This window comes from Tamlana carrageenivorans (assembly GCF_002893765.1).
Lineage (GTDB): Bacteria > Bacteroidota > Bacteroidia > Flavobacteriales > Flavobacteriaceae > Pseudotamlana > Pseudotamlana carrageenivorans.
The window spans coordinates 1,211,101-1,326,443 of the sequence record NZ_CP025938.1 but is presented as its reverse complement, the minus strand read 5'-3'; the positions used below and the strand labels follow the sequence as shown (position 1 = coordinate 1,326,443).

87 protein-coding genes, 2 tRNA genes and 3 pseudogenes (2 of these 92 only partly in view) are annotated in these 115,343 nt (G+C 36.1%); 59 read left to right on the top strand and 33 right to left on the bottom strand.

Translation table 11 applies throughout. The features are described 5' to 3' along the window. From metG to C1A40_RS05920, 7 genes are all read left to right on the top strand, one after another. Positions 1 to 48, top strand: partial view of a methionine--tRNA ligase gene (gene metG, locus C1A40_RS05950; protein ID WP_102995094.1) — the 3' portion only. It extends 2,013 nt beyond the left edge of the window; the window shows 48 of its 2,061 coding nt (coding positions 2,014–2,061); its start codon lies off the left edge, out of view; its stop codon occupies positions 46 to 48. A gap of 174 nt (positions 49 to 222) precedes the next feature. After that, positions 223 to 699 (top strand): lipocalin family protein, encoded by a 477-nt coding sequence (locus tag C1A40_RS05945; RefSeq protein WP_102995093.1) that lies wholly within the window; start codon positions 223 to 225, stop codon positions 697 to 699. Between the two features lie 46 nt (positions 700 to 745). After that, positions 746 to 1,447, top strand: a complete 702-nt coding sequence (locus tag C1A40_RS05940) for a YiaD family glycine zipper/OmpA-like lipoprotein (RefSeq protein WP_102995092.1) — start codon at positions 746 to 748, stop codon at positions 1,445 to 1,447. A 213-nt stretch (positions 1,448 to 1,660) separates the two neighbouring features. Further along, complete coding sequence (locus C1A40_RS05935) at positions 1,661 to 2,179, top strand: ferritin (protein WP_102995091.1); 519 nt, start codon at positions 1,661 to 1,663, stop codon at positions 2,177 to 2,179. Between the two features lie 541 nt (positions 2,180 to 2,720). Continuing rightward, positions 2,721 to 3,914, top strand: a complete 1,194-nt coding sequence (locus C1A40_RS05930; RefSeq protein ID WP_102994202.1) for an IS256 family transposase — start codon at positions 2,721 to 2,723, stop codon at positions 3,912 to 3,914. A 269-nt stretch (positions 3,915 to 4,183) separates the two neighbouring features. Next, positions 4,184 to 4,786 carry an alpha-ketoglutarate-dependent dioxygenase AlkB family protein gene (locus C1A40_RS05925; RefSeq protein ID WP_102995090.1) on the top strand — a complete coding sequence of 201 codons (603 nt, stop codon included), beginning with the start codon at positions 4,184 to 4,186 and terminating at the stop codon, positions 4,784 to 4,786. A 258-nt stretch (positions 4,787 to 5,044) separates the two neighbouring features. Beyond that, entirely contained in the window at positions 5,045 to 7,171 is a 2,127-nt protein-coding gene (locus C1A40_RS05920; protein WP_102995089.1) for a Tex family protein, read from the top strand. Between the two features lie 182 nt (positions 7,172 to 7,353). On the opposite strand, the gene C1A40_RS05915 is transcribed toward C1A40_RS05920, so the two are convergent. The 4 genes from C1A40_RS05915 to C1A40_RS05900 all read right to left on the bottom strand — a co-directional run bounded on the left by C1A40_RS05915 (position 7,354) and on the right by C1A40_RS05900 (position 12,876). Further along, positions 7,354 to 7,785 (bottom strand): tellurite resistance TerB family protein, encoded by a 432-nt coding sequence (locus tag C1A40_RS05915; protein WP_102997153.1) that lies wholly within the window; start codon positions 7,783 to 7,785, stop codon positions 7,354 to 7,356. A gap of 91 nt (positions 7,786 to 7,876) precedes the next feature. Then, positions 7,877 to 9,676, bottom strand: a complete 1,800-nt coding sequence (locus C1A40_RS05910; RefSeq protein WP_158651297.1) for a YfiR/HmsC family protein — start codon at positions 9,674 to 9,676, stop codon at positions 7,877 to 7,879. A 4-nt stretch (positions 9,677 to 9,680) separates the two neighbouring features. Continuing rightward, a complete protein-coding gene (locus C1A40_RS05905; RefSeq protein WP_102995087.1) occupies positions 9,681 to 12,386 on the bottom strand; it encodes a TonB-dependent receptor in 2,706 nt (901 codons plus the stop codon). Positions 12,387 to 12,459: 73 nt separating this feature from the next. Continuing rightward, on the bottom strand, positions 12,460 to 12,876 hold the full coding sequence (locus tag C1A40_RS05900; protein ID WP_102995086.1) for a response regulator: 417 nt from the start codon (positions 12,874 to 12,876) through the stop codon (positions 12,460 to 12,462). A 241-nt stretch (positions 12,877 to 13,117) separates the two neighbouring features. Here C1A40_RS05900 and mfd point away from each other — a divergent pair, with 241 nt between their 5' ends. Next, positions 13,118 to 16,468, top strand: coding sequence for a transcription-repair coupling factor (gene mfd, locus C1A40_RS05895; protein WP_102995085.1), 3,351 nt, complete (start codon positions 13,118 to 13,120; stop codon positions 16,466 to 16,468). Positions 16,469 to 16,506: 38 nt separating this feature from the next. Beyond that, positions 16,507 to 17,874 (top strand): peroxiredoxin family protein, encoded by a 1,368-nt coding sequence (locus C1A40_RS05890; protein ID WP_241910498.1) that lies wholly within the window; start codon positions 16,507 to 16,509, stop codon positions 17,872 to 17,874. A gap of 6 nt (positions 17,875 to 17,880) precedes the next feature. Here C1A40_RS05890 and C1A40_RS05885 read toward each other — a convergent pair whose 3' ends face one another. Continuing rightward, positions 17,881 to 18,240, bottom strand: coding sequence for a YraN family protein (locus C1A40_RS05885; RefSeq protein WP_102995084.1), 360 nt, complete (start codon positions 18,238 to 18,240; stop codon positions 17,881 to 17,883). 289 nt (positions 18,241 to 18,529) lie between these two features. On the opposite strand from C1A40_RS05885, the gene C1A40_RS05880 reads away from it, so the two are divergent. The 3 genes and pseudogenes from C1A40_RS05880 (at position 18,530) to feoB (ending at position 22,402) form a co-directional block, all read left to right on the top strand. Beyond that, positions 18,530 to 19,189 carry a metal-dependent transcriptional regulator gene (locus tag C1A40_RS05880; RefSeq protein ID WP_102995083.1) on the top strand — a complete coding sequence of 220 codons (660 nt, stop codon included), beginning with the start codon at positions 18,530 to 18,532 and terminating at the stop codon, positions 19,187 to 19,189. After that, positions 19,186 to 20,208, top strand: a complete 1,023-nt coding sequence (locus C1A40_RS05875; protein ID WP_102995082.1) for a metal-dependent transcriptional regulator — start codon at positions 19,186 to 19,188, stop codon at positions 20,206 to 20,208. The genes C1A40_RS05880 and C1A40_RS05875 overlap by 4 nt, the downstream gene beginning before the upstream one ends. A 2-nt stretch (positions 20,209 to 20,210) precedes the next feature. Beyond that, a pseudogene (gene feoB, locus C1A40_RS05870) lies at positions 20,211 to 22,402 on the top strand (ferrous iron transport protein B). 127 nt (positions 22,403 to 22,529) lie between these two features. Here feoB and C1A40_RS05865 read toward each other — a convergent pair. Next, positions 22,530 to 23,432, bottom strand: coding sequence for an IS1595 family transposase (locus tag C1A40_RS05865; RefSeq protein ID WP_277871393.1), 903 nt, complete (start codon positions 23,430 to 23,432; stop codon positions 22,530 to 22,532). A 246-nt stretch (positions 23,433 to 23,678) separates the two neighbouring features. Next, the gene (gene dxs, locus C1A40_RS05860; RefSeq protein WP_102995080.1) at positions 23,679 to 25,433 is read right to left on the bottom strand and encodes a 1-deoxy-D-xylulose-5-phosphate synthase; all 1,755 of its coding nucleotides are present in this window, start codon (positions 25,431 to 25,433) and stop codon (positions 23,679 to 23,681) included. Positions 25,434 to 25,552: 119 nt separating this feature from the next. Between dxs and C1A40_RS05855 the strand changes: the two genes are divergently transcribed. Beyond that, a complete protein-coding gene (locus tag C1A40_RS05855; RefSeq protein ID WP_102995079.1) occupies positions 25,553 to 26,002 on the top strand; it encodes a nucleoside deaminase in 450 nt (149 codons plus the stop codon). A 380-nt stretch (positions 26,003 to 26,382) separates the two neighbouring features. Here the strand turns inward: C1A40_RS05855 and C1A40_RS05850 are convergent, their stop codons facing one another. The 7 genes from C1A40_RS05850 to C1A40_RS05820 form a co-directional block, all read right to left on the bottom strand. Then, positions 26,383 to 26,613, bottom strand: a complete 231-nt coding sequence (locus C1A40_RS05850; protein WP_102995078.1) for a hypothetical protein — start codon at positions 26,611 to 26,613, stop codon at positions 26,383 to 26,385. 17 nt (positions 26,614 to 26,630) lie between these two features. Next, complete coding sequence (locus tag C1A40_RS05845; RefSeq protein WP_102997151.1) at positions 26,631 to 28,424, bottom strand: chloride channel protein; 1,794 nt, start codon at positions 28,422 to 28,424, stop codon at positions 26,631 to 26,633. A 46-nt stretch (positions 28,425 to 28,470) separates the two neighbouring features. Then, on the bottom strand, positions 28,471 to 30,225 hold the full coding sequence (aspS, locus tag C1A40_RS05840; protein WP_102995077.1) for an aspartate--tRNA ligase: 1,755 nt from the start codon (positions 30,223 to 30,225) through the stop codon (positions 28,471 to 28,473). Positions 30,226 to 30,361: 136 nt separating this feature from the next. Further along, the gene (locus tag C1A40_RS05835; protein WP_102995076.1) at positions 30,362 to 33,862 is read right to left on the bottom strand and encodes an efflux RND transporter permease subunit; all 3,501 of its coding nucleotides are present in this window, start codon (positions 33,860 to 33,862) and stop codon (positions 30,362 to 30,364) included. A 94-nt stretch (positions 33,863 to 33,956) separates the two neighbouring features. Beyond that, positions 33,957 to 35,126: an efflux RND transporter periplasmic adaptor subunit gene (locus C1A40_RS05830; protein WP_102995075.1), complete on the bottom strand. Its 1,170-nt coding sequence runs from the start codon at positions 35,124 to 35,126 to the stop codon at positions 33,957 to 33,959. A gap of 10 nt (positions 35,127 to 35,136) precedes the next feature. Continuing rightward, on the bottom strand, positions 35,137 to 36,480 hold the full coding sequence (locus C1A40_RS05825; protein ID WP_102995074.1) for a TolC family protein: 1,344 nt from the start codon (positions 36,478 to 36,480) through the stop codon (positions 35,137 to 35,139). Positions 36,481 to 36,482: 2 nt separating this feature from the next. Then, positions 36,483 to 37,088 (bottom strand): TetR/AcrR family transcriptional regulator, encoded by a 606-nt coding sequence (locus C1A40_RS05820; protein WP_102995073.1) that lies wholly within the window; start codon positions 37,086 to 37,088, stop codon positions 36,483 to 36,485. Between the two features lie 125 nt (positions 37,089 to 37,213). On the opposite strand from C1A40_RS05820, the gene C1A40_RS05815 reads away from it, so the two are divergent. The 4 genes from C1A40_RS05815 to ric all read left to right on the top strand — a co-directional run bounded on the left by C1A40_RS05815 (position 37,214) and on the right by ric (position 39,981). Further along, a complete protein-coding gene (locus C1A40_RS05815) occupies positions 37,214 to 38,188 on the top strand; it encodes a polyprenyl synthetase family protein (RefSeq protein ID WP_102995072.1) in 975 nt (324 codons plus the stop codon). Then, positions 38,188 to 38,535 carry a hypothetical protein gene (locus C1A40_RS05810; protein WP_068603455.1) on the top strand — a complete coding sequence of 116 codons (348 nt, stop codon included), beginning with the start codon at positions 38,188 to 38,190 and terminating at the stop codon, positions 38,533 to 38,535. Before C1A40_RS05815 ends, C1A40_RS05810 begins: the two co-directional genes overlap by 1 nt. A 178-nt stretch (positions 38,536 to 38,713) precedes the next feature. Continuing rightward, positions 38,714 to 39,148 (top strand): RrF2 family transcriptional regulator, encoded by a 435-nt coding sequence (locus tag C1A40_RS05805; protein ID WP_102995071.1) that lies wholly within the window; start codon positions 38,714 to 38,716, stop codon positions 39,146 to 39,148. 101 nt (positions 39,149 to 39,249) lie between these two features. After that, positions 39,250 to 39,981 (top strand): iron-sulfur cluster repair di-iron protein, encoded by a 732-nt coding sequence (gene ric / locus C1A40_RS05800; protein ID WP_102995070.1) that lies wholly within the window; start codon positions 39,250 to 39,252, stop codon positions 39,979 to 39,981. Between the two features lie 766 nt (positions 39,982 to 40,747). Here ric and C1A40_RS05795 read toward each other — a convergent pair. Then, a complete protein-coding gene (locus C1A40_RS05795) occupies positions 40,748 to 41,881 on the bottom strand; it encodes an ATP-binding protein (protein WP_102995069.1) in 1,134 nt (377 codons plus the stop codon). 42 nt (positions 41,882 to 41,923) lie between these two features. Then, positions 41,924 to 42,676 carry an SDR family NAD(P)-dependent oxidoreductase gene (locus tag C1A40_RS05790; protein ID WP_102995068.1) on the bottom strand — a complete coding sequence of 251 codons (753 nt, stop codon included), beginning with the start codon at positions 42,674 to 42,676 and terminating at the stop codon, positions 41,924 to 41,926. A 276-nt stretch (positions 42,677 to 42,952) separates the two neighbouring features. Here C1A40_RS05790 and C1A40_RS05785 point away from each other — a divergent pair, with 276 nt between their 5' ends. From C1A40_RS05785 to C1A40_RS05730, 12 genes are all read left to right on the top strand, one after another. Beyond that, positions 42,953 to 43,957 carry an AAA family ATPase gene (locus C1A40_RS05785; RefSeq protein WP_102995067.1) on the top strand — a complete coding sequence of 335 codons (1,005 nt, stop codon included), beginning with the start codon at positions 42,953 to 42,955 and terminating at the stop codon, positions 43,955 to 43,957. A 78-nt stretch (positions 43,958 to 44,035) separates the two neighbouring features. Then, positions 44,036 to 44,902 (top strand): DUF58 domain-containing protein, encoded by an 867-nt coding sequence (locus tag C1A40_RS05780; protein WP_102995066.1) that lies wholly within the window; start codon positions 44,036 to 44,038, stop codon positions 44,900 to 44,902. An 86-nt stretch (positions 44,903 to 44,988) separates the two neighbouring features. Then, a complete protein-coding gene (locus tag C1A40_RS05775; protein ID WP_422395605.1) occupies positions 44,989 to 46,632 on the top strand; it encodes a hypothetical protein in 1,644 nt (547 codons plus the stop codon). Then, positions 46,632 to 47,636 carry a vWA domain-containing protein gene (locus C1A40_RS05770; RefSeq protein ID WP_102995064.1) on the top strand — a complete coding sequence of 335 codons (1,005 nt, stop codon included), beginning with the start codon at positions 46,632 to 46,634 and terminating at the stop codon, positions 47,634 to 47,636. Before C1A40_RS05775 ends, C1A40_RS05770 begins: the two co-directional genes overlap by 1 nt. Before the next feature lie 121 nt (positions 47,637 to 47,757). Further along, positions 47,758 to 48,795 carry a VWA domain-containing protein gene (locus C1A40_RS05765; RefSeq protein WP_102995063.1) on the top strand — a complete coding sequence of 346 codons (1,038 nt, stop codon included), beginning with the start codon at positions 47,758 to 47,760 and terminating at the stop codon, positions 48,793 to 48,795. Positions 48,796 to 48,869: 74 nt separating this feature from the next. Continuing rightward, on the top strand, positions 48,870 to 49,724 hold the full coding sequence (locus C1A40_RS05760) for a tetratricopeptide repeat protein (protein ID WP_102995062.1): 855 nt from the start codon (positions 48,870 to 48,872) through the stop codon (positions 49,722 to 49,724). Positions 49,725 to 49,848: 124 nt separating this feature from the next. Next, the gene (locus C1A40_RS05755; protein WP_102995061.1) at positions 49,849 to 51,627 is read left to right on the top strand and encodes a BatD family protein; all 1,779 of its coding nucleotides are present in this window, start codon (positions 49,849 to 49,851) and stop codon (positions 51,625 to 51,627) included. 1 nt (position 51,628) lies between these two features. Next, the gene (locus C1A40_RS05750; RefSeq protein WP_102995060.1) at positions 51,629 to 52,387 is read left to right on the top strand and encodes a tetratricopeptide repeat protein; all 759 of its coding nucleotides are present in this window, start codon (positions 51,629 to 51,631) and stop codon (positions 52,385 to 52,387) included. Between the two features lie 58 nt (positions 52,388 to 52,445). After that, positions 52,446 to 52,748: a hypothetical protein gene (locus C1A40_RS05745; RefSeq protein WP_158651296.1), complete on the top strand. Its 303-nt coding sequence runs from the start codon at positions 52,446 to 52,448 to the stop codon at positions 52,746 to 52,748. An 82-nt stretch (positions 52,749 to 52,830) separates the two neighbouring features. After that, a complete protein-coding gene (locus tag C1A40_RS05740) occupies positions 52,831 to 54,423 on the top strand; it encodes a SulP family inorganic anion transporter (RefSeq protein ID WP_102995058.1) in 1,593 nt (530 codons plus the stop codon). A gap of 38 nt (positions 54,424 to 54,461) precedes the next feature. Then, on the top strand, positions 54,462 to 55,088 hold the full coding sequence (locus C1A40_RS05735; protein ID WP_102995057.1) for a carbonic anhydrase family protein: 627 nt from the start codon (positions 54,462 to 54,464) through the stop codon (positions 55,086 to 55,088). A gap of 87 nt (positions 55,089 to 55,175) precedes the next feature. Beyond that, positions 55,176 to 56,372 (top strand): IS256 family transposase, encoded by a 1,197-nt coding sequence (locus C1A40_RS05730; protein WP_102994719.1) that lies wholly within the window; start codon positions 55,176 to 55,178, stop codon positions 56,370 to 56,372. 205 nt (positions 56,373 to 56,577) lie between these two features. Here C1A40_RS05730 and C1A40_RS05725 read toward each other — a convergent pair whose 3' ends face one another. After that, positions 56,578 to 57,456: an IS982 family transposase gene (locus C1A40_RS05725; RefSeq protein ID WP_102995056.1), complete on the bottom strand. Its 879-nt coding sequence runs from the start codon at positions 57,454 to 57,456 to the stop codon at positions 56,578 to 56,580. 162 nt (positions 57,457 to 57,618) lie between these two features. On the opposite strand from C1A40_RS05725, the gene C1A40_RS05720 reads away from it, so the two are divergent. Continuing rightward, positions 57,619 to 59,466, top strand: a complete 1,848-nt coding sequence (locus C1A40_RS05720; protein ID WP_102995055.1) for a SulP family inorganic anion transporter — start codon at positions 57,619 to 57,621, stop codon at positions 59,464 to 59,466. A 131-nt stretch (positions 59,467 to 59,597) separates the two neighbouring features. Here C1A40_RS05720 and C1A40_RS05715 read toward each other — a convergent pair whose 3' ends face one another. From C1A40_RS05715 to C1A40_RS05705, 3 genes and pseudogenes are all read right to left on the bottom strand, one after another. Continuing rightward, entirely contained in the window at positions 59,598 to 60,206 is a 609-nt protein-coding gene (locus C1A40_RS05715) for a DUF2490 domain-containing protein (RefSeq protein ID WP_158651295.1), read from the bottom strand. A gap of 170 nt (positions 60,207 to 60,376) precedes the next feature. After that, positions 60,377 to 61,546, bottom strand: a pseudogene (locus tag C1A40_RS05710) (IS4 family transposase). Positions 61,547 to 62,073: 527 nt separating this feature from the next. Continuing rightward, positions 62,074 to 62,631 (bottom strand): CvpA family protein, encoded by a 558-nt coding sequence (locus C1A40_RS05705; RefSeq protein WP_102995053.1) that lies wholly within the window; start codon positions 62,629 to 62,631, stop codon positions 62,074 to 62,076. 146 nt (positions 62,632 to 62,777) lie between these two features. On the opposite strand from C1A40_RS05705, the gene C1A40_RS05700 reads away from it, so the two are divergent. Together C1A40_RS05700 and pheS are read left to right on the top strand one after the other, a co-directional pair. Then, positions 62,778 to 63,134, top strand: a complete 357-nt coding sequence (locus tag C1A40_RS05700) for a hypothetical protein (protein ID WP_102997150.1) — start codon at positions 62,778 to 62,780, stop codon at positions 63,132 to 63,134. Between the two features lie 227 nt (positions 63,135 to 63,361). Further along, on the top strand, positions 63,362 to 64,381 hold the full coding sequence (pheS, locus tag C1A40_RS05695) for a phenylalanine--tRNA ligase subunit alpha (protein ID WP_102995052.1): 1,020 nt from the start codon (positions 63,362 to 63,364) through the stop codon (positions 64,379 to 64,381). A gap of 178 nt (positions 64,382 to 64,559) precedes the next feature. On the opposite strand, the gene C1A40_RS05690 is transcribed toward pheS, so the two are convergent. After that, the gene (locus C1A40_RS05690) at positions 64,560 to 66,134 is read right to left on the bottom strand and encodes an OmpA family protein (RefSeq protein ID WP_102995051.1); all 1,575 of its coding nucleotides are present in this window, start codon (positions 66,132 to 66,134) and stop codon (positions 64,560 to 64,562) included. 119 nt (positions 66,135 to 66,253) lie between these two features. Further along, positions 66,254 to 67,777 carry a GH3 auxin-responsive promoter family protein gene (locus tag C1A40_RS05685; protein WP_102995050.1) on the bottom strand — a complete coding sequence of 508 codons (1,524 nt, stop codon included), beginning with the start codon at positions 67,775 to 67,777 and terminating at the stop codon, positions 66,254 to 66,256. 43 nt (positions 67,778 to 67,820) lie between these two features. Here C1A40_RS05685 and C1A40_RS05680 point away from each other — a divergent pair, with 43 nt between their 5' ends. After that, a complete protein-coding gene (locus C1A40_RS05680) occupies positions 67,821 to 68,615 on the top strand; it encodes a DUF2797 domain-containing protein (RefSeq protein WP_102997149.1) in 795 nt (264 codons plus the stop codon). Positions 68,616 to 68,689: 74 nt separating this feature from the next. Here the strand turns inward: C1A40_RS05680 and rpsU are convergent, their stop codons facing one another. The 4 genes from rpsU to C1A40_RS05660 all read right to left on the bottom strand — a co-directional run bounded on the left by rpsU (position 68,690) and on the right by C1A40_RS05660 (position 73,442). Beyond that, positions 68,690 to 68,884, bottom strand: coding sequence for a 30S ribosomal protein S21 (gene rpsU, locus C1A40_RS05675; protein ID WP_067146962.1), 195 nt, complete (start codon positions 68,882 to 68,884; stop codon positions 68,690 to 68,692). Positions 68,885 to 68,923: 39 nt separating this feature from the next. Beyond that, on the bottom strand, positions 68,924 to 69,787 hold the full coding sequence (locus tag C1A40_RS05670; protein WP_102995049.1) for a sigma-70 family RNA polymerase sigma factor: 864 nt from the start codon (positions 69,785 to 69,787) through the stop codon (positions 68,924 to 68,926). Positions 69,788 to 69,941: 154 nt separating this feature from the next. Then, positions 69,942 to 72,617: an AsmA family protein gene (locus C1A40_RS05665; RefSeq protein ID WP_102995048.1), complete on the bottom strand. Its 2,676-nt coding sequence runs from the start codon at positions 72,615 to 72,617 to the stop codon at positions 69,942 to 69,944. A 120-nt stretch (positions 72,618 to 72,737) separates the two neighbouring features. Next, positions 72,738 to 73,442 (bottom strand): queuosine precursor transporter, encoded by a 705-nt coding sequence (locus tag C1A40_RS05660; protein WP_102995047.1) that lies wholly within the window; start codon positions 73,440 to 73,442, stop codon positions 72,738 to 72,740. A 72-nt stretch (positions 73,443 to 73,514) separates the two neighbouring features. Between C1A40_RS05660 and folK the strand changes: the two genes are divergently transcribed. Further along, positions 73,515 to 74,645 (top strand): 2-amino-4-hydroxy-6-hydroxymethyldihydropteridine diphosphokinase, encoded by a 1,131-nt coding sequence (folK, locus tag C1A40_RS05655; RefSeq protein WP_102995046.1) that lies wholly within the window; start codon positions 73,515 to 73,517, stop codon positions 74,643 to 74,645. Between the two features lie 107 nt (positions 74,646 to 74,752). On the opposite strand, the gene C1A40_RS05650 is transcribed toward folK, so the two are convergent. From C1A40_RS05650 to C1A40_RS05640, 3 genes are all read right to left on the bottom strand, one after another. Continuing rightward, complete coding sequence (locus C1A40_RS05650; RefSeq protein ID WP_102995045.1) at positions 74,753 to 75,568, bottom strand: DUF3800 domain-containing protein; 816 nt, start codon at positions 75,566 to 75,568, stop codon at positions 74,753 to 74,755. A gap of 131 nt (positions 75,569 to 75,699) precedes the next feature. Next, positions 75,700 to 76,317: a class I SAM-dependent methyltransferase gene (locus tag C1A40_RS05645; protein WP_199287746.1), complete on the bottom strand. Its 618-nt coding sequence runs from the start codon at positions 76,315 to 76,317 to the stop codon at positions 75,700 to 75,702. Between the two features lie 41 nt (positions 76,318 to 76,358). Further along, a complete protein-coding gene (locus tag C1A40_RS05640) occupies positions 76,359 to 76,892 on the bottom strand; it encodes an RNA methyltransferase (RefSeq protein WP_102995043.1) in 534 nt (177 codons plus the stop codon). A 253-nt stretch (positions 76,893 to 77,145) separates the two neighbouring features. Here C1A40_RS05640 and mutS point away from each other — a divergent pair, with 253 nt between their 5' ends. The 3 genes from mutS (at position 77,146) to C1A40_RS05625 (ending at position 80,196) form a co-directional block, all read left to right on the top strand. Then, a complete protein-coding gene (gene mutS / locus C1A40_RS05635) occupies positions 77,146 to 79,749 on the top strand; it encodes a DNA mismatch repair protein MutS (RefSeq protein WP_102997148.1) in 2,604 nt (867 codons plus the stop codon). Between the two features lie 264 nt (positions 79,750 to 80,013). Further along, positions 80,014 to 80,085, top strand: a tRNA-Gly gene (locus tag C1A40_RS05630). A 27-nt stretch (positions 80,086 to 80,112) separates the two neighbouring features. Continuing rightward, positions 80,113 to 80,196 (top strand) — tRNA-Leu (locus C1A40_RS05625). Positions 80,197 to 80,929: 733 nt separating this feature from the next. On the opposite strand, the pseudogene C1A40_RS18765 reads toward C1A40_RS05625, so the two are convergent. From C1A40_RS18765 to C1A40_RS05605, 4 genes and pseudogenes are all read right to left on the bottom strand, one after another. Continuing rightward, positions 80,930 to 81,766: pseudogene (locus C1A40_RS18765) on the bottom strand (recombinase family protein); the annotation flags it as partial. After that, complete coding sequence (locus tag C1A40_RS05615) at positions 81,753 to 81,959, bottom strand: hypothetical protein (protein ID WP_102995042.1); 207 nt, start codon at positions 81,957 to 81,959, stop codon at positions 81,753 to 81,755. The gene C1A40_RS05615 and the pseudogene C1A40_RS18765, both read right to left, overlap by 14 nt. 79 nt (positions 81,960 to 82,038) lie before the next feature. Beyond that, entirely contained in the window at positions 82,039 to 82,701 is a 663-nt protein-coding gene (locus C1A40_RS05610; protein WP_102995041.1) for a hypothetical protein, read from the bottom strand. Between the two features lie 4 nt (positions 82,702 to 82,705). Beyond that, positions 82,706 to 83,311, bottom strand: coding sequence for a hypothetical protein (locus C1A40_RS05605; RefSeq protein WP_102995040.1), 606 nt, complete (start codon positions 83,309 to 83,311; stop codon positions 82,706 to 82,708). Positions 83,312 to 83,426: 115 nt separating this feature from the next. On the opposite strand from C1A40_RS05605, the gene C1A40_RS05600 reads away from it, so the two are divergent. The 22 genes from C1A40_RS05600 to C1A40_RS05495 form a co-directional block, all read left to right on the top strand. Beyond that, positions 83,427 to 83,669, top strand: coding sequence for a hypothetical protein (locus C1A40_RS05600; protein WP_102995039.1), 243 nt, complete (start codon positions 83,427 to 83,429; stop codon positions 83,667 to 83,669). A 128-nt stretch (positions 83,670 to 83,797) separates the two neighbouring features. Next, entirely contained in the window at positions 83,798 to 84,094 is a 297-nt protein-coding gene (locus C1A40_RS05595; RefSeq protein WP_158651294.1) for a hypothetical protein, read from the top strand. A gap of 11 nt (positions 84,095 to 84,105) precedes the next feature. Further along, positions 84,106 to 85,374, top strand: coding sequence for an Lrp/AsnC family transcriptional regulator (locus C1A40_RS05590; protein WP_241910497.1), 1,269 nt, complete (start codon positions 84,106 to 84,108; stop codon positions 85,372 to 85,374). Positions 85,375 to 85,376: 2 nt separating this feature from the next. Then, positions 85,377 to 85,856: a hypothetical protein gene (locus C1A40_RS05585; protein ID WP_102995037.1), complete on the top strand. Its 480-nt coding sequence runs from the start codon at positions 85,377 to 85,379 to the stop codon at positions 85,854 to 85,856. Next, the gene (locus C1A40_RS05580; RefSeq protein ID WP_102995036.1) at positions 85,853 to 86,131 is read left to right on the top strand and encodes a hypothetical protein; all 279 of its coding nucleotides are present in this window, start codon (positions 85,853 to 85,855) and stop codon (positions 86,129 to 86,131) included. Before C1A40_RS05585 ends, C1A40_RS05580 begins: the two co-directional genes overlap by 4 nt. Next, entirely contained in the window at positions 86,128 to 87,288 is a 1,161-nt protein-coding gene (locus C1A40_RS05575; RefSeq protein ID WP_102995035.1) for a glycosyltransferase, read from the top strand. The genes C1A40_RS05580 and C1A40_RS05575 overlap by 4 nt, the downstream gene beginning before the upstream one ends. Before the next feature lie 278 nt (positions 87,289 to 87,566). Beyond that, entirely contained in the window at positions 87,567 to 91,670 is a 4,104-nt protein-coding gene (locus C1A40_RS05570; protein ID WP_102995034.1) for a DUF6908 domain-containing protein, read from the top strand. Positions 91,671 to 91,674: 4 nt separating this feature from the next. After that, complete coding sequence (locus C1A40_RS05565; RefSeq protein ID WP_102995033.1) at positions 91,675 to 91,896, top strand: hypothetical protein; 222 nt, start codon at positions 91,675 to 91,677, stop codon at positions 91,894 to 91,896. A gap of 3 nt (positions 91,897 to 91,899) precedes the next feature. Next, positions 91,900 to 96,165, top strand: a complete 4,266-nt coding sequence (locus C1A40_RS05560; RefSeq protein WP_102995032.1) for an SNF2-related protein — start codon at positions 91,900 to 91,902, stop codon at positions 96,163 to 96,165. 77 nt (positions 96,166 to 96,242) lie between these two features. Beyond that, positions 96,243 to 96,857 carry a hypothetical protein gene (locus C1A40_RS05555; protein WP_158651292.1) on the top strand — a complete coding sequence of 205 codons (615 nt, stop codon included), beginning with the start codon at positions 96,243 to 96,245 and terminating at the stop codon, positions 96,855 to 96,857. An 11-nt stretch (positions 96,858 to 96,868) separates the two neighbouring features. After that, on the top strand, positions 96,869 to 97,495 hold the full coding sequence (locus C1A40_RS05550; protein ID WP_102995030.1) for a hypothetical protein: 627 nt from the start codon (positions 96,869 to 96,871) through the stop codon (positions 97,493 to 97,495). A 3-nt stretch (positions 97,496 to 97,498) separates the two neighbouring features. Further along, positions 97,499 to 97,969, top strand: coding sequence for a hypothetical protein (locus C1A40_RS05545; RefSeq protein ID WP_102995029.1), 471 nt, complete (start codon positions 97,499 to 97,501; stop codon positions 97,967 to 97,969). A gap of 6 nt (positions 97,970 to 97,975) precedes the next feature. Next, positions 97,976 to 98,848 (top strand): hypothetical protein, encoded by an 873-nt coding sequence (locus tag C1A40_RS05540; RefSeq protein ID WP_102995028.1) that lies wholly within the window; start codon positions 97,976 to 97,978, stop codon positions 98,846 to 98,848. After that, the gene (locus tag C1A40_RS05535; RefSeq protein WP_102995027.1) at positions 98,829 to 99,791 is read left to right on the top strand and encodes a zonular occludens toxin domain-containing protein; all 963 of its coding nucleotides are present in this window, start codon (positions 98,829 to 98,831) and stop codon (positions 99,789 to 99,791) included. Before C1A40_RS05540 ends, C1A40_RS05535 begins: the two co-directional genes overlap by 20 nt. Positions 99,792 to 99,929: 138 nt before the next feature. Beyond that, positions 99,930 to 101,267 (top strand): DNA recombination protein RmuC, encoded by a 1,338-nt coding sequence (locus C1A40_RS05530; protein WP_102995026.1) that lies wholly within the window; start codon positions 99,930 to 99,932, stop codon positions 101,265 to 101,267. A 2-nt stretch (positions 101,268 to 101,269) separates the two neighbouring features. Further along, complete coding sequence (locus tag C1A40_RS05525; protein ID WP_102995025.1) at positions 101,270 to 103,855, top strand: type I restriction-modification system subunit M; 2,586 nt, start codon at positions 101,270 to 101,272, stop codon at positions 103,853 to 103,855. A 1-nt stretch (position 103,856) separates the two neighbouring features. Continuing rightward, entirely contained in the window at positions 103,857 to 105,032 is a 1,176-nt protein-coding gene (locus C1A40_RS05520; protein ID WP_102995024.1) for a restriction endonuclease subunit S, read from the top strand. Between the two features lie 17 nt (positions 105,033 to 105,049). Beyond that, positions 105,050 to 108,184, top strand: a complete 3,135-nt coding sequence (locus tag C1A40_RS05515) for a type I restriction endonuclease subunit R (protein WP_102995023.1) — start codon at positions 105,050 to 105,052, stop codon at positions 108,182 to 108,184. 47 nt (positions 108,185 to 108,231) lie between these two features. Beyond that, positions 108,232 to 109,686: an SIR2 family protein gene (locus tag C1A40_RS05510; protein ID WP_199287745.1), complete on the top strand. Its 1,455-nt coding sequence runs from the start codon at positions 108,232 to 108,234 to the stop codon at positions 109,684 to 109,686. After that, positions 109,683 to 111,803 (top strand): ATP-binding protein, encoded by a 2,121-nt coding sequence (locus C1A40_RS05505; RefSeq protein ID WP_102995022.1) that lies wholly within the window; start codon positions 109,683 to 109,685, stop codon positions 111,801 to 111,803. The genes C1A40_RS05510 and C1A40_RS05505 overlap by 4 nt, the downstream gene beginning before the upstream one ends. Positions 111,804 to 111,822: 19 nt before the next feature. Then, on the top strand, positions 111,823 to 114,669 hold the full coding sequence (locus C1A40_RS18275; RefSeq protein WP_199287744.1) for an McrB family protein: 2,847 nt from the start codon (positions 111,823 to 111,825) through the stop codon (positions 114,667 to 114,669). Next, positions 114,670 to 115,343, top strand: the 5' portion of a protein-coding gene (locus tag C1A40_RS05495) for an McrC family protein (protein ID WP_102995021.1). It continues 595 nt past the right edge of the window; 674 of the gene's 1,269 nt are visible here — the first part of the coding sequence; the start codon lies at positions 114,670 to 114,672; its stop codon lies beyond the right edge, outside the window.

Here is a 115,343-nt window from a genome sequence, read left to right as displayed (position 1 = left end):
GTTAATCCAGATGAGGCTAAAATTCCAAATGGATTAACCGTTAGTTAGGTACTGATTTTGAGTGGTGTTTTAAATAAGTTTACATGTAAATATAAAGCCGTTTACTAATAGCGTTAGTATTCGAATTTTTATAGTTAAACGAATTGAGAAAAACCTTCTTTATTTGTTTTATAGATTATTCGTGACTATATTTATTTGTAACTTTATAAAAAACCATAATCCATGAAAAAAATAGTATTAGTATTAATGACCTTAAGCCTTATGGCTTGCGGGTCTAGTAAAACAGCTTCGCCTGTAAAACCAAAAAAAGAAATTAAGGGCGACTGGACGCTTAGCGCTATATCGTATAGTGAAGAAGGTGAATTTAACGTGACGCTTTTGAATGAAGATAATAAGGCTTGCTTTGAAGGCAGTACTTGGAATTTCATACCTAATAACAATACAGGGAGCTATGCTATTAATGGCACCGATTGTAATACGGGTTTGAGATATTTTATTTTCACCATTCAAAAAATAGATGAGCAATCAGGACTTTATGATTTCCTATTAAAGCCAACCGATGTTAAAGGGAAGTCTATGACGAATCAAGGCTATCGTTTTAATTTAACTTCAATGTCTGAATCGTACATGACCTGGGAGCAAACCCTTACGGTCGATGATGAGCCATTTGTAATTACTTGGCAATTTAGTAAACTCTAAAATATTTAATCCCTTAAAATTAATAGTAACCGTTAAATTAAATAACATGAAAAAATATATTCAAAAAACATCAATAGTATTATTGGCAGCGATCACTTTATTTTCATTTGTGAATTGTAAGGCTGTAGATAACGCGAATAATAAACAAAAAGGTGCTGCTATTGGTGCCGTGGGTGGTGCGCTTTTAGGTGCCATTATTGGTAATAATGTTGGCCATGGAAACAGCGAATTAGGAGCTGCTATTGGAGCTGCCATTGGTGGTGGGGCTGGAGTTATCATTGGAAATAAAATGGATAAACAAGCTCAACAAATTGAACAAGAAGTTCCTGGTGCTCAAGTAGAGCGTGTCGATCAGGGTATTGTAGTAACCTTTGAAGATGGTAGCGGGGTGTATTTCGCTACGAACAAATACAATATTAATGGTGAGTCTGAAACTACATTAAATAAATTGGTTGGAATTATTCAGGACTACCCTGACACTAACTTATTGGTGGTAGGACATACCGATAGCCAAGGTGATGCTAATTACAACATGACGCTTTCAAAAAACAGAGCTAATGCTGTAACTGGTTTCTTAAAACAAAAAGGTGTTAATTCAGGAAGATTAACAACACACTGGTTTGGTGAAGAACAACCTGTTGCAGATAATGGTACTGCCGAAGGTCGTGCTCAAAACAGACGTGTTAATATCGTAATCGTGCCTAATGAAGATATGATTAACGATGCTAAACAAGAAGCTGGAAACTAACAGCCCTTAAATAATATTAAAGAGACTGTCTGAAAAGTATATTTGTTGTTATATGGAGCTTGTCGAAATATGCAAATTAAATATTGTTGACTTTTCAAACAGCCTCTTTTTTGTTTCTAGATTTATTAAGACTCATTATGTTTTATTAGATTCTAAAAACAGTGGTTAAAATAGAATATAGAAATCTGTAACTTTACGAAAAAACCAAACATTATGTTATCAAAAAAGATAGAAGAAGCGTTAAATACGCAAATAAGGATAGAAGCCGAATCTTCTCAAATATATCTAGCCATGGCTTGTTGGGCCGAAGTTAAAGGTTTGGAAGGTGTGGCAAATTTTATGTACGCACAGTCTGATGAAGAGCGTGAACACATGTTAAAACTGGTAAAGTTCGTAAACGAACGCGGCGGGCATGCTAAAATTTCGGAGCTAAAAGCACCTAATGTGACCTTTAGTTCCTTTAAAGAAATGTTTGAAAAATTATTCGATCACGAAGTATATGTATCTCAAAGTATTAATGAATTGGTGCATATTAGTCTTCAAGAAAAGGACTATGCCAGCCATAACTTTTTACAGTGGTACGTGGCCGAGCAAATAGAAGAAGAAGCCGTAGCTCGAACGATTTTGGATAAGATTAATATGATTGGCGACGATAAAGGTGGCTTGTATTTATTTGATAGAGATATAGAAAATTTAACTGTAACTACCGCAGCGACAGATGCACCACAGTAAATTTTAACATTTAATCTTATTTAGATTTAATTAAAATAATTTACATTTGCCCGCAAGTGTTAATTATAGAATCCTATTGTGGGCAAAAAAAAGCAAAAAAAGGCAGAGAAAAAATTACGTAAATTAGGAATAGAACTTCCTGAAAAAGTAAAAAGTAGCTGTTGTAAAAAGTTTAAAAAAGGAGAAAATAAGCGCTGTAAAAAATGCCCTTGTTTCGATTTAATTAAGAAAGTAGCGTAGAACTACCCTGTTTTTTAATAGTATTTAACAATATGTTATCGTTAGTTTCCATAAAATACAACCTGTTCATGTGTAACAACATGAACAGGTTTTTTTGTTTATTAAAGTTATAAAGTTATAAAGCTATAAGGTTATATAGCTATAGAGGTTTAAAGGCATTTTTTAGACCATTCGATTAGCGTATAGCTTATTGCATATAGCCTTCGTGGGACTGTAAACTATTTTGTGTTTTTGCTGTTAGTTAGTTTAAAAATGATTTTGAAATTCATAGGCAAAAAATTTACTTTTAAATTTTTATTTTATGAACTCAGACTTAGAAAAACAATTAGACGCCTTGATCGGCAAAATCAGCAACAAGGAGGACTTTGACCAGGTCAAGGAACAGTTGCTTAAACGTGGTATTGAATCACTTTTAAAAGCAGAAATGACTGCCCACTTAGGGTTTCAAAAAGGAGGTTCTGTAATTGAGAACAACCAGCGCAATGGTTTCTCAGAGAAAACTATCAAGACTCATAACGGCGAACAACGCATCAAAATCCCCAGAGATCGTCAAGCGAGCTTTGAGCCTGTTATTGTCCCCAAACATCAATCGATTAGTCAAGAATTAGAAGATTGTATTCAACTGCTTTACGCCAAAGGTATGAGCAATAGCGATATTATTGATTTTATTGAAAGTACCTATGGAGTGCAGTATTCCACATCACAGGTATCCATTATCACCAATCAATTATTGGAAGACATCAAACAATGGCAGAATAGACCTTTAGAAGACGTATATCCCATTGTCTGGATAGATGCTATTCATTATAAAATACGTCAAGAAGGCAAGGTAATATCTAAAGCCTGTATGATAGTTTTAGGGGTGAATACCGAAGGGCAACAAGATATTTTGAGCATGAGTATTGTGGAGACAGAAAAGGCAGCTGCTTGGATGTCCATTTTAGACGATCTGCGCTCTAGAGGCGTAAAAGATATCTTCTTTCTGTGTTCGGATAACCTCTCTGGATTAGATAAAGCTGTAGAAGCTATTTTTCCAGGTAGTATACGTCAAATATGTATCGTACATCAAATTAGAAACTCTTTAAAATATGTGAGCTATAAGGACCGTAAATCAATAATGGTCGATATTAAAGCTATTTATCAAGCCGATAATGAGAAATTCGCTTTAGAGGCTTTCGAAGTCTTTAAACAAAATTGGGAAGATAAATACCTCTCTGCCGTACAGTCTTGGGAAAACAATTGGGATAATTTGACCGCGTTTTTAAACTACCCAAAAGAGATTAGAAAACTTATATATACTACCAATATCATTGAGAGTTTTAATGCCAGTTTAAGAAAATATACACGCAACAAAAAAGTCTTCCCTCATGATGATGCAGCACTGAAATCCATATATTTAGCAGCTCAAAGCATCAGCAAAAAATGGAAGAAAACACGATTTAAATGGGGCCAAATTTACAATCAATTGTATATTTGTTTTCCAAACAGGTTATAATCTATATTATTTTAACCTATGAATTTTGAAATTATTTTTCAAAAACACAAAATTTTGGATAAACTCGCCTTCGTGCAAATTCATGTCTAAATTACTGTTGCACTGTTTAATCGTGTAATCGAAGCGTTCTTGAAATATTGATCCCTTTCATTTCATGTAAAGATTCCTCAGTCGTGCCTTTATTGGAATAACAAGTTTCTTTGTGAATCTCTCTGTAATAACGTTATTCGTATAATTAGTACCTATATTTACATTTATTTGTATCCTATATGGACTTGTTTAATCGTAATCCCATAACCCAAATCATACCTTTTGATGGCGACGTGCTCTATTATGGAAAAGTCCTGTCAGATAAAAAAACACTTTATTATTTCGAACGTTTGATGGAAAGCATCACTTGGGAACATGATAATGCTATCATTTTTGGGAAATTGATAGTCACTAAACGTAAAGTAGCCTGGTATGGTGACAAGCCTTTTGATTACACTTATTCTAAAACCACAAAATCAGCCTTGCCTTGGACTAAAGAGCTTCTAGAACTTAAAGCCATTGTTGAAGCGAAATCTGGAGAAACCTATAATTCCTGCTTACTTAATTTGTATCACAATGGGAGCGAAGGCATGGCTTGGCATAGCGATGCTGAAAAGGATTTGAAAAAAAATGGAGCCATTGCCTCCTTAAGTTTTGGAGCCGACCGGAAATTTTCCTTCAAACATAAAGAATCCAAACAAACCGTTTCAATATTATTAGAAAAAGGCAGTTTATTAATTATGAAAGCTGACACACAAACCCACTGGTTACACCGTTTACCGCCAACTAAAACTGTAAAAACGCCACGAATTAATCTCACTTTTAGAACCATTGTGAGTTAATATAAATTTAAAGTCATGCTCTCATCCAGAAGGAGGTACGACTGTAGGATTTTTTTAAAGTCGACTAAGTGATATCGCAGAGTTTCCGACAAGGATATAAATTATTGTAGGGAATATGCTTCACTTTATTCTGCACGACCATGCATTATCAATGGTTTTTCTCATCGTGTAAAATAGAATCTATTAAAGCTTTCGGGTTTTTCAATATTTTCAGAAGTAATTTTTTTAGTTTAGCATTTTTTTACTTCGTTAGAATTTATGATAAAATATATCGTTGAGCATACGCAACTTCAGGAAAAATCGGTTAGAAATACGGTTGAATTATTAAATGAAGATTGCACCATCCCTTTTATATCGCGTTATCGCAAGGAAGCTACAGGAAACTTAGATGAGGTTCAAATTGGTGAGATTGTTAAGTTTAAAGAACAATTTGCATCACTTGAAAAACGTAAAAACGCCATTTTAAAAGCTTTAGAAGAACAAGAGGTGCTAACAGCCGAACTTCAACAAAAAATAGCAAATTGCACCAATTTAATGGCGCTTGAAGACTTGTACTTACCGTTTAAGAAAAGCCGTAAAACCAAGGCTGAAAAAGCAAGGCAAAATGGTTTGGAGCCGTTGGCCAAGATTATCATGAGCCAGAATGCTAATGATGTTGAGTCTATTGCCTACAAATATGTAAAGGGCGATGTGGACTCTGTAGATGCTGCTTTAGAAGGTGCTAGACATATTATTGCCGAATGGGTAAACGAACGTACCGATATACGAAATCAAATTCGCTACCAATTAGAGCGTTTTGCTATGCTTTCCACGAAAGTGGTAAAAACGAAAGCCGAGGATGAGAACGCTCAAAAATTCAGAGATTATTTCGATTGGGAAGAAAATCTAAGCCGCATGCCTTCACATCGGTTTTTAGCAGTTTTAAGAGCTGAAAAAGAAGGGTTTATAAGGGTAAAAGTATTAATTGACGATACACGTGCTTTAGATAAGATTACACAGCGAATAGTGCGTTCTCAAAATGCTTGTGCCGAACAAATTGTGCTCGCTATTAACGATGCTTATAAACGTTTGCTGTTGCCGTCGTTGGTTAATGAGGCTTTGCAAATTGCAAAAGATAAGGCAGACGCATCGGCCATTAGTGTTTTTGCTAAGAATTTAAAGCAGCTTTTGCTAGGTTCGCCTTTAGGTGAAAAACGAGTTATGGGAATCGATCCTGGATTTCGTACAGGATGTAAAGTGGTGTGTTTAGATGCTCAAGGGCAGTTGAAATATAATGAAACCATATACCCACATCCTCCGAAAAATGATAGCATTGGAGCCATGAAAAAAATCAGTTCGTTGGCCGATGCTTATAAAATTGAGGCGATTGCCATAGGAAATGGTACCGCATCACGAGAAACTGAAGCCCTCATTAGAAAAGTTCATTTTAAAAATGATGTTCAAGTTTTTGTGGTAAGTGAAGCCGGAGCGAGCATTTATTCGGCTTCCAAAATAGCAAGAGAAGAGTTTCCAGATTATGATGTTACCGTTCGTGGGTCGGTATCAATTGGTCGACGATTGCAAGATCCTTTGGCCGAATTGGTTAAAATCGACGCCAAATCTATTGGGGTTGGGCAATACCAGCATGATGTCGATCAACTTAAGCTTCAAAAAGAATTGGATGTGGTAGTTGAAAACTGTGTAAATGCTGTTGGCGTAAATATCAATACGGCGAGCAAATCATTACTGAGTTATGTGTCTGGTATTGGGCCTAAATTAGCCGAAAATATTTTTAATTATAGAAATGAACATGGGGCCTTTACGTCAAGGAGTGCTATAAAAAAAGTGCCGCGTTTGGGAGACAAGGCTTTTCAGCAAGGGGCGGCATTTTTACGCATTAAAGGTGCTAAAAACCCTTTAGACGATTCTGCCGTGCATCCTGAAAGTTATGGGGTTGTGACCAAAATGGCCAAAGATTTGGGGAATTCGGTCTCTGAATTAATTGGTAATTCCGAACAGCTTAAAAAAATAGACCTAAAAAAATACTGCACCGAAACCGTAGGTTTATTAACGCTTGAAGATATTATTAAAGAACTTGAAAAACCAGGTTTAGATATTAGGGAGCAGGCTAAAGAGTTTACTTTTAATCAGAATATAAAAACTATAAACGATTTAAAAGAAGGTCAATTGCTACCTGGTATAGTAAATAATATTACCAATTTTGGGTGTTTTGTAGATGTTGGTATTAAAGAAAGTGGCCTAATTCATGTGTCTAATTTATCGGATGCTTTTGTGAAAGACGTGAATGAACATGTGAGTTTGCATCAACAAATTATCGTTAAAGTACTAGAAGTAGATATTCCGCGAAAGCGTATACAGCTGAAGCTTCATCAAAAGAAGGTGTAGTTTTTGAGTTTCTAAGTTATAGTGTTACAAAACTACAAAATTTCAAAGACCTTTCAGGTTTCAAAAACCTGAAGGGTCTCAAATCAAAAATCTTCCGTGTTTGTGACTATTTTTAAATTGGTTAATTCGATGTAAGTCATGTTTCAATGACACGATTAAACCATTAAAGAACTAACAAACCTTTATTGATTCATCGTTTTAATTTCCTCAATAAAGGTATCTAAATCTACACCGTTTTGCACAAGCGTTAAGGCTTTGTCTACAATGTATTTCACGTTAACCGCATGAAAACCTAGCCCTACACTTATTTTGTGTAAAAGACGGTGTTCGGGGTCACCTTTAATTTGGTCTACATGTACCATACGAACCAAATCGTACAAACGTTCTAAACGAAGATCGTATGAAGCTGGCGGATTAATAGGGTGTGATTTATAATCTTTTAAAATGGAAATATAAGTTTCTTCGTGTATATCAAGGTTATGAGCTAATCGGTCTAAAAAGGCTCGTTCATCAGCGGTAATAATTCCGTCATCCATGGCTACACGTACAATGGCAGCAAAATGGTTTTCATTACGTTTTTTAAAACCGTTATCAAATAGTTTGGAAATTGACATGTTTTTTTTAAGTTTAGTGTAATGACAAATATAATTAAAGTTTGGTGCTTTTTTCACTAAAGTAAAGCTAATTTACTTTTTTGAAAAGCCACTATTGTTGTGGTATTGTAAAGAAAAAAGTGGTGCCTTCGTTTAAGGTAGATTCAAACCAAATTTGGCCACCCAGGGATTCTAAAATTTTTTTACAAAAGGCTAAGCCAATTCCCGTACCTTCATAGGTTTCACGCGAGTGTAAACGTTGAAATATGGCAAAAACTTTGTCCTTATGCTGCTTCTTTATACCAATACCATTATCGGTAACTTCAAATTGCCAAAAAACCTGGGTTTGATGCTCAGGAACCGTTGTACTACACGAAATGTTTATGATGGGTGATGTATTGGGTTTCTTAAACTTTATCGCGTTGTTAATTAAATTCTGGAATAACACTCTTAATTCAATTTCACTGGCGCGTATCGTGGGTAAATCTTGATATGTAATAACAGCTTGGTTACGATGTATGGCGTTGTCTAAATCATGAATGATTTCCGAAACCAAGGTGTTGCAATTTATTTCGGTTTTTTCGTTAGCCTTGCCAAGCCTTGAGTAATTAAGTAAAGCATCAATAAGATTTCGCATGCGATAACTCGATTTACTTATAAAATTCATGCTTATTATGGCATCTTCATCCAACTTATCCTTGTAGTCGTCCTGAAGCAAATCTATAAGCCCTGAAATGGTGGTTAGGGGCTCCTTAAGGTCATGGCTGGTAATGTATGCGAATTCTTCTAGCTCTTTATTTTTAGATGCAATTTCTAAGGATTTATTAAAGATATTGTTGTTCTTTTCTTGTAAGTCTTCATTCAATAATTTAATCGATTTATAATTTCGATAAATTAAAATCACGGATATTACAATGATAATAAGAAGCGCTAGCAGAAGGTAATTCACCGTTTTCTGGGTGCTTAAACTTTTGTTTATGAGATTAATCTTCTCAAGCTTAGCTTCAATTTCTTGTTTTTGTTTCTCTAAAGTATCTTGTTGAAGGGTTATGGTAGCATTGTTAGAAGATATAAAGGCTTGTTTTTCTTTTAAATCCTCCATTTGTTCGAGGATACGTGTTTCTAACTGTTTTTCTATCTGTAGTTTTTCGGAGTATTTTTTCTTTTGAAATTCCGACAACGATATCAACTCATTAATTTCTGATTCCTGAGTTTTTAAAACATCATTTTGTTGATGAATTTGCGAGTTTATGGCATTTATGGTTTTCTTTTGCTTGGTGATATTGTCATTTTTATGTTTAATATCGCTTTTGGCAAGTTGGAGCGCTTCCTGGGTGGCTTCAAGCTGGTGTTCAGTATCTTGAAAGAATTGCTTCCATTTTTCAATTGAGGATATCGCATTTTGTTTTAAAGAGTAAGAAACCCCTAAATTGTTAGCATTTAGTAGGTCTTCATTGATTTCATACTGAAACTCCTCCCCGATGTTTACAATATTAACCATGGAACTATTAAAAGGGTAGTCTTCTGTAATTAATAAGGTGTTATTACCCGATATTTTGTTGAGTATATAATTTACGTTGAAATTTTTATTATGATTTACATAAACGACATCCACATCATAAATGTCTTTAATGGTTTTGAAATTTACAACACGAACGGGTTTGTTTTTAATTTGACGTTTTTGTGATAGCCCTCTCAAATCAATAACAGTGCGGTCTTTGCCAAGGACACCAATGGTAAAATTAGGGTTTGTGTTGTTGTCTAGAAACTGTATTTGATCGGAAAGATTAAAGATGAAAAGGGCGCGTTTTACACGTTTAATTTGCTCGTTTAAAGGTGCTTGAGCGTGTAGTATACTTTCCTGTGATAGCAAACAAAAAATTAAGATGTATAGTAGGGTTCTAGCCTTCATGGGTCTAAAGTCGTAATAATATTTTGAAAAAACAGTTTGCGCCACTTACCCCAAATTGTTGTACGCGTCGGCTATATATAAAGCTACCATTGTTTGTATTGCCGGAATGCCTGTGTTTGTCTGGATATATATTAAAAATATTATTACAGCCAGCGGTTGCCTCTAAAAAATTGACAAAGCGATAGCTTACCGCAAGGTCTGTGATGAATTTAGGTTTAAATCTTTGGTCGCGCGTTTCTACGCGTCCGTTATACTTATTAAGTTGCCAATTGTTTGGATCGCCATCGTCGGGATGGAGGTAATCTAGACTTCCGAAATAAGTACCCACTAAATTGAATTTAAAATTGTGGATTTCATATTGAAAATAGGAATTAATTTTAAAATTAGGTTGTGCCGATTCAACTCTCGAACGTTCCTCCCGATTGAAAAGGGATTCTAAATCGCCATTTTCAACACTATTTTCGTTAACATTTGTAACTTTGGTTTTGGTAAAATTTGTAGCCACTTGTCCGTTAAATAAGCCGCTTCCTAGCTTATCTTGATATATAAAAGAGGCTTCAAAACCATTGGTGTTAGAGTCTATTGCGTTAACAAAAAACTGAGCCGCTGAAACCTCGTAGGGGGCTAATTGTGCTTCGTAACCCGTGCTAAAACCACCCGATAAAATAATACGATCATTAATATTGATATTGTAATAATCGAATGCAAAGGTGTATTTGTTCTTAAATTTTGAACTCCAACCTAAACTGAAATGTTTAGATAATTCTGGCGTTAATTGGTTTACTTTAAAAACATCGGTAATTAAAGAGCTTTCGTGGTTAAAGGTTCCTACTTGGCTAATATCGCCGTCAAAATATTGTGTGCTTATTTTTTGAAAATAGACCTGGTGTAAAGAAGGCGCTCTAAAACCTGTAGAATAACTTGAACGAAACGAAATGTTTTTATTTAGCAAATAACGTCCCGAAAGTTTCCAAACCGAGTTTTCACCAAAATCGTTGTTCGATTCAAATCTATACGCAGCCTTAAATAAAAAGGGTTCTAATGGTTTTAATTCTAAATCGATATATCCTGATGCATTAGATCGTATACGTATAAGTTCATCAGAGGGTTGAATACCAGGAAATACCTGAGCCCCTATAAGTCGTGGTTGTTCTACGCCGTTTTCATCTATATAAGTTTCACCACCATTAATATACGAGTCTTCCTCGCCGCTAATTATTTCGTAACCTTCTACACGCAATTCTCCGCCAAAAGCGACACTAAGACCTTCCAAAACATCAAACTCTTTATCGAGGTCGATATTGGTAGTGTTAAGTTTGTAAAGATAACCACCAGATTTGAAGGTTTTTGGCGACCGAACACCTAATGAGGCGTTGTTGGAATTACTCACCGTAAAGTCGATATTGTTATTTTCTATAGAATGACTAAAATCTAAGTTCCAATCATTTTTTTGACCTTTAAGACCTATGGTAAGGGCATTGTCTTGTATGTTGGTAATTATTTTAGGAGAAAAGCCATTGGGGAATAATTCTTCTGTAACACGATCCTTCTCAAAAGGGAAGCGGTAAAAACCAGCAGAAGCACCTTCTCTAGAATTTCTGCCTCCAAAAAAGTAAAGGTTGGCTTTTTTAAACATTAAAAATTCACCATTAAAATAAATGGCCGAGTTACGCACGGCAGCGCTACCAATTTCCATAACTTGTTTGTCGTTATAGCCTGTTTGCGCGAAGAAATTATTTTGCTTGATAAGTGCGGCATCTTCAGTTTCGTCTTGACTATAAACAGGTCCCGTATAATGGCCTGCTCTATTGGTGGCCTTACGGTCTCTAAATTCTCCGGTAATGTTAATAAAACCAGTGTTCCCGACTTTTAATCCGAAATTAGCACTAAAATAACTGGTTACCCCATCGCCTTCAATATTGGTTTTTATTCGAGAATCTATATGGATAACATCGGTTTGGTTTTTAAGTATAATATTAATTACGCCGGCAATAGCATCAGAGCCATATTGGGGTGTGGCACCATCTCTTAAAATTTCAATATAATCGATGGATGAAACAGGAATGGCATTAAAATCGGTGCCCACACTCCCACGCCCAATAGTACCATTTACGTTTAGCATGGAACTGGTATGGCGACGCTTACCATTAATTAAAATTAATACTTGATCGGGGCCAAGGCCGCGTAAAGTAACAGGATCGATATGATCGGTACCATCAGATATGGTTTGATGAGTGGAATGGAACGACGGCGATAAATAGTGCAATATTTCACTTAATTCGAAATGGGTTGAACCACTAATCTGTTCGGGTGTAATAATTTCAATGGGTACGGTAGTTTCTAATGACGATTGTGGTTTTGAGCGCGTCCCTAATGACACAGGCTCGTCGGCCGACAAACCGGTTTCTAAAATAAAATCCTTAATTAATGCATCGCCAACCTTAATGGTAATGGAAACACTTTTGGTTTGGTACATGATGAATGATGCAGTAATAACATAGGAGCCTTCCTCTAAATTTAGGCTGTAAAATCCATCAATATTGGTTGTGGTTTGTATGTTAGTTCCTTCAACGGAAATACGTGCTCCGGGGAGTTTACCAAATTCATCAGAAACAGTTCCTGATAAGGAAGCCTTGTTTTGGGCAGTGATCGAATGCCCTAGTAGAAAACTCGTCAAGGTTAGGAGGTATAGACAAATTTTTATGCGCATGTATTAGTTCGGTTAATTTGTAGAACTTCATAAAAATCTTCAAATTTTGAGGGCTTGAAATTAAAAGAATTTTTTATGAGGTTTTAACAGGAATTAAATTATTTATTATGTCATGTAAAACGGGGAGGGAAAGTGGTTTGTTAATATAATTTGCTATTTCATTTATGGTTTGTGATCTCTCTTTATCTTTTGGATTAGAAGAAGTTGTTAGCATGATTATTTTAATATTATTCGTAAATTCTACATCTAATTTTCTATAGTTTTCAATAAATTCCCAACCATTCATGGCAGGCATATTAATGTCTAAAAAAATAACATCGGGTTTTAATGCCTCACCTTTTATAGCGTCTTCTAGATATTCTATAGCAGCTTTACCACTATTTACTGAGATGATTTCGCCAAATTGGTTATGCTTTTTTACAATTTTTTCGTTATAAAAACTAGTAAACTTATCGTCGTCTATTAGTAGAGTTGATGTTATTGATTTCATTTAGAGGGAATAATTCATACAAGGATAACACCTTTTTTTGAAAATTTTAACCTAAAGTTAAGAACTCTATGTAATTTTTTTTACTTATTAGTTGAAATGACAAAAAAAAGCTACAACCTACTATTTTTTTAATGGAACACCTAAATGTCTTCATCATAATTTATTGATATCTTAGGATTCCTAAATTTCAGAATAACAATATGCTGCTTATATTTGCTATTCAAAAATGAAAAAATTCTAAGTGAGTAAATCTACCCTCTCTGAAATTTATGCACAGGCTTTGCAAACGCAAAATCTGCAACATGCTATTGCCCAAAACGAAAGTAAAATTCATGTAAAAGGATTAGTTGGTTCTTCCTTGTCGTTCGTCATTTCCAGTGTTTTTAAAAATGCCAATAAACCTTTCCTTTTAATTTTTGACGATAAAGAAGAGGCCGCGCATTATTTAAACGATTTGGAACAACTTTGTGGTAGTAAAGATGTTTTGTTTTATCCAGGAAGTTATCGGCGACCTTATGATATTGAAGAAACCGATAATGCTAATGTCCTTTTGCGCGCTGAGGTTTTAAACCGAATCAACTCCCAAAAAAAGCCAGCCATTATTGTAACCTACCCAGACGCCCTTTTTGAGCAGGTAGTTACACGTAAGGAACTCGAGCGAAACACACTAAAAGTAGGGGTGAACGATAATTTATCTATTGATTTTGTTAACGAAGTGTTGTTTGAGTATAAGTTTAAACGGGTTGATTTTGTTACCGAACCGGGCGAGTTTTCGGTGCGTGGTGGTATTGTTGATGTTTTTTCTTTCTCGCATGACGAACCCTATCGTATTGAATTTTTTGGCGATGAGGTAGACACTATTCGTACCTTCGATGTGGAATCTCAATTATCGGTGGAGCAGATAAAAAAGATTAATATTATTCCCAATGTGGCGAATAAATTAATGCAGGAAAGCCGCCAAAGTTTCTTGAAATACATCGCTCAAAAAACCGTGATAGGGATAAAAAATGCCGATTTACTGTTTTCAAGAATTGATGATTTTTACGAAAAAGCCGAAACAGCTTTTAAAGCCCTTTCCGAAGATATAAAACACAGCAAGCCCGAGGCTTTATTCTGCGATTCAAAACTATTGAAACGTCAACTTTTAGATTTTTCAATCATGGAGTTTGGCAATTCATTTGTTATGGCCACGAATTCCAAACCCTATACTACCATAACGTTTGAAGTTTCCCCCCAACCTTCATTCAATAAGCAATTTAATTTGTTAATTGACGACCTAAACAGCAAACATAATCAGGGATATACCAATTATATTGTATGCGTTAGTGAACAGCAGGCTAGACGTTTTCATGATATTTTTGATGATGCCGAAGAAGAAGTAGCTTATAAAACTGTTGTGCTATCCTTGCATCAGGGTTTTGTAGATCATGATACGAAAACGGTATGCTACACCGATCATCAAATTTTTGAACGTTATCATAAATTTCAGCTTAAAAATGGTTACGCTAAAAAGCAGGCCATCACCTTAAAAGAACTTACAAATTTAGATATTGGCGATTATGTTACCCATATCGATCATGGTATAGGACGCTTTGGAGGGCTTCAAAAAATTGATGTAGAAGGCAAAATGCAGGAGGCTATTAAACTGGTTTATGGCGAGCGCGATGTGCTGTATTTAAGTATTCATTCCCTGCATAAAATCACCAAATTTAATGGTAAAGATGGCAAACCACCTAAAATTCACAAATTAGGTAGTACGGCCTGGAAAACTTTAAAGCAAAAAACGAAAGCGCGTGTTAAGCACGTTGCCTTCAATTTAATTAAACTCTACGCCAAACGTAAAACCGAAAAAGGTTTTCAATACCGTCCAGATAGTTCTATGCAACACGAGTTGGAGGCGTCTTTTATTTATGAAGATACCCCGGACCAAAGCACCGCTACTGCCGATATTAAATTAGATATGGAAAGCGAACGCCCTATGGATCGCTTAGTTTGTGGTGATGTAGGTTTTGGTAAAACCGAAGTAGCTATTCGTGCTGCATTTAAAGCTGTCGACAATGGTAAGCAAGTGGCCGTTTTAGTGCCTACAACCATTTTAGCCTATCAGCATTCCAGAACGTTTAAAAAGCGTTTGCGAGATTTTCCTGTTACAGTCGATTATGTGAATCGATTTAGAACCGCCAAAGAAAAACGCGAAACTCTCGAGGCTTTAGAGCAGGGTAAAGTAGATATCATTATTGGAACCCATCAACTGGTTAACAAAAATGTAAAATTTAAAGATTTAGGACTGCTCATTGTCGATGAAGAACAAAAATTTGGAGTGGCTGTCAAAGAAAAATTAAAGGCTATGAAGGATAATGTGGATGTGTTAACTCTTACCGCCACACCAATTCCTAGAACCCTTCAATTTAGTTTAATGGCGGCTAGAGATTTATCGGTGATTACCACACCTCCTCCAAACCGATACCCTATAGAAAGTCATGTGATTCGTTTTGCCGAAGAAACCATTCGAGATGCTATAAGTTACGAGATTGAGCGCGGCGGACAAGTTTTCTTCATTCATAACCGTATTGAAAATATTAAAGAAGTGGCGGGCATGCTTCAACGCTTGGTACCCGATGCTAAAATTGGCGTGGGCCACGGGCAAATGGAAGGTAAGAAGTTAGAAGAACTCATGCTGGCCTTTATGGATGGCGCTTTCGATGTGTTGGTAAGTACCACGATTATTGAAAGTGGGTTGGATGTATCTAACGCGAACACCATTTTTATTAATAATGCCAATAATTTTGGTTTAAGTGATTTGCACCAAATGCGTGGTCGTGTAGGTCGTAGCAACAAAAAAGCCTTCTGTTATTTTATAACGCCCGATTATTCGGCCATGACCGAAGATGCCAGAAAACGTATTTCGGCCCTAGAGCAGTTTACCGAATTAGGTAGTGGTTTTAATATCGCTATGAAAGATTTGGAAATTCGTGGAGCAGGCGATTTATTGGGTGGTGAACAAAGCGGATTTATTAATGATATTGGTTTTGATACCTATCAGAAAATTTTAAATGAAGCGATTGAAGAACTCAAAGAAAATGAGTTTAAAGATTTATATGATGAACCCGAAGAAGATAAAATCTACGTTAAAGAGGTAACTATCGATACCGATTTCTCGCTGCTTTTTCCCGATGATTACGTGAATAATATTGCTGAACGATTAAATTTATATACACAGCTAAATAATTTAAAATCAGAAGACGAATTGCATATCTTTGAGACACAATTAGTCGATCGTTTTGGCGAGTTACCCACTCAGGTTGTCGATTTGTTGAACAGCGTGAAAATCAAATGGCTGGCTACCAAAATTGGATTTGAAAAAATTGTGATGAAACAAGGCAAACTCATAGGGTATTTTATAAACGATCAACAAAGTAGATTCTATCAGAGTCCTGGATTTACCAAGGTTTTACAATTTGTTCAAACACATCCAGGTGTTTGTAAAATGAAAGAAAAACAAACACGTCAAGGTTTGCGTTTGTTGTTAACCTTCGATAAAATCAAAAGTGTAAAACAAGCATTAGAAGCCATCGAGCCCATTGTAAAATAATGTGTATTTTTATAAATTAATAATCCGTAACCCGCTTTATGTTAGTTAATAACAAAAAACGCCCTTTAAAACATCTTATCTGCTTCTTACTGTTTATGCCTGTGCTTATGTTTGGGCAGCATAGCATAAAAGGCACCTTTACGCCGGCTCAAGATTATAACGTTGCTTTGTTGTATAAAGTGACGCCAACCATTTCAGAATATATTACAAGTACTGAAGTGAATAGTGAAGGTAAGTTTGGTTTTCTTTTAGATTCAACAGCAACTAAAGGTGTGTATCGCGTCGTGTATGCCATTCCTCAAGAAGATTTTAATTTCGATGTTATTTACAACGGAAAAGAAGATATTGAGTTGAAGTTTAACTCCGAAACTGGGGTGAAATTCACAAAATCTGCCGAGAATAAAATGTTAACATCTTATCAGAATAGCATGTCGGCTGTAGTACATAGTATTAGTAACTATTATGCCAGTGAGAAGAAAGATACCACTGCGCTCAAAGGGATTTTTAAAGCGCAAGGGCAGGCGCAATTAAGTTATGAAAAAGCAGCTTCTGGCACTTTAGCACTTCATTTTATAAAAGCCAATAAACCTTATATTCCAACCAAAGCCTTATCAGCTCAAAATTATATCGCGAAGCTTAAAACGCATTATTTTGATTATGTTGATTTTACCAATCCCATTCTTCAAAGCTCTTCCTTTTTAGAAGAAAAAATGCTGAATTATGTTTTTGGAATGACCTCTAAAGATTTGAATGAAATCGATAATTACAAAGCTAATATTGATGTGGTTTACAAAGCCATGGCAAAAGCCCCAAATGAAGTTAAGCGTATGCTATTACTAGATTTATGGCAAGAAATGGTCGATTTAAAACAAGAAAAAACAGCTAATTATATTTCTGATAAGTATTTGCATGATATAGGGTTAGCCTTAGAAGATCGCGAACTGGTAAATGCCCTAAACGCTTATAAAAGGGTTTCTCTTGGTAATATGGCTCCCGATTTTGAGCTTTCGGTGACGGAAAACGGCAAAAAAATCAACAAAAAATTAAGTCAGTTAAACGTTGCTAAACAGTACATTTTGGTGTTTTGGAACAGCTCTTGTTCACATTGTTTAGATGAAATTCCGCAGTTAAAAACCTTTGCAAATACTTTAGAAAAGGGGGAGGTAAAGGTGGTTGCAGTTGGTTTAGAAGCCGATGAAGAAATTGAAGCTTGGAAAAAAGAAATCAAAAAATATCCTGAATTTATACATGTTCTTGGTTCAGGAAAATGGGGCAGTAAAATTGGTAAAACCTATGGTATAGTTGAAACGCCAACCTATTTCATTTTAAATGCTCAAAAAGTAATCGTTAATAAACCAGAGGATATAGACGAAGTGGTGGCGTTCTTTGAATTGGATGATGAGTAAGCGATTCTAAAAATGATAAAAAGCATCCTTTAAATGCTCAATCTGGAAGGTTTTACCCGTGATAACAAGAGCCATAATGTCAAAACGTACTTCAACATCTAAATTGTTTTTGGTGACATAATGATTAATCGCGTACACCAAGCGCTGAATTTGTTTGGGTTTTACAAAATCTTGAGGATTACCAAATGCGGTAGTCGATCGTGTTTTAACTTCAATTACAGCAAGTGTATCATTAATTTGCGCAATAAGATCTACTTCCGATTTTCCAAATCTATAATTGCGCTCTAAAATGGTATATCCTTTTTTTAGAAGATAATCCATAGCGGCCTGTTCGCCTTTTTCTCCAAGTTTGTTATGTTCTGCCATTTTATAAATGTAGGAAAAATAATCTATTTTGAAGTTTTTGAGTTCTAAAGTTTCAAAGGTATTAATAGATTCTTCAGACGTTCCTCCTTCTGAATGACAAATATCTTAAACAATTAACCTTTGTGCATCTCTGTGGGACTCTGTGAATCTCTGAGTAATAATGGTATTTGTAGCTCTATAACTCTGAGGGGTTTTTTTAAAATTTTTGCTTTAAAATCATTTTTAGTCTCATCTAAAAATATTTTTAACACATTTTAAAATTGCGTATATTTGCTTGTATTTTAATGTTATGGTGACACGATCAGAAGAAAATTATTTAAAAGCCATTTACCATTTAGGTAAGCAAGGCACAGTGGCAGTAAGTACCAATGCTATTGCTGAAAAAATTGAATCTAAAGCCTCTTCGGTTACAGATATGATTAAAAAATTAGCCGAGAAAAACTTAGCTAATTATATAAAATATCAAGGAGTAACTTTAACCGAATCCGGACGCTTAGCAGCCGCTCTGGTTATTAGAAAACATCGCTTGTGGGAAGTGTTTTTAGTAGAAAAATTAAACTTTACCTGGGATGAAGTTCATGATGTTGCCGAGCAATTAGAGCATATTAAATCGCCAAAATTGGTGAACGAGTTGGATGCCTTATTGGGTTACCCAACCCACGATCCGCACGGCGATCCCATACCAGATAAAGATGGTCATTATACGCCTCTTAAATCTGTTAATATTTTAGAGGTTGAGCCTGGAAATAAAGGTGTTTTAGCTCGTGTTATCGATTCTTCGGATGTGTTTTTAAAATATTTGAATAAAAATAATTTGGCCTTAGGCGATACCATTAAAGTATTAGATTTTGAGCCTTTTGATCATTCTTTAACCATAGAAACATCAACCAAAAAAATGATCATTTCTAATGCTGTAGCTAAAAATTTATTTATAAGTCAGGAATTATGAACAACTATAACCCCTTAGTGGCGCTCGCCGTTTTCTTTTTTATTGTGGGTTTGATGTATCTGATTTTCCGACCTGTAAAGGGTTGGTTTTGGTTACTGAAGAAGCATATGAAAAGCAATGAAAAAGTGATTATTGAAGACATTCTTAAACAGCTTTATCATTTTGAGGACTCCGATAATAAAGTGGATATGAAAACCTTAGTTCAGGTGCTTGACTTTAACCATGGGCGTATTGTTGAAGCGATTAATAAAATGACTATAAACGATTTAATTTATTTCGATTCCGATATATTAAAGCTAACAGAAAACGGTCGGGATTACGCCTTACGTATCGTTCGTGTGCACCGCCTTTGGGAACGTTATTTGGCCGATAAAACGGGATTTCATAAAACCGAATGGCACGATCGTGCTGAAATGATGGAGCATAAATTGTCTCACGATGATGCCGATGTGTTATCTGCAAAATTGGGGAATCCAAAGTTCGATCCGCATGGCGATCCCATTCCAACAAAATCTGGAAAAGTTGCCGAGGTTACTGGGGTAGAATTGCCGCTTTTACCAGTTGGAGCCGTTGGAAGAATAACGCATATCGAAGATGAACCTGATGTGATTTATAAGCAAATTTTAGCCGAAAATATTCACATGGGTTCGCTCATTAAAGTGATTGAAAATAATAGCACGCGCATTGTTTTTCGTTCTGAAGGTGAAACCTTTAAATTGGCGCCTATAGTTGCTGCTAACTTAACGGTTGCAAAAATAGAGAAGGCAGTTGCTGTAGAAGATGATGTAGCACGTTTATCGAGTCTTGAAGCTCATGAAACCGCAAAAATTATAGGAATTTCAAGAGAAAGTCGCGGTGAAAGTCGACGACGGTTATTGGATTTGGGCTTCGTTAAAGGCGCTACCGTATCCATCGATTTGGTGAACCCTTTGGGACAACCAAATGCTTATTTAATAAAAGGGACTTCGATTGCCTTGCGGAATGATCAGGCAGTAAAAATTCTGATTAAAAAAGACTAATTATGGAAACTAAAGTTAATTCAGCTTGCGAAACCTGCGAACATTTTAATAAAGAGGGTTTAAAAAAATTAGGGATTCAAACCGATAATTTCGATTTCGTAGTAGCTCTAGCCGGAAACCCCAATACCGGTAAAAGTACGGTGTTTAATGCCTTAACAGGCTTGCGTCAGCATACAGGAAATTGGCCAGGAAAAACGGTGATGCGTGCTGAAGGCGGCTTTGAATACAATACCAATAAGTACAAGTTAGTCGATTTGCCAGGAACCTATTCTTTACTATCTACATCCGAAGATGAGGCTGTAGCACGTGATTTTATTCTTTTTGGAAAGCCAGATGTAACGATTATAGTGGTTGACGCTAACCGTTTGGAACGCAATTTAAACCTCGTGTTGCAAATTTTAGAAATTACCGATAAAGCGGTTCTCTGTTTAAATCTTATGGATGAAGCTAAGAGGAATAAGGTCGAAATCGATGTAAGAACTTTGTCAAAAGATTTAGGGATTCCCGTAGTACCTGCCAGTGCGCGATTCAACAAGGGTATACCGGAGCTTATTCAAACCGTAAGTGAGATTGCAAGCGAACAAATAGTATGTAAACCCCATCGTATCAAAAATGTGCCTTCCAATATTGAAAAAGCCGTTCGCACTTTAACAGCAGAAATTGAAAAGGAGTTTCCAAACATCCCTAACAGCCGATGGATTGCTTTTAGGTTATTAGAAGGGGATAAAGAAATTATAAAAGCGTTAAAATCTGGAGAATTTGTTTAAGGCTTAAGACTATGAAAAAGAATAACATTGACCATATTATAGAATTATCCAATGAACTGCGTTGGCAAATAGGCGACGAGTTTCATGATAACCTTACGGAGGGTATTTACGCCGATGCTGCCGATATTGTTAAGGATACCGTTAAAACCAGCGATTCTGAAAAGCGTTTTCGTTTAGATGCTAAAATAGATAAAATCGTAACCAGTAAATATTTCGGTTTCCCTATTATGTTTTTAATTCTAGGTACCGTGCTTTGGCTCACTATTGTGGGTGCTAATTATCCTTCATCCTTATTAGCTAGTTTGTTTTTAGATACCATCCACCCTTGGTTACAGTCTGGTGCCGAAAGTATAAATATGCCTTGGTGGCTTTCAGGTTTTTTAATTGATGGCGTGTATCTGGCTGTTGGTTGGGTTATAGCCGTGATGTTACCGCCTATGGCTATCTTTTTTCCCATGTTTACGCTTTTAGAAGATTTTGGTTATCTCCCACGCGTGGCTTTTAATTTGGATGCCTTGTTTAATAAATCTGGAGCTCATGGCAAGCAGGCTTTAACTATGAGTATGGGTTTTGGTTGTAATGCTGCAGGCGTAGTGGCTACACGTATTATCGATAGCCCCAGAGAGCGTTTAATTGCCATCATAACAAATAACTTTTCGTTATGCAACGGACGTTGGCCTACACAAATATTAATTGCTACCATTTTTATTGGCGCTGTAGTTCCAGAGTCTTTTTCTAGCATAGCATCGTTGTTAGCTGTTATAGGTATTGCTGTTTTAGGGATGGCCTTTATGTTTGGGGTGTCTTGGGCGCTTTCTAAAACGGTTTTAAAAGGTGAAGTTTCTACCTTTAATTTAGAATTACCTCCTTACAGACCACCTCGCTTTTGGAAAACCATTTACACCTCATTAATTGATAGAACCTTAATTGTTTTATGGCGTGCTATTGTGTTTGCTGCACCAGCAGGTGCTGTTATTTGGTTAATCTCGAATCTTCATATTGGGGATGAAAGTATAGCAGCTTGGCTTATTAATGGTATGGATGGCTTCGGATTTCTAATCGGTTTAAATGGCGTAATTCTTCTGGTTTATATCGTTGCTATTCCAGCAAACGAAATTGTTATTCCAACTATTTTGATGCTTACCGTAATGGTGACTGGCATTGGTGGAGGTGCCGGAGCTGGCGTTATGTTTGAACTCGATTCTATTAATGCTACAGGCGATATTTTGAAAGCTGGCGGCTGGACACTATTAACGGCCATTAACCTCATGCTTTTTAGTTTGTTGCATAATCCTTGTAGTACGACTATATATACCATATACAAAGAAACAAACAGCGTAAAATGGACAACTGTTGCTTCTGTAATGCCCGTTATTTTAGGGTTCGTTGTGTGTTTCTTGGTAGCACAAATTTGGAGATTGTTTTAGGGGGATTGCTGTTAGCGTTAGGCTATAGGCTTTAAGTTATCAGTGTGTGAAATCTGAGAATTAGTGCAGGTCAGAAGGGGGCGCCTATAATATGAATAGGTGAAATATCCCCTTAAGGGGCGATTTCCTAGGTAACGGCAATTCTTGGTTCTTGTTGAATAATTCTAGTTATTAGAAGACTAAATAAATCCTCTTCTCTATTATTGAACTTGAAGGCGATTTCATCTAAATAGCTCTGTAAATGTTCAGGGCTTACTCGGTGATACTGACCCACAATAGCCCTTTTGATTGTTGTCCAGAAAGAATCCAATCTAGAAGTATTATATTTTCCTAATGACATTATGTTTTTTGAATGATTGAGCTTAACATGTTTTGCATGTGTCTTATGAAGCATTCTATAAGCTCCAAAACCATCTGTAACTACCTCGCTTGCTGTATCAATGTGCTTGTTTAGCAATGGTCTAATGGTTTTTGCATCAGCCTTATCAATCACTATAACTTTCACTAACCCTTCCCGCTGCATCATCCCAAGAACGGGCTTTTTGTGTTCCATTCCTCCAGGATAAATACCGAGTTCCTTTTTATAAGACTTACGCATATTAGTCATGCTTCCTCCAACATAGCTCTCATCTACCTCGACAATACCCTTTAATAGATCATCTGAATCAGAATACATAGCTTCTCGTATGCGTTTTTGCATATACCATGCTGTATTTTTGTTAACATTAATATCACGAGCAAGTTGTAGTGAAGAAATCCTTTTTTTAGCATTAACAATTAAAAATATTGCTGCAAACCATTTGGGTAATGGTAATTTTGAAGCGTGCATTATAGTGTCTACCGTAACGCTAAAAGAACTATTACAGTCCCTGCACAAATGTCTATTTGAATTTTTTCGATTATGAATATGCATGCTTCCACAATGAGTGCAAACAGGCCCATTAGGCCAACGAATAGACTCAAGGTGCTCTATACACGCTTTCTGAGTACCAAAACGTGAGACGATTGAAAGTATTGATTCTTGTTCCATTTCTCTAAGATATATATTTTTTGCCATATTCTAGGAAATCGCCCCTTAAGGGGATCATAGGGGTGTTTTTTTATTTATTCAGACCGTCTTTCGATGGCACGTTTCAATATTGTACAGTTAAAAATTAAAGGGACACGAATTTCACGAATTGGCACGAATGTGTTTGTACTATTCATTTGAAGCATCTTGTCGCTTTTAGCATACAGCCTAAAGCCTAATGCTTATAGTTTCTATGGCTAATCATCATCAAATATTCTCAATAAACACTTTTAAACTTTCAGGATCTAAGCCAATAGATTGTTGGAGTTGGGTAACTTTTCCATGTTCGATGAAAGTATCTGGAATGCCTAATAATTTTATGGTGTTGGTATACTTATGTTCAGCCATAAATTCTAGAATCGCCGATCCGAAACCGCCACGTACACTGTTGTCTTCAACAGTAATTATCGTGTGATGTGTTTTACAAATACGATGTAATAAGGTTTCATCTAAGGGTTTCACAAAACGCATGTCGTAATGCGACACATTTAAATTTGTAATGGCTTCCGAAACGTTTTTAGCCATGGTTCCAATGCTTAAAACGGCTATGTTTTCGCCTTCTTGAAGGATGACTGCTTCGGCGATATTAATTTTAGTGAACCCTTGTTTCCAATCGATAATCACCCCACGCCCTCGAGGGTACCGAATGGCGATGGGCTGTTTCAATCCCAATTGTGCGGTGTACATGATGTTACGCAATTCCACTTCGTTTCTAGGGGCAAAAATAATAAGGTTTGGTATGCAGCGTAAATAGCTTAAATCGTAAACGCCGTGGTGCGTGGCACCGTCTTCGCCAACTAAACCAGCGCGGTCTAAACAAAAAATAACGGGTAGGTTTTGCAAGGCCACATCGTGAATAATTTGATCGTAAGCCCGTTGTAAAAATGTGGAGTAAATATTGCAAAACGGAATTAAACCTTGAGTAGCCATACCAGCTGCTAGTGTTACCGCATGTTGTTCGGCAATTCCCACATCGAAAGCACGATCGGGTAGGCTATCCATCATAAATTTTAGGGAACTTCCCGTTGGCATGGCTGGCGTAATGCCAACTATATTTTTATTTTCTTTGGCCAATTCCACAATGGTATGCCCAAAAACATCTTGATATTTAGGGGGTTGAATGGTGGTTGCTTTTACAGGAATATCGCCAGTTTGGGCATTAAATTTCCCAGGAGCATGGTATTTAACTTGGTCTTTTTCAGCTTGCTTTAAACCTTTCCCTTTCGTGGTTATAATGTGTAAAAACTTGGGGCCTTGAACGGTTTTTAAGCGTTGTAATTCCGCTATGACAGCATCTAGATCATGACCGTCAATCGGACCCGAATAATCAAAATTTAAGGCTTCAAAAATATTATCTTGCTTTTGAGTGCCCTTTTTTACATTGGTGAGGTACAATTTTAAAGCCCCAACACTAGGATCGATACCAATAGCATTATCGTTTAAAATGACTAATAAATTGGCTTTGGTAACGCCGGCATGGTTTAAGCCTTCAAAAGCCATACCGCCCGCAATACTCGCATCGCCTATTACCGCAATGTGTTGTTTTTCTAGATCTCCTTTAAGTCGCGATGCAATGGCCATACCCAAAGCCGCAGAAATAGAGGTGGAGGCATGCCCAACACCAAAAGTATCAAAGATACTTTCGTCGCGTTTTGGGAATCCGCTTAGGCCTCCTAGTTGTCTGTTGGTTTCAAAATTATTTTTTCTGGCCGTTAAAATTTTATGTCCGTAGGCCTGATGCCCAACATCCCAAACCAGTTGATCTTCGGGGGTGTTAAACACATAATGCAATGCGATAGTCAGTTCTACAACACCCAAGCTTGCGCCTAAATGCCCTTCTTTAGTCGCAACGATGTTAATAATGAATTCCCGTAGTTCTTTGGCAAGTTGAGGTAAGTCTTTTTGTTTTAAAAGACGCAGGTCCTTAGGGGAATCAATTTGGTTTAATAGATTTTTTTGCACGACACAAAAATACTGTTTTTATTATTCTTCCTAATTGAAAATATAAATTGGGCTTTATCTTAAATTTATAATTCAAAATATATTTGAAATTGTAATTTTGAAAATCTAATCTTTTCATTATGCTTCAGCCATTCGACGATACTTATTTTATGAAAAAAGCCCTTCAGGAGGCAGAAACTGCTTTTGAAAAGGGGGAGATTCCTGTGGGAGCAGTGATTGTTATCGATAATAGAATTATTGCAAGAGGTCATAATTTAACCGAAATGCTGAATGATGTGACGGCTCATGCCGAAATGCAAGCTATTACAGCTGCGGCTAATTTCTTAGGTGGTAAGTACCTTCAAAATTGTACCTTATATGTAACCTTAGAGCCTTGCCAAATGTGTGCCGGTGCCTTGTACTGGTCACAAATTTCTAAAATTGTTTATGGCGCTCGTGATCCAGAACGCGGTTGTATCCATTTAAACACCAAATTGCATCCTAAAACCATTATTGAAGGCGGTATTTTGGCAGAAGAAGCATCTGATTTGTTGAAGCGTTTTTTTATTCAACGACGTAATTTGAATTAAATCTCGATTTTTAGACACGGATTACACTGATTATCACAGATGTATTTGCTTGTACATTGATGATTTTTTATTTCACAAAGCTACACGGAGGGACACAGAGAATCATAGAGGCTTTGCCTTGTGTTTTAAACACGAATTACACAGATTATCACGAATGGATTAACACGTAAATAATTTGTGTAAATTCTAGAAATTAGTGTCAAAGATTTTTTATTTAAGTTGAAGATCACTTTTTCTCTGTGCGTCTCTGTGTAAACTTTGTGTATCTCAGTGTAAGTCCAGTTGCTTTTATATCACAAAGCTACACGGAGCCACTCAGAGTGTCACGGAGGTTTTTCGTTGTTTTTTATACACGAATGAAAACAGTCTGCTGAAACGTATTAATTCCGTTTTTGATTCTCACGCATTTTATCCAAATTCTCCTTGGTGAGCATATAGTCTTTCACGTTTTTATCTTTCCAACTGATGTAAGCGAAAACAGGAAATACGATTAGAAAAAGGCCAACAACACCAAAGCCGATGAGTTTTTCAGCGTAATCAACATCTAGAATAAATCCTAGAACAATGCTGGTTAAAGAAGCGATGGTTAATACGATTAAGAGGTACTTCATTTTAAATAAAATTACTATTATGAATCTACTTGAAGTGAGATTAATTGTCGGCGATAGGCGGTTAAAAGCTTAGATTTAGATATAAATCCGTAGTAAACACCATTTTTAGTAACCGGTAAATTCCATGCGCTACTGTCTTGAAATTTCTGCATGATATCGGTCATTTTATCTTGATCTAGTAAAATAACGGCAGGTGGTTTTTGCATGATGTGTGTGGCAAGCACTTCTTTATATAAAGTACGATCAAACATAATAGGGCGTAAATCGTCCAATAAAATAATCCCTTTTAGTTTTTTACTTTCTTTATCTACGACAGGGAAAATGTTTCGTTTAGATTTGATGATGGCTTTATTAATCATTTGTTCCAAATCCATTTCTGGTGAAATAGCAATAAAGTTGGTTTCAATTACTTTATTGATGTCCATCAAGGTTAACACGGCGTGATCCTTATCATGGGTGATTAATTCGCCTTTTCTACCCAATTCCATGGTATATACGGAGTGCGGTTTAAAGTATTTAGTAATACCGAATGAAATGGTTGAGGTTAGCATCAGTGGGATGAAAAGCTCATAGCCACCAGTAAGTTCTGCGATTAGGAATATGGCTGTTAGGGGTGCGTGTAAAACCCCTGCCAATAATCCGGCCATGCCTACGAGCGTAAAATTACTTTCTGAGATTGTTGTTTTAAATAAGCCACAATGGTTTAAAATTTTAGACATGCAAAAGCCCATAATGCTTCCCATAAATAATACTGGGGCGAAAATACCACCAACACCACCAGCTCCAAAAGTTAAGGAACTGGCCACAATTTTAAAGATCAAGAGACCTCCTAACAGCATGACCACGATCCAGATATTATCCAGGTTTAAATGAAATAAATTGCTCTCTAAAGCTTTTTCGGGATTTCCTACGATAAGGTTGTTAATGACATCAAAACCCTCACCATATAGGGGCGGAATTAAAAATACTAGAATTCCGATGCCTATACCTCCAACAATAAGTTTTTTTACTGGCGATTCTATTTTATCGAAAAATTTTTGAATGCGATCATAAACATCTGTGAAATAGATGGAAACAAAAGCGGCTATAATGCCTAAAAGGATATAAAAAGGCGCATCGGTAATGTAAAATTTATCTTCTATTCTAAACGGTAAAATTACATCATCGCCAAAGAAAAAGTATGAAGTTAATATAGCTGAAAGCGAGGCTAATAATAGCGGTAACATAGAAGCAATGGTGAGATCTAAACTAAAAACTTCAATGGCAAAAATAATGGCTGCAATAGGCGCTTTGAAAATGGAACTCATGGCACCAGCGGCTGCACAACCAATAAGTAAAGTTCTAGTGGTTTGGTTCATATGAAACATTCGGGAAATGTTAGACCCTAGAGCAGCACCAGTAGCTACCGTAGGTCCCTCCAAACCAACCGAACCACCAAAACCAACGGTGAGTGGTGCCGTTAAAATGGAGCCAAACATTTGAAAGCGTTTCATGATACCCTTACGTTTTGAAATAGCAAGTAAGGTAGAAGGGATGCCATGACTTACCTTATGGCGTATCACATATTTCATAATGAGATAGACCAAGGTTAATCCTAAAATAGGAAATAAGAAATAGAAAGCATGATGGTAGTGCTCTATTAAATTACCCTCTAATAAACTTTGAATAAAGTGTGTGAGGTTTTTTAATACAACTGCGCCCATACCAGCCGCAAACCCAATCACAACACTTAGTATATTAACAAACTGTTTATGTGAGATATGCTTGGCTCTCCAAATAAGAAAGCGTTTAAATAGAGTTCGTTTTGGCATGATTAAATCTACTAAAAAATCCTGCAAGTTGCAGGATTTTATAAAGTTATGATTTTAAATTTAGTTTTAAACTTAATTCTGTGAGTTGCGCGTCGTCGATTGGTGCAGGGGCATCGATCATGACATCGCGGCCAGAATTGTTTTTTGGAAACGCAATAAAATCTCTAATGGTTTCTTGTCCGCCTAAAATGGCTACCAATCTATCCAATCCAAATGCTAAACCGCCGTGTGGAGGTGCGCCATATTGAAAAGCATCCATTAAGAATCCAAATTGTGCTTTGGCTTCTTCAGGCGTAAAGCCTAAATAATCGAACATTAACGATTGGGTTTCTTTATCGTGAATTCTTATCGAACCACCACCAATTTCGTTACCGTTAAGTACTAAATCGTAAGCATTGGCTTTTACAGCACCTGGATCGGTTTTTAATAATTCTAACTGACCAGGTTTTGGTGAGGTAAATGGGTGGTGCATCGCGTGGTAACGCTCTGTTTCTTCATCCCATTCTAGAAGTGGGAAGTCCATAACCCATAACGGTGCAAACTCATCAGGTTTACGTAAACCTAATTGTTCAGCTAATTCCATACGTAAAGCACTAAGTTGTGTACGTACTTTATTTTTATCTCCTGAAAGCACACAAATTAAATCACCTGGTTTGGCATTAGTTGCTTCTGCCCATTTGGCTAAATCGTCCTGATCGTAGAATTTATCTACCGAAGATTTATAAGAACCATCGTCATTACAACGTGAGTAAACCATACCTAAAGCACCAACTTGCGGACGCTTTACCCATGAAATTAATTTATCGATTTCTTTTCTGGTGAAACTATTTCCGCCAGGAACAGCAATACCAACAACTAGTTCAGCGCTATTAAATACGCCAAAATCTTTATGTTGCGCTACGGCGTTTAATTCGCCAAACTCCATACCAAAACGGATGTCTGGTTTATCGTTACCATATAAACGCATGGCATCATCGTAAAGCATTCTTGGGAATTTTTCAACCTCAACACCATTTACTTCTTTAAGTAAGTGACGTGTTAAGCCTTCAAAAGCATTTAAAATATCTTCTTGGTCGATAAAAGCCATTTCACAGTCTATTTGTGTGAATTCTGGTTGTCTATCGGCACGTAAATCTTCATCTCTAAAACACTTCACAATTTGGAAGTATTTATCCATACCACCAACCATAAGCAATTGCTTAAAAGTTTGAGGAGATTGTGGAAGGGCGTAAAACTGACCTTCGTTCATACGTGAAGGCACTACAAAATCACGAGCCCCTTCTGGAGTCGATTTGATTAAGTATGGTGTTTCAACTTCAATAAAACCAGCGTTAGATAAATAGTTTCTAACTTCTTGAGTGACTTTATGACGAAATATTAAGCTGTTTTTAACAGGGTTTCTACGGATGTCCAAATAGCGGTATTTCATTCGGATATCTTCACCACCATCGGTTTTATCTTCGATAGTAAACGGTGGTAGTTTCGCTTCATTAAGAATATTTAATTCTGAAACTAACAATTCGATATCTCCCGTAGGCATGTTCGGGTTTTTTGAAGCGCGCTCGATTACGGTTCCTTTCACTTGAATAACAAATTCGCGTCCTAAATCTTGAGCTTGTTCGATAAGTGCTTTAGAGGTGCGTTCTTCATCAAAAACCAATTGAGTGATCCCGTAACGGTCTCTTAAATCGACCCAAACAATAAAACCTTTATCTCTAGATTTTTGAACCCAACCCGCTAAAGTGACTTCTGTATTTATATGTGCAGCTCTTAATTCGCCGCAGTTATGACTTCTGTACATAAATAAAAAAATTGAGGTGCAAATTTAGTGAAGTTAAACGACTCTATAAATTAAAAAAGCTCCAATAATAAAATTGAAGCTTTTTTACTGTTCATCGCGTTAGTCGCCACCATTAAAAACGAAATGTATTAGCTTTTTATGCGGTGATATTATCTTTAGAAACCACACGGTCTTTATATAACCACATTTTAAATTTAGTTACTAAATAGAATAAAATAGGTACTACAATTAAGGTTAAGAAGGTGGCTACAAATAAGCCATAAATTACTGTCCAGGCTAAAGGACCCCAAAAGATCACATTATCACCACCAACATAAATATTGGGGTCAAACTCACTGAAAAGTGTAAAGAAGTTAATGTTTAAACCTGTAGCTAATGGAATTAATCCTAAAATTGTGGTTATAGCGGTTAATAGTACCGGACGTAAACGCGCTTTTCCACCTTTTACTATGATTTCTACCAAATCACTATCGTTAAGATATTGATTGTCTTCCATGTTGTATTCAACTTTCTTTCTATCTATTAAAAGTTGGGTGTAATCTAGGAGTACCACACCGTTATTTACTACAATTCCGGCAAGGGAAATAATTCCCATCATGGTCATCATAATAACGAAGGCACTTCCTGTAGCTACAATGCCTCCAAAAACGCCTATTAAACTTAAAAAGATGGCTAACATGATGATACCAGGTTTTGAAACGGAGTTAAATTGGAAAATTAAAATAAAGAAAATTAAACCTAACCCGGTAAAGAATGCACCCATTAAAAAGGCCATTTGTTTATTTTGTTCTTCAATTTGTCCTGTATAATCAATGCTTACATTGTCTGGTTTTGCGGTGAAACCTTGCATTTCGTACTGTATTTTAGAAACGATGGCTCCAGCATCGGTAAAACCAGGTGCTAATGCAGAGTATAGCGTTACCACACGTTTAACATCTTTGTGTTTTATAGCACTAAACCCAGAAGAGTTGTTGTGTTTAGTAACGGCAGAAACAGGGATTTCCTTAACTTGTCCAGAAGCCATATCTCTAAAAGTGATTTTCTGATTGAAAATAGCACTGGTATTGTATCTATTCTCTTCATTAAAACGCACATAGATATCGTAGTCATCGCCATCTTTTTTGTAAATGCCAGCTTTAGCACCAAAAATAGAGTTGCGTAATTGTTGTCCGACCTGACTTGCAGAAATACCTAATTCTCCGGCTTTTTTTCGGTCAACTTCAACCATCATAGAAGGCTTCGATTTATTAACGTCTATTTTCAATTCGTCTATACCTTGAATGTTTTTAGTATTCAGGTAATCGCGCATTTTTTCGGCTGTATTGATAAGTTCAGCATAGTCATCACCTTCTAATTCAACATTAATAGGGTAACCTGCAGGAGGGCCATTGGCATCTTTTTCAACAGAAATAGCGACACCAGGGTAAATATCTTTTAAGCTTTCTTGAACTTTTTTAAGTAATTCCTGACTATTAGCACCCTCACGGAATTTATATTCACGCATGGTCGCTGTAATTTTTGCACGATGCGGCATTTCGGCAGACGAACCACCATCGGTTTGAGGGTTTCCTGCACCTTCTCCAACCTGCGATACAGCACTTTCGGTAAGGAAATTGTGATCGCCATGCATGTAAACAGGGTCGTTTATAATTTTATATACACGCTCTTCAATGTCTTTAGTGATGGCGTTGGTTTTTTCAATATCGGTACCTTCAGGATATTCGATATAGACAATAATTTGATTAGGTTTATTATCTGGGAAAAATTCCACTTTGGTACGCTGTGTTCCAACGGATGCACCAAACCCAATAAAGGCTATAATTAATAGGACAAAAGTTGAAATGGTAATGATGGCGGGTTTTCTTCCTCCAATCGCGAAACGAAGTGAACGCTCATATAATCGTTCCCAACGTGGTAAAGATTGATTTTGAAATTTATTAGACCAACGTCTTAAGAATAATCTGTAAATCCATATTAAACCTACCGTTACAATCATTAAAGTTCCTAAACCTCGGTATGAACCACCAAAGAATAAAATAAGCAAGCCGATTCCTCCAAATATGGCTGAGATTCTATAAATCTGCTTTTTAGGCATGTTTTTATCTTCTATGGTCATAAATTGAGACACCATAACGGAGTTGAAAAAGATCGCTACGAATAATGAAGATCCTAATACTATGGATAGGGTAATTGGGAAATATTTCATGAATTCACCCATAACCCCTGGCCATAACCCTAATGGGATGAACGCAGCAACTGTTGTAGCGGTAGAAATGATAATAGGAAAAGCGATTTCGCCAATTCCCTTTTTAGCCGCTTCGATACGCGACATGCCTTCTTCAGACATAAGTCGGTAAACGTTTTCTACAACCACAATACCATTGTCAACTAGCATTCCAAGCCCCATGATGAGTCCGAATAAAATCATCGTATTCATGGTGTAGCCCAAATAGTCGAGTATCATTAAAGACATGAACATCGACATAGGTATGGCAAAACCAACAAATAAGGCATTTTTGAAGCCTAAGAAAAACATTAAAACGGTAACAACGAGTATGATACCAAAAATGATATTGTTTACTAAATCATCAACCTGACCAATAGTTTTAGGCGATTGGTCGTTTGCTATGCTTACCACTAAGTCTGGAGGGAATACATTTTCAATGGCATCATTTACGATGTCACGAATTTGATCGGCGGCATCAACCATGTTTTTTCCTGCACGCTTTTTAACATCCAGCATCACTACTGGTGCTCCAAACTCTCTAGCGTAGGTGGTTCTGTCTTCATCTTTAAAAGTAACTTCGGCGATGTCTTTTAAATATATAGGATTGCCGTGTTCTACTTTTACAACGAAGTTTTCAAGTTGTTTCGGATTTGTAATTTCGCCTAAAACCCTAATCGTTCGACGTTGTCCGCTTGTTACTAAATTTCCAGCCGACATGGTTAGGTTTTCTCTGTTGATGGAGTTAATCACATCATCAAAACTTACGGCAGCTGCCATCATTTTATAGATGTCTACCGCAACTTCAACTTCTTTTTCTTGAGCACCTCTAATATCTACTTGTTTAATTTCTTGAAGACCTTCAATTTTATCTTCTAGATATTCGCCGTACTCCTTAAGTTTATCAATAGGGTAGTCACCCGAAATGTTAATGTTGAGGATAGGCATTTCTTCCGATAAACTTAAGTCGAATACATTAGGTTCTACCTTGGCGCCATTAAACGTAGGCCAGTCTTCACTTGCCGTTTCTGAATCTACTTCATCTTTAACTTTAAGTTTAGCCGATTCTACCGAAATATTGGAATCAAATTCAATTACGATAATCGAATAATCTTCTTGAGAAGTTGAAGTAATTTCGACCACATTACTTACCGTTTTAAGCTTATCTTCAAGTGGGTCGGTGATGAGTTTTTCAATATCTTCAGCGGTATTTCCTGGGTATACCGAACTAATGTATATTTTGGTTTCTTTAACCTCAGGAAAGTTTTCTCGTGGTAAACTAAAATAAGCACTAGCACCAAGAAATAAGATTAAGGTAATCAAAACATACATGGTGGTTTGATTGTTAATCGCCCAAGAAGACCAAGCAAACTCTTTATTTGTTTTGTCTTTTTTATTGTTTTTATCAGTCATTAGTCGTTCGTTTTTTCATTCCCTAGGAGGAATTTTTTTATACTATGAAACGGATTAATTATAACGTATTCCTGACTGCACAGGAATGAAAAATTTATTTAATCTCAAGAATTTTTACATCCTGACCTTCTTTAACGGTACGTGCGCCTTCATCAATAATTTCTTGTCCGTTTTCAATGCCAGATAAAATTTCAATAAAATCACCTTGGGTTTTACCTGTTTGGATAATGGTACGATGTGCTTTAGCCGTTTTACCATCTTTATCTGTTATGGTATAAACATATTGTTGGCCTTCAGCATTTTCTGAAATGATACTTTGCGGAATTAAAATGGCTTTCTCGCTGGTATAGTCGTTTATTTTTAATCGCGCTGTTAAATTAGGTAAGATTGATTCATCTTTACTTGGTAGTGCAATTTCAACTTTAAAGGTACGGTTGGCTGGGTTGATGTAATTTCCAGATTGACGTACTTTGGTTTTTATTTTTTTTTCTAACACAGGGAAATAAACTTGAACATCTTTTCCTTTAACAATACTTGATACGTAGCTTTCTGGTACATCCGATTCAATATACATATCGTCCAAGTTTACAATTCTAATCAATGGGGTTTGCCCTGGAGCAACGACACTACCTTGGTCTGTAATTACATCGTCAATGGTTCCTGAGAAGGGTGCGCGAACTTGTGTTTTACCAATTTGTTGTTCTAATTGGTTTACAGCTTGGGTTTGCGCTTCGTAGTTGGCTTTGGCTTGAAGGTATTGCATTTCACTACCAATTTTTTGTTGCCATAAACGGTCTTGACGCTCATATGTTGTTTGTGCCAGGCTAGCTTGAATTTTTAGCTGTGCTAGTTGCTGACTTAAGCCTCCGTCGTCGATTTTAGCCAAAATTTGTCCTTTTTTAACCTGCTGTCCTTCTTTAACATAAACCGAGGTTAAAACTCCTGAAAACTCAGGGTAAATGACAATGTTTTGATTTGTGCTAACGTTACCTTGTAATTCAACATAATGTTTAAAAGGTGCTTCGTTGGCTTTAAAAGTGGTGATTAACGGAATTTTAGACTGCGGATTTAATGCTTTAATCGCATCTTCAACCTCCTTTAATTGTGTTGCAATTACATGAGCAGAAGCTTCTAATTCGGTGTGTTTTTGCCTAATTTTTTCTAAATCGTTTGTAGCGATAATGGCTTCCACCGATGATTTTTTATCAGAGCCACATGAGCTAAATAATACGGAAGCAAGTAGTAGAGTGTATATGTTTTTCATCTTGATTTTTTTAGTAATTAATTTGGCTTAAAATGGCGTCTAATTCTGCTTTTTTATTGATAATGTCAATCATAGATTGTAAGTATTCTTGTTGCGCAACATATAATTGTGTTTGCGCCTGACGTAAGTCGAAACTTGAAGAGATACCTTCAAAAAATTTGGTTTCATTTTTACGTTCTATACGTTCTGCTAAATCTAAATTTTGTTTTTTATTAGCATAATCTTCTATAGCGAATTGGTATTCACTTTTAGCTCGAGCAATGTCTAATTTGATTTTTTGTTCGATTTCGACAAAAGACTCGTTTGCTTTTTCTAAATCAATTCGAGCTTCCTGAGTTGCTGATGAGCGACCTAAAGAGCTAAATATTGGAATGTTTAAACTAACTCCAAACATGGATGAAGCATACCATTTTTGATTGCTATTAAAAAAACCGAAGTCTTCACCAAAGGCACTGTATCCACCATTTACAAAGGCGCTAAGTGTTGGCATGCCTTTACTCATGGCTAGTTTTACCAGTAAATCTTTGCTTTCAACTTCGTTTTCAGCAATTAAGTAATCAATGTTGTTTTCCACGCTATCATCGGCGGCTAATGCTTCAAGTGAAGTGTATTGTAAACTTAATATTTCAAGATTATCTGTTAATACGGTAGGTGTGTTTAAATCGATACCCAAGGTGATATTAAGCATTTGGTATGCTAAAAGTTTTAGGCGTTTTACATTGTTGTAATCACTCATTAAGCTTGAAAGCGTGATTTTTATTTGTTCAACACTTTCTTCTTCTTCCAAACCGTTTTCAAAAGTTTTTTGAATTTCCTCTAAGTTCGATTCTAGAATCGCTTTATTACTCTCGAGAATTTTTATACTTTCTTCAGTTAGTAAAACATTTCCGTAGGCATTAATAACTGCTTTTCTAACTTCCAGATCGGTTTTAATTTTAGCGTTTTCAGAAATTTCTAAATACACCTTTGAAGCTTTTAAGGCTACTAAATAAGAACCGTCAAATATTAATTGACTTAAAGTCGCTTTGGCGTTAATGTTTTGTTTTGGACTAAACTCGACAGGAACAAACTCGCCAGGATTTCCTCCGGTTATTTCTGCAGGCAGTAACGATACTTGTTGCTTTAACCAATTTTGGTAATCTACGGCTCCATTAATTTGTGGTAAACCTGTAGCGGTAGCTTGCCATTTTTCTTCTTTGGCCATATCAATGTCTCTAGCGGCATTTTTCACATTGCGGTTATTTTCCAAAGCATAGTCTATGGCTTCTTGTAAGCTAAAAGCTATTGGTGTTTCCTGTGAATACCCTGAAATAGCAAATAGTAAACTAAAAAAAACAATTAGTTTATTCTTCATTTTTATGATTGATTTGATGTTATAAATTTATTTAATATTTGAAGGCCTTCATCGGCAACAATGGCTCTTAAGTGGTATTCTAAATAGTTTTCCATGAGATAATCCATGGTAAATAACTCTAAAGGAAAAACCGTTTGATCTTTTAAACCAGACATACCGTTAAAATACATTCTTGAAATAAAATCGACATTAATTTCTTTTCTAAACAAATGCATGTCAATACCTTTTTGAATGCTGTCTTTAACACAGACTTGCATTTTTTCAAACTGTTTTAAATGTAGGCGTTCGGCAATTCGGGGGTAGTATTTTTGTAATTGAAATTGCGAAGATGATTTTTCGTTTTTCAAATAATTTAGAACAAATACTTTAATCGCGTATAACTCTTCAATGGGGTTTTTAGAATTATTGCAAATGGTATCGATACCTTCGGAAATGTTTTCAAAAATATCGAAGGCAACGGCTTCTACAAGTTTTGTTTTATTTGTGAAATGAACATAAATGGTTTTTTTTGATATGCCTAGGTGATTGGCAATATCGTCCATAGTGATACTTTTAAACCCGTAGTTTAAAAATAGTTCTTTTGATGCGGTAATTATTTTATCTTTCATAAGAAGCGGCAAAAGTACATATGGAAACTTTAAAAACCAAAATAGTTTCCGTGGTTTTAACATTTATTTAATAGTAATTTCACACAGAAACTTTTTAATAAGCCGAATTGGTTTATTTTTGTGCGATGCTTTCCATAGAAAAATACCAAGAGGAGTTTATTAAATTCCTAGAAGATTATCAGATTGTTAAGGCACCTCAAGGACTTTATCAACCTATCGAATACATTTTAAACTTAGGCGGAAAACGCTTAAGGCCTGTACTTACCCTCATGACGGCGCATATTTTTAATAGCGACTATAAAAAAGCATTAAATGCGGCGTTGAGTATTGAAGTATTTCATAACTTTTCCCTAGTTCACGATGATATTATGGATGATGCACCGCTACGTCGTGGCCATCAAACGGTTCATGAAAAGTGGGATATTAATACGGGTATTCTTTCTGGTGACGCTATGCTAATTATGGCTTATCAACTTTTTGAACATTATGAAGCCGATGTTTTTCAGGCTTTAGCCAAATTGTTTAGCAAAACGGCTTTAGAGGTTTGTGAAGGCCAGCAGTATGATATCGATTTTGAAACGCGGAACGATGTTACCATTCCGGAGTATTTAAAGATGATAGAATTTAAAACAGCCGTTTTGGTTGGAGCTGCCATGAAAATGGGGGCGATTGTAGCAAAAGCTTCAACAGAAGACCAAGAAGGTATTTATGATTTTGGACGCTATTTAGGTATTGCATTTCAGTTACAAGATGACTATCTGGATGCTTTTGGTGATCCTAAAACTTTTGGGAAACAAGTAGGTGGTGATATTATTGAAAATAAAAAAACCTATTTGTATTTGAAAGCGCTTCAATTTGCTGAAGCTTCCGAGAAAAAAGAGTTGGAATCCTTGTTCGCTTCAACGGTTGATGATGCTTCGGAAAAAATAGTAGGTGCTAAAGCAATTTTTCAGTCTTCTGGTTCCGCGGAAGCGACAAAATCAGCTATTTTGGAATACACCAACAAAGCATTTGATGTGTTGGAAACTTTGGATATCTCTGAAGATAAAAAAGCCTTATTAAAAGCCTTTGGCCATAATTTAATGAACAGAACCGTGTAATGCAGGTGCCAACCACATTTGAGAATTTAGTTGAAGAAGCCCATCAACTGCAGTTGTATAAAAAGCTTGTTCAACAACTTAACAAAGATTTTTTGTTAGCTAATATTGATTTAGATTTTCATGAAGACATCCTCCCAACGAGCTTGAAATTGCTACTTCATGAAACGGTTTACAAACTTATTCAGGAGAAATTTTCAGAATACTTAAACCTGCTTTATATTATAGATGTTTCTGAAAATAAGGTTAAAGCCTTAAATGGCGACGATACCCTTAAACTGTCGGAAGAGGTTGCTTTTTTAATTTTAAAACGTGAATGGCAGAAGGTCTGGTATAAGAATCACTACTGATTATTTTTAGAATCTTGATTGGTTTACTTGTTGAGTCGGCAGTCTCGACAGAAAAAGGTCTTCGAGCAGAGTCGAGTAGTTAGACAAATTGTTTTTTTATGAGCTTTTAATTTTAATTCGGATAAAATTATCCGAATTAAAAAATAATTGATACCTTTGTATGGTAATTAAATAGAATATGTTTTCAAAAGCTTGCGAATATGGTATTAAGGCTGCAATTTTTATCGCGACCAAATCTTATGAAGGTAAGCGTGTGAGCCCTAAAGAAATTGCTCAGGAAATCGATTCTCCACAAGCTTTTACGGCTAAAATATTACAAGCCTTGGTAAAAAACGATGTCGTATCATCTGTAAAAGGTGCTTATGGTGGTTTTGAAATTGATAGAAATCAAATTGCAAGCATTAAGTTATCGCAAATAGTAAATGCTATTGACGGCGATGCCATTTATAACGGTTGTAGTTTAGGGCTTCATGCCTGTGATGAAGCACATCCATGTCCGGTTCACGATAAATTTAAAGCCATAAGAACCAATTTAAAACACATGCTGGAAAACACGAGTTTGGAAGAACTAGCTTTAAAAATTAAGTATGGAGTGTCATTCTTAAAGGTTTAACAGTAGAGTTTAAAAAGTAAAATACCAATTTAAAAGGGGTAAGTGTCACTAAAAAAATTTAAGTATAAATAGGATAAAATTGTCCGAAATAAATTAAAATCATGGAAGTATTAAATAGTAACGTACAAAAGCAAATTGGAGCCTTTGTAGCAGAAGATTTTAGAACAGCAGCGGTATTTAATCAATACGGTATCGATTTTTGTTGTCGAGGAGGAAGAACTTTAGAAGAAGTTTGTGAGAAAAACCAAATTGATGCTAATGAGTTATTAGGTAAACTAGAATCTGTTTTAAACTCAAAAACCGATCAATCTATAGATTATAAATCATGGCCCTTAGATTTATTGGTGGATTATATCGAGAAAAAGCACCATCGTTATGTGGAGGAAAAAATTCCTGTGCTTCGTCAGTTTTTAGACAAATTATGTCGCGTACATGGCGAAAAACATCCGGAATTGATTACTATTAACGAATTGTTTACGGCCTCGGCAGGTGAGTTATCGGCGCATTTGAAAAAGGAAGAATTGGTCCTTTTTCCATTTGTTAAAAAAATGGTTGGTGCCACATTAAGTCAAGGCGCTATTGAAGCACCACAATTTGGTACCGTTGAAAACCCTATTGCCATGATGATGGACGAACACGATCATGAAGGTGTGCGATTTAGAAAAATTGCCGAATTAAGTAATAATTATAACCCTCCAGTAGATGCTTGTAACACTTACCGAGTTACTTATGCCATGTTGCAAGAATTCGAGCAAGATTTGCATTTACACATCCATTTGGAGAATAATATTTTATTTCCTCAAGCTATCAAATTGGAGAAACAGTTTCATTAAGCTAGGGAGTTAGACTTAGGAAATAAAGTTAAAAAGAGGCCTAAAAGTTGATTTTTCGTCATTCTGAATTTATTTCAGCATCTCATTACTTTTCAAAGTAATGAGATGCTGTCTATAGTACATTTAGACGAAAATCATCTTTTTAGATGATCTCTTTTTTTTCGTTTAAATAGGGTTTGTCTTTTGTAAATGGTATTTAACGTTTTAATTTTCAGGTGTTATGCTTGTTATAATGTGCGAATTTGTATACTGAATTAAAATTAAAACGTTTCAATTTTAAGTATTTATAACTATGGATAAAAAAGCATTTGATACCTCATTTTAAAATGGAAGAGCAGCATATATTTTCTTTTCTAGAAGATGATAATGCGTTAAAAAGGAAAGCTCTAGAAGATCATAAAGCCTAGATTTCAATGTTTTCTAAAAAAGATGAGATAGCTAAAACTTTAATCGGATATAGAAAAACAATTAGATGATCATATCCCTATTGAAGAGCGTGTGCTGTTTCCAGAAATTCAAAAAATAGCGACAGAGGAAAATTTGAAACTATTGAAGCCATGCATCACGAAAAGCCGTTTGTTGATAAGGTAGCCGATCCATTTTGGACTTAATTAAACAGGAGAGGTCTGGAAACTAAAAGACCTCACTTCATTTCTAAATAGCAGTAGAAGAAGCAAGGTCATATCTTAAAAAGATTAATAGCGGTGCTAAATTAGTGTTTTTTCCCACGTATTTTGTTAAAAAATGTTAAAGTTATTAACAAATGTTAATTGTAACGAACCTTTCTTAGGATTCGTATGGTTTCTTTATAGAGCCTGTAAGTGTCTTGATCGTAGTTTTTTATAAGAGTTTTGGCTTCAATAAGCTTATTAATGGCGTTTTCAAAGTGATTGAGATAACAAATAAGATAGGTTTCCGGAAGGTTTTTTAAATCGCTTTCCTCTGCAGGAGTGAGCGTCATGCCTTTTTTTAATTTGTTTAAAATGGCGTTATTGGTGTTGTAAATATGATGCAAAATTTTTTTGTCGAACTTGGGTGGTTCAAATAATAATGTGGTTTCAATATTATATTGAGCGTTGTCTTCAAACCTAATAAGGGTTTCTTCTAAAGGGTAATATCTATTGGTGCCTTGTAGTCCTAAATTAACGTATTCAATAATTTTAAATTGGTTCTCGTCAATTCTAATGGAAACTTCATCTAAGGCCGAAAAGAATAGCCTTACTCGTTCATTTATCAATTCAATATCGACACGAGAATAGTAAATATCGTCTTTTACCAATTTCTTTTGTCCAGCCCAGCACACCACAAAATATTCTTTAAACACTTTGTATTGCGCATTGTAGTCGGATCGGCTATTCATAAAATCGAAAACGCCATCAAGAGTGTGTTCTATATTATTTTGTGCATTTTTTTCAATGGCCGCAACAATTTTAGAGTTCACATCTGTAATTTCAATGTCAAATACTTTTGGCATGCTCATGCTACCATCTCTAAAAAATACCGATCCGCCGTAATATTTCCAGATGTTTTTTCTTAACGAAGTTAAGCCTTCATTGGGTCTAATGGTTACTAAACCAACAACTTTATTATTTGGTAAATGTGGAAAAGGAATATTTTCATATTGAACAATGGGAGGATTGGTTAAATACGCATTGATGAGGTTTTGAATTTTACTATCATCAAAAAAGTCGACGCCAATAATGGCATTATCATCGTCTTCAACACCAATAACCATATACGAATTATTTTTAGGGTTGCTATTGGATAGGGCACAAACATGCTTTAAAAATTTAGCCTTTCCTTCTTTCTGGCCAATATCGATTTTACGCTTTTTGTCGTAAAAACTATTTTCGTCGTTGTGGGCTAAAAGGTGTTTTATAAGTAAGCGTTTGTTAATCATAGTTTTTAATTCAGTAAAAACGGTATAGTCATCTTAGTCTATTTATTGTTCTTTTAAAACTGTAGTACTATTTGATTGAGCGGTAGGATAAACCAATAAATCGGCTATGTTTACATGGGCTGGTCGCGATACGGCAAAGTATATGATATCGGCAACGTCTTTGGCTTCTAAAGCTTTAAAGCCTTTGTAAACCGAGTCGGAAATAGGATCGCCTTTAAAGCGTACTTGTGAAAATTCGGTTTTAACCATTCCTGGGTTTATGGCCGTAACCTTGATGCCATAAGGGTTTAAATCTAAGCGCATACCTTTGGTAATGGCTAATACGGCATGTTTAGTTGCGCAATAGACATTGCCTTTTGGGTAAACTTCTTTTCCGGCCGATGATCCTATGTTTATTATGTGTCCAGAGTGTCTCTCGGTCATTTGAGGGATGATGGCCTTACTTACATATAGTAAACCTTTTACGTTAATGTCTATCATGGTATCCCAGTCGTCAATATCACCCTCATGAATGGGGTCTAAACCATGGGCGTTTCCTGCGTTATTAACTAAAATATCTATGTTTTTAAAATTTTCGGGAAGCGATGCAATAGCTTCGAAGGTTTGTTGTTTGTTGCGTACATCAAAGTTTAATGTATGAACTACAGTCAGTTTTTTTAAGGCTTCTTCAATGGTGTGTAAGCGTTCTACGCGTCGGCCGCAAAGTATTAAATGAATGCCTTGTTTTGCAAATTCATAAGCTGTAGCTTCACCAATGCCGCTAGTAGCTCCCGTAATAAGGGCTGTTTTTGTCATAATATTAAGAGTTTAAAGCAATATTTTTTCTAAAAATACTTAAAAGTAATTAAGAAGCCTTGATTTAAATTTAACATTTTGAGAGTTAACGATTTGAATGTTAATGGTATTAAAAATATAATTAAGATAAGCTTATAATAATTATTTGTTAAATACCGTATTTATTGGTGTTTATGGTTATTTTTAACCAATTTTTAACATGTTTGCAATAAAATTTTTAACACTTTGCATAGCTCAAATAAGGTGAGTATATTCGGGCTTTAAATAAAATTAAAAATGATGGAAGAAACAGGTACAGTTGACATTAAGACGATCAATGAAAAAATTGAAAAAGAAAGTGCTTTTGTTGATTTGCTCATGCATGAGATTAATAAGGTGATTGTTGGTCAAAAACACATGGTCGAACGTTTACTTATCGGTTTGTTAGGTCAAGGACATATTTTATTAGAAGGGGTGCCAGGTTTAGCGAAAACCCTTGCAATAAACACGTTGTCGCAGGCTGTTGATGGGAGTTTTAGTAGAATTCAATTCACACCAGATTTACTGCCCGCCGATGTTACAGGAACATTAATTTACAACATGAAACTTAATGATTTCTCCATTAAAAAGGGACCTATTTTTGCCAACTTCGTATTGGCCGATGAGATCAACAGAGCACCGGCTAAGGTGCAATCGGCATTGTTAGAGGCCATGCAGGAAAAGCAAGTTACCATTGGTGATGATACCTTTAAGCTGGATAAGCCATTTTTAGTTATGGCTACCATGAACCCTGTAGAGCAAGAAGGAACTTATCCGTTGCCAGAAGCACAGGTAGACCGTTTCATGTTAAAAACGGTTATTGATTACCCGAAAATTGCCGACGAACAGCTTATTATGAGAGCTAATTTAAAAGGGGCTTGGGAAAAAGTAAATCCCGTGGTTTCCGTGTCGCAAATTCTAAAAGCCCAAGAGGTGGTTCGTGAAGTTTACATGGACGAAAAAATTGAAAAATACATCCTGGATATCATCTTCGCAACCCGTTATCCAGAAAAATATAAATTAGAAGATTTAAAACCATTAATTTCTTTTGGAGCATCGCCTCGTGGTAGTATCAATTTAGCAACAGCAGCAAAATGTTATGCCTTTATAAAACGTCGTGGTTATGTGATTCCAGAAGATGTTCGTGCCGTAGTATACGATGTTTTAAGACACAGAATTGGAATTACCTATGAGGCGGAAGCCGAGAATGTAACTTCTGTAGATATCATTAATAAGATAGTAAACGAAATAGAAGTACCTTAAAAATTGAACATTGATAAATGACAATTGATTATTAGCTCATAATTAATCAATATAAAATAGTCAATAGACAATTGAAAAATGGATACTAAACAATTACTCAAAAAAGTACGAAAAATAGAGATTAAGACACGTCGTTTGTCTGATCATATTTTTGGAGGGGAATACCATTCTACCTTTAAGGGGCGTGGTATGACTTTTAGTGAAGTGCGTCAGTATCAGTTTGGCGATGATGTTAGAAATATTGATTGGAATGTCACGGCGCGATACAGTGAGCCTTATGTAAAGGTTTTCGAAGAAGAACGCGAATTAACCATGATGCTCATGGTGGATGTATCGGGTTCGGAGCTATTCGGGACTTCCGATCAGTTTAAAAGTGAAGTGGTTACCGAGATTGCTGCAACTTTAGCCTTCTCTGCAACCCAGAATAATGATAAAATAGGCTTGATTTTATTTTCCGATAAAGTTGAACTTTATATTCCGCCAAAAAAAGGACGCTCTCATGTTTTACGTATCATTCGAGAGCTCATCGAGTTTGAACCCGAAAGTAAGCAAACCAATCTTTCTGAAGCTTTAAAATTCTTGCAAAATGTTATGAAGAAGAAAGCTATTGTGTTTGTCTTAAGTGATTTTATCGCTAATGATTACCATCAAACCATGAAAATTGTTTCTGGAAAACACGATGTAACAGGTATTCGAATTTATGATAAACGCGAAGAAGAGATCCCTAATTTAGGGATGGTTCAAATGCAGGATGAAGAAACTGGCGAACTCATGTTGGTAAACACCTCTTCTAAAACAGTTAGACGGAATTATAAGAAGTTCTACTATGAAAAGGTAACGTACTACAAAGAAAGTTTTAATAAAGCCGGTGCTGGAACTATTGATTGTCGTGTTGATGAAAGCTATGTTAAAAAGCTTTTAGGCTACTTTAAAAGAAGAGGATGATGTGATGCTAGAAGATAAATATTAAAAGTTAGAAGTTGGATGTAAAAAGTTAGAAGTTTAAAGTGATTACTACAAAATCTCAAAATATACCCCAAACGCCTAGAAAACAAACCGTTTTCCTATTAGGTGCTTTCTTGTTTTTCGCCTTTTCGCTACATGCCCAAGTAAAATCGGCAGTAGATTCCACATCGGTGAAAATTGGGGCACAAATTACATATCATATTCAGGTTGAAACCGATTCTACCAATTTAGTGGTGTTTCCCGAAGGACAGACTTTCTCGCCTTTGGAGATGATCGAATCTTATGATGTGGATACGCTAAAGAATAAGGATAAATTTAACTTAATCAAAACATACGGATTAACACAATTCGACTCGGGGAAATATACCATTCCAAGGCAAAAAATAGTCATTGGTGATAAAACCTTTTTGACAGATTCTTTACAGGTTGAGATTCGTAACGTGGTGGTAGATAGTACTAAGAAAATTTACGACATTAAACCCATGATTGCTGTTAAAAAAAGTAGCAGTAATTGGTGGCAATATCTACTTATTACACTTGTGGTCTTAGCAGTTGTAGCTTTCTTGTTGTATTGGTTTATTTGGAGACCAAAACCACTTTCTGAAGATGAGAAAATAGCGTTGCTACCACCTTACGATCGTGCAAAATTAGCCTTAAAAACCTTGGATGAGAGTCATTATTTAGAGCATCAAAATCTAAAAGATTATTATTCCGATTTAACCTTCATTATTAGAAAGTATTTAGATGAAAAGGTTTACGACCGTGCTTTAGAAAGTACTACAGACGAACTTATAAGTCATTTGAAGTTATTAAAAGACGGCCATCAGGTTGATTTAAGTCAGGATGATATCAAAAAATTAGAAAGTATTTTAAAACGTGCTGATTTGGTAAAATTCGCCAAATCTGCTCCAGATATTGAGTTGGCAAAATTAGATAGAAAAACAATCGATTTAGAAATTGATCATGTTAAGGAAGCCTTACCCGAACCTTCTGAAGAGGAAAAACTTTTAGATGAAAAATATCGAGAAGAGCAGGCGCGTAAAAAGAAACGTAAAAAGGTGTGGATAACTGTAGGGGTTAGTGTTTTCCTACTGCTAGCGACCTTAACCGGTTTTTCTTTAAAATATGGTTTTGCCTATGTTAAAGACACCATTATTGGGCATAGTAGCAAAGAGCTTCTAGAAGGCGAATGGGTAACCAGCCAGTACGGGATCCCACCGGTAACCATAACAACACCTAAAGTTTTAAAACGTACAACGCCAGAATTACCAGAGGAAATGGCGCAAAAAATGCAATTAACTCAGTTTAGTTACGGGAGTTTAATTGATGGTTTTCAGTTGGTTGTTGCAACCACAAAGCTTAACAATCAAAGTCAGGGGCAAGGACAACAACAACCAGAAATTGATTTACAGCAAGTTTTGGATGCGTGCTTAAAAATGTTTGAAGCTGCCGGAGCACAAAATATCATCACTAAAAATGAAACATTTGTAACTCCTAACGGTGCTGAAGGTATAAAGGTTTTTGGCTCTATGGATATGCCTATTAAGGGCACCGAAAATTTTGAAAAAGGCGCCTATGTAATGCTTGGTTTTACTTCGCAAAGTGTGGTACAACAAATAATGATTTTTCATAAAGAACATGATGTTTACGCCGAGCAAATGGTGACACGTATTTTGAATTCAGTCGAACTTAAAGAGGCAGAGAAATAATGTTTGAAGGTGTAGAGTTTTTAAATAAAGAGTTTTTTTGGTTACTGCTGTTACTGCCTTTAGCCATTTTGTGGTATGTTTTAAAAAATAACAAGCAAACGGCAGAGTTAAAAATATCTAGCTTAAAAGGGTTTAAAATGACCCACTCGTGGTTGCCTAAATTAAAGCATTTGATGTTTGTCCTGCGATTATTGGCGTTAGCACTCCTTATTACCGCTTTGGCCAGACCGCGATCGGTAGATGTGTCGTCTCGAACCAAAACCACCCGAGGTATAGATATTGTAATGGCTATAGATGTGTCGGGGTCTATGCTGGCAAAAGACTTAAAACCTAATCGCTTAGAGGCCTTAAAAGAAGTGGCAGCTGATTTTATTAAGGGCCGTCCTAACGATAGAATCGGACTCGTAGAATACGCTGGGGAGAGTTACACAAAAACACCAATTACAAGCGATAAAGCCATTGTTTTACGTTCTTTAGAAAGTATAAAATATAACAATATTATTGAAGGAGGTACGGCTATAGGCATGGGTTTAGCAACAGCGGTAAACCGATTAAAAGATAGTAAAGCTAAAAGTAAAGTCATTATTTTGTTAACCGATGGCGTTAATAATTCAGGGTTTATAGAACCAACCATTGCTAGTGAATTGGCTGTGGAATACGGAATTAAAACCTATACCATAGGGTTGGGAACAAACGGGATGGCGCTGTCGCCTGTAGCGGTGCTGCCAAATGGTAATTTTCAATACGGAAGGGTACAAGTTGAAATCGATGAGGCCCTCCTAAAAGACATTGCTAAGGTTACTGGTGGGAAATATTTTAGAGCTACCGATAATGAAAAATTAGAAGCCATTTATGATGAAATTAATAAGCTTGAAAAAACCGATGTCGAAGAGTTTAAGTATTATAATTACCAAGAAATGTATCGGCCTTTAGTGATTTTAGCGGGTTTATTGCTGCTTATAGAGTTGCTTTTACGTTTCACGGTGTTTAGGAGTTTTGTGTAGTTGGGTTTAGAGACAGGTGACGGAAGACGGAAGACAGAAGGTGGAAGACAGAAGACAAATGAGATCATCGTATTCGTGGTTAAACAGTTAAACGAATCAACGAAAAACAAATAAACAGTTAATGTATCAATTAGAAGAAAAAATATGGTTTTGGGTTTTGGGAATTATTCCAGTAATTATCCTACTCTTTTTGGTGCTTCAATTCTGGCGCTATAAGGCGCAAAGTAAGTTTGCCAATAAAGAGGCCTTAAAACGATTAAGTCCGAATCGTTCGGTGTTTAAGGGCGTGTTAAAAGTTGTTGTTTTATGTTTAGCCTTTGCTAGTTTAACCATGGCTTTGGTAAATCCGAAAGTTGGAACCAAACTGGAAACCGTAAAACGTGAAGGGGTTGATATCGTTTTTGCTGTCGATGTCTCAAAAAGTATGTTGGCCGAAGATATTGCGCCAAACCGTTTGGAGAAATCAAAACAGTTAGTCACCCAAATTATTAACAATCTAGCCAGCGATCGTGTTGGTATTATCGCTTATGCGGGAAAAGCATTTCCGCAGTTGCCAATTACTACCGATTATGCTTCTGCAAAAATGTTTTTACAAGGCATGAATACCGATATGCTTTCGTCTCAAGGAACGGCCATTAATGAAGCGATTAAGTTATCTAAAACCTATTTTGATAATGCCGAGCAAACCAACCGTGTGTTGATTATTATTTCCGATGGTGAAGACCATAGTGAAGGAGCTGCCGCAGTTGCCGAAGAAGCTAGCGATGAAGGTATTCGCATTTTTACCATTGGTGTGGGAGATGTTAAAGGTGGACCCATTCCAGTGAAACGTAATGGTGTGGTGTTAAATTATAAAAAAGACAGCCAAGGAGAAACAGTTATCACCAAACTTAATGAAGATACCCTCAAGGCTATTGCCGAGGCTGCTAATGGTGTTTATCTTAACGGAAGGAACACCAATGAGGTGGTTGAAAATATTAGAGAGCTTCTAAATGCGATGGATAAAACGGAGTTTGAAGCCAAGCAATTTGCCGATTTTAAAGATCAGTTTCAGTGGTTTTTGGGTCTAGGAATCTTTTTTATCCTACTTGATATTTTCTTGTTGGAACGAAAAACATCTTGGTTGAAAAAATTGAATTTATTTAATGAAAACCTTTAATTTCCGCGACAGCGTGAAAAAATAATTAATGAGCGTCATTACACAGATTTTATCATTAAAATAAGCGTGTAGCAATGAAAAAAATACTAACAGGATTAATTCTTTTTATGACTTTATTTTCTTTTTCTCAAGAAGAAGATGAAGCACAACATTTGACTGCAAAAAAAGCAAACGATTTTGTTTACAAGGGTAATAATTTAGCCGAAAAAGAAGATTATATTTCTGCCGAAATGGCTTACCGTGAAGCTATTTCAGAACAAAAGGCATCGGCAACAGCGGCCTATAATTTGGCAAATACCTATATTAAAAGTGGCGATTTTGAGTCCGCTTTATTCCGTCTAGAACAAGCGGCTAAAAATGCCAGTTCTAAATCAGAAAAGCATAAGGCATTTCATAATATAGGCAACGTTTTAATGGAAAATAAAAAGTGTAAAGAAGCTGTTGAGGCTTATAAAAACGCTTTAAGAAATGATCCTTCCGACGAAGAAACACGTTATAATTTTGCAGTGGCTAAGGCTTGCGCCGAGGAGCAAAAACAACAAGATGATCAGAATGATGATCAAAATAAAGACGATCAAGAGAATCAGGATAATAAAGAAAATCAGGACAAGGATAATAAAGAAAACAAAGATAATAAAGATCAAGAGGGCGATAACGAAGACGACAATAAGGATCAGAACAAGGACAACGAAGACAAGAAGGATGGTGAAGATGAAAAGGATGATCAAGGCAAACCTAAAGATGAAAAAAAAGATCCTAAAAATGATGAAAAGGATAAAGGGAAGCCCCAGCCTAAGCCTGGACAATTATCACCTCAGCAAATTAAGAATTTGCTTGAAGCGATGAATAATCAAGAACAAGAAGTTCAAGAAAAAATTAATGCTGAAAAACAAAAAGGTGTTAAGGTAAAATCTGAAAAAGATTGGTAAACACAAACCCAATAAAGTGATTTTGAATGAAAGTGAGCACTATAAAAAAGCTTAAAATTTCGAAACAAATGAAGGCAATTTAAACTTAAATCATTGCCACACGAGTTAAATATAAAAAACAAAGATGCAGATTATAAAACACATTTACTTTTTATTAATTGTATTTGCTACAAGTTTGGCCTCAGGGCAAAGCGTCGAGTTTGTCATGAAAACCAGCAAGCAAAAGTTAGGTATTAATGAGCGGCTGCGTGTTGATTTTGAAATGAATCAAGATGGCGACAATTTTAATCCGCCCGATTTTTCTAATTTTACTGTGGTGGGAGGGCCAAATCAATCGGTTAGTAATTCTTGGGTAAACGGCGTAAGAACCTATAAAAAAACATATTCTTATTTTTTAGCGCCTAAACAAAGAGGAACCTTTACGATTTCGCAGGCAAGTATCGTCATTCAAGGGAATGTATATAAAACAACTCCTAAAAAAATTCAAGTTACTGCAGCTGTTGATATTCCCAAAGATCCTAACGACCCTAAATATTTAGCATCAGAAGGTGTGCATTTAGTTGCTGAAGTGGCCAAAGCAAATCCGTATTTAAACGAAGCGATTACCGTCGTTTATAAGTTATATATTTCTCCTACCATAGGTGTAGATGGTATTAATGAAATTGACTCACCAAGGTATCACGATTTTTGGAGTCAGGTTATCAATACACAAAATGAAAAAGTTCAAAATGGAACTTATAATGGTGAGAATTACAGATTTTTAGTTTATAAAAAAGCGGTTTTATACCCTCAAAAAACAGGTGAATTAGAAATCGAACCCTTGAGTTTAGATTTGTCACTTCGTGTACCAACCAATCGTCGTGATATTTTTGGAAGCATTTTAATGTCGCGCGTAAACCGAACCATATCTGCCGGAAGAAAAACCATTAAAGTCAAACCACTTCCTGAAGAAGGAAAGCCACAAGATTTTACAGGCGCTGTTGGAACCTTTGAATTCGATGTGAGCGCATCAAAAACCGAGTTGGATGCCACCGAATCTTTACAATTAAAAATTGCTGTAAAAGGAAACGGTAACCTAAAGCTGTTTAAATTACCAAAGGTATCTCTGCCTAGTTCTTTAGAGGTTTATGAGCCAGAACACAATGAGGATGTGCGAACCAGTTTAGCGGGAATGCAAGGTGCGATTACCGATAGTTACACGGTGGTGCCTCAGTATAAGGGGAAATACCCCATTCCGAGTGTGTCTTTTTCATATTTCGACATCAAAACCAAAAGTTATAAACGTTTGTCTTCCGAAGAGATTTTAATAAACGTGTTAAATGGTCCTGCAAGTCAGGGCACTTCAAATAATAATCCAAGTACCATAAGTGGGAATAAGCAGGCGGTAGTTTTAAGTGGCGACCATTTTGCTTTTATAAAAACTAAAACAGATTTTAGCGCTATTAAACAGGATTATTTCTTTAAAACCAAGACATTTTGGACTTTATTATTATTGCCGTTTTTAGCGATTCCATTGGCTATTTTAATTAGAAATAAGAAGGCTGATAGAGATGCCGATGTTGTAGGGAATAAAATAAGAAAGGCGAATAAATTGGTTAAGAAATATTTGAGTCATGCTAAAAAGTCTTTAGGACAAAAAGAAGCCTTTTATATTGCGTTAGAGAAAGCTTTACACAATTATTTAAAGGCAAAATTGCATATAGAAACCAGCGATATGAGTAAAGATAAAATTACCGATTTACTCACAGATAAAAACGTTGAAGCTACCGTAGTTAATGATTTTATAAGTATTATAGAACGTTGTGAATTGGCGCGTTATACACCAATCGATATCGCGACCATGCAAGAGGATTTTGAAAAAGCAGGTGCAACCATCTCATTAATTGATAAACAAGCCCGTTAAGATGAAAAATATACTATATATAGTCTCTTTTTTACTAAGTTTAGGTCTTTTTGCTCAAAACCAAGCCTTGTTTGATAAAGCAAATGCATTTTATAACGACGGAAAATATGCTGAAGCCATAGATGAATATCAGGCCATTTTGGATAATGGTGTACATGCGTCTGCGGTATATTTTAATTTGGCAAATGCCCACTATAAATTGAATAACATTGCGCCTAGTATTTACTACTACGAGAAAGCATTACTTTTAGATCCTAATGATCAGGATGTTAAAAGCAATTTGGCCTACGCTAATAATATGACCATTGATGCCATTTCAGTGGTACCCCAAGCAGGACTGTCAAAATGGATTCGTAATATCACCAATAAACTGTCTTTCGACGGTTGGGCGATTACAGCAGTTTGCATGGTATTTGTTTTTGTTATATTGTTTTTAGTGTATCATTTTTCTTATACCACCGGTATAAAACGATTAATGTTTGTTTGTAGTCTTACGGCTCTGGTGCTTATGTTTCTATGCCTATCTTTGGCTTTTCATAAATATAATTTGGATAAAAAAGATAATCCAGCCATTATATTTGTTCAAGAGAGTAAAGTGAAAAGTACACCAAACGCAACAAGTGAGGAGGTTTTTAGACTTCATGAAGGTACCAAAGTTCAGGTTGAAGAAGCCTATAACGATTGGTTGAAAATAAAAATAGCCGACGGAAAAACAGGATGGGTTCTTAATCAGGACCTTAAATTGCTAAAGGATTTTTAAATCGATAAGGAATTTTAAGATATATATATTATATTTGAGAGTGTAAAAAAACTAGAAAATGTCAAGACATTTTGTTTCTATAGTGCTCTCTGTAATATTTTTGGGGTTCATTACAGCCCCAATTATTATTAAGATTGTTGATGATTCTATTGATATTTCGTTTTTCTACTCTTATGCTGAAGAAGAAGAAAAAGGCCCTACTAAAAATGTAAATAAACAAATAGTAGTTCTTGGAGATTCCAATAGTGAATCTGGTTTTCTTTTTAGTTCTAAAGAAAATAATATGGGGTATGTTATTAAAAACTATGTAAAGCCTCCAATTAATTTAGTATCTCCTCCTCCAGATTTTTACATATTATAATTTTTTGTATTCAGACGGTTCATTCAGTCTAATTTTTTTAACAGCTTAAGCTGGTTTTCGGCTTGGGCACAATTATTATAGTATGTTTAAATATATTAAGAAAGACTTGCCAGCGAGTATAGTCGTATTTTTTGTTGCTTTACCTTTATGTTTAGGGATTGCTTTAGCTAGTGGAGCTCCATTGTTTTCTGGAGTTATAGCTGGTATCGTAGGAGGTATTGTAGTTGGAGCGCTTAGTGGTTCTAAATTAGGTGTTAGTGGCCCTGCTGCGGGATTAGCTGCCATTGTTCTCACAGCTATTGGGACATTAGGAGGTTACCAGAATTTTTTATTAGCTGTTGTTTTAGCAGGTTTTATTCAAATCGTTTTCGGCGTTTTAAAAGCAGGTGTTATAGCTTATTATTTTCCGTCTTCGGTAATTAAAGGCATGCTTACGGGTATTGGAATCATTATCATTTTAAAACAAATACCACATTTTTTTGGCTACGATGCAGAACCAGAAGGCGCCGTTACCTTTTTAGATCCTTCAGGTGAAAATACCTTCTCTGCTATTTTTAAAGTATTCGATCATTTAATTTTAGGCTCCTTTATTATTGGCCTAGTTGGTCTTGCCGTGATCTTGTTATGGGATAATATTTTATCTAAAAAAGCTAAGATTTTTACCGTAATACAAGGTCCTCTTGTTGCCGTGGTTTTGGGTATTATATTTTATCTTTTAACCGTTTCAAGCGGAGCCTTATCGATATCAGACTCCCATTTAGTTAGTGTGCCTATTCCAGATGATATCAATTCGTTTTTTGGTCAATTTAGTTTTCCTAGATTTTCAGAAATTACGAATGTAGAAATTTGGATTGTGGCTTTTACCATTGCTTTAGTGGCCAGTTTAGAAACCTTATTGTGCGTTGAGGCTACCGATAAATTAGATCCAGATAAAAGTGTAACTCCTACTAACCGTGAGTTACTAGCCCAAGGTGTTGGAAATATAATTTCTGGTTTAATAGGTGGATTACCAATTACTCAAGTTATTGTTCGAAGCTCGGCAAACATTCAATCTGGAGGAAAAACTAAAATGTCGGCTATAATACATGGTTTCTTTTTATTAATTTCGGTTATCGTAATTCCTAATTTGTTAAATAAAATACCATTGTCTGTATTAGCTGCTATTTTATTAGTGGTTGGTTACAAATTAGCCAAACCTGGTTTATTTAAAAAAATGTATCAGTTGGGTTGGAAACAATTTGTACCTTTTATGGTTACTGTGGTAGGTATTGTTTTTACCGACTTATTAGTGGGTATCGGTTTAGGTTTATTAGTAGGTATTGTTGTTATTTTATTAAAAAGTTACCAGAATTCTCACTTTTTGCATATGGAAGACAAAAGTAATGGTAAGCATAAAATTAAAATGACTTTAGCTGAAGAAGTTACCTTTTTTAATAAAGGTGCTATTTTAAAAGAATTAGATAATTTGCCACATGAAACTTATTTAGAATTAAATGTTCTAAAAACGAGGTATTTAGATCATGATGTTATTGAGATTTTAGAAGATTTTTCGCATAAAGCTAAAGAACGAAATATAGATATTAAATTGGTTTCTAAGCGTGGTATCGTAGAGAACCCAGAAAGTTTTGTAGAATTTTTTAAAACTAAACCAAAATCTAATTTAAGTTTAAGTTAACCGATTATACGAAACGAAAAAATAAAATAAATCATATTATGAAAGCACATACACAAGAAACACAGGCAACAATGACTCCTGAAAAGTCATTACAATTTTTAAAGGAAGGAAATATACGATTTCAAAATAATTTAAAATCCAACCGTAACCTTTTGGAGCAAGTAAACGATACGCAAGATGGACAATTTCCTTTTGCTACTATTCTTAGCTGTATAGATTCTAGAGTCTCTGCAGAGTTGGTGTTCGATCAAGGTTTGGGAGATATTTTTAGTGTTCGTATTGCAGGAAATTTTGTAAATGAGGATATTTTAGGTAGCATGGAATTTGCTTGTAAACTGGCTGGTACCAAATTAATAGTGGTGTTAGGACATACAAGTTGTGGGGCTATAAAAGGCGCCTGCGACCATGCTGAACTAGGTAACCTAACGAAATTGTTAGAAAAAATTAAACCCGCAGTAAATGGTGTTAGTGAGCCTAAAGATGCCAGCTTGAGAACTTCAAAAAATAGCGGTTTTGTAGATGAAGTTTCCAAAAAGAATGTGGAATTAACCATAGAGCGTATTCATGCAGAAAGTCCCGTTCTATCACAAATGGAAAAAGAAGGGGCTATTAAAATTGTTGGTGCCATGTACGATATTAAAACAGGTGCCGTAGAGTTTTATTAAGGCAGTATCTCATAAAGTGTGTAAACAAAAAATATCGAGGGTTGCAACCCTCGATATTTTTTGTTTAATTTTAAAATTTACACACTTATGAAGAAAGAAGATTTTCTAAACGACGATTTTTTAAAACAGTTCAAAACAGGAGACGAACTAACCTCTTTTCTAAAATCCATCCAAAAGCGAGGTATTGAAAAGATGCTAGAAGGAGAACTTGACGCTCATTTAGACTATGAGAAACATCAGCAATCCAATAATAGCAATACCCGTAACGGCTATGGATCTAAAAGGATAAAAACAGCTTTAGGAGAGACTAATATTAAAGTTCCCAGAGACCGAGAAGCTTCTTTTAACCCTATGCTGGTTCCTAAACGCACAAACATGGTTGACGGCATAGAAAACGTCATTATCAGCCTTTATGCCAAGGGTATGAGTAATTCTGATATTGAAGAGCAAATCCGAGAAGTTTACGATTTTGATGTATCTACATCTACCATATCACGTATCACAGATAAAGTTACCAATGATATTATTGCTTGGCAAAACAGACCCCTGGAGCCCGTATATTTAATTACTTGGATGGATGGTATTGTATTTAAGGTTCGGGAGAACTCTAAAGTCATTAACAAAACCATGTACATCGCCGTAGGACTCCGTAGAGATGGTAAAAAGGAAGTCTTAGGACTTTGGCTGGGTAAGAATGAATCGGCAGCCTTTTGGATGAGTGTACTAACCGATATGAAAGCCAGAGGCGTTCAGGATTTGCTTATCACGGCCACAGATAATCTTAACGGTTTCACCGACACCATTAAAAATGTTTTTCCTGAATCTAAAACCCAAATTTGCGTGGTACATCAGATTCGTAACGCTTGTCGCTATGTTGTTTGGAAAGACAAGAAGGAATTTGCAAAAGACATGAAGAATATCTATGATGCACCCACCAAAAACGCAGCAAAAGCTGCTCTAGAGGACTTTGCTCAGAAATGGGAACACAAGTACTCTTATGCTATTAAAAGCTGGAGAGAAAACTGGGATGAGCTTACTGCTTTTTATGAATTTCCTGTTGAAATTAGAAAAATCATTTACACTACCAACCTTATTGAAAACCTTAATGGAAAAATCAGAAAGTACACTAAAAAAAAGCTCTCATTCCCAACAGATGAGGCTGTTATGAAGTCCACTTTTTTAGCCCTTAGAGAGGCTACCAAAAAATGGTCGATGCCTATTAGGAACTGGGGCATTATTTTAAACCAGTTTTTAACTATATTTGAAAAAAGGGTTCAACTTTAAAAAAGCTAAACCCTCGATTTATAACTTACACACTTTACGGGATAGTGTCTTTATTAATCTGCTTAATCATAATAATTAGTTTCTATTAATTCTTTTAATAGCAGCGCTAACTAAATAGGCTGTATGAAAATTCAATGACACTTTTCAGATAGCCTATTTTTTTGTTTTAAATACCATTAAACATTTAATTAACCCGTTGTGCATTTTAAATAATGCTAATTTTAATATTATTAATGTTTCTCCCAAAAATAAACTTATTGATATACTGAATAGTTGTTAAAGCAGTTATCTTAGCTACGATTCTTGTTTTAAAACCTTCAAAAGTTTTAGCATAATTGCGTCTTATCATAAATTGGTCACAAAGTTGTGAAAATAATGTTTCTATCCTTTTCCTCTTTTTTCTAAATACATAAGGCTGTACTTTGTAATTTTTTTGATTGCTTCTCATAGGTGTATTTAGCGTTATATTACAGGTTTCAAATAAGTTAAGCTGTATTTCTGTTGATAAATAGCCTTTATCACCAATTAATGTACAATCGCTTATTTGCATCTTAATATCTTTAAGATAATTAATATCGTGTACAGATGCTGGACTCAAATCGATACTTTGAAAGACACCATTTACAGAACAAACAGCGTGCAGTTTATAACTGTAATAATTAGAACTTTGAGCTGCACAATAACCTTTATCTGGAAATGCATAAGTGTTTTCTTTACAAATCTTTGAACGAGAACTGCGTGATAATTTACAAACTTCTAAAGGCATACTATCTACTACAAAATAATCTTCAAATTCATTAAAATGGGAAGCTAAGCTTAACCTGATACTATTGAGCTTATTAACTAGTTTTCGTCTTCTTCTATTGTAGACACTTCTCTCTATTTTTGATAATAGGGAATCTGGAAGTTTTCTAAAAAGGTCATTTTCACTATCTATTCCCATAAATTCGGCAGTAAGACTCAAACTGATAAGTTCTAAATCACTAAGCTTTGGTTGTCGTCTTTGATAACTTAAAAGTTGTTCTTTCGATATTTTTCTTAATACTTCCAATATTCTTTCGTAATTTGCACTCAAGTTGTTCATTATTAATGATTTGTAGTTAAATCAATTTACTGATTTTCAGTAAGATGAACAACTTTTTTCTTTTAAATCATAATGCACAACGGGTTTAATTATTAAGTTTTTATATTGTTGTATTCTTAGTTTTTGTTTTGTGCCTTGTTAATTCTTAATTATATTTAGAATATGAAGCATCTGTTTTCAAATATTAAGGGTGATGCATTCGGAGGAATAACTGCTGGAATTGTAGCACTTCCTTTGGCTTTAGCTTTTGGAGTGTCGTCTGGTCTTGGTCCTACAGCCGGGCTTTATGGTGCGATTTTTATTAGTTTCTTTGCGGCTCTATTTGGAGGTACTAATACTCAAATTTCCGGCCCCACCGCTCCTATGACAGCCGTTAGTATGGTGGTTATTGCCGGTATTATTGCTACTAACGATGGTAATGTGTCTAAGGCATTGCCAATAATTTTAAGTGTTTTTTTGCTTTCTGGTTTTATGCAAATTGGGTTAGGCGTTATGGGTCTTGGACGGTATATTCGGTATATACCTTATCCTGTTGTGTCAGGATTCATGACCGCTATTGGAGTTATAATTATACTTACTCAAATATTACCGTCTTTAGGGTATTATCCCAAAGAAGATGATGAGTTTGTGGAACGCTTTAAACCGCATGCCGAAGAAATTATCCTTGAAAACATATTAAAAGAAGAAGCGGGAGAAGGTATTTTAGTTCTTGAAGATTTTAAAATTACCATCGAGCGATCGTCAACAGTAACACCTCACGATATTTTGGTTGAATCTCAAACCCTGGCTTCAAAAAAAACATCGGGTGCTTTAGGGGCGATAAAAGCACTACCCAGAGCCATTAATAATGTGGATTGGTTGGAACTCATTTTGGCTTTTGGAACCATTTTTATTATTTATGGATTTAAACGAATAACCACAGCGCTTCCAAGTACTTTAGTGGCCCTTGTTATCATGACTAGTATTGCTGTTATATTCGGTTTGGATTATCGCCCTATAGAAACCATCCCTAAAGGCTTACCCATTCCCAATTTAGAAATTTTTACAACCTTTAGTTTTCCTAATCTTACACCTTATATTTTTACAGCCCTTACCTTAGCGCTTTTAGGGGCTATAGATTCGTTGCTCACCAGTGTGGTAGCCGATAATATGACTAAAACCAAACATTTACCTAATAAAGAGTTAATTGGTCAAGGTATTGGTAATAGTATCGCGGCTGTTTTTGGTGGCATTCCTGGCGCTGGCGCTACAATTAGAACGGTTGTAAATATTTCTTCGGGAGGAAAAACGAAACTTTCAGGTATGATTTCTAGTTTGGTTCTTCTTGTAATTTTACTAGGTCTTGGTCCGGTGGCTTCTAGAATTCCAGCGGCTGTATTGGCCGGTATTTTAATTACTGTTGGTATTGGTGTGATGGATTTTAAAGGGTTGAAAGCCATTCCTAGCTTACCGAGGGATACCAAATTCGGACCTTTAAGAGTAAGTTCTGAAGTGATTATCATGTTTGTTGTACTCATACTATCAACATTTTGGAATTTGGTATATGCGGTTGGTATTGGGCTCATTATAGCTTCCTTAATGTTTATGAAAAAAATTGGCGATTTAACTGCCGAACGTTCCGATTTAAAACCACTTAAAGAAGAAGCCTGGGGCGATGAGGTTCATTTTCCTGAACATTTAAAAGAAGACGTTTTTATTAAACACATAAAAGGGCCCTTGTTTTTTGGTAGTACTAGCGATTTTCAGCAACTAATATCTCAAATACCAAATTCTGCGACTAAAGTAATAATCCGTTTAGGTCGAATGCAATATATGGATCAATCGGGCTTGTATGCTATGGAGGATATGCTTCAAGATTTAAATAAAAGAGGTGTTTTAGTGTTGTTTGTAGATATACAAAAACAGCCCAAATATATGATGGAACGTATAGGTATCATTCCGCAATTAATTCCTAAAGCACATATTTTTAAGGATTTTAAAAAGTGTATGCGATGGTTGCAAAAAGATTAACTCTAGGGCGACTCAAGGAACATTACTAAAGCGGGAAGGATTTTTAAGTGATCTCAAACCAGCCGATAATTTTATTTGCTGCTTACAGGTAATAAGCGTCACTTAATTTCTGAATTAATCTAACCATGAAATTAAAATTCATACCATAATGAAATGGTATTACCATTTACGCCAACATTGTCGCTATGTGGTAAAAAGACATTCCTTAAATATGTTAAACCTAAGGCGTGGCCATTTCGTATCTTCTTTTTTATGGTTAAATTAAATTCACGCGAACTAGGAAATCTCTCATTGTTTATTGGGTTTTTTAAGAAGTACCATTCATATCCTGTATTCATACTCCAGTTTGGGTTATTAAATTTGTAAGCGAGTTCTATTCTTAAACGTGCTCTAAAATAGTGGACGTGTTTTGAAATAAAGAAATTTTTAGATTCAACCTTACTGCGTTGACTAATTGCTAGGTTAGATGTAATGGGTAGTTTAAAGTCTGCACCTAGTGCAGGGCTTAACTCGTAAAAATCTCCCAGTTTAGGATCGAACCTATAATTGTTAGAAATACCAAAAAGAAGTGTTACATGTTTGCCAAAATGCCTTGATATTCCCCCGCTTAAACCTATTCGTCGCCATTTGGTAAGTTGGTATGCGTGTTTATAATTACTTTCTATATTAATTACCCACAACTCCTTAATCTTAAAAGTTTTGTGTACTCCAAATTCTCCAAAAAATTCAGTCTGAGCCATGGAATTTTTAGTTAAAAATATTTCAAGAATTACGGCTAAATAAAATCGAAATCTGTGCCACAACATATAACCAGTAATTTAATCATTTTTATTCAATCCTGTCCTAAACATTTTTGATCTAATCAAAAGTCAACGATTTTACTGGTAATTAGCCATGTTTTTTATCTTTTTCAAAAAAGAACCCCTTGTGTATAATTTTGTTTGGGGGGAGGCCGCTCGTTAAAAGGGCTATCAATCCATTTTTGCAAATCCACTTTGACAAAAAGGTTAAGTCTTATAAAAGCTACTAAATTGGACAAGTACCAATTATATTTTGCATTTGGTTTTAAGGCTTTTAGGATGAGTATAGTAATAAGAGCCGTCCATATTTGTATCATTACGGCATTTTCAGAAGTTCCTATAAACGATTTAATATGTAGCTGTTGTTTGATGTCTCTAAAGAATATCTCAATATCCCATCTAGCTTTGTAGAGTTGGCTAATTGTGTTTGCTGTCTAAGACATTTGGTTGGTAATAAGTTCTATTTCCTGGTTATTTTTATCGTCCCATACAGCTATTCTACGTAGCTTCTTTGGGTATTTTGTTTTTGATTTAGCCCCTGTTAGCTCAATGATTTCATCTTTTAAAACATGATGATGTCTATTTTCTGGCAATTCTTTTTCTTTAATACTCTTAAATTGGATGTTTTCTTTGTGCCTAATTACAAAAAACACTTGGTTGCTGTCCCAAACGTTAAGTAACGAAAAATCATTATAAAATCGATCTGCGACAATAACCGAACGGCTAATCAAAGGAATATCGTAAGCTCCTTTATTATCTGCTGTTTTACCATCGCTAATATTTACAAAGTGCGGTAAATTACCATCATAATCAAGCAAGGTGTGCATTTTTACAGCTCCTTTGTGGGTTTTGTATTTTGCCCAATCAAAGAGACTTAAACATAGACTTATCGTTGTAGAATCTAATAGAAATATCTTGGATTTAATTTTGAATTTAACACGTTTTAAGTGAGGGTGCTGTCCAAAACTTTTTAAAAGAACATAGTAGTAATCTCGATAAAGCGTCCAGTCTCGATGTTTGTTTTGATAGCTTATCGTTGATTTAGAAGGTGCTTTCTGTATGCCTAAATGATTAAGGTTTCCTGTGGCAGAGCGAAGTCCATTACTTATATCTCGGACGGATTGACTTTTTGCAAATTGACAAAACAACATGGAGACTAAATGTGTCCAACTATTAAATCCTTTTTGATGTTTATCTATTCCCTTGGCTTTTACAAGTTTAGAAAAACTAGAACGGTCTAATTTGGAGATTATCTGAGAGAACAATGTTATATTTGTCATGGAGAAAGGTTGTTTTTTGTTGTGCAACTCAAAAATAATATTTTGAGATACAAAATCCCTTTCTCTTTTTAAGCGTTTTGGACGCTATTGATTTTTATTCTTAAAATATTAGCTAGCTTTCAACTTTTCATCATATTTTTAACTGATTAGTAATCAAAATTGACTTCAATATGTTCAACTTAACAAATCAATTTATATTGCTTTTCAGAAAGCCTCGAATGACTGCTATGTTTTCAGTCAAAATTAATTATTCTGGTTTTCTTAATGAGCGCTTTCAATAACAATGAATTTATAAAGCTCAAGGTTTGAAATTCCTCCTGTGTTTTATTATTTTGACGACATAGTTTTAATACAAAAGGCTTTGAAACAGGTTACTGAAATGACTTGAGTTTCTAGAGATACAAAAACAAAACACACATATATAATGAAGCATATGGGTATTATGCCATAATTAATTCCTGAAAAGTTTATGTTAAGAACTTTAAAATGTATGTATGAGAGACAAAAAGGTTCGTTTTTTGAATAACCTAAGCTTCATTGTTAAGAAAGGAAGATTTTTTATTCGGACTTTCATCTGTTGTTTCGTTTTTATCCTGCTTTTCAGTTTCCGCCATAATGCTGGGGTATATGAGTGGCACCATGGATTTTACGGGCTCGTATAATAGGGAATCTTCAACTGTTGCTTTATCAAGAAAAGTGATCGGGTTATTCATGCGGTCAAATATATTTAGTATAACACTAAGTATTAATGCGATTTTTAAGGCTCCAAATACCCCTCCTAATAATTTATTTAAAATGCCTAAAGCAGCGAAATTGGCTAACTTTGTGAGGGCTTTTCCTGCAAGAGCAATAGCCAGAACGATAACAATAAAAGTGATGGCAAAGGCACAAATAGTGATGGTGTTTTCCTCCCAGCTGGTTAATGTTTTTAAGTAATCGGCAGCATAATTGCTAAAGTGAATCGCGCCATAAACTCCTGCGATTAATGCGATTAGTGAAGCCACTTCTACGAAAAGTCCTTTCATAAATCCGCGAACCAATCCAAACAAGATTAAAGCTCCTAAAACAATATCAATAACGCCCATAAATGTTAATATTTTTGTAAATATAAAATAATTTCTGCCCTTTTTAAGGTAGAAGAACTCAAGTATTCAAGCCATTGCTTAACTTTGGCAGCAAAATCATGGTAGCGCTTAGTGTTTATTTAAGCCTCGTTAAAATAACAACAAACATGTCAAGAGATGAACAATTAAAGGAGCGATGGAATGTGGTAGTTACAAAACTGTCTGATCAATTTGCCGATGGAGACCCTTTAGATCTCGATGCGATCATTTATTTAATTGGCATACAAGAATTGGGGCAGCTTGATCGTACTTTTAAAAAAGATCAAAAGCTCGATTTAATGCATATTGCTATTTGTAAATTACTTACCCCTTACGGGTATTATGAACTTGATTTTGTGGATGACGAAGGTTGGCCTCATTATAAAGTTCTTGAAAACCTTCCGCACTTAAAGGCTGGAGAGCAAAGCGTGTTAATGAAAGAGGCTATTGTTAATTATTTTTTAGAAACAGAATATATCAATTGAACAAATATTGGGCGTCTGCCTGCTAGTTAGCAGGTTAGCTTTTCGATAACTATCGGGAGGTTGTACTTTTTTTTCCAATTTTTTTATTGAGAACGCTTAAAAAGGATTTCCTCTTAAAATGCTCTGCATTCACGATTTTCATATGATAAAAATTAAAAAGCAATGCGTAATCCCTAACGCAAATCGCGAAAAAGTAGTAAATTTGCGTTCATTTTTGAAATGACGATATGATAGATAAAATAAAAGACCTAATTGCTGAAGCAGAAGCTTTTGAAGCAAAAACCAAAGAAGAGGTTGAAGCATTCCGTATTAAATACTTAGGAAAGAAAGGTTTGTTAAATGACTTTTTTGCCGAATTTAAAAATGTAGCAAACGACCAGAAAAAGGAGTTTGGACAAACCATAAATAAACTTAAAAAAACGGCTGAAGATAAAGTAAACGCTTTAAAGGAAACTCTGGAGAGCACCGAAGAAGTTAAGGGAGTATATGGCGATTTATCGCGCCCAGGTGAGCCTATTCATATTGGTGCACGTCATCCTATTTCTATTGTTAAAAATCAAATTATAGACATATTTTCACGTATTGGGTTTAACGTTAGTGAGGGACCAGAAATTGAAGATGATTGGCATAACTTTACGGCCTTAAACTTGCCAGAGTATCATCCAGCACGTGATATGCAGGATACCTTTTTTATTCAAACCAATCCAGATATTTTATTGCGTACGCATACCAGTTCGGTACAGGTGCGTTATATGGAAAATAATAAACCGCCAATTCGAACCATTTCGCCTGGACGCGTGTATAGAAATGAAGCTATTTCGGCACGTTCACACTGTTTTTTCCATCAGGTGGAAGGTTTATACATTGATAAGGATGTGAGTTTTGCCGATTTAAAGCAAACACTTCAACATTTCACTACAGAAATGTTTGGCAAGAGTAAAATTCGTTTACGTCCTTCTTACTTTCCGTTTACAGAACCAAGTGCTGAAATTGATGTGTATTGGGGATTGGAAACCGAAACCGATTATAAAATCACTAAAGGAACGGGCTGGTTAGAAATTGGGGGTTGTGGTATGGTAGATCCTAATGTATTAGAAAATTGTAATATCGATACTAACGAATATTCAGGTTTTGCTTTTGGTGTAGGGATTGATCGTATTGCTATGCTATTACACCAAATAGGAGATATTAGGTTGTTAAGTGAGAATGATGTACGTTTCTTGGAGCAATTTAAAAGTGCGCTGTAGCTAACGGTTTTTATATAGAATAGACCATTAAAAAATCTTATTTGGTAGTTGTCAGGCTAAGCTTGTCAAATAGCAAATAGTTTTATGAATGTATTGAGATCTTTGGAGATACGCATTATAGCATAGAACGTAACTTTTTTAAATGGTCTGTTTTTTTTTGATTTATAAACTTAAGAATTTAGTTTAGAATTACAAACTCAATACGCCTATTAGCTTGTAGATCTTCTTTCGAGCAGTGGTCTTTACAATCGATAATAGGCTGAGATTCGCCAAAACCATGAGATTCTAATCGGTTTTTGTCAATGTTTTTGCTAATTAAATAGGCTACGGTCGATTGTGCTCGCTTTTTAGATAAGTTTAAGTTGTAAGCATCACTACCTTTATTGTCGGTGTGGGCATTAATTGAAAGCTTCATATCCGGATTGTCGTTAAGTATTTTTACGACTTTATTTAAAGTGACATACGATTCTTCTTTAATGTTCCATTTATCGAAATCAAAATAGATGTTTTCCACCATAATTTTGGAGTCCTTTATAATTGGCGCAATGGTTTGTAAAGGGATGTCTTTTTTATAGACATATTTATCTAAAGGTTTATCGGAAGTAAAAAGCTCTTGAGAGCTCATAAAACCATCTTTTACTGTAGTGATGCTATAATCTGTAAAAGGTTCCACAGCAAATTTATAAGAGCCATCGGCAGCACTTATGGTTTTGGAAATTTCTAGCCCGTCATCATCATATAATGTGAGTTGTGCATTAGGGAGTTTTATTTTGGTTTCCGCATCTAAAACTGTTCCTGTTAAGGATTGTGTGACTTCAAAAATATTAACGATATAAACATCATAACTTCCTATGCTATTAGGTTTATTGGAAGTCATATAACCGCGACTTTTGTTGGCCATAAAAAAGGCAATATCATCATCATCAGTATTGATAGTGGTTCCTAAATTTCTAGGGTCTTTTATGCCTCTGTTGGATATTTTACTTCTAAAAAGATCATAGCCTCCTAAATTTTTATGGCCTTTGGAAGCAAAAAATAAGTAATTGTCCTCTAGAGATAATGCAGGGTATTTTTCATCTTTGGCCGTATTTACTTTACTACCTAAATTTTTAGGCGTGTCTAAGGTGCCATCTGGTTTAATGTCCGATACATATAAATCAAAACCACCGTAACCATCTGGATAGTTGGCGGCAAAATAGAGCTTATCACCAGCATGATTTACAAAAGGTGTTTCAATAGATACACCAGGTTTATTAATGCTTAAAGTGATGTGATTAATCCAGTTTCCATTTGAGTTTTCTTCTAAATCAGACTTATAAATTTTATACTCTAAAGAGTTTTCGTTTGAACTCCTTGTGTAATATGCCGTTTGTTCATTTTTTGAAAAGCTAATTTGATCTTCACTAAAATGGGTGTTTAATATTCGAGAGTATGACAGTGGTCGGCTTATTAATCCAGTATGGTTATCGATATCTAAACAGTATAAATCTTTATAGGCTTCATTGGTATTTGGGTCAATTTTAGATAATCCTCCAACCCTTTTAGCAGAAACCATGATAAATTTCTTCCTGAAAAATCCAGATCCAATATCTGAAAATTCAGAATTCGAATAGGTAGGTGAAATTTCAAAATGAAATCCGTTTTCACCAATGTAAGTCGAAGAATCTGTGTTTTGTGTTGCAGTATTATTTATGTCCTGGGAAAGAACAATTTGTGTTACAAAAAACAAGAGAAAACAAAGTGTCGTTTTCATAGTATAAAGGTTAAGTATTTGTGCTCTCTTGTAAATATAACCCACTATGATGTTATTATAATAACATATAGATTAAAGGCCGTATAAAACGTTGTGTGTTTTACTAAATAAGAAAAAACCTACACATATTGAAGGTTTAGAACTAAGAGCTCATCAATGTATTCTCTTGTGTTCGAGAGTCTTGGGATTTTGTGTTGTCCGCCCAGCTTATTATTTTGTTTCAGCCAATCGTAAAAAAGGTTTTTACGAGCGATGTTTACTTTAGGTTGATTTAAGGTTATATTGTTGTAACGTTTGGCTTCGTAATCGGAATTTAGCGTTTTTAAAGTACGGTCGAGTAACTCACTAAAATAATGGATATCTGTTGGTGGTGTTTTAAATTCAATTAACCATTCGTGGGCCCCTTTTTCTTTACCTTCCATAAAAATTGGTGCGGCTGTATAATCTACAATTTCCGAATGTGTGGCATTGCAAACTGTTTTTAAGGCATCTTCGGCATTTTCAATAATGAGTTCTTCACCAAAAACATTGATGTGGTGTTTTGTTCTTCCCGATACACGAATGCGATAGGGATTTAAGGAAGTAAATCTTACGGTATCTCCAATTTTATAACGCCATAGCCCGGCATTGGTGGTGATAATAACCGCGTAATTTTTATGAAGTTCTACATCACTAAGAGGAATGGCTTTTTCTTCGGATGTGGCGTAAATATCCATTGGGATGAACTCATAAAAAATACCATAATCCAGCATGAGTAAGAGATCTTTCGAATTATTCTGGTCTTGAATTGCAAAAAAGCCTTCAGAGGCATTATAGATTTCGTAATATTTAAACCCGGAATCTGGAAGAATATTTTTGTATTGATCGGTATAAGGTGTAAAACTAACACCACCATGAAAATACACCTCAAGATTTGGCCATACCTCATGCAAGTTCTTTTTGCCAGTTGTTTCTAAAACATGGTTTAAAAGTACTAACATCCAAGAGGGTACGCCGGCTAAACTGGTAACATTTTCATGTCGGGTTTCGTCTACTATGGCTTGCATTTTGTACTCCCAGTCGCTCATAAGGGACACTTTGTTGCTTGGGGTGCTGCTAAATTCGGCCCAAAAAGGCATATTGTCTATAAGAATGGCCGATAAATCGCCAAATACGGTGCCGTTTTCTTTGTACAACTGTTTGCTGCCGCCTAGTCGTAAACTTTTGCCTCTAAATAATTGTGAGTCTTCATTGTTGTTTAAATACATACACAACAAATCTTTGCTTGCGGCGTAATGACAATCTTCAAGCGATTCTTCACTAACGGGAATAAATTTACTTTTTGCTCGTGTGGTGCCACTAGATTTTGCGAACCATTTTATGGGCGTGGGCCAGAAAATATTGTTTTCACCATTTCTAGAGCGTTCGATAACATCTTGCCAACCGTCGTAATTTTTAATAGGCACACGCTCGGCAAAAGTTTTGTAGTTTTTTATGGAAGCGAAATCATGTGTTTTTCCAATTTCAGTGTCTTTAGCAAACTGAATCAGGTTCATTAGCAATTCGTTTTGAACCTCATTTGGGTATTTTAAAAACAATTCAATTTGATGAAAACGCTTTTTTAAAAACCAAGATGCAATCGAATTAACTATGGGTATTGACATAATTTATTTTATCTTTAATTTTTTAAAAATAATACTTTTTTTTATGACCTACCAAGGTGTTTTAACAAAAATGGAAACCGAATTTTCAAGTCCCATTCAATATTATTTGGTGTTTGAATCTGATTTTTTAAATATCAATCAGTTGTTAGATAAAACTATTGAAATGACTTTTGTAAAATACCAATGTTTAAACTGTGGTTTGGATCGTCCTATTTTCCGTCAAGGCTATTGTAAATCCTGTTTTTTTGAGGTACCACAGGCGGCCGATTGGATCATGCACCCCGAATTAAGTACCGCACATCTGGATCAGGAGGATCGCGATTTGGAATATGAGAAATCGGTACAATTAAAACCTCATATTGTGTATTTGGCTAACTCTAGCAATGTGAAAGTTGGGGTTACTAGAAAAACCCAAGTACCTACGCGTTGGATTGATCAAGGTGCCCATGAAGCTATTGAAATTGTTGAGGTGCCAAACCGTTATTTAGCAGGGATTACCGAGGTGGCCTTAAAAGACCATGTGGCCGATAAAACGAACTGGCGAAAAATGCTTAAAAATGATATCGAAGATGAAAATTTAGCAAGTTGGAGAGGTCGTTTAGCCGAGTATATTCCCGAGGAAGTTAAACCCTATTTTATAGATAATAAAACAGAAACTCATATTGATTTTCCGGTGATTAAATATCCTGAAAAACCTAAAAGTCTAAACCTTAAAAAGACGCTTCGGTATACTGGGAAATTGGTGGGTATAAAAGGGCAGTATCTTATTTTTGAAGATGATACCGTTTTTAATGTACGTTCTAATGAAGGCCTAGTTGTTCAAATTGCTGTACATTAAGGTAACTACAAAACCTAAAACCCATTTACAAAAACGATGTAAATGGGTTTTATGATAATTATTTATAATGAGACTTATATTTCTTGTTGGTCTCTTAAATTTTGGATATAAGCTGCTTTTTGAACTTGACGACGTCTTTTTACAGATGGTTTTGTAAAGAATTGTCCGTCTCTTAAGTTTTGCATTACTTTAATGTTTCTGTGTTTTCTCTTATAGCGTTTTAAGGCGCGCTCTATGTTTTCGCCGTCTTTTACAATGATTTTTAACATAACTTGTTTTTAATAAATTATAATTTTAATATTTAGAAATTACCCTAAATACGTTTTAAGTACTCTACATTTCGATGCGTGGCGTAATCTGCGAATGCCACGTTCTTTTATTTGTCTAACCCGTTCTCTGGTGATGCCAAAATCGACACCAATTTCCTCTAGGCTTTTAGGTTGCTTAACACTAATACCGTAATAGTAGCGTATCACCTGAGCTTCTTTGTCTGAAAGCGTTTCTAAAGCGCGGTTCACTTCGGCGTTTAAAGATTCTTTAAGCAAATCAGAGTCGGGTGCGTTGGAATCATTCGATTTTACAACGTCATACAGACTAAACGTTTCGCCATCTAATAGAGGTGCATCCATAGATACATGTCTTCCAGAGGCTTTCATGGATTGTTTCACATCGTTAACCGTAAGGTCTAATGTGGTTGCAATCTCTTGAGCGCTAGGCGCTCGTTCATGGGTTTGTTCTAAAAATGAATAAGCCTTATTAATTTTATTTATAGAACCAATTTTGTTCAAAGGTAATCTAACTATTCGAGATTGTTGTGCTAAAGCTTGAAGAATTGCTTGTCGAATCCACCAAACCGCATATGAAATGAATTTGAAACCTCGAGTTTCATCAAAGCGTTTCGCCGCTTTTACTAGGCCAGCGTTGCCTTCGTTGATTAAATCGGGTAGTGTTAAACCTTGATTTTGATACTGTTTAGAAACTGAAACTACAAAACGTAAATTTGCCGTTGTGAGGGTGTCCAAAGCTTTTTGATCGCCTTTTTTGATTTTTTGTGCTAAATCCACCTCTTCTTCGGCGGTAATTAACGGGATTTTACTAATGTCTTGAAGGTATTTGTCTAATGATTTGGATTCTCGGTTGGTAACTTGCTTCGTAATTTTTAATTGCCTCATACAGATTTTTTAAGATTATGTCGAACCAATAACATAAGCTTTTTAAGTCGAAAAACCTAAAAAATCGGCTGTTTGGGCTTAAAATCCTTTAAAAAGTATTAAAATCGTGCTGTTTTAGTGTTTTTTGAAGGATTTTGAACTTTCTAGTGATTTTCTAAAGACTGTCTTGCTCTTTTTTCTTTCCAAAAATTCCGTTGAGCGTATTTTTTATAAGCTTTTCGGAGGGGCTATTATTATTCGAAGCGCTGTCTGTGGTTTTTTTAGACTTTATAATGTCGTTTAAAGTTTTTTGTACGGCATTATTTTGTTCCGTTTTAATGGAATCTGATTTTGCTTTATTGCTCCCAATAACATCGCCAATAAGGTTATTAATTTGTGCTTTTCCGTGGTTTAAAAGTTTTTCTTTTTGAATTTCTAAAAGCTGATTGCTCAAGTTTTTTACACTGCTGGTTATATCTGTTTTTACATCAGGATTCTTGTAATTTCCAGTGATGTTTGCTGTTACAGGAATACTGATATTGTTTACTTTAGGGTCGTCAATTTTTCCTATTAAACGGTTAATGTCGCTGCCTAAATATTTTGCAGGCACATTAAAAACCATGTTATAATCGACCGTATTGTTAAAGCCGTGGGCGCCAGAAATATTGATGTCGATATCTTTATATTTTAAAGTGAAAGGGGACACGCTTACTTTACCATTGGCAAATTCCAAATGGGTTTTTAAATCGTTTAAATTGATAGCTTCAAAATCGATAAAGTCTATGCTTTCATCCAGCTTGCTAATCAATGCACTTTGATCATTGATCATTTTAGTGCTTTGTAATTCCGCGAAAGCGCTACCAGAAACACTGTTTAAATCGGGTGTGAATTCTTTGTTTAAGTTTCCTGAAATGGCAATTTTACTGTTTAATTTACCGTCAAATAACTTAATAACGGGTGCTAAATTTTGAAGTAATTCTAAGCCTTTAAAAGACTGGGCGATATCAAATTTACTGGCATCTAGTTTTACGTTAAATGTAGGGGTTTCAGCTTTTGTTGAGACTTCACCCGAAAGCATTAATTGACCGTCAAATATATTCGAGCTTAAATTTTGTAAGGTAGCTTTTTGATCCTTTACCAGTAGCGTACCCGAAACATTTTTAAGGTTTAAATTGTCGTAAATCACTGTTTTGGCCTTGGCATTTATGGTACAGTCTAAAAAGGCTGGTATTTTTAAGCTTTCAGTGTTAGGATTTGTAGTGGTTTCTTTGGTAGGTTCATCTTCTTCCGTTTCAGTCATAAAATCGCCCACTTTAAAAAGGTTAGAATTCATATCAAATTGGCCTTTTAAAGTGGTATTGCTAAATAAGAAACCTAATAAATTATTAATAGTTCCTGAGGCTTTTAAATCGCTAGATCCTGTTTTGGCTTCGAAAGTGTTTAAGGTTACGGTTCCTGGATTAAAAGTTAATTGCGCTTGACTAATTTCGAGGGGATTTAGTAAGTCTTCCGAGTAGAAGGTAAAACCAGAAAGGCTTGCCGAACCATTACTTTTAACACGCTCGTAAGCGTTGGTTTCAATGGCATTCATGTCGAAAGCTGTATTTATTTGAGCTTTTAAAATACCGCTAAGTTTATGGTATAGGTCTACAGGATATACTTTGGATATGTTAGCTAGGTTTAAAACACCATGCACCTGGGCGTCAACCAACATGTTTTTGGTGAGGTTTTTTACATGTGCCGCTGCTTCAAAAACATCACGATCAATAGTGAAATTTAAGGTGTTTAAGTCTAAATAGGTATCATCTGTTTGCCCAGTGGTATTTTTTATAAGGGCATCAATACTTATATTTTTAACACCTTTTGGTAAATCGGGGTACTGAAATGAGGCATGGTTAGAAACCATACTGATGTCAAATTGAGGAATAGTGGTTTCGGTAAGCTGACCGTTAACCATACCTTTAATTTTAAAATCGCCTGTGGTTTTTACTTGTTCAATACTTTTAGAATAGGTTTCAGGAACGAGCGCTAAAAAGTTTTTAAAATCAGTTTCTGGATTTTCAAAAGTAATGGCGATTTCTTGTCCGTTGTCAAGAAGTTTAACATACCCATCAAAATGTATGGGCAGCTGATTAATTTGGGCTTTGTTTTCCTTGAAAGTGTATTTATTCTGATTTAAATCGACATCAATTAACGCATCAAGCTTTATGCTATTATTGTTTAAATAATTGGTATTTTCAATGTTTAAACTGATATTGAAATGGGTATCTGTGTCTAATTCTGAAACTTCAGAAGTAAAGGTGCCATGACCTTCATGATTGAATTCGGTGATGTGAGCCGTGGTTTTCGAAAGCTCATCAAGGTAGGTAAGTGCGCTATTTTTTATCTGATAATCTTTAATACTGAAGTTGAAATGGGCTGGTTTTTCTTCCGCGGAAGCGTTATCCGAGGCTTTAGTGATATCGTAGTTGTTATTTTCGAATTTATCTGTTTTTAAAGTGATTAAGGCCTCGTTTATATATATTGAATTTATTACGATGGGCTCGTTGTCACTTTTAAAAAGCTCTTTAACCGACATGGTAAACGAAATACTTTTAGCTATGGCTAAAGTTTCGTCTTTAAAGGGGGCGTTATTTATGATCTCTAAATTGCTTAAACTAATTCCTGCTTTTGGAAAATTTTGAATAAAGCTGAGGTTGATATCACTAAATTCAACTTTGGCATTTAAGTTTTGATTAATAGACTGCTTGACCAGCTCTTGTATGCGTCCTTGAAAAATATATGGAATGGCTATAAGAGCTAGGATGATTATAATGAGGATAATTCCAAAAATTTTTAGTGCTTTCTTCATAAAAAGTGAGAACATGTTGTGGTTAATAGTGCAAAGTTAAAGGATTTGATACGTGCAAATAGACTTATTCACATTAAAAGTTAACGCCATTGCTATTTGTATTTATGGCCAAACTTAGGTTTATAGTAAATCGATTTCTTGATTCACTTTTAGTCGGAAACGTTTTCTAAACAGGTAAACGCCAAAGTATAGAAATGGGGTGTCGCAAGCCGCAATAATCACTTTAAAAAGAAAACCGCTAAGTACTAAGCCTTTAAAATTTTGCCAGTCGATAATACCGAAAGAGCAGAGTAAAAAAACGATGGTAAACGTATCGATAAACTGCGAAAACCAAGTGGAAAAGTTGTTGCGTAGCCATAAATATTTGCCTAGAGTGATGCGTTTCCAGAAGTGATAAATTTGAATGTCTATAAATTGAGCAAACAAATAAGTAATCATACTGGCAAAAACCGCGATAGACGTATTGCCAAATACCGTATTAAACATTTTATCGTCTACGTAAGACCATGAGGTTGCTGGTACCAAGCTGGATACATAAATGATTAAAAGCGAAAAGAGGGAAGCGAATATACCAACCACAACAATATCGTTGGCACGCTTTTTACCATAAATTTCACTAATTAAATCGGTTATAAGAAAGGTGATGGGGTAGGGTAAAATGCCGACTGAAATTTCGAATAATTTGGTATCGAAAAACGTCAAGTCAATAGGGTACCAGTAAAAAAATTTCTGAAAAATAAGATTAGAAACAACCAAGGAGGTGATAAATAACCCACCCAAAAGCATGTAAATACGTTGGGCGGCAAGTTTATCTCTTAAAGTCATAAGGTAATTGTGAATAAATAGCTGTTGTAAAGATAAAGTATTAAAAATTGTTTTAGTTATTTTGTCGATTCTATGCTGAAATCAACCACATATTATATTGCTTTAGGTAGTAATAAAGGCGATAAGTTTAAAAATTTGCAAGATGCTGTTCAGGCTATTTTCGAGCAAATAGGGCATGTATGGTCTATTTCTAAGGTGTATAAATCGCCAGCTTTCGGATTTGAAAGTGAGGATTTTTTAAACTGTTGTTTGGTGTTGCAAAGTGAATTTAGCCCTGAAAAGGTTTTAGACTTGCTTTTAGGCATTGAAATTTCATTAGGGCGGGTGCGCACCCAGAAAAATGGTTATGAAGCACGGGTAATTGATTTGGATATTGTTTTAGCTGAAGCTGAAGTTATACAAACCGAGAAATTACAAATACCACATCCGGAAATGCAAAAACGCAAGTTTGTGTTATTACCTTTAAATGATATCGCATCAAAAGTGGTACACCCTGTGTTGCAAAAAGAGATTTCAGAATTGCTACAGCATTGTGATGATGATTCGGTTTTAGAACCTTTAAATATTTGGTTGAAAAATCCGAGTAAAGCGTATCAACCTTCAAAATACGATTACATTGCTATTGAAGGGAATATTGGTTCGGGAAAAACGAGTTTAGCTACTAAAATATCTGAAGATTTTAATGCCAAGCTTGTTTTAGAGCGTTTTGCCGATAATCCTTTCTTGCCTAAATTTTATGAAGATGCGCATCGCTATGCCTTTACTTTAGAGATGTCTTTTTTGGCCGATCGTTACCAGCAGATTTCCGACGATTTAGCGCAGCTCGATTTATTTAAAGATTTTATTGTAAGTGATTATGATGTGTTTAAATCCCTTATTTTTTCTAAAATCACCTTGCAGGAAGACGAGTTTAATCTTTACAGAAAGCTGTTTTATTTGATGTATAAAGAGCTTCGAAAACCTGATTTGTATGTGTATTTGCATCAAAACACCGAGCGTTTGCAACAGAACATCAAAAAGCGGGGTCGTGAGTACGAGCAAAACATCGAAAATGCTTATTTGGAAAAAATAAATACCGGTTACCTGGAATTTTTAAAAACCCAAACCGATTTTAATGTGAAAATTATTGATGTGTCTCATCGCGATTTTGTTGAAAACCGATCGGATTATTTGTGGGTTTTAGGAGAGATTTGTAGGGTATAGTGAAATACATTTTTCAGTAATTCACAGTAATATTGTATATTTGTACTAGTTAAGTCTGCAAAACACGAAAGTCGACTCCATGTCGTTATTTTAAATTTAATTTAAAATTAGTGTTTTAGTGGGCTTATTTTATTTTTAGAGGTTAAGGGGTTTTTGCGGTTGTCATAATAATTTTTCCAACCATCATATTTTACTGTGTCGTATAAATCAATTACCAATTTTATTTGGTCTTTGATATGATTATAATATCTGATTTCTCCTCTTTCAAAAACGCGCTGAATAGACCAGCAAAAGTAATCTGCTAAATTTAATAAAGGATCTTTTGTTGGGTAATTCACATTAAAAACAACTTTGGTTTTTGATTCCTTGTTACCGTTAATTTTAGAGAACCTTTGTTTGGCTTTGAGGAATGCTAATTCTAAATTATGATTTTTTGTGCTTTTTCCACGTTCCGAAATATGCATAACAAGTTTATCATGTTTTGAAAGTTTATTTTTTAGTAGATGTGATAGTAAGTCTGCATAAAAATATTCTTCCTTTCCTTTATGTTTTGTTTCATATCGCTCGATGTCTTTTCTGCCAACCACAGCTTCAAAGCTACAGTTTATTGTTTTCATTAAATCAAACATTTCTTTTCTAATTTCGGGTAAATCATCCGTCGCATGAAGATAATAACCGGTTTTATTAATTTTCTTCAATACGCTTGGTACGTGATAAAACTCGTCACTAGTAATTTTTTGTTGAAGCTGGTTTATTTTATTACGTACTTCATCTAATGGATCTTTTACCTTTATCATGCCAAGAATAAATACTTTTGAAACACCATTTTCACCAATAATGTTTTTCTTTCCTTTTCCATAAAATGTGGTGTCACCTGCTTCATCTAAAAAGCGATGAAAATCCATTAACTTATTATTTCCCATTTTTTAATTTAAACTCTTAAAACTAAAGAAAATTCTTATAATTATGAATTTAAAGTATGGAACTATTTGATTTTATATTATTGATGATGTCTATTGCTTATTAAAATAAGACAATAGATTAGGTTTTAATTTTAAAACAAAGTAAAAAGCATCGTAACTAGGCATCCCTTACCATCATTTAAAATTTGTTTACCAAGGTGTTTGATTTCTTTAACCTTAAAATGAAAAGGAGCTGCCAAAATATCAACACCACTGTTTTTCTTGATTCGAATGCCTTGTCCAGAAATGATGTCTGAATTTGGGATGAAATCTCCCGAAGGCAGGTGTTCGGTTAAAATGATGTATTTGTAGTCGTATAGTTTGTTTAGAATATTGTGGATTTCAGTATTAGATAGGTGCTGTAAAACTTGCCTTAGGATGATACAATCGGCAGGGGGTAATGCATCTTTTGAAATGTCTAAACATTGAAAACTTACTTTTTCTGAAGGGTAACGCTTTTTGTTTCTGTTGATGAGGTTTTCAACAATATCAATAGCATTATAGTGCTTTGTAAAAGGTAACAGTTGTTTACCGATATTAAAATCGCCACAGCCTAAGTCGCAAACGATTAAATTGTTATTGTGGGTTTTTAAAAAATGGGTGACTGCACTTAAATAAGGTATGGTGATTTCGGGATCATGGGATCCAGAACCAGAGTAAAAATCATGGTCGTTGCCACCCCAAAGATGACGTTCGTAAATTTGATCCATTACGGCTTTTGTGGGCCAGGGTTGTTTGTTTTTTTTAGTCACTACAATGCTTTCAGCTTACTAAAAATATCCCATACCACAATACCACAACTCACCGATATGTTTAAAGAATGTTTGGTGCCAAACTGCGGAATTTCAATAATAGCATCACTAGCTGAGACTACATCTTGGGAAACACCTTTAACTTCATTTCCAAAAACAAGCGCGTATTTGGTGTTGTTTTCAACAGTGAAATCATTTAACATGGTGGCGTTTTCAGCCTGCTCTATTGAAGCGACTTTGATGCCTTCAGTTTTTAATTTTTCAATTAAATCGATGGTGTTTTCAACATATTCCCAAGCTACGGTTTCTGTGCTTCCTAGTGCGGTTTTATGAATATCTTTATGAGGTGGTTTTGCCGTGATTCCGCAGAGGTAAATTTTTTCAATTAAAAACGCGTCGCTGGTACGAAATACCGATCCGATATTGTTTAAGCTTCGTATGTTGTCTAGAATAATGATAATTGGTGTTTTTTTAGCTTCTTTGAAGTCCTCGACACTCAAACGATCTAATTCACTATTTTTTAATTTGCGCATTGTTTTATCTTTTTCTTCTTCCGCGAAAGCGAAAATGCTATTTTAATAAGGTAACTCACTTAAAACCTGATGTATGCAGGGTGTTATCTTATTTGTTGACATCTATTTTTAATTGTAAATAACTTGTAATGCTTCGATTTCAAAAAAAATCAAATTAACGTTACATTAGCAAACTTGTAATTTGCGCAAAAATAATATATAAAAATCATTTACCATTGAGATTTCCGTTTTCACGGAAATGAAAAAAATCAAGATGAAAAAAGCGAAAAAAGAAACCCCGTTAATGAAACAGTACAATGCGATTAAGGCAAAGTATCCCGATGCTTTATTGTTGTTTCGTGTGGGCGATTTTTATGAAACTTTTGGTTCTGATGCTGTAAAAACGGCTGGAATTTTAGGTATTATTTTAACCAAGCGTGGGGCAGGAAGCGAGAGTGAAACTGCTTTAGCAGGTTTTCCGCACCACTCCTTAAATACCTATTTACCTAAATTGGTAAAGGCTGGTGAGCGTGTGGCTATATGCGATCAGTTGGAAGACCCAAAGCAAACAAAAACCATTGTAAAACGCGGCGTTACCGAACTGGTTACCCCTGGTGTGGCGCTTAATGATGAGGTTTTAGTTTCGAAATCGAATAACTTTTTATGTTCGGTTTATTTTGATAAAAAGCATATAGGCGTTTCATTTTTAGATATTTCTACGGGCGAGTTTTTAACCTCACAAGGGAATGCCGAGTATATCGATAAACTGCTTCAGAATTTTAGTCCGAGTGAAGTTTTAGTCTCCAAGCAAAAACGCGGTTTGTTTGCCGAGACCTTTGGCAACGATTTTCATACGTTTTATTTAGAAGATTGGGTGTATCAAAGCGATTATGCCTACGAAACCTTAATAAAACATTTCGATACGAAAACGCTTAAAGGCTTTGGTGTTGAAGAGCTTCATGAAGGGATTATCGCTTCGGGGTCTATTTTGCATTATTTAGGAGAAACCCAGCACAAAAAGTTGCAACATATCACGTCGATATCGCGTATCGCGGAAGATGATTATGTTTGGATGGATCGTTTTACCATTAGAAATTTAGAGCTTTACAACTCCACCAACAATAATGCGGTAACGCTTTTAAATGTCATTGATAAAACCATTTCGCCTATGGGTGGAAGGCTACTTAAGCGTTGGTTAGCATTGCCTTTAAAAAATATTGAGAAGATTAAAAGCAGGCATGAGGTGGTTAGTTTTCTAACGAAGGAAGACAGCGTACTTCAAAAAATTCAAAATCACATTAAACATATTGGTGATTTAGAGCGCTTAATTTCTAAAATTGCTACAGGTAAGGTGAATCCGCGTGAGGTTATTCAGCTTAAAAATTCACTTGAAGCGATAGTACCCATAAAGAAGTTGGCGTCTGATTGCGATAACGAATCTCTGAAAATTATAGGAGATACCTTGCAGAGCTGTGATGTGCTTCGAGATAAAATTAAAAAGACTTTAAACGAAGAGGCTCCGGTAAATTTATTGAAAGGGCGTACCATTGCTGATGGTTTTTCAGAAGAGTTGGACGAGCTTCGAAATTTGTCTAAATCAGGGAAAGATTATTTAGATGCCATGCTAGAGCGTGAAAGCGAGCGCACAGGCATAACTTCTTTAAAAATTGCCTCGAATAATGTGTTTGGTTACTATATTGAAGTTAGAAACACGCATAAAGATAAAGTACCGGCCGAGTGGATTAGGAAGCAAACGTTAGTGAATGCCGAACGATACATTACCGAAGAGCTTAAAGAGTACGAAGCTAAAATTCTAGGTGCCGAGGACCGTATTCAAGCTATAGAACAACAATTGTTTTCCGATTTAGTGGTTTGGATGAATCAATACATTAAACCGGTGCAGCAAAATGCGTATTTGGTTGGGCAACTGGATTGTTTATGTGGCTTTTCACAATTGGCAAAAGACAATAATTACATTTACCCCACCATTGATACCTCTTATGATTTAGAGATTACCGATGGGCGTCACCCTGTTATTGAAAAACAACTGCCTATAGGTGAAGCTTATATCGCGAATAATGTTTTTCTCGACCGCGAGTCGCAGCAAATTATAATGATAACCGGACCTAATATGTCGGGTAAATCGGCGATTTTAAGACAAACAGCACTTATAGTGTTGTTGGCTCAAATAGGAAGTTTTGTGCCTGCAAAAGCGGCGAAAATTGGGGTGGTTGATAAGATTTTTACCCGTGTGGGGGCTAGTGATAATATTTCTATGGGAGAATCGACATTCATGGTAGAGATGAATGAAACGGCTTCTATCCTTAATAATATATCCAATCGTAGCTTGGTACTGCTCGACGAAATTGGTCGTGGAACCAGTACTTACGATGGTATTTCTATCGCTTGGGCCATTAGCGAATATTTACACGAACATCCGGCAAAGCCTAAAACACTCTTTGCTACGCATTATCATGAACTTAATGAAATGTGTGAAACCTTTGGGCGTATCAAAAACTTTAATGTATCGGTAAAAGAGTTAAAGGATAATGTACTTTTCTTAAGAAAACTGGTTGAAGGTGGTAGCGAGCATAGTTTTGGTATTCATGTGGCTAAAATGGCTGGTATGCCACAGCAAGTTTTACATCGTGCAAACAAAATTTTAAAGAAATTAGAGAAGTCACATTCTAGTGAGGAACTTACTGATAAAGTGAAATCGATTGATGATGATATGCAGCTCAGTTTTTTCAATTTAGACGACCCTTTATTGGAAAATATCAAGGAAGAAATTTTAGAAACTGATATTGATACACTTACGCCTGTTGAAGCGCTTATGAAGCTCAATGAAATTAAGCGTATGCTGGTAAAGAAAAAATAATACCATTTTTACCATAAAATGAGTCATTAAAATTTGTTCTTTTTCGTTTATACTTCAAAATAAAACGTAACCGTAGCTATGGCTATGCTTAAGTTTTCTTTTTCGCCTAAACAAAAAATTCCTGCTTTTTATTTGAGTCATTTTAAAGTAGAAATGGTATAAGCTTAAAATAATTTGAAAAATTTTTAAAAAAGGCTTTGGTATTTGTTTAAAAGTATTAAATTTGCACCCGCAATAGCAATGTTGCACGTTCATAAAAAGACTGCGAAAGTAGCTCAGGGGTAGAGCATCACCTTGCCAAGGTGAGGGTCGCGGGTTCAAATCCCGTCTTTCGCTCTGAAACTTTCTTAAAAATATTCCAATGCTGAAGTGGTGGAATTGGTAGACACGTTGGACTTAAAATCCAATGTCCATTAGGACGTACGGGTTCAAGTCCCGTCTTCAGTACTAAACGGGAATAATCAGAGAAATCTGTTTTATTCCCGTTTTTTTTATGCTTATTTTTTGCTGATAATGAAGGGATTACGCTGAAAATTGAATTTATTCTGGTGGTTCGATAATCGTCATTTTTGAAGTCATACAGAATCCCGTCCGGAAACACCATTTTTTGAATACTTCTCTTTACCTCTAAATCTCCAGAACCCCACAATTCAGGGAGTTTTAGGGAATATTTCAACGATAAATCAATGGCTTTTTCAAGGTTCGATAAATTAAAACCGTTGCTATACAAACTTTCCTCAATTTCGTATTTCTCAGCTTCTAGCTTTTGCTTGAACTTTCCATATTGACTTTGAGAAATTTCCTCAAAAACATATCGCTCCTCTAATCTTTCAAGTTTTGTAGCTATCTCTAAAATTTGTTTCTGCTGCACTGCCGTCTCTTGAATTTTTGATTCATGCTCCGCCTTGAAAGTATAGTACATTACTTCCTTCATTGGAGCGATGTATTTCTTATCTTGAATTTGATAGTTCTTCAAAAGGTCTGTAAACTTCTCATGCATTACTTTGGCACTTCTGTTTTCCTTTGCTCCGATACGATTATTCTTATAGTAGTAAAGACCTTTCTTTCGAACTAAATATCCTGTGTAAGGGGTGTCACAATCCGCTGAACGAACAAACTGCTTTAATGGTAGGTGATCACAATCTGCATTGCGTTTCTCTCCATATCCTCGTTTATTTAATAGCTTGTGGATCTTCAAAAATATTTCTTTTGATACCAAACCCTCATGTTTTCCTTCCACCACTTCTCCGGGAATATGTGAACTCACTACCAATCCACAATAGAATGGGTTTCTAAAAAGGTCGCTCAATTTTTTAGCGGTTACTATTAGTCCCTTCTTCGCTAATCGGTCGGAGATTTCATTGTGAGTTATATCCTCATTTGCCTTCCAAATAAAAGCGTGTCTTAATATCTCACCTTCTTCATTGATTACAACATCCTGTTCTTTTCCTTTGCCCGGGTTTAGGTTAGTATAGCCAAATGGAATGGTTCCTATCCAATATCCCTTTCTAAGCTTCTCTCGCATTCCTGAAACCGACTTGTCTCTTCTCAATTCATTATCGAATTGACTGAACATATAATATAGGTTTTGTTGAAAAGAACCTGCTGCGGTCATGGTATCAACTTCCTGAGTTGCAGAAAATGTTACGATACCTTGTTGCTTTAACTGATCACTTATGTAGGCTCCGTTTGCTCCTGTTCTTGAAAACCTATCGTAAGAATATACGATGATGTAGGATATGTCTTTCCTTCTTTTTACGAAAGTCAGCATCTTTTGAAACTGCTTCCTTTCGTCACTTTTGGCAGATTCGTATGTTCCACCGAAATACTCAATAACTTCAATATTTTTCCGCTTTGCGAATTCTAGGCAATACTTCTTTTGAGTTTCTAAACTGGCATTGTTTTCAGCCTGCTCTTTGGTTGATACCCTGGTGTAGATTACCGCTTTCCCATCAATATTAATCGACTGTGCTTTCGATTCTTTCGCAAATGGCTTAAAAATATCAAGGTTCTTCATCTCTTTCTTTTTTCGATATATGTTTTACAATGATTCCACAAAAACATTCAAGTGTTTCAATAACGTGTTTTGCTTCATCTTCTTCAATTTCTTCAAATCCCGGAAATGATCTTAATCTTTCCGGAGTCATTTTTTCTGCCTTTAGAATTTTCTGATACGTCTCTGCATGAGATCCATGTTTTGTTGATCGCATTTTACTTCACTTCGCCAATCTCTCATTTCTTCTGATAAGACCAGTATTTGTGATGTAGCCTGAATATTTCTCAAAGCTTTCATAATTTCTGTTTTACTACTCTATTAATATGCACCGCTTTACCGTCTTCCTGGTTAATGGAAATACTTTGGAAAGCTGCATCTCTCATAATATCAATTACCCTTTTGTCAATAGGCATTTTCTCTTCGCATTCCACTCTATCAAGTTGACCTTTGCGTTTTATTACTTTAACGCTGTGGTAGTTTTTGTCTTGAATAAAGTCCAGTGCTTTTAATTCCTTTTGCTCGACAGCAATCAAGTTTAATTCTTTTGCCAAAGAATGAATTCCCGGAAAAGCTTCCTTTATTAATTCAGCTAGATGAACAACAAAGTAGCCTACTCCTTGTAATCCCGTAATTAATTCACCATTCTTATTAAAAATGATTAGCTCAGACTTTTCATTTACTAATACATCCAATACACGACTTTCTAAATAACTAAGCCATATACCATTTTTGTTAGTTTTTTCGTTAAGCGATGATGATAATTCCTGAATGGCAGCTTCGCTTAATTGAAATTCACTTGCCTGATACTGGATTGCTCTATTAATACCATCGATAAATGAAAGGCTTACATTTTGATCAGAAGACAATAAAACACAGTCCACTTCTTTGTTTCGTAAACAAAAAAGCAATTGCTCTAATGGAGCTTGATTGGTCGCTACGTGATTATTGCTCTTCATAATCCTACTTTTTCTTTTTGTAAACCTCTATCAGTTCGCATTGAGCTTGGTACAATCGCTCATCCTTTTCTTTGATTTGAGCATGTGCATCATTGAGCTGCGAAGTCATATTTGTGATTATTTTTTTTAATTCACTGACTTCGTCCTTGAATCTGCCATTCTCTTTTTCGAGCAGTTCGTACTTTTTCTGGAGTTGATGTATATGCTCCCTTAGTTCAGGTGGAGCTTGATTAATCAGTTTTTCAACATTATAGAAGTCTCCATGAACAACACCGTCATTCTTTGAGACATTCTTACCGACCATAACATCTTGATTATCTCCAGTAATAGAAGGATTGATATTCAACTCTGAATATTCGATGGGCTCCTTCTTGTTCTCAAACTTCAAGAAATAGTTAGCATTCAGGTCAAAATCGTTTACAACTTTAGTTAATTGTGTGAGCGAAGCATTCCTGTTTCCTGACTTAATCTGAGAGAAAACCGTTGGATTCTCTTCCATTATGGCGGAAAATTCACGCTGATTTTTAAGTGTATGAATCCGCATAAGATGTTCTATTGCAGACACATATCGTTCGTTCAGCATTTCTCTTGAAATTTCTTTATCAACCATAGTTTACCATTTTAATAAATTTATTTGCATTAGTTTACTATTTTAGTATATCTTTGTCGCAAATATATGTAATAATTTTTGTTTAAGGTAAACAAATTTACAAAATATTTACAACATGTTTACAAGAGAAGAAATAAAAGAGTTTAAAAATGAGCTTCCTGTTAAGGGGATTCAAATGATTAAAGGTCGCACAGGTATCTCACGTCCAACAATTTATAAGTTTTTGGAAGGTGAAGAAATACGTCTTCATTTGGCTGAAAAAATTTGGAAAGAAGGTTGGTTAGTCATTCAGGAAATGAAAGAAAAACGTGCTGAATTGAAACGACATGCGGAAGAAGTGTTAAATAAGGAATACTAATTTGCTTATGAAAGTTATACAAAATAGTAAATATCAATCCTTACTATTAGAGATAAAGGCATTGATAGAACAGATACAAGAAACAAACTCTTACAATGGTCAGACCTGCTAACATATTTTTCAAGGTTTTGACAAAAGACGGTCTCTCATTAGAGGAAGACCAAATACGTTATAGTCTTCCAAAGGGCGTGAAGGACGGAAACTGGCATAGCTTCCACTCCGAGCAAGGCTGTATGCTTTACAAAAATCCGTTACCATTCTATAAGCAAGGTTACCTCATTTATGTTGCTCATTTCGATGCGGCAGACATCACTACTACTTATCAGGAAATTATTTGGGTGAAACGATTCAGGTTGGTAAGACAAGCCACCAATCTGGACTTAAAACCCTTTGGAATATATCGAGCTATTGCTCAGGTCATTTAAATTCTATCAATATGTTGGTCATTAATTATTCAATCTCTTATAAAGCCTTAGATCAGTTCGTGGAATACCACAACGATAAAAACGAGGCGTTACCCGATAAAATTAAAGCAGGAGTACTTTTTACCGCAAAGGAAATCATTCGGATCTATGGAGCTTTCTTGATTAAGGCAAATGGCATTATGGAGCTAACGGCTGAAAATCTACCGGCTCTAAAAACAAACAACTCTCAATTAGCAGGATTGGTCAAGGTTAGCCCAAGAACCATTCAAAGACATATCATTAAACTGCAAGAAGCAGGTATTATCACAGGCAAAGAATTTTGCGGAAGTAATAGCGGATATGAGTTGTTGATAAACCCTAAAATACTGTTAGCAAGGTGTCGAAAAGACCTTTTGGAAGCCGAAAAGGAGTTGCAGGAAGCAAAACAAAAAGACCTTGAAAATCAATCAATTAAAAATGAGGGTACGACAAATTGTCCTCATACATACACTAGAAACAATAGTTACAATAAAAATAATTTATTAATAGGTGTAGATAACTCCAACGGTTCATCTTCGGATCAGAGAAGAACTAGTAACCAAAGAAATCGGAGTTCGCTATCGCTCACGGAAATTTTAAGCAAAGCAGGATACCCTACTGGAAACATTTTAACTGGAAACACCGGGGAAAAAGTTGCGAAAATTTCTAAAGATACCGGGGGAAAAGTGCGAAAGCGAGCCAATAATGAACAAAACTGGAAACAACAGGACGGTTCGGCTCGCAGCACTTCCCTTAATTTTTATGCAGAAAGCTTGTGGAAACTGGCGAAAAACCTTTTGTACAGGGATGTTTTTCTAACTGAATTTCAGGAAAATCAAGCCAAAGAGATGCTTGTCAAGTGGTATGAGCCAGTTTCCGACAAGTTTCTTTCAGGTGTGCATCAGAATTATTGCGAACGAGTTTACTTGGTCAGGGAGTATATAGCCAAGGATCCTGAAAAGCGTTTTGTCCAACTGCCGTATCGCTATTTCGATACCAACAACCCTTCCGGATTCACCGGAACTAAAAAGTGGCTTCAGAAACACTTGGAACGCAAAGAAGAAGTCCGCAAGAAGCTCATTCTCCATGCTCAAATCAAAAAATACCTGAACAACGAGAAAAAGACGGATTCCAATAGAAAATCTTCGCTTCAGGTATATCGAGAATGTGAAACTCGAATTGGCAAACTCCAAGACCAATCTCTACTTCACCTATTTCATGCAGCGGTGCTTAAACCGGAAGTTATTCATCAAATCAGATAGAAATGCTAGGAAAGAAAAAAGGAATTAAAGAGAGCCTTAAAAACTATATGGAGAATGTAACCATAGATGTTTTTGGCTACGAAAAGAAAGTGATCAGCAATGTGCACGGCTATTTTCAAGTTCAATCCAAAAACTTTCACCTCAATAAAGAGGATATGATTGTTGAAATCGGCTTGCAAAACAAACAATGCAAAGCCCGATTGATCGCAGAAAAAGAAATGCTCTACGCTATTCCCACACCTGAATTAATAGACTTTTTTGCAGGTGATGGTATGACAACAGCATTAGGTTTACAGCCTATTGTTGAGAAGCGAGTGAGTGATTATTTGCAGCATCTCGCCATTGCTCATGCTATCCCATCTGAAAAGGTCAATGCTAAAATTCAGCTTCAAGACAACCTGGTAAAGGTTTTCTTATGCCATGGTGAAAAGTACCATAGCCTTATTCCATTGAAAACATTAATAAAACAATTTAAACCATGACAGCACCCAAAGAAGGTTGGAAATTAAAAAGGGATTCCCTTTCAAAACTGCTCATCTATTTCAAAGATGGCAATGTAAGAACGCTATGGTCATTGGACTGGAAGCATAAGTATTCCAAGTTCATAGACCGGAATATCGGCTTAGCTCGATTAAGAAAAAAAGTGACTGAATATGGCACAAAAGCCGATGCAGCCATCATTTATGACAAACAAACCGGTAACGAAATAGAAAAGTATTTCGAGGGAACTCCGGTTAATAAAGACGTGAACTCATGAGAAATGTAAACGAACTATTAGAGCGATTAAACAGCTCTCTTTCCTTCGAGAAAAAATATCCTGAACTACAAGACAAAGCCGAAAAAGTACATGTGTTGTATGTTGCTCCCTGTATGAATGCTTCGGGTTATTACCGCATGATAGCACCTGCCTTGGAGCTCAACAAAACCAAGTCGCATAAAGCTATCGTAAATCAAATTCACAAATGGAATTTCAATAAGAAGCATGATGAATACGATACTCCAGTTGACGAAAGGTTAATCCGTTGGGCTGACTACATCGTATTTCCTGCCTTCTTTACAGATATTCAACCCATCATTGAAGGGATAGTTTCTATTAACGACCGTATTCAGTTTGTAATGGATATTGATTGTCATTATTTCAATTTTCCTGACTATCATCCCGGAATAAAAAAGTACCCCAAAGAGCAACTGGACAAACTACTGAAGAACCTTTCCAAAATGGATGTGATAACAGCTCCTACTAATGGCATATTGGAAGCCATTGAAGATAAGTTGGAAGTCGCTTTTGCTGATGCGGATCCGATGTTTGCTTTTGTTCCCAACTTACTTTCCAATCAAGCCTATGCCGAAGTGCCTCAAATCAACAAGAACAATGGAAAAACTGTAAGACTGGGAATCATTACCAATCCTTCACAATCGGAAGATGTTAAAAGCATTTTACCTGTTTTGCAGGAAGTATTGAAAGACCAAAATGCTGAACTCTTCATTTTTGGATGGAACGGAAAGTTGAAAGACGACAAGAGCCTTGGTGATTTACCTTTTAAGTTTGTGAAACCCGTATCTTTTTTAGAATATCCAAATAAGTTGAATAAGCTCGCTTTAGATGTAATACTTCACCCTATGACTGATCATCCATTTAACACAGAAGGAAAATCCTTTGTAAAGTATTTGGAGACTGCTGCCTTTGCAATTCCTATGATAAGTTCTTCTGTTTTTCCTTATTCTGAAATCATCAAACATGGTGAAAATGGTATGCTTGCCAAAGATGAAAATGAGTGGAAAGAGCAATTACAGAAATTGATTGCTGATGCTCAATTACGCACTGACATTGGACGAGAAGCTTTAAAGTATGCTTGGAAGAACTGGAGCTACAACCAATCTACAATGGAGATTTACAAGGAATTGTTTATTTAGAAAAAGTTGTACCGATGAAACAAGCTTTAATTTATCCCTGCAATAAATTTAATCCTTTGATAGTAAAGGCTTTAAAAGGAGTGATTGTTTACGGTCAATTTTCAATTGTACCGAGGTACAAATTGGAACCAATTATTTTTCAACTCTTCCCACTAATTTTAAACCCACAAAAGACCTTCTATAAATAATAAGGAGGTCTTTTTTCGCAGCCTGTTTGCTATATAGGCTTTGCTTTCCCTGCCTTTAGAAAGGCTTTTTATAAATAATAAAAAGACTGGATGAAGGTAGATATTTCATTTAATACAAATAAAAACGGTGTAGAGCTTCGCTTTGATGAAAAGCCGGACGAAGCGACAACCTCTCAATTAAAAGCCGTAGGTTTTAAATACAGCTACCGCCAAAATATGTGGTATGCTTCTAAGACCAATTCCATTGTAGATTTTGCAAACAACCTTAAAGTAGCTCTCGAATCGGGAGAAACAACCATTGCTATAAATATAAAGCCCTCTTTTTCTGCATCCGAAGAAAATATTGATCATAAGAATTTCAGTTATGTGAGCATTGCAGCTAAAGATGATGAAGGCAAACTGTTTTGGGAAAACTACATCGTATTTGAACCAAGTAAGAACATAGCCGAGCAATTGGTAAGTGAGTTTGCCAAAGAAACCTTTGGAGACAAGCTCCACTCCATCAACATCTATCCAAGAAACTATGTCCGTAAAGCTCGTCAGCTTTTTAAAGAAGGAAATATCATTGGAGAAAAGTCCGAACCAACGGAAGTGCAAACCAAGGAGCCAAATGCAAAGCCACTCGTTCAATCCGACCGTCCATTAAGTAAAAAGGACAAATTAGAAATTCTCAATGCCTTCGGAAAGTTTGCTCGCAAACGGCAAGCTGATTTTGGCAATTTAGAGGAAGAGGAAATGCCTTTGCTGTTTTCAGGTTGGTTGCGTGTGAATCACGCAGATTTAAGCGACCGCAAAAATGAGATTTGGGAAGAATACTATACCATTCAAAACATCCTGAATCCGGATCCTGAAAAGCCACAAATTCCACCAAAGGATTACTATTTGTTTTTCAGAAAATTCCGTGAGCAAATAAATAAGCCGATTGAAGAACCGGAAAACGAAAGCATTTCCACAGAGGCGTTTGCTTCATGGCTCGATGAAAACTATACCAATATTACCGATGCGGATAAAAAAGCCCTTACCGGAAATTACGATAACTGGTTAAAGGAAAAGGCTAAAAACTTAAAGGCATTGGAGAATTTATCCAAGCCTAAAAAGATGCAGCCATACAGTGCTATTTTCAATAAGCTGCAAAAACTCATTCCTAAACTAAATGAACATTTGGAGGCAGGTACTCCAAACGGTAAATCGGTATTGGACAGTAAAGCCTTGATGGACTTATCCTATGACTTTTTAGGTCAGGATAAAAAAGGACGTTACCTCATTGCTTTGGCTCACTATTTCAGTCAGAATGGCGATTTAGTTCCCGATCCTGATATGCAGATTCGTATTGATTTGGAACTGGAAACCGGTGAAGCCATGCACTACCAAGACCAATTTGGTTACCGACCGGTATATGTGTTTGAGGATGGTAAGGAACTGGTGAATCTCAAAGAAAAAAAAGAGCAAAACAAGTTCTTATCCGGATGGCTTAGTAATCTTTTGAACCAAGGTCATAAACTGGAATTAGAAGCAACTGAAAACAATGAAGAAGAAACTATTTCCAAACCTGAAATACCACAAGAACAGCCCAAAGATGAAGGCATTCTTGCTCATAGTGGATTAACGCCTGATGGCATATTTCAAGCATTTGATAAAGCCTACAAACAAAAGAACTACGAAGGAGCTGCCAGGGAACTGGATGTGCTTCTTATGGATATTCGCAACGGACATCACTTAGAAAGTTTTCCTGAAGCCATACTTAGGTCGCAAATGAACGGAATGCGAACACCTATGAAGAAATTGGGTTGGGCTCACTACTATCGAATCATTGATGATGAACAGTTTAAAGAAGCTCTCTCTACCAATCTTTGGGAACTCGTTCCACGGGAATACAAGCAAGTAAAAGCAATTAAACCACTTGACTGGAAAGCCGATCCGATGGATAAAGGCTTGCAAAAGATTGTGGCTTCTTTCGTTTCAAAAGACGAATACCGAACCGCCATGTTGGGGGTGAATTTTGATAAAAATGGTATTGTGGCTACCAATGGATTCAAGCTCCTTTTTATTCCTGATACCGACCATGCAGCCGAAGGCTTGTACTGTATCTCTCCCAAATGTTGGGAGGCTATTAATGTTGAAAGCAAAGACGGCACAGGACTTTCAGAAGTGGATCAGGATCGTGTGGAACAATACCGCACCCAAACTCGATACCCGGATTATTCTTCGGTTATTCCTTCTTCCTTAAATCATATTCAGCCCATAGATGTGGAAAGCCTATTGAGCTTTTTGGAAGGCATGAAACGCTCGGGATTTTTAAAGCCTGACAATTACCCTGTTTGCTTAAAAGTAGGCAACTACTTTGTTGGTTTTGCCGTGGACATTCTCATTGATTCCATTAAGGCATTATTGCATTTAGGTATCACCGAATTGGAACTAGGCGTGTTGGAAGCAACCAAAGGTTGTTTACTCGCTGAAAAAGGAAAAACAAAAGATGCTAGAGGATTACAACATCCTTTTGTGCTGATGATGCCTCTTGTTGTGGATGCCGTTTATGAGCGTGATTATCCTGATACTGGTGATGTGTATTTTGATACCGCTCTCAATGCGGTTATTACCAAAGGGATTGACGAACCCAAAGAGCAAGAATCGGAGCTTTTAAAAGATACCGAGGAAGACATTGAAATTCCTTTTACCAAACGAACCGGATATAGAGGTTCCATTCGATTAAGAACTATTCCTGAAAAAGGGTTTAGTTATGGTAATTCTTCGGGCAAAGAATTTGGTGATTTTTCAGGCTCTTCTTCTCCAAGCACACCGGTTTCTGATAAAGATATTTTCTCAACAAAAGAGAAAGCCTTAAAAGCTGCATTTGATGAACATGTAAAAACACTTGCAGCTCATATTCAAAGTAGAGATAGCATTTACAACAATGAAGAGCAAAAGCTAAAGAAGCTTAGAAAAGCTCTTGATGAACTAATTGCCTTTGCCAAAACACAAGGCATTACCATAAGTCAAATTCCTGATAAAAGTCCGGCAGCCAAAGAAGGTTCCATTGATTTTATAATGCCTGCTGCATGGAAAATGACCGATGACGAATACCCACAAAACAAAGTATTGGTATTTGGCAATCCTTACAATCAATCGAAGTTAAGAACGATATTATTAGACCGAATTGAAGCCACTTCTATTGAATCCCAATTGGAACTGGTAAAAGACATTCGCAAGCGTTTCAAGGAACGAGCTCCTATCAAACTGGAATCGTCTTCTTTGGTTACGCAAAGTAAATCCGGAGAGAAAAAGCATAAAGCAATCATTCGCAATTACCTAGATGATCTGATTCTAGACAATGAAATTTGGAAAGTCCCCGGAGCTACTTCGGGGGTACTGGAATATTTAGTTCGCTATCTACTCAACGAAAAAACGCCTGCGGTTAAATCGGAATCCAAACCCGATAAAAAGCCGAGTAATCAGCATGATTTGAATCTTCAAATTGAAGAGTTTATCGTGGAGAAAGATGCCGAAGATGAATCCTATTCGGAAGAGGATAAACAGTTTATTGCTCAATATACCGGAAGCGGTGGCTTAATCAAACAGGGAGCTTCGGGTAAAGGTGTGTTGTATGAATACTTCACTCCCGAGGTCATAGTTCAAAAAATGTGGGGCTTGGCATATAAGTTCGGCTATTCAGGTGGTGCAGTATTGGAGCCTTCTTGTGGAACAGGAAACTTTTTCAAATACGCTCCCAAAGAAGCGGAATTGGTGGGTTATGAAATTAATCCCTATTCAGTCCGCATTACAGAAATCATTTATCCGAATGCCAGTATCTATCCGCAGCCTTTTGAAACCATCTTTTTTGCAGGTAACACGCACTTGAAGGATGATTTTGGTGGAGCTAAGTATGAACTGGTTATTGGCAATCCGCCCTATGGTGAGTTTTCAGGGAAATGGGCAGGCATGGGCGAAAAGAAATGGACTGGAGCAACGGAATACGATCAGTACTTCATTACTCGTGGACTGGATTTATTACTACCCGGAGGTGTATTAGTGTTCATTATTCCAAGTGCCTTTCTAAGTAATAATTCCAAATACAACAAGCTCAAAGAAAAGGTAGCAGCCAAAGCTGATTTGGTAGATGCTTACAGGCTTCCTGCCCGAATGTTTAAAACCACCGACATCGGCACAGACATCATAGTATTCAAACGCAAAAACTAAAGACATGGCAAAAAATTCATCTATACAAGAACTGAAAAAATTAATCCAATTGGAATTACAGGAATGCGATTCCAATAAATGGCAATACGTGTGTGAAATGCAAAGCACTCCAAAAGGCTATGCCCGAATTGAGGAAATGATTATTCGCTATGTAGCTAAAGAAGGTATGCCTATTGGCTCTGCCATCGCACTCATTGAACAGGAATTAGCTCATCAAAACGCATAAGGCATGGCACAAGGATATAAAGGCTTTGCCCAAATCGCACGAGAGGCAAACAAACGATTAGAAGAACTCAAAAAACAAAAGAGCATGGATCCACTACTAGAAGAACGAGGCTTTATTGGTCCGAACGACATTACTTCTGCTGAGTACGCATGGGAAATGCGAAAAACTGAATACCAACAAATCAAGGCGATTGAAAAAACCGGTAGCCCAATGGTATTGAATCATGCAGACGGTAAACAGCATGAATACCTGATTACCGAGGCGATAAAAGCAGGCAAGGAAATTCCCGAAGAAGTATTACAGGATTATCCATGGCTCAAAGCCGAAATACAAGAACTGGAAACGGTGAAAGAAACTGAATCCATAAGCCAAACAGAGCAACCTAATTTATTGATGGGTGATGCTTGGTTTGAGCAAAACCCTACTAAAATATTGGGCGAGCAATACGAAACAACCGACCGATTTGGAAAGCCAACCACAAAGGTTAAAGGCTCTATGGACGATGTAATTGCAGGAATTGACGTGCCTTCGGTAGATGTTCCGGTAAAACATGTGGAAGCTCTTGAATCCAACATCAAAGACGATGTGGAGCATTTGGTAAAGGACAAAGTGTATAAAGAAAACATTGAGCAAGTCGTTCAAAAAACCAAAAAAGAACGAGCGGAAAAGGAACTGCAAAAAGCCATCAATCCGGATGCTCCCATGTTGGTTGCAAAGGATAATTTCTCCTTTGATGACATCATGCAGCAATACAACAAAGGACTTACCGAAGATGAGATTAGAGCGTGGGTTTGGTACAAACGCAAAACCAACGGCTACAATGATGAAACGGTGGTTTTGGCTAAGAAAAACGGTTGGTCAAAATATGTGGTTCCCTTAAACGAAGTGGGTAAACAACTGGATAAATGGCTTAAATCCGGAGTAGTTTGTTACTACAATGGCGACTATATGCCAAGCGTGCTCTATTATGCCGAAAACATCTACAAACGTCAATCGGTATTGCTGCGTGAAAAGGAAACCATCATTCAAAGCTTTGGTGAAGAGCAATATAACCGCCAATGGAAAGGACTAGAAGCGGTTAAACCACCAAAACTTACCCTAACCGATCCAAGAAAAGAAAACCGCTTGTTTATCAAGCCTACTTCTTCTTTTGGTAAAGAGATTCGTGTAGGAGCATTAACCGATGGAACCGCTTTTACAGAGTACAATTCCACCACAGGGAAATGGCAAGAAGGCACAACGGATTTATCTGATGCCTTTAAACAATGGCTCCGTAATCAACCCAAAGATGAATTTAAGAAATCCACCGCCTGGGATATTATTTCTTACTACATAGATGGCAGAACACCGCCAAGGCATTACGATAAAGAAGAAAAGCTGCGTATTCGTCAAAATGCCAAACAGGAAGGTGATACTTTCTTTGTGGAGTTTTTGGCAAAAGGACTTACTCGTGAAGACCAGTTAAAGATTGAGCAACTATGGAACGAGCGTTACAATGGCTATGTAGAAATCAACTATTTCAAAATTCCGGTAGCCTTTACTTGTTCGGCTACTTTCAAAAATAAACCACTATTTATCCGTCCGGCTCAAAGAGAAGGAATTGGATTTATCAGTGTGCATGGCTCCGGCTGTATTGCCTATGATGTGGGTGTGGGTAAAACCATGACTGCTATTTTATCCCTTGCACAAGCCTTGGAAAGCGGACAATGTAAACGTCCATTTATTGTGGTTCCCAACCAAACCTATAAAAACTGGCTATCAGAATTACGTGGTGTGGTAGAAAAAGGGCAAGTAACCCTGACTGGAGTATTGCCTCAATATCAGGTGATGGATCTCTACAACCTTGGTCGAGATTATTTAGAACCATTAATGGATGAAAACGGAACGGTGCAACCTGTTCCTGAATATTCTATTTCGGTACTCACTTATGAAGGTTTTAACCGATTAGCTTTTAATGATGATACTTGGGACACTATTGGGAATGAGCTTTTTGATATTCTCAATCAAGGAACCGAGGAAGAACGTGAAAAAGTAAAGCTCTTTGAGAAGATTGAAGAGATGATGGGACGTGGTGTGAAAGGTGGAACAGCAAACATCGAAGAGCTTGGTTTTGACTACATGGTAGTGGATGAAGCTCATGCTATGAAAAAGTCTTTTACTCAGGTAAAAGGTGAGCAACAAGGAAGTGGCAAACGAGAACGAGCTCCGTATGAAATCAAATCCGGACAGCCATCCATGACGGCTTTGCGTGGCTTTATGATTAGCCAGTACATTCTCAGAAACAACAAAATGAGAAACGTACTGCTATTAACCGCTACGCCATTTACCAATTCACCGTTAGAGATTTATTCTATGCTTGCTTTGATTGGTTATCAGCAATTGGAAAAATCAGGGGTAAAAAACATCAAGGAGTTTTTTGATACCTACATCAAAACCAGTTTAGAATTGGTAATCAATGCCAAGTTAAAACCGGAGCGAAAGGAAATCATTATGGGATTTGCCAACCTCATTGCTTTGCAATCCCTCATTTTCAAATTCATCACTTACAAAACCGGTGAAGATGCCAATATCCAACGTCCGAACAAGATTGTGTTGCCTATGGTAAACAAGCGTGAAGGCGACCAGGTTATTGCCCTTTCATCCGAAGAGCAAATCAGCACCAATTTACCACTTACGCCAACGCAAAGAGGATTTATGCAGGATGTTGAACTGTATGTAACAGGAAGAACAAGCCTCACCAATTTCTGTGTAAACCCAATGGGTATGGAAGAGGAAAGCGAGGATGTTTCCAAAGGCGATGCTATTGATGAAAGCAACATGTCGGCTGATGAAGAAGAAGGAGCAAGAATATTGCGTGGACTTTCCTTTGCAAGACAGTTGGCGTTAAGTCCATACCTCTATGCTTGTAATCCGGATAAAAATCCGAGTTATGAGCAATACGTGGATTCTTCTCCTAAGCTGAAATATGTGATGGAGTGCATCAAAAGTGTAAAACGCTTCCATGAACAAAATGGCGAAGAAATTAGCGGACAGGTAATCTATATGAATGCCGGAGTAAGTTTCTTTCCACTGATTCGTGAATACCTGATTAAGAAAATAGGTTTCAAGGATAGCGAAGTAGGCATTATCAAAAGTGGATTGAGTGCTGCAAAAAAGGAAGGCATCAAAGAGAAGTTTTTGGCAGGAACCATCAAAGTATTGATTGGAAGTGCGACTATTAAGGAAGGTATCAATTTACAGAATAAAGCTACTACACTTTACAATTGTTGGCTCGATTGGAACCCTACGGATGTAAAACAGCTCGAAGGTCGTATTTGGCGATTTGGAAACCGTTATGCCAATGTGCGAATTGTCAATCCGCTCATGGAAGACAGCGTGGATACCTTCATCTTTCAGAAGTTGGAAGAGAAAACAAGCCGTATCAATGAGATATGGTACAGAGCCGGAAAAACCAATGCCCTGAACTTGGAAGAGTTCAATCCTTCTGAATTGAAAATGGGATTGGTAACCGATCCTAAAGCTTTGGCTGAATTGCTACTTATGGAAGAGCGTGAGCAGATACAGGATGAAATTAATAGCCTAAAAAATCAGCAAAATGTACTCACCGATATAAAGTCGGCTCGTGATAATTTCAATAGCAATATTGAACACGTCAATCAGGCGGTTGAACGCTACAAGCCTCAAAAAACTACTGATAAAGATGGTAATCCGATAAAAGTGCAAGCTCGAAGCATTGAAACGGTGCTAAAAATCTATAAGGATTATTTGGAGGATGAAACCACTCAAACCACTTATCGAGATCAAAACATCTATGATACGGTGCGAAAAGCCAATGCCACTTTAAAGCGTGGATTGGAACAAGTACTGGAGCCCAAAGGCTACGACATCAATTTTGATTTTGAGCAGGTAAACGGTAGAATCAATACAGAAATTGAGGAAAAGCAACGCATTCTGGAAGAACGAACCGGAACCGAAGCGGTAAGCCAAAAGGCAGAAGAAATCATCAAAGACCGAGAACAAAAAGGCTATAAACCCAAGTCGGTTGCCGAGCGTGTGGAAGAGTTTGCTTCTCTCAATGGTAAGGTACTTACTGAGCTGATGGTCTATGGTGGTGAATCGGCAAAAGCAACCGATACCAAAAGAGCCAAGAAAGGTGAAGTATTGGAAAGTTCAGCCGATAAGCTCGATAAAATCCGGAAACTACGTGGTGCTTTCAAGCAAATGCAAGAACGCCTGCAACGCATCAAAGCCCTAAAAAAGGCTGCATAATTCATTAACAACTAATAATACAAGCGATGATAAAAACCCGAGAGAATCGAACTGATGAACTCCTTAAAAAAACAATTATGAAAGCGAATAATGATCCATACAAATTGCTCGAAAAAGAAGGTGTAGCCAAAAAGGTATTGAGCGAACGCTCCCTGGAGGCTTTGAGCATTTACGATGAAACACTGGAAGGCTTAAAAGAATTTCCGGACGATAAGACCATGAAGGACATGGCAGAGCAAATTGGCGAAACCGCCATTGAATTGCTCAAAGAAGATATTTCTACTCTAAAAGACGAACTAAGCGATAAGGCAGAGCAGCAACAAAAAAAGCAGCTCAAAAAAGCTCAATCCAAAAAGATTTTAGAGAAGTCGGAAAAAACCATGGACTACCTCGCTGAATGCCGAAGAAAACTACGTGATGAACGAAAGCAAAAAATGGCTTCGGGTGAAATCAAAAAGCCGGTGAAACGAAAGCTTACTACCAAGCTAAAGGATAACATGAAAAAGATAGCCAATATGATGCCCAAGGCAATCAAAGAGGATCCAAACAAGGTAGAGCAAACCGAAAAAGCCGTGCAGAAATTCTTAGGCGATCTCAAACGCATTTGGGGCATGAACAAGATTAAGCCTATTGAAGATGAATTGCATGAAAAATTTAGTGAACTCAAAGAAAAAGCAGAACAAACCGCATAAAACATTTGAACATGAAAAAATATCCGCATCAGGTATTCCTTGCCGAAAACAAGCTAAAAACAGAGCAATTACCTAAGCAATTGCAAAAGCGAATCAAAGGATTTGAGGAGCTGCAAGAAGATTTGGAACATGCCATGGACGATGACCATGATCGTTTGGCTAAGAAGCTCGACCATCTCTCTATGGAATTGGAAGAAGACCTTTACGAAGAGTTTGAAGACCAATTGGAAAACAATGAAGAACAAGACGAACTGCAACCGGGCAGCTTGTACAGTTTTAGTGATGGCTTCACTTGGAAGATTGTTTCTAAAAAAGAAGCCAAAGCCCTGTTCAATAAAAATCAGGAAGTATTTGGACTAAATACCGATGAAGAAACCGAAGGAGTAATTGAAGACTTATCCGATGTAGAAGCTTATGAGGTTTTTGCTGTTGAGTACAAAACTCCCAAAACAAATGGTAAGGCAAATTCTGATGAAGCCATTTTGGATCAGTTGTATGCTAAAGGGAAAAGAGAAATTGCCCGAACCGATTTACAGAAAATGGGATTCAAAACGCCTTTGGAAGCTTCCAAAGTCAAAGTAGGTAAATATTCCCTGTACAAAGCCATGTTCTCTTATACCTACACCATTAAACGCTAGCCTATGGAAGAAACAAGCACTATCCATGGCAAAACCATGCGTTCGGATTATGAAGATTTACAATACCATATCGACATGGTGGTGGGTAAAATCGGTTTGCAAAAAACGGTAGTATTGCTTCGCAGCTTTGTGGAGAAAGCCCAGTTTGAACCAGTAAAAAACAATGCTCCTTTGCTGCTTACCTTCCTGACTAATGAGGCAATTGCCTTGTTTGATTTGAAGGAAGAAGATTTTCATACCAACACCACTAACGAGTACCGGGAAGCTCGCATGGCATGTTATCATTTGTACCACAAATACACCTCATACAGCTACGCCAAAGTTGCCCAGGTGTTTGGAACAGGAAAACGCAACATCATTTACTACAAACAAAAAGTAGATGAACGCTTGACGATTCCACACTATTACAAGCCCTTCATTCAGTTGTACGACCAATTGGAAGAGCGAAGCATTCAATTTATATCAAAACTGTAAACAGCCATGAAGGATATTCATTCAGAAGTAGAACAAGTATTGAATTCAGGAGCCGAAAACGTGGCTTTTGAAGAGATTCCGGACGAGAATAACAGTCCGCTTAACCAACCGGTTGTGGAAGATGAAATCGGTCATGGCAAAAAGGTAGTTACTCCTAAACAGGAAGCAGAACCGATAGAAGAAAAAAATGAGCAGGAAGATGATGGTAATGAAGATGAAGCGGAAAAAGAACCATCCATAAACGATGACTTTGACCAAAACATCTACGATGCTCCCGAACAGGAAATTGGCTCTTATGAGGAAGGTGAAGACGGTTTGGATGAGCTAGACGGAGAAGAATTTGAACTCCCAACCGGACATGCCAAGCAAGCTGCGGATACCTTACTGGGTATGACCGACAATGTGCTTGCCGTGGGAAGTGGCTTTTTTGTAAAAATCAAAAAGCACAAAGACTTCTACGATTTTGAAGAGATTGTTCAGGTTCTTGATGAGCAGAATGCTAAAAACGTCAAACGTATCAAGCTCGATGAAGAAGATAAAATCCTGCTTCGACCACTACTTATTGCTATTCTAAAAAAGAAAGCCAAAAAGCTCACTCCCGAACAGCAATTATTGGGTGCGGTACTCTCTATCCTCATGAAGAAAGCCCAAGTGGTAATGGAAATACGAGCCGAAAATGAAATTCTGCTTGATCGCATACTGGAAATTATTCGAGAAGAAAAAGCCAATGCCATGCCCGAACCGGCTTATGAGCCTACCATGGAAGAGGAAGAAACCGAGGATATGAGATTTAGAGGAGAAAGTAGTGAATCTACTTTCGGGAAAAAAGAAGAAAATACCGTATTAGAAGTAGCACAGGATGAAGAAGGAAACGACTAATCAAGACATAGAACAAAAGAAATCGAACAGAGGCAGAAAGCCTATTACTTATTCTAAAGAGGACTTGGAACGCCAACCCATGTTGGTACTCGTTTGTGGTGAAACCGGTGTAGGTAAAACCTATCGTAATGTTACCGAAATACGCCACTACATGAAAGATGATGCCTCTACCGGACGTAAAGGCAGAAAGGTATTGGCTTTTGATGTGAATGATGACGATTATCCGATGTTTCCAACGGTAAGCCCTTTTCATATCAAAGCCTTAACCAAGGTGCAAGCTCGTAGGATCCGACCAATAGCCAAAAGCGGACAAAACATGAGTATTGAGGAAAAGCGTGAAGTAGTACAACGCATGGTAAACCAATTCAAAAATGGCTTATTAGTATTGGAAGATTTGGATAAATACATGGTAGGTGCAAAAGGTCAAACCGTAGTTGGTTTGCTCACCACCAACCGCCATAATGGACTGGATATTATGATTAGTCACCAGTCCATTGCGAAAATTACCACTACCGAATGGCAAAACTGTACATGGCTCCGTTTGCACCATCAGGTGGATGATGTGTCGAGGTATGAAAGCCGAATCCCCAACTACTTTTTAGTGCGAATTGCGACTTACATTGTAGATGAACAATACAACCTTGCCAACAATGCCTTTGCTGATGGTAGCATCAGTAAAGACGAATACAAAAAACGCAGAAGCTTCTTTGTGTATGTAGATATGCGAAGGCTCAAAATACGAGGTTGCAGCCGTGATGCTTTCATACGTTCCTGCAAGAAATTTATTGACACCGAAGACCAACGCAAAATCCGCATGATGCTTCAAGAAAGAGATCATCAGGATAAGCCCTTGTACAAAAACCGTTCGGCAGCTACCGTAAAACTTATTACCGAGTACCTACGCCACCACGAAACTGGACCGAATTCGCCTTTTGCATCCTAAGTGAATCTTTTCCTTAGAGAATTCTTTCCACAAAGACAAACTTTTACAGCTTTTTTACATATAATTCCGTATATATTTTCTATTTTGACGTTGTTTGACAACTTGTTTACAGACCTTTGTCAAAAAATGTCAGGATATATGGAAATTATTGCAATCATATTATCGGCTTTATGCCTAGTTATTTTAGTTATTTTACTGCTCAAAAGCGGTAAAACAGATGATACTACGCCTATCATAGAAGCGATGCGTGGTCTGTTGCAAAACGAGTTGAAAGAAAACAGAACTGAGCTTTCTGCTGCTTTAAAAGAAAACCGTGAAGAGCTTTCCGGTGGCTTAGATAAGCTTACACAGAAACTAGAAGAAAAACTAACGCAAATCAGTGAAGGGCTAAATAAAAACGCCAAGGATAATCGTGAAGAGCTTACCCAGTCATTAAAAAGCTTTAGTGATGTATTTAGTAAAAACGTAAAAGACTTCAACGACCTGCAAAAGCAGAAGTTTGATGCCATGGCGACCAAACAAGATGAGTTGGTGAAATCTACCGAATTGAAGTTGGAGAAAATGCGTGAGACAGTAGATGAAAAGCTGCACAAAACATTGGAAGAACGCCTAGGACAATCCTTTAAAATAGTAAGTGAACGATTAGAAGCGGTGCAAAAAGGACTGGGTGAAATGCAAAACCTAGCCAATGGCGTAGGTGATCTTAAAAAAGTATTGAGCAATGTAAAAACCCGTGGCGTGTTGGGTGAAATCCAATTGGGTAATATCTTGGAGCAAATCATGGCTCCCGAACAATACGAAGCCAATGTAAAAACCAAACAAGGTTCTAATGACCATGTGGAGTTTGCGATTAAACTACCGGGTAAAGACGACCATGGCAAAGAGGTTTACTTGCCTATTGATGCCAAGTTCCCACAAGAAGATTATGTACGACTGCAAACCGCTTATGATGAGGGCGATGCTGCCGGTGTAGATGCTGCCAACCGAGCCTTGGTGCAAAGCATTAAAAAGTTTGCAAAAGATATTCGAGACAAATACATTGATCCACCAAATACTACCGATTTTGGTATAATGTTTTTGCCAATTGAAGGCTTGTTTGCCGAAGTAGTTCGCCAGCCTGAAGTTGTGGCATTATTACAGCGTGAATATAAAATTATTGTTACCGGACCAACAACTTTGGCTGCTATGCTGAACAGCTTACAAATGGGCTTCAAAACCTTGGCTATTCAAAAGCGAAGCAGCGAAGTATGGCAAATTTTAGGTGCAGTAAAAACAGAATTTGGAAAGTTTGGCGGTGTACTAGAAAAAGCACAGAAAAAAATTAACGAAGCCAATAAAGAGTTAGACGCATTGGTAGGTACTCGTACCAAAATGATGCTCTCTAAATTGAAAAAAGTAGAAGAACTACCATCTGCTGAAAGTGCAGATTTGTTGGGAGAAGCAATAGAAATTGAAGAAGACGAAAACCAAGATTAACGATGAATAAACAACAATTAGCAGCTAAGATTTGGGCTTCTGCCAATCAAATGCGATCAAAGATCGAAGCTAACGAATATAAAGACTACATCTTAGGTTTAATTTTTTATAAGTATTTGTCTGAAAAACAAACCCAGTTTGCATATAAAGAAGATTGGGAAAAAGAAGACCTAAAAGAACTCAAAGAAGAGGATGAGGAAACTGTAAAGCACTTTAAAGGAAACCTTGGTTATTTCATTGCTTATGATAATCTGTTTAGTACTTGGATCGAAAAAGGAAAGGATTTCGATGTGTCTAATTTACGTGACGCACTGTCTGCATTTAACAGGCAAATCAGTGTTAAACACAAAAAACTGTTTGACGGAATTTTCAACACACTTGAAACAGGGTTAAGCAAACTTGGTGAAAGTGCAGCTAAACAAACCAAGGCAGTAGCTGATCTATTGGAATTAATTCAAGATATTCCAATGCATGGTAAACAAGACTATGATGTGCTTGGATTCATCTATGAATATTTGATTGGGATGTTCGCTGCCAATGCAGGTAAAAAGGCGGGTGAATTTTACACCCCTCACGAAGTTTCTGTTTTGATGTCTGACATTATTGCTGACCACTTAAAAGATCGTTCTGAAATTGAAATCTATGATCCTACAAGTGGCTCAGGTTCCTTACTTATTAATATAGGTGATAGTGTTGCCCGACATATGGACAACAAGAACAACATCAAGTTTTATGCTCAGGAGTTAAAGCAGAATACATACAACCTCACCAGAATGAATTTGGTGATGCGAGGTATCAAACCTGACAATATATTTACCCGAAACGGTGATACATTAGAAGAAGATTGGCCAATGTTTGATGAAAACGATCCAATCAATTCTTACCATGCGTTATATGTGGATGCTGTGGTTTCTAATCCTCCATATTCTCAAAAATGGGATTCAGCAAACAAAGATGCTGATGCAAGATACCGCAGATATGGACTAGCTCCCAAAGGAAAAGCAGATTATGCTTTCCTTTTGCATGATTTGTACCATATAAAACCTAATGGTATCATGGCAGTAGTCTTACCTCACGGGGTACTTTTCCGTGGTGGTGAAGAAGGTGCAATTCGGAAAAACTTAATTGAGGAAAATAACATTGATGCAATCATAGGATTGCCTCCTGCTGTTTTCTTTGGTACAGGCATACCTACCGTTATCATGATACTAAAGCAAAAACGAGAAAACACAGATGTGTTGATCGTAGATGCTTCTAAAAACTTCATTAAAGAAGGTAAAAACAACAAGCTGCAAGCTTCCGATATTAAACGAGTAGTAGATACTGTTGTACAACGAAAAACAATTCCTAAATACTCTAGAGTTGTAGAAAGAGATGAAATTCGTGAAAACGCATACAACCTCAATATTCCTCGCTATGTAGATTCTTCCGCTGCTCCTGAAAGTTGGGATATTTATGCTTCTATGTTTGGAGGCATTCCAACTAAAGAAATTGATGAGTTATATAATTATTGGAAAGCATTTGACGGTTTGAAATCAACATTGTTTTCAAACAAAACAGAAGTTAATTGCGAGCTAAAAGTAGATGATGTAAATGCAGCTATTCATGAGCATGAAAGTGTTCAGACGTTTATTAGCCAATACAATAAATCATTTAGTTCGTTTAGTGAATTTCTTAAAAAAGAGTTGTTGGACAATATGCTAACACTCTCCATTTCCAAACAAGAAACGCTATTGAGCAATGATATTTTTAAAAGACTGGAGCCTATTCCTTTGATTGACAAATATGAGGCTTACCAGTTATTGGATGATAAATGGGGAGTAATGGAAGTGGATTTGGAAATCATCCAAACGGAAGGTTTTGAAGCTACTAAAGTGGTTGATCCTAATATGGTTATTAAAAAGAAAGACGGCAAAGACCAAGAAATACAAGAAGGTTGGATTGGTCGTGTTTTACCTTTTGAGTTGGTTCAAGAAACCTATCTTAAAGATGAGCTTCAAAGCCTGCGAGCTAAAGAAAGAAGACTGGAGGAAATTGGTGCTGAATTAGAAGAACTGATTGATTCTTTTAGCGAAGAAGAAAAAGAAGAAGACACCTTTAAAGAAACGGGAGATGCTTTTGTAAATGCTCAAGTAACCAAACTAGCCAAAGAACTAAAACAAGAAGAAAAGAAAAATGGGACATTTGAGGCGGATAGTTATGAGTTTAAAATATTAGCAGCAGAGAAGCTCATTACAGAGGAAAAGGAGCTTAAAAAAGCTATTAAAGAAGAAGATACTGCTTTACACAACTTGACGAAAACTACCATAGAGCAATTAGAAGACGAGCAAGTTTATGTATTGCTCGAGCTTAAATGGGTGAAACCTTTGGTTGATGCCCTCTACAACATGCCTATGGCTATTGTTGATACTTTGACAGATAAGGTTCAAGCCTTAGCAGAACGCTATGCCATTACTTATTCTGATGTAGCCAATGATATTAATAAAGCAGAGAATTCCCTTGCCTCATTGATTGGCGAATTGGATGGCAATAAGCACGACATGGAAGGGCTAAACGAATTGAAAAAACTACTCAAAAGCGAAGACTAAGATGGAAGACAAAAAGAAAAGTCCTGAGCTTCGTTTTGCCGGCTTTACAGAAGATTGGGAAGAACACCAACTAGGAGAACTTATTGATATCACATCGGCTGCTAGAGTTCACAAAAACGAGTGGACCAAGGCAGGAGTACCATTCTTTCGGTCAAGTGACGTTGTATCAGACCACAAAGGAACTGAGAATACCAAGGCTTATATTTCTAAGGAGCTATATGATGAACTATCAAATAAAATTGGTAAAGTTCAAAAGAATGATCTCTTAATAACAGGTGGCGGGTCTATAGGCATTCCTTACCTGATAAAAAGTAATGATCCATTATACTTTAAAGATGCTGATCTTCTTTGGTTAAAGAATGGAAACAAGATAAATGGTCAATTCTTGTATGAATTTTTTTCTACAAAGACATTTAGAAATTATGTTGAGAAAATAACTCATATAGGGACAATTTCTCATTACACTGTTGAACAAGCAAAAGGCACTCCTATATCATTACCATGTCGTGATGAACAAGACCGAGTAGGTGGTTTCATTGCTGAAATTGATAATTTATTACAGATACACCAAAAGAAGCACAATCGCCTGGTTACCCTTAAAAAATCTATGCTGGAAAAGATGTTTCCTAAAGAAGGGCAATCTGTTCCCGAAATTAGATTTAAAGGTTTTAAGGGGGATTGGGAAGAGGCAAGGTTAAATCAAATAGCAACTTATCAGTCTTCTTCACTAACAGTAGGCGATGCATTACCAAAAGGAAAGTACGAACTTTATGATGCGAACTCTTTAATTGGGTACACTAATGAAGATCCTTTATCGGAAGATTATCTCACTATTATCAAGGATGGTTCTGGAGTTGGTCGTTTGAGAGTTCTTACAAAAAACACAAGTTTCATTGCCACGTTAGGTGCAATTGTACCTAATAAGGAAATCGACTTAATTTTTCTGCTGTGTTGCCTATTAAATACAGATTTTAATTCACATATAATAGGTGCTACTATACCTCATGTTTATTTCAGTAGTTATGGTGAAGTTGTTTATCGTGTTCCGTCATTTGAAGAACAGGAGAAAATCGGTTGCTATTTCAAGAATCTTGACACATTGATCACTAATCACAACAAACAACTCCAAAAACTCAACAATTTCAAACAATCCCTTTCAGAAAAGATGTTTGTCTAACCCTCTTTTAATTGATTATGACTTTTACATCAGAAGCAGCATTTGAAGAAGCCCTTATCCAATCCTTAACTCAAAAAGGTTGGGAAAACAAGGTGATTAAATACCCTACAGAGCAAGATTTAATTGATAACTGGGCACACATTCTTTTTGAAAATAACCGTGGTATAGACCGCCTAAATGATTTCCCACTCACTAAAGGTGAGATGGATCAAATTTTAGAGCAAATCACCGAGCTAAAAACACCACTAAAGCTGAATGGGTTTATCAATGGGAAATCTGTGTCAATTAAAAGAGACAACCTTGACGATAAAGCCCACTTCGGGAAAGAAATAAGCCTTAAAATATACGACCGTCACGAAATTGCAGCAGGTCAAAGCAGGTACCAAATTGTTCAGCAACCACAGTTCAAGAGCAAATCAAAAATTCTAAATGATAGACGAGGCGACTTAATATTACTCATCAACGGTATGCCACTTATTCATATAGAGTTGAAGAAAAGCGGTGTCCCTGTATCACAAGCATACCACCAAATCGAAAAATACTCGAGACAAGGCATTTTTACAGGCTTATTTTCTTTGGTGCAACTGTTTGTGGCCATGGAGCCAGAAGAAACGAAGTACTTTGCGAATGCAGGTACAGATGGTAAATTTAATTCCGATTTTTACTTCAACTGGGCAGATGTAAACAACGAACCCCTCAACAACTGGCAGGATATAGCTTCATCATTCTTGTCAATACCAATGGCTCACCAGTTGATTGGCTTCTATACAGTACCTGATGATACAGATGGAGTGCTTAAAGTTATGCGTAGCTACCAATACTATGCTGCAAATGCTATATCTGATAAAGTAGCCAAAAATGACTGGTCGGCTAAAAATTCCTTAGGTGGTTACATTTGGCATACTACGGGTTCAGGTAAAACCATGACCAGTTTTAAATCGGCACAGCTCATTGCCAATTCTAAAGATGCCGATAAAGTCATCTTTTTAATGGACAGGATAGAACTAGGTACGCAATCGCTAAACGAATACCGAGGTTTTGCAGATGAAGGAGACGATGTACAAGGAACAGAAAACACAGATGTATTGATCTCGAAGCTAAAGAGCGATAAAGCATCCGAAGTATTGATTGTTACCTCTATCCAAAAGATGAGTAACATCAAAGACGAAGGTGGGTTGAATGCTCGTGATCTTAAAATAATGAGTAGCAAAAGGATTGTGTTCATTATTGACGAGGCACATCGCTCCACTTTTGGGGATATGCTTTTAACAGTAAAAGATACCTTCCCATCTGCAATCTTTTTTGGTTTTACGGGAACACCTATTGATGATGAAAATCAAAAAAAGGGAAATACTACAATTGATATTTTCGGAAATGAACTACACAGATATACCATAGCAGATGGTATTAGAGATGGTAATGTATTAGGTTTTGATCCTTACAAAGTAATGACTTATCGTGATAAGGATTTACGTGAAGCGGTGGCTCTTTCAAAAGCTAAAGCATCAAGTGTAAAAGAGGCACTTGCCGACCCGAACAAAAAGAAAACCTTCAACAAGTACATGAAGGAAGTTAATATGGCTGGAGACTTTGATGCTTCTGGTAGATATATCAGTGGAATTGAAGACTTTTTGCCAAGAGCTCAATACAACAGAGATGAGCATTGTGAGCAGGTAGTGAATGACATTATTGATAACTGGATGATATTGAGTGATGATGGTAAGTTCCATGCCATTTTTGCTACAAGCAGTATTGCAGATGCCATTAATTATTTTCACCGCTTCAGAATTGCAAAACCAGATTTAAAAATTACAGCACTCTTTGATCCTCACATTGATAATGAAGGAAATACAGAGTATAAAGAAGAAGGTTTAGTTGACATCATTACTGCGTATAACGAGCTATTTAATCAAGATTTTAAGCTAGCAACACACGCTAAATTCAAAAAGGACATTGCCGATAGATTAGCTCACAAAAAGGCGTACGCAAGAATTGCTAACACTCCAGAAGAAAAGCTCGATATTTTAATAGTTGTTGATCAAATGCTGACAGGGTTTGATTCTAAATGGGTGAACACTTTGTATTTAGACAAAGTGCTAGAATACGAAAATATCATACAAGCATTTTCACGAACTAACAGACTTTTCAACCATGACGAAAAACCACATGGTACAATAAGATATTATCGCAAGCCTCACACAATGGAAAGAAACATCAAGAGGGCGATAAAACTATATTCTGGCGACAGAGTAAGAGGTCTTTTTGTTGAAAAACTCCCCTTCAATTTAAAAGCGATGAATCACACATTTGATGAAATTTTTCAATTGTATCAAACCGCTAGAGTTGAAAATTTTGAAAAGTTACCAGAGGACTTATCCGAAAGAGGGAGATTCGCCTCACTATTTAAAGAGTTTAACCTGTACCTAGAGGCAGCACGGCTACAAGGGTTCAAATGGCAAAAGCTCAAATATTCCTTTGATACAGAGGATGAAAATAAAAAGGAGGTAATAGAATTAGCCATTAATGAGAATACCTACCTGATATTGGCATTGCGTTACAAAGAGCTTTTTAGCGAAACTGGAGGTGGTGGCGGTAGTTCAGATGTTCCGTATGAGATAGAAGGTTATTTGACAGAAATCAACACAGACAAGATAGATGCTGATTACATGAATACTCGCTTTGAAAAATATCTTCGATCTCTGAATGATGAAAACCAAAACAAAGAAGAACTTCAAAAAACATTAAATGAACTACATAAAACCTTTGCTTCTCTAACACAAGAGGAACAGAAGTTCGCTGGTATTTTCTTAAGAGACGTACAACGTGGAGATGCCAAAATTGTAGAAGGCAAATCATTCAAAGACTATGTGATTGAATATCAATCAAGTGCCAAGAGTGATCAAATCCATAAAATATCCGAAGCTCTCGGACTTGACGAGTCAAAACTTAGAGCAATGATTGAGTCTGGTGTTACAGAAAAGAATCTTAACGAATTTGGACGTTTTGATAAGTTGAAAGCGACTATCGATAAAGCTAAAGCAAAGGAATATATCGAGAAACTAGAGGGTGTTGAACTTCCACTACGTAAAGTAAATATTAAAGCACAAGGACTATTAAAGCAGTTTATAATTGAGGGAGGATTTGAAATATAGTATAAGATGAAAAAAATCTTGGCAATGAACTAAAAAAGTAATTAGGTATGGAAATTTTTGAAGCAGCAAATAATAGGATTTACATCGGAAATCTTGATAAACTCCCCGAATGGACTGATGATAACAATCAGCAAAAAGCAATTGATAAAGTAAAGTTAATGCTCAAAAATTATCTTGAACTAGATAATGTGAGTTTCTTGTTTGGTTCAGGATCTTCAATTCACTTAGGAGCTGTTGCAATCAGAAATTTCCCAGTTGAAGTTGAAGATTTTATTAAAAATAAAAGTGGAACTGGTGCTAATCAGATAGAAGGATTATATGAAGAGTTTATTCATGCAATTAAAGCTCTTCAAGCTAAATGGTTAAGTGACTCTAGTTCCAAAATATCAGACAATGAGGATGGCGATAAAATTTTAACGGAAGCCAATAATTGGACATACATCCTTAAAGACGATATTCTTAGAGATACAGGGTCGAAGGAAATTGCTACTGAGTTTGAAAGGGTATTAAACTACCTAATTGCAAAAGACTATGTCCTAGATGAAGACAAAGCTACTGATAGAACAGATCAATTAAAAGAGTTGATTATTGCAATTAAAGAGGGCTTGTTTGAAGTATGTGATATTGAAAAAAGAGAAACCCCATCTTATCTGATTGAAAAGAAAAGCAATAGTGAATATTCTCAACAGCAAAAACACGGGGAATTCCTAAAAGGGAACAATAAATATGTTTTTCATGAAAAATTTATAAAGTCACTTCTTCAAAGACCCTTAAATCTTAGAAGAGCTAATGTTTTTACTGCAAATTATGATTTAGCATTCGAGTATGCTTTTGATAGATTAGGAGTACATTATATTGATGGGTTTTCAGGGTTTCATAAGCGATTTTTTAAGCCTGAAACATTTGAATATGATATATTCTATCCAGGTTCTACTACCTCTGGTAAAGTACAACGGATTGAAAAGGTTGTGCGGTATTTTAAACTTCATGGTTCGCTTTCATGGGTGAATTCTGAAAAAAGAGATGCAACGAATTTGTATGGCATTGAAGAAATGCCATTACGTCTAATTTCTAAACTGGACAAGAAAGGAGAAATAATAGTTTATCCTACAGCAATTAAAAAATCCTATACATTGGATTTGCCATATTCAGAGTTGTTTAGACAATTTGCTTCTACAATAACACAATCTCAATCAGTACTTATTACAGTTGGGTATGCTTTTGCTGATGATCACTTCAACGACATTATTTTTCAGGCGTTATCAAACCCAACCTTTACTCTGATAATCGTTGATTTTAATGGAACAAAGAATAATCCAAATATTGAAAGAATAAAGGATTTAAATGATTCTCGGATTATTATTCTTCAAGGTTCATTTTTTGGAGATTTCTTAACTCTGGCAGACACCTTGATGCCTGACTTCAATGGTGTTGATACTAAGGTGAAAGTTGCTCAAACACTTAATGATTATTTCGATAATTCTAAAAAAGATAAGGAATGATTAATGAGCGAAAAATAGGAAGAGTAATTTCTGTTGATAGTTTTAGAGTCTTCATCAAGCTTGATGAAGACTTGAAAAGTCTATATAAAAGTGGCTATGAAGATATTTATGAAGTAGCTAGGATTAATTCATACATCATAATTCCGATAGGTTCTGAACGAATAGTTGCCATGGTAACTAGAGTAAGAGCAATAGATGAAACTGAATTAGGAAGTGATAAGGATGCAATTTTCCTTACTAACTCTGCTCGGTATTTAGTTGCAACGATGATTGGAACCATCAATTCTGATAATAAGTATATTCAAGGAGTTTACAATTATCCAATATTAGATAATCCCGTTTGGTACGTGACTAAAACTGATTTAAACAACATTTTTGATCAGAAGGATACAGTAAACGTAAATTTTCAAGAGGATTATTATTTGCCAATTGGAACATCTCCTTCATTTTCTGATTACAAGATTAAAATTAACCCCGATAAGTTCTTTGGAAAACACGCAGCTATACTGGGGAATACAGGATCCGGAAAATCATGCACGGTTGCTTCAATTATCCAAAGTATGTTTAGCTATGATTATAAAAAAGGTGATAAGCTTACCAAGCTAAAAAATGCTCACTTCATAATTTTTGATACTAATGGAGAGTATAAATCAGCATTTCAAGGAACAAAAGAAAAACCATATAAAGATTTAGAATTGGTGAACCCATTTCACATAGATAAAAATGGAATGAAGGTGCCTTATTGGTTTATGAATTTTGCCGATTTTGATTACCTTTTTGAACCTACGGCAGGGACTCAATCCCCTATACTTAAAAGGGCTATCGCACTTGCAAAAGGAAATCAGCTTGCAATTGTAGTCAAGGAAATCCCACCAGCATATCTGAGTTGGTTAAATTCCCTAGTTAATTTTTGCGATGATGTAGACAACTTTTGGAAAGTAGATAATTATAAGATCAATGATTATGTTGAACTTCTTGAAGCATTAGAGGTAGCAAATTTTGAAATGACTACTATGGTGAATGCTATAAAGAAGCTACAAGAAATTAAACCTAGTGGGTACAACAAAGTTAATCCTGCCGATTTAACGAATAATAAAGAAATCATTCAAAAAGAATTAGAGAAATATTATTCTATTCTAAACGAAGGAAGAAGTAGTCAAGATCAAAATGTTGACTTACCTATACGATTTGATTTTAAAGATTTAATAGATTCCTTTTTTGAACAGGCAATTGAAGAACAGGAAAGTTCGAGCAATAAAATTCGAGAGTATGTATCAACATTAAAGTTAAGATTGCAATCATATTTAAATGATGAACGAATTTCACAACCTCTAATACTAAATCATCCAGATGAAATTTCAAGTGCTCTTGCAAAATTCATTTCATTTATTCTCGGTGACTTCTGCAAAATTTATAATAATTCAGAAAAGGATATATTCACAAAATATTTCAAAGAAAATGAAGGAAAGTTTGATACTACAAAAGCAAGTCAGCTTTCAATAGTTGATATGTCTTTATTGCCGTTTGAAGTATTAGAAACGATTACCGGTTTAGTTGGACGTTTAATATTAGAGTTTGTTTCTCGAATGCCTGATGATCAAAGGGGCAAGCTTCCAATTGTTATTGTACTCGAAGAGGCTCAGAACTACATTCCTGAAAAAAGTAGAAATGATAGGGAATCAATAGCCAAGAAGGTTTTTGAGCGAATTGCAAGAGAAGGAAGGAAGTATGGTATTTCATTGCTAGTTTCCAGTCAAAGACCTTCAGAGCTTTCAAAAACGGTATTATCACAATGTAATTCGTTTATTATTCATAGACTTCAAAATCCTGAAGATCAAAAATATGTTAGACAGCTCGTTTCTGCTGCTAACGAAGACATTCTCCAGCAATTACCTATACTTCCACAACAACATGTTGTGGTAATGGGAGATGCAGTGCGGACTCCTGTACAGGCTAAGATGAACAATGCTTCTCCAACACCAAATAGTAATAACCCTGAATTTGTTTCTAATTGGTTGGCAGAAAGTAATGAGCACTTTCCTGATTATAAAGGGATAGCTAATGCTTGGGAAAAAGGTGAAAAATACATGAAAAACAACACTGATGAAAACTCTTAGAGTAAATATTTAGCAATAAATGGCATTTGAACCAAAAAATATAACAAAGGATCACATACTTAGAGGTGTAGCAAAAATTCAGGAAGATCAACCGGAATTAAAGCCTTCTACCCGATGGGATGTGATTATTAATGGAGAGAACTATCCTCCAAAAGAAATTATGCGATATGCTCATCAAGAAATGAATGGCGAGCGAATTTGGGAATATGGAGGTGGCGAAGCAACCAATAAATGGTTAAAGCAATTTGATTTTAAAATCATAGACAAATCAGATAAGGCTGATCCTGTACTCGATTTGATTGAGCGATATAAAGAGCATGCACGAAAGTCGGAATTGAAAGATGAGCTCTACAAATGGCGATTGGTTAAAACTTTTAACGGAAGACCAAATACTAGTGCTGCGGATTTCACACAAGAACTCACCAGTATCAACTTTGGAAACCTTATTTATCCAGTAGGGATATCGGTTATCCATCATATTGTTAAAGAACGACCTGAAGAATTTCGTGAAGCATTTAAGCATTTATTTGATGAAAACATAGAGCTATCGGAGCGTGTTTCATACTTCAATGAACAAACACTAAAGATATTTCGTGACATAGATCCTACAAACACCTACTCGCATCATCAAGATGAACGAACAATGGCTACCTACTTAGCTTTTCATGATTCATCAAAATATGCTTTTTACAAGGATTCGTTCTACCAAAAGTATTGTAAGCTTATTGGCATAAAGCCTGAAAGGAAGGGTAAAAAACTCGTTCATTATTTGTCGCTTCTTGATGAATTTATCGAGAACTATATTTTGGAGGATTTCGAACTCTTAGAATTAAAAAAGGAATTGCTTACCGATGATTGTTACGAAGACGACAATCACAAAATTTATGCTCAGGATATCCTTTACTCCACTTTGGATCAACAAAAGGGTTTGGGTAGAAATTACTGGCGTGTTGGGACAAGTGATGGTCAAACCAATTTTTGGGATATCATGCAAGCCAATCAGTACATTTCAATTGGTTGGTCAGAAATTGGTGATTTAAGCGAACAAGAAGTTCAAAACAAAAAGGATGTAATTCAACTACTGGATAATCAGGGATATTATTCAGATGATAAAAAAGTTGGAAGCCGAAAGGCAGGTGAGATTTTTAACTTTTACAACGACATTCATGAAGGCGATATCATTCTTGCGCAAGACGGCTCTGAAATATTAGGTATTGGTGAAGTAATTGGAGATTATGGCTACGATTCATTGCAAACATTTTCCCATTACAAACCAGTACAATGGAAATTAATTTCTCCATCCCTGAGAAATTCTGAGGGATTAAGAACCACTGTATATAAGCTTTCACAACCGGATGTTATCCACCAAATAGACAATCTGCTAAAGGAATATAAAAAAGAACAAAAAATGGCTAATGAACTCAATCAGATTCTTTTCGGTCCTCCAGGAACCGGAAAAACATACAACACCATTAATCAAGCTTTAGAGCTTTGTGGTGAAGATTTAACCGGATTAAGTCGCACGGATATCAAAGCTCGTTTTGAGCAAAAGGTAGATGAAGGTAGAATCATTTTTACCACCTTTCATCAGAGCATGACTTATGAAGATTTTGTAGAGGGTATTAAGCCTATTGAGCCTGAAAAAGAAGGTGATCCGGTGATTTACCGAGTGGAAGAAGGGATTTTTAGAAAGCTATGTATTGAAGCCTCCTTTTCATTAGCCAAAGAGGAAGAATCGGTAGCCACTGAAAATGTACTCGACTTCTCATTAGCCTTCGACAACTTTGTACAGGAGATAGAAGAAAAATTAGCCTCAGAAGAAACGATTGAGATAGCTACCAAAAATGGTGGTAAAGTAGTTGTTGATGGTATTTCTCAGCAGGGCAATATCATCATTAAACATCCGGGAAAAGACAATACCTATCCAGTTTCTAAACAAAGACTTTCAAAGCTGCATGCTGCATTTCCTGATTTAGCCGATGTAAACAATATCGACCAACAATTCAGGTCTATTATTGGTGGTAGTAATTCCACAGCAAATTGGTCTGTACTGAATGCTATCAGAAACAATAACCCAGTTACTAAAGAAACGCCAAAAGAGATTAGAAAATACTCTTGGGACGATAAAGTACAAGTAGTAAAATCTTTGACTAAGGAAGACTATAAAGGAAAAACCGGAGAACCGTATGTACTTATCATTGACGAAATAAACAGAGGAAATGTATCACAGATATTCGGTGAGCTAATCACACTTATAGAGGAAGATAAGCGATTAGGTAATCCGGAAGCAATTCAAGTACAATTGCCGTACAGTAAAGATTGGTTTGGAGTACCTCCCAATGTTCACATCATAGGAACCATGAATACCGCAGACCGAAGTGTAGAAGCTTTGGATACAGCTCTTAGAAGAAGATTCAGTTTTACTGAAATGCCTCCAAAACCGGAGCTCATTAACACAGAGGGTAAAGCGGAAAACGGTATTGTAAATGGCATAGAACTATCAGTACTATTGGAAACGATAAATAAGCGAATTGAGAAGCTATTGGACAAAGACCACATGATTGGTCATAGTTATTTCCTATCGGTTGAAGGATTAAAAGGCTTGAAATCGGCTTTCCAGAACAAGATAGTGCCTCTGCTACAAGAATACTTCTTTGGGGATTATGGTAAAATTGGTTTGGTAATTAGCTCTAAGTTCTTTGATATCAAAGACAATCAAGTAGATGAAGACTTCTTTGCTCCATTTGAAGATTATGATAGCAGCCCTTTGGTAGAAAGAAAAGTTTATCACCTCAAAAACATCCAAGACATGAGTGATGAAGTGTTTATTGAGGCTTTGAATGACTTACAACGCAAAAACAAATAATTGAGCAAGGAGAACAAACATATCACCGTATTTGAACACGAGAGCCTACGAACAGACCGAGGTGAGCAAAGACTCACAAATGGTCAGTTAGAGGCTTTGCAATTGTTCTATGGAGAAAATGGAGTTCCTTATTATTCCTTGATTCATCATGGCGTTCGCTTCAATGAATATGTTGGAGTGATTCAAGTTGGCAAAACGGTTATAGAAGTCTTGCCAAAAGCTGATAAATCCAATGATGCCGACAGGTGGAGAAACGTATTAATTAACATGCTGCATGCGGTTGGAATATTTGATATTCATGCCCCTAGCAACAGTAATTTAAGATTGCGTTCAAACTCTATTCTCGACCTTTACTTTGAGCTTTTCATCAAAGAAGTTGAATATCTGTTGCATAGAGGTTTGGTAAAAAAATACCGGAAAACAGAGGGTAACAGAACCGCTTTAAAAGGCAGTATTCAGTTCGCTAAGCATATCAGTCAGAATTTGGTGCATCAAGAACGATTTTATGTTAGGCACACCACTTACGACAAAGAGCATGATATTCATGCAATTCTTTATAAAGCCCTGAAGCTACTGAGTTATATCAATACTAATGTGCAACTGAATAGCAGATTAGGAGCCTTATTATTGGATTTTCCGGAGCTATACGACATTAAAATAACAGAAGCCTTATT

Bases quoted from the DNA above. Each gene is read 5' to 3' on its own strand.
- aspS (WP_102995077.1), bottom strand. From the start codon at position 30,225: ATGTACAGAAGTCATAACTGCGGCGAATTAAGAGCTGCACATATAAAT.
- C1A40_RS05850 (WP_102995078.1), bottom strand. From the start codon at position 26,613: ATGAAGTACCTCTTAATCGTATTAACCATCGCTTCTTTAACCAGCATT.
- C1A40_RS05865 (WP_277871393.1), bottom strand. From the start codon at position 23,432: ATGGAACAAGAATCAATACTTTCAATCGTCTCACGTTTTGGTACTCAG.
- C1A40_RS05685 (WP_102995050.1), bottom strand. From the start codon at position 67,777: ATGTCAATACCCATAGTTAATTCGATTGCATCTTGGTTTTTAAAAAAG.
- C1A40_RS05770 (WP_102995064.1), top strand. From the start codon at position 46,632: ATGTTTGAAGGTGTAGAGTTTTTAAATAAAGAGTTTTTTTGGTTACTG.
- C1A40_RS05935 (WP_102995091.1), top strand. From the start codon at position 1,661: ATGTTATCAAAAAAGATAGAAGAAGCGTTAAATACGCAAATAAGGATA.
- C1A40_RS05535 (WP_102995027.1), top strand. From the start codon at position 98,829: ATGAAGAAGGAAACGACTAATCAAGACATAGAACAAAAGAAATCGAAC.
- C1A40_RS05680 (WP_102997149.1), top strand. From the start codon at position 67,821: ATGACCTACCAAGGTGTTTTAACAAAAATGGAAACCGAATTTTCAAGT.
- C1A40_RS05925 (WP_102995090.1), top strand. From the start codon at position 4,184: ATGGACTTGTTTAATCGTAATCCCATAACCCAAATCATACCTTTTGAT.
- ric (WP_102995070.1), top strand. From the start codon at position 39,250: ATGGAAGTATTAAATAGTAACGTACAAAAGCAAATTGGAGCCTTTGTA.
- C1A40_RS05705 (WP_102995053.1), bottom strand. From the start codon at position 62,631: ATGGGCGTTATTGATATTGTTTTAGGAGCTTTAATCTTGTTTGGATTG.
- C1A40_RS05890 (WP_241910498.1), top strand. From the start codon at position 16,507: ATGTTAGTTAATAACAAAAAACGCCCTTTAAAACATCTTATCTGCTTC.
- C1A40_RS05520 (WP_102995024.1), top strand. From the start codon at position 103,857: ATGGAAGACAAAAAGAAAAGTCCTGAGCTTCGTTTTGCCGGCTTTACA.
- C1A40_RS05555 (WP_158651292.1), top strand. From the start codon at position 96,243: ATGAAAGCGAATAATGATCCATACAAATTGCTCGAAAAAGAAGGTGTA.
- C1A40_RS05930 (WP_102994202.1), top strand. From the start codon at position 2,721: ATGAACTCAGACTTAGAAAAACAATTAGACGCCTTGATCGGCAAAATC.
- C1A40_RS05845 (WP_102997151.1), bottom strand. From the start codon at position 28,424: ATGCCAAAACGAACTCTATTTAAACGCTTTCTTATTTGGAGAGCCAAG.
- C1A40_RS05565 (WP_102995033.1), top strand. From the start codon at position 91,675: ATGGCAAAAAATTCATCTATACAAGAACTGAAAAAATTAATCCAATTG.
- C1A40_RS05730 (WP_102994719.1), top strand. From the start codon at position 55,176: ATGAAGAAAGAAGATTTTCTAAACGACGATTTTTTAAAACAGTTCAAA.
- C1A40_RS05945 (WP_102995093.1), top strand. From the start codon at position 223: ATGAAAAAAATAGTATTAGTATTAATGACCTTAAGCCTTATGGCTTGC.
- C1A40_RS05790 (WP_102995068.1), bottom strand. From the start codon at position 42,676: ATGACAAAAACAGCCCTTATTACGGGAGCTACTAGCGGCATTGGTGAA.
- C1A40_RS05815 (WP_102995072.1), top strand. From the start codon at position 37,214: ATGCTTTCCATAGAAAAATACCAAGAGGAGTTTATTAAATTCCTAGAA.
- C1A40_RS05580 (WP_102995036.1), top strand. From the start codon at position 85,853: ATGACAGCACCCAAAGAAGGTTGGAAATTAAAAAGGGATTCCCTTTCA.
- folK (WP_102995046.1), top strand. From the start codon at position 73,515: ATGCTGAAATCAACCACATATTATATTGCTTTAGGTAGTAATAAAGGC.
- C1A40_RS05820 (WP_102995073.1), bottom strand. From the start codon at position 37,088: ATGAAAGATAAAATAATTACCGCATCAAAAGAACTATTTTTAAACTAC.
- C1A40_RS05855 (WP_102995079.1), top strand. From the start codon at position 25,553: ATGCTTCAGCCATTCGACGATACTTATTTTATGAAAAAAGCCCTTCAG.
- C1A40_RS05750 (WP_102995060.1), top strand. From the start codon at position 51,629: ATGAAAAATATACTATATATAGTCTCTTTTTTACTAAGTTTAGGTCTT.
- rpsU (WP_067146962.1), bottom strand. From the start codon at position 68,884: ATGTTAAAAATCATTGTAAAAGACGGCGAAAACATAGAGCGCGCCTTA.
- C1A40_RS05755 (WP_102995061.1), top strand. From the start codon at position 49,849: ATGCAGATTATAAAACACATTTACTTTTTATTAATTGTATTTGCTACA.
- C1A40_RS05645 (WP_199287746.1), bottom strand. From the start codon at position 76,317: ATGGATCAAATTTACGAACGTCATCTTTGGGGTGGCAACGACCATGAT.
- C1A40_RS05780 (WP_102995066.1), top strand. From the start codon at position 44,036: ATGGATACTAAACAATTACTCAAAAAAGTACGAAAAATAGAGATTAAG.
- C1A40_RS05885 (WP_102995084.1), bottom strand. From the start codon at position 18,240: ATGGCAGAACATAACAAACTTGGAGAAAAAGGCGAACAGGCCGCTATG.
- C1A40_RS05760 (WP_102995062.1), top strand. From the start codon at position 48,870: ATGAAAAAAATACTAACAGGATTAATTCTTTTTATGACTTTATTTTCT.
- C1A40_RS05550 (WP_102995030.1), top strand. From the start codon at position 96,869: ATGAAAAAATATCCGCATCAGGTATTCCTTGCCGAAAACAAGCTAAAA.
- C1A40_RS05825 (WP_102995074.1), bottom strand. From the start codon at position 36,480: ATGAAGAATAAACTAATTGTTTTTTTTAGTTTACTATTTGCTATTTCA.
- C1A40_RS05560 (WP_102995032.1), top strand. From the start codon at position 91,900: ATGGCACAAGGATATAAAGGCTTTGCCCAAATCGCACGAGAGGCAAAC.
- C1A40_RS05575 (WP_102995035.1), top strand. From the start codon at position 86,128: ATGAGAAATGTAAACGAACTATTAGAGCGATTAAACAGCTCTCTTTCC.
- C1A40_RS05650 (WP_102995045.1), bottom strand. From the start codon at position 75,568: ATGGGAAATAATAAGTTAATGGATTTTCATCGCTTTTTAGATGAAGCA.
- C1A40_RS05615 (WP_102995042.1), bottom strand. From the start codon at position 81,959: ATGCGATCAACAAAACATGGATCTCATGCAGAGACGTATCAGAAAATT.
- C1A40_RS05505 (WP_102995022.1), top strand. From the start codon at position 109,683: ATGATTAATGAGCGAAAAATAGGAAGAGTAATTTCTGTTGATAGTTTT.
- C1A40_RS05910 (WP_158651297.1), bottom strand. From the start codon at position 9,676: ATGAAGGCTAGAACCCTACTATACATCTTAATTTTTTGTTTGCTATCA.
- C1A40_RS05745 (WP_158651296.1), top strand. From the start codon at position 52,446: ATGTCAAGACATTTTGTTTCTATAGTGCTCTCTGTAATATTTTTGGGG.
- C1A40_RS05690 (WP_102995051.1), bottom strand. From the start codon at position 66,134: ATGAAAACGACACTTTGTTTTCTCTTGTTTTTTGTAACACAAATTGTT.
- C1A40_RS05610 (WP_102995041.1), bottom strand. From the start codon at position 82,701: ATGAAGAGCAATAATCACGTAGCGACCAATCAAGCTCCATTAGAGCAA.
- C1A40_RS05725 (WP_102995056.1), bottom strand. From the start codon at position 57,456: ATGAACAACTTGAGTGCAAATTACGAAAGAATATTGGAAGTATTAAGA.
- C1A40_RS05525 (WP_102995025.1), top strand. From the start codon at position 101,270: ATGAATAAACAACAATTAGCAGCTAAGATTTGGGCTTCTGCCAATCAA.
- C1A40_RS05835 (WP_102995076.1), bottom strand. From the start codon at position 33,862: ATGACTGATAAAAACAATAAAAAAGACAAAACAAATAAAGAGTTTGCT.
- C1A40_RS05585 (WP_102995037.1), top strand. From the start codon at position 85,377: ATGCTAGGAAAGAAAAAAGGAATTAAAGAGAGCCTTAAAAACTATATG.
- C1A40_RS05590 (WP_241910497.1), top strand. From the start codon at position 84,106: ATGTTGGTCATTAATTATTCAATCTCTTATAAAGCCTTAGATCAGTTC.
- C1A40_RS05875 (WP_102995082.1), top strand. From the start codon at position 19,186: ATGAACAACTATAACCCCTTAGTGGCGCTCGCCGTTTTCTTTTTTATT.
- C1A40_RS05715 (WP_158651295.1), bottom strand. From the start codon at position 60,206: ATGGCTCAGACTGAATTTTTTGGAGAATTTGGAGTACACAAAACTTTT.
- C1A40_RS05600 (WP_102995039.1), top strand. From the start codon at position 83,427: ATGTTTACAAGAGAAGAAATAAAAGAGTTTAAAAATGAGCTTCCTGTT.
- C1A40_RS05940 (WP_102995092.1), top strand. From the start codon at position 746: ATGAAAAAATATATTCAAAAAACATCAATAGTATTATTGGCAGCGATC.
- C1A40_RS05540 (WP_102995028.1), top strand. From the start codon at position 97,976: ATGAAGGATATTCATTCAGAAGTAGAACAAGTATTGAATTCAGGAGCC.
- C1A40_RS05830 (WP_102995075.1), bottom strand. From the start codon at position 35,126: ATGAAAAACATATACACTCTACTACTTGCTTCCGTATTATTTAGCTCA.
- C1A40_RS05805 (WP_102995071.1), top strand. From the start codon at position 38,714: ATGTTTTCAAAAGCTTGCGAATATGGTATTAAGGCTGCAATTTTTATC.
- C1A40_RS05545 (WP_102995029.1), top strand. From the start codon at position 97,499: ATGGAAGAAACAAGCACTATCCATGGCAAAACCATGCGTTCGGATTAT.
- C1A40_RS05785 (WP_102995067.1), top strand. From the start codon at position 42,953: ATGATGGAAGAAACAGGTACAGTTGACATTAAGACGATCAATGAAAAA.
- C1A40_RS05735 (WP_102995057.1), top strand. From the start codon at position 54,462: ATGAAAGCACATACACAAGAAACACAGGCAACAATGACTCCTGAAAAG.
- C1A40_RS05880 (WP_102995083.1), top strand. From the start codon at position 18,530: ATGGTGACACGATCAGAAGAAAATTATTTAAAAGCCATTTACCATTTA.
- C1A40_RS05720 (WP_102995055.1), top strand. From the start codon at position 57,619: ATGAAGCATCTGTTTTCAAATATTAAGGGTGATGCATTCGGAGGAATA.
- C1A40_RS05765 (WP_102995063.1), top strand. From the start codon at position 47,758: ATGTATCAATTAGAAGAAAAAATATGGTTTTGGGTTTTGGGAATTATT.
- C1A40_RS05915 (WP_102997153.1), bottom strand. From the start codon at position 7,785: ATGTCAATTTCCAAACTATTTGATAACGGTTTTAAAAAACGTAATGAA.
- C1A40_RS18275 (WP_199287744.1), top strand. From the start codon at position 111,823: ATGGCATTTGAACCAAAAAATATAACAAAGGATCACATACTTAGAGGT.
- mutS (WP_102997148.1), top strand. From the start codon at position 77,146: ATGAAAAAAGCGAAAAAAGAAACCCCGTTAATGAAACAGTACAATGCG.
- C1A40_RS05510 (WP_199287745.1), top strand. From the start codon at position 108,232: ATGGAAATTTTTGAAGCAGCAAATAATAGGATTTACATCGGAAATCTT.
- pheS (WP_102995052.1), top strand. From the start codon at position 63,362: ATGATAGATAAAATAAAAGACCTAATTGCTGAAGCAGAAGCTTTTGAA.
- C1A40_RS05920 (WP_102995089.1), top strand. From the start codon at position 5,045: ATGATAAAATATATCGTTGAGCATACGCAACTTCAGGAAAAATCGGTT.
- C1A40_RS05665 (WP_102995048.1), bottom strand. From the start codon at position 72,617: ATGAAGAAAGCACTAAAAATTTTTGGAATTATCCTCATTATAATCATC.
- C1A40_RS05795 (WP_102995069.1), bottom strand. From the start codon at position 41,881: ATGATTAACAAACGCTTACTTATAAAACACCTTTTAGCCCACAACGAC.
- C1A40_RS05640 (WP_102995043.1), bottom strand. From the start codon at position 76,892: ATGCGCAAATTAAAAAATAGTGAATTAGATCGTTTGAGTGTCGAGGAC.
- C1A40_RS05660 (WP_102995047.1), bottom strand. From the start codon at position 73,442: ATGACTTTAAGAGATAAACTTGCCGCCCAACGTATTTACATGCTTTTG.
- C1A40_RS05515 (WP_102995023.1), top strand. From the start codon at position 105,050: ATGACTTTTACATCAGAAGCAGCATTTGAAGAAGCCCTTATCCAATCC.
- C1A40_RS05670 (WP_102995049.1), bottom strand. From the start codon at position 69,787: ATGAGGCAATTAAAAATTACGAAGCAAGTTACCAACCGAGAATCCAAA.
- C1A40_RS05530 (WP_102995026.1), top strand. From the start codon at position 99,930: ATGGAAATTATTGCAATCATATTATCGGCTTTATGCCTAGTTATTTTA.
- C1A40_RS05605 (WP_102995040.1), bottom strand. From the start codon at position 83,311: ATGGTTGATAAAGAAATTTCAAGAGAAATGCTGAACGAACGATATGTG.
- C1A40_RS05570 (WP_102995034.1), top strand. From the start codon at position 87,567: ATGAAGGTAGATATTTCATTTAATACAAATAAAAACGGTGTAGAGCTT.
- C1A40_RS05740 (WP_102995058.1), top strand. From the start codon at position 52,831: ATGTTTAAATATATTAAGAAAGACTTGCCAGCGAGTATAGTCGTATTT.
- C1A40_RS05700 (WP_102997150.1), top strand. From the start codon at position 62,778: ATGTCAAGAGATGAACAATTAAAGGAGCGATGGAATGTGGTAGTTACA.
- C1A40_RS05810 (WP_068603455.1), top strand. From the start codon at position 38,188: ATGCAGGTGCCAACCACATTTGAGAATTTAGTTGAAGAAGCCCATCAA.
- C1A40_RS05900 (WP_102995086.1), bottom strand. From the start codon at position 12,876: ATGAAATCAATAACATCAACTCTACTAATAGACGACGATAAGTTTACT.
- C1A40_RS05905 (WP_102995087.1), bottom strand. From the start codon at position 12,386: ATGCGCATAAAAATTTGTCTATACCTCCTAACCTTGACGAGTTTTCTA.